The 111,932-nt window shown below is 68.7% G+C and carries 78 protein-coding genes and 1 pseudogene; 34 read left to right on the plus strand and 45 right to left on the minus strand.

Annotated elements, in window-relative coordinates:
* Nucleotides 1–621: 621 nt before the first annotated feature.
* The 3 genes from AB1L88_RS06365 to AB1L88_RS06375 are packed head-to-tail and all read right to left on the minus strand — an operon-like array spanning nucleotide 622 to nucleotide 3,463.
* Entirely contained in the window at nucleotides 622–1,803 is a 1,182-nt protein-coding gene (locus AB1L88_RS06365) for a mandelate racemase/muconate lactonizing enzyme family protein (RefSeq protein ID WP_367095798.1), read from the minus strand.
* Nucleotides 1,804–1,828: 25 nt separating this feature from the next.
* Nucleotides 1,829–2,827, minus strand: a complete 999-nt coding sequence (locus AB1L88_RS06370; RefSeq protein WP_367095799.1) for an ROK family protein — start codon at nucleotides 2,825–2,827, stop codon at nucleotides 1,829–1,831.
* A gap of 33 nt (nucleotides 2,828–2,860) precedes the next feature.
* Entirely contained in the window at nucleotides 2,861–3,463 is a 603-nt protein-coding gene (locus AB1L88_RS06375) for an SIS domain-containing protein (protein WP_367095800.1), read from the minus strand.
* Nucleotides 3,464–3,866: 403 nt separating this feature from the next.
* Here AB1L88_RS06375 and AB1L88_RS06380 point away from each other — a divergent pair, with 403 nt between their 5' ends.
* From AB1L88_RS06380 to AB1L88_RS06395, 4 genes are all read left to right on the plus strand, one after another.
* Nucleotides 3,867–7,793: an FtsK/SpoIIIE domain-containing protein gene (locus tag AB1L88_RS06380; protein ID WP_367095801.1), complete on the plus strand. Its 3,927-nt coding sequence runs from the start codon at nucleotides 3,867–3,869 to the stop codon at nucleotides 7,791–7,793.
* 7 nt (nucleotides 7,794–7,800) lie between these two features.
* Nucleotides 7,801–8,526 carry a CPBP family intramembrane glutamic endopeptidase gene (locus AB1L88_RS06385; protein ID WP_367095802.1) on the plus strand — a complete coding sequence of 242 codons (726 nt, stop codon included), beginning with the start codon at nucleotides 7,801–7,803 and terminating at the stop codon, nucleotides 8,524–8,526.
* A gap of 305 nt (nucleotides 8,527–8,831) precedes the next feature.
* The gene (locus AB1L88_RS06390; RefSeq protein WP_367095803.1) at nucleotides 8,832–9,017 is read left to right on the plus strand and encodes a phosphopantetheine-binding protein; all 186 of its coding nucleotides are present in this window, start codon (nucleotides 8,832–8,834) and stop codon (nucleotides 9,015–9,017) included.
* A gap of 152 nt (nucleotides 9,018–9,169) precedes the next feature.
* The gene (locus tag AB1L88_RS06395) at nucleotides 9,170–12,616 is read left to right on the plus strand and encodes a beta-ketoacyl-ACP synthase 3 (RefSeq protein WP_367095804.1); all 3,447 of its coding nucleotides are present in this window, start codon (nucleotides 9,170–9,172) and stop codon (nucleotides 12,614–12,616) included.
* Between the two features lie 58 nt (nucleotides 12,617–12,674).
* Here AB1L88_RS06395 and glgA read toward each other — a convergent pair whose 3' ends face one another.
* The 6 genes from glgA to ruvX all read right to left on the minus strand — a co-directional run bounded on the left by glgA (nucleotide 12,675) and on the right by ruvX (nucleotide 19,852).
* Nucleotides 12,675–13,907, minus strand: a complete 1,233-nt coding sequence (gene glgA, locus AB1L88_RS06400) for a glycogen synthase (protein ID WP_367095805.1) — start codon at nucleotides 13,905–13,907, stop codon at nucleotides 12,675–12,677.
* Between the two features lie 152 nt (nucleotides 13,908–14,059).
* Nucleotides 14,060–17,071 carry a PVC-type heme-binding CxxCH protein gene (locus AB1L88_RS06405; RefSeq protein ID WP_367095806.1) on the minus strand — a complete coding sequence of 1,004 codons (3,012 nt, stop codon included), beginning with the start codon at nucleotides 17,069–17,071 and terminating at the stop codon, nucleotides 14,060–14,062.
* Between the two features lie 322 nt (nucleotides 17,072–17,393).
* Nucleotides 17,394–17,558, minus strand: a complete 165-nt coding sequence (locus tag AB1L88_RS06410; protein WP_367095807.1) for a hypothetical protein — start codon at nucleotides 17,556–17,558, stop codon at nucleotides 17,394–17,396.
* Between the two features lie 378 nt (nucleotides 17,559–17,936).
* Entirely contained in the window at nucleotides 17,937–18,434 is a 498-nt protein-coding gene (locus tag AB1L88_RS06415; RefSeq protein ID WP_367095808.1) for a hypothetical protein, read from the minus strand.
* A 56-nt stretch (nucleotides 18,435–18,490) separates the two neighbouring features.
* Nucleotides 18,491–19,372, minus strand: coding sequence for an SDR family oxidoreductase (locus tag AB1L88_RS06420; RefSeq protein ID WP_367095809.1), 882 nt, complete (start codon nucleotides 19,370–19,372; stop codon nucleotides 18,491–18,493).
* Between the two features lie 3 nt (nucleotides 19,373–19,375).
* On the minus strand, nucleotides 19,376–19,852 hold the full coding sequence (gene ruvX / locus AB1L88_RS06425; protein ID WP_367095810.1) for a Holliday junction resolvase RuvX: 477 nt from the start codon (nucleotides 19,850–19,852) through the stop codon (nucleotides 19,376–19,378).
* Between the two features lie 189 nt (nucleotides 19,853–20,041).
* Between ruvX and AB1L88_RS06430 the strand changes: the two genes are divergently transcribed.
* Both AB1L88_RS06430 and AB1L88_RS06435 read left to right on the plus strand, forming a co-directional pair.
* Nucleotides 20,042–22,006, plus strand: coding sequence for a hypothetical protein (locus AB1L88_RS06430; protein ID WP_367095811.1), 1,965 nt, complete (start codon nucleotides 20,042–20,044; stop codon nucleotides 22,004–22,006).
* A 64-nt stretch (nucleotides 22,007–22,070) separates the two neighbouring features.
* Nucleotides 22,071–22,985 (plus strand): hypothetical protein, encoded by a 915-nt coding sequence (locus AB1L88_RS06435; protein WP_367095812.1) that lies wholly within the window; start codon nucleotides 22,071–22,073, stop codon nucleotides 22,983–22,985.
* A gap of 37 nt (nucleotides 22,986–23,022) precedes the next feature.
* Here AB1L88_RS06435 and AB1L88_RS06440 read toward each other — a convergent pair whose 3' ends face one another.
* Genes AB1L88_RS06440 through AB1L88_RS06450 form a run of 3 tightly spaced genes read right to left on the minus strand, consistent with a single transcriptional unit; the run spans nucleotide 23,023 to nucleotide 28,191 of the window.
* Nucleotides 23,023–24,690, minus strand: a complete 1,668-nt coding sequence (locus AB1L88_RS06440) for an ABC transporter permease subunit (RefSeq protein WP_367095813.1) — start codon at nucleotides 24,688–24,690, stop codon at nucleotides 23,023–23,025.
* Nucleotides 24,691–24,721: 31 nt separating this feature from the next.
* Complete coding sequence (locus tag AB1L88_RS06445; RefSeq protein WP_367095814.1) at nucleotides 24,722–25,651, minus strand: ABC transporter ATP-binding protein; 930 nt, start codon at nucleotides 25,649–25,651, stop codon at nucleotides 24,722–24,724.
* Nucleotides 25,652–25,674: 23 nt separating this feature from the next.
* Nucleotides 25,675–28,191, minus strand: a complete 2,517-nt coding sequence (locus AB1L88_RS06450; protein ID WP_367095815.1) for a hypothetical protein — start codon at nucleotides 28,189–28,191, stop codon at nucleotides 25,675–25,677.
* Between the two features lie 386 nt (nucleotides 28,192–28,577).
* Here AB1L88_RS06450 and AB1L88_RS06455 point away from each other — a divergent pair, with 386 nt between their 5' ends.
* Nucleotides 28,578–29,555: a sugar phosphate isomerase/epimerase family protein gene (locus AB1L88_RS06455; protein ID WP_367095881.1), complete on the plus strand. Its 978-nt coding sequence runs from the start codon at nucleotides 28,578–28,580 to the stop codon at nucleotides 29,553–29,555.
* Nucleotides 29,556–29,580: 25 nt separating this feature from the next.
* On the opposite strand, the gene AB1L88_RS06460 is transcribed toward AB1L88_RS06455, so the two are convergent.
* The 3 genes from AB1L88_RS06460 to AB1L88_RS06470 all read right to left on the minus strand — a co-directional run bounded on the left by AB1L88_RS06460 (nucleotide 29,581) and on the right by AB1L88_RS06470 (nucleotide 33,196).
* Nucleotides 29,581–30,660, minus strand: coding sequence for a mannose-1-phosphate guanylyltransferase (locus AB1L88_RS06460; RefSeq protein ID WP_367095816.1), 1,080 nt, complete (start codon nucleotides 30,658–30,660; stop codon nucleotides 29,581–29,583).
* A 157-nt stretch (nucleotides 30,661–30,817) separates the two neighbouring features.
* Entirely contained in the window at nucleotides 30,818–32,257 is a 1,440-nt protein-coding gene (locus AB1L88_RS06465; protein ID WP_367095817.1) for a UDPGP type 1 family protein, read from the minus strand.
* A gap of 126 nt (nucleotides 32,258–32,383) precedes the next feature.
* The gene (locus AB1L88_RS06470; protein WP_367095818.1) at nucleotides 32,384–33,196 is read right to left on the minus strand and encodes an MBL fold metallo-hydrolase; all 813 of its coding nucleotides are present in this window, start codon (nucleotides 33,194–33,196) and stop codon (nucleotides 32,384–32,386) included.
* A 244-nt stretch (nucleotides 33,197–33,440) separates the two neighbouring features.
* Here AB1L88_RS06470 and secA point away from each other — a divergent pair, with 244 nt between their 5' ends.
* The 5 genes from secA to AB1L88_RS06495 all read left to right on the plus strand — a co-directional run bounded on the left by secA (nucleotide 33,441) and on the right by AB1L88_RS06495 (nucleotide 44,991).
* Nucleotides 33,441–37,079, plus strand: a complete 3,639-nt coding sequence (secA, locus tag AB1L88_RS06475) for a preprotein translocase subunit SecA (protein ID WP_367095819.1) — start codon at nucleotides 33,441–33,443, stop codon at nucleotides 37,077–37,079.
* Nucleotides 37,080–37,361: 282 nt separating this feature from the next.
* A complete protein-coding gene (locus AB1L88_RS06480; RefSeq protein WP_367095820.1) occupies nucleotides 37,362–38,729 on the plus strand; it encodes a 3-deoxy-D-manno-octulosonic acid transferase in 1,368 nt (455 codons plus the stop codon).
* Between the two features lie 238 nt (nucleotides 38,730–38,967).
* The gene (locus AB1L88_RS06485) at nucleotides 38,968–39,390 is read left to right on the plus strand and encodes a DUF3467 domain-containing protein (RefSeq protein WP_367095821.1); all 423 of its coding nucleotides are present in this window, start codon (nucleotides 38,968–38,970) and stop codon (nucleotides 39,388–39,390) included.
* 415 nt (nucleotides 39,391–39,805) lie between these two features.
* Nucleotides 39,806–43,762 (plus strand): S8 family serine peptidase, encoded by a 3,957-nt coding sequence (locus AB1L88_RS06490; RefSeq protein ID WP_367095822.1) that lies wholly within the window; start codon nucleotides 39,806–39,808, stop codon nucleotides 43,760–43,762.
* 251 nt (nucleotides 43,763–44,013) lie between these two features.
* Nucleotides 44,014–44,991, plus strand: coding sequence for a MoxR family ATPase (locus AB1L88_RS06495; protein ID WP_367095823.1), 978 nt, complete (start codon nucleotides 44,014–44,016; stop codon nucleotides 44,989–44,991).
* Between the two features lie 30 nt (nucleotides 44,992–45,021).
* Here AB1L88_RS06495 and uvrA read toward each other — a convergent pair whose 3' ends face one another.
* Nucleotides 45,022–51,468, minus strand: coding sequence for an excinuclease ABC subunit UvrA (gene uvrA, locus AB1L88_RS06500; RefSeq protein ID WP_367095824.1), 6,447 nt, complete (start codon nucleotides 51,466–51,468; stop codon nucleotides 45,022–45,024).
* A gap of 320 nt (nucleotides 51,469–51,788) precedes the next feature.
* On the opposite strand from uvrA, the gene AB1L88_RS06505 reads away from it, so the two are divergent.
* Together AB1L88_RS06505 and AB1L88_RS06510 are read left to right on the plus strand one after the other, a co-directional pair.
* A complete protein-coding gene (locus AB1L88_RS06505) occupies nucleotides 51,789–52,823 on the plus strand; it encodes a diguanylate cyclase (RefSeq protein ID WP_367095825.1) in 1,035 nt (344 codons plus the stop codon).
* Between the two features lie 229 nt (nucleotides 52,824–53,052).
* Nucleotides 53,053–54,120: an SMP-30/gluconolactonase/LRE family protein gene (locus AB1L88_RS06510; protein ID WP_367095826.1), complete on the plus strand. Its 1,068-nt coding sequence runs from the start codon at nucleotides 53,053–53,055 to the stop codon at nucleotides 54,118–54,120.
* A 56-nt stretch (nucleotides 54,121–54,176) separates the two neighbouring features.
* Here AB1L88_RS06510 and AB1L88_RS06515 read toward each other — a convergent pair whose 3' ends face one another.
* The 5 genes from AB1L88_RS06515 to AB1L88_RS06535 form a co-directional block, all read right to left on the minus strand.
* Nucleotides 54,177–54,980 carry a GNAT family N-acetyltransferase gene (locus AB1L88_RS06515; RefSeq protein WP_367095827.1) on the minus strand — a complete coding sequence of 268 codons (804 nt, stop codon included), beginning with the start codon at nucleotides 54,978–54,980 and terminating at the stop codon, nucleotides 54,177–54,179.
* Between the two features lie 96 nt (nucleotides 54,981–55,076).
* Entirely contained in the window at nucleotides 55,077–56,348 is a 1,272-nt protein-coding gene (locus AB1L88_RS06520; protein ID WP_367095828.1) for an acetylxylan esterase, read from the minus strand.
* Between the two features lie 103 nt (nucleotides 56,349–56,451).
* On the minus strand, nucleotides 56,452–57,930 hold the full coding sequence (locus AB1L88_RS06525) for a DUF1501 domain-containing protein (RefSeq protein ID WP_367095829.1): 1,479 nt from the start codon (nucleotides 57,928–57,930) through the stop codon (nucleotides 56,452–56,454).
* Nucleotides 57,931–57,998: 68 nt separating this feature from the next.
* The gene (locus AB1L88_RS06530; RefSeq protein WP_367095830.1) at nucleotides 57,999–61,130 is read right to left on the minus strand and encodes a PSD1 and planctomycete cytochrome C domain-containing protein; all 3,132 of its coding nucleotides are present in this window, start codon (nucleotides 61,128–61,130) and stop codon (nucleotides 57,999–58,001) included.
* Between the two features lie 459 nt (nucleotides 61,131–61,589).
* Entirely contained in the window at nucleotides 61,590–62,087 is a 498-nt protein-coding gene (locus AB1L88_RS06535; RefSeq protein WP_367095831.1) for a DinB family protein, read from the minus strand.
* 359 nt (nucleotides 62,088–62,446) lie between these two features.
* Between AB1L88_RS06535 and AB1L88_RS06540 the strand changes: the two genes are divergently transcribed.
* The gene (locus tag AB1L88_RS06540; protein WP_367095832.1) at nucleotides 62,447–63,373 is read left to right on the plus strand and encodes a DUF1559 domain-containing protein; all 927 of its coding nucleotides are present in this window, start codon (nucleotides 62,447–62,449) and stop codon (nucleotides 63,371–63,373) included.
* Here AB1L88_RS06540 and AB1L88_RS06545 read toward each other — a convergent pair.
* Nucleotides 63,365–63,823 carry a hypothetical protein gene (locus AB1L88_RS06545; protein ID WP_367095833.1) on the minus strand — a complete coding sequence of 153 codons (459 nt, stop codon included), beginning with the start codon at nucleotides 63,821–63,823 and terminating at the stop codon, nucleotides 63,365–63,367. The two genes, AB1L88_RS06540 and AB1L88_RS06545, sit on opposite strands and share 9 nt — an antisense overlap.
* A gap of 206 nt (nucleotides 63,824–64,029) precedes the next feature.
* Between AB1L88_RS06545 and AB1L88_RS06550 the strand changes: the two genes are divergently transcribed.
* Nucleotides 64,030–64,968 (plus strand): deoxyribonuclease IV, encoded by a 939-nt coding sequence (locus tag AB1L88_RS06550; protein WP_367095834.1) that lies wholly within the window; start codon nucleotides 64,030–64,032, stop codon nucleotides 64,966–64,968.
* Between the two features lie 27 nt (nucleotides 64,969–64,995).
* A complete protein-coding gene (gene ppk1, locus AB1L88_RS06555; protein ID WP_367095835.1) occupies nucleotides 64,996–67,221 on the plus strand; it encodes a polyphosphate kinase 1 in 2,226 nt (741 codons plus the stop codon).
* 55 nt (nucleotides 67,222–67,276) lie between these two features.
* Here ppk1 and sixA read toward each other — a convergent pair whose 3' ends face one another.
* From sixA to AB1L88_RS06570, 3 genes are all read right to left on the minus strand, one after another.
* Nucleotides 67,277–67,801, minus strand: a complete 525-nt coding sequence (gene sixA, locus AB1L88_RS06560; protein WP_367095836.1) for a phosphohistidine phosphatase SixA — start codon at nucleotides 67,799–67,801, stop codon at nucleotides 67,277–67,279.
* Between the two features lie 16 nt (nucleotides 67,802–67,817).
* Nucleotides 67,818–68,669, minus strand: coding sequence for an arginine deiminase-related protein (locus tag AB1L88_RS06565; protein WP_367095837.1), 852 nt, complete (start codon nucleotides 68,667–68,669; stop codon nucleotides 67,818–67,820).
* A 68-nt stretch (nucleotides 68,670–68,737) separates the two neighbouring features.
* Complete coding sequence (locus tag AB1L88_RS06570; RefSeq protein WP_367095838.1) at nucleotides 68,738–69,988, minus strand: TIGR00300 family protein; 1,251 nt, start codon at nucleotides 69,986–69,988, stop codon at nucleotides 68,738–68,740.
* A 293-nt stretch (nucleotides 69,989–70,281) separates the two neighbouring features.
* On the opposite strand from AB1L88_RS06570, the gene AB1L88_RS06575 reads away from it, so the two are divergent.
* Nucleotides 70,282–70,467, plus strand: coding sequence for a hypothetical protein (locus AB1L88_RS06575; protein WP_367095839.1), 186 nt, complete (start codon nucleotides 70,282–70,284; stop codon nucleotides 70,465–70,467).
* 84 nt (nucleotides 70,468–70,551) lie between these two features.
* On the opposite strand, the gene nadA is transcribed toward AB1L88_RS06575, so the two are convergent.
* Nucleotides 70,552–71,490: a quinolinate synthase NadA gene (nadA, locus tag AB1L88_RS06580; protein WP_367095840.1), complete on the minus strand. Its 939-nt coding sequence runs from the start codon at nucleotides 71,488–71,490 to the stop codon at nucleotides 70,552–70,554.
* A 462-nt stretch (nucleotides 71,491–71,952) separates the two neighbouring features.
* Between nadA and AB1L88_RS06585 the strand changes: the two genes are divergently transcribed.
* The 7 genes from AB1L88_RS06585 (at nucleotide 71,953) to AB1L88_RS06615 (ending at nucleotide 79,470) form a co-directional block, all read left to right on the plus strand.
* On the plus strand, nucleotides 71,953–73,368 hold the full coding sequence (locus AB1L88_RS06585; RefSeq protein WP_367095841.1) for a trypsin-like peptidase domain-containing protein: 1,416 nt from the start codon (nucleotides 71,953–71,955) through the stop codon (nucleotides 73,366–73,368).
* 140 nt (nucleotides 73,369–73,508) lie between these two features.
* A complete protein-coding gene (locus AB1L88_RS06590; RefSeq protein WP_367095842.1) occupies nucleotides 73,509–74,663 on the plus strand; it encodes a glycerate kinase in 1,155 nt (384 codons plus the stop codon).
* 3 nt (nucleotides 74,664–74,666) lie between these two features.
* On the plus strand, nucleotides 74,667–75,617 hold the full coding sequence (locus AB1L88_RS06595; RefSeq protein ID WP_367095843.1) for a thiamine-phosphate kinase: 951 nt from the start codon (nucleotides 74,667–74,669) through the stop codon (nucleotides 75,615–75,617).
* A gap of 7 nt (nucleotides 75,618–75,624) precedes the next feature.
* Nucleotides 75,625–76,131 carry a tRNA (adenosine(37)-N6)-threonylcarbamoyltransferase complex ATPase subunit type 1 TsaE gene (gene tsaE / locus AB1L88_RS06600; RefSeq protein WP_367095844.1) on the plus strand — a complete coding sequence of 169 codons (507 nt, stop codon included), beginning with the start codon at nucleotides 75,625–75,627 and terminating at the stop codon, nucleotides 76,129–76,131.
* A gap of 179 nt (nucleotides 76,132–76,310) precedes the next feature.
* Nucleotides 76,311–76,772 (plus strand): PilZ domain-containing protein, encoded by a 462-nt coding sequence (locus AB1L88_RS06605; RefSeq protein ID WP_367095845.1) that lies wholly within the window; start codon nucleotides 76,311–76,313, stop codon nucleotides 76,770–76,772.
* Complete coding sequence (locus AB1L88_RS06610; RefSeq protein ID WP_367095846.1) at nucleotides 76,769–78,076, plus strand: AAA family ATPase; 1,308 nt, start codon at nucleotides 76,769–76,771, stop codon at nucleotides 78,074–78,076. Before AB1L88_RS06605 ends, AB1L88_RS06610 begins: the two co-directional genes overlap by 4 nt.
* A 95-nt stretch (nucleotides 78,077–78,171) precedes the next feature.
* A complete protein-coding gene (locus AB1L88_RS06615) occupies nucleotides 78,172–79,470 on the plus strand; it encodes an NAD(P)/FAD-dependent oxidoreductase (RefSeq protein ID WP_367095847.1) in 1,299 nt (432 codons plus the stop codon).
* A gap of 18 nt (nucleotides 79,471–79,488) precedes the next feature.
* Here the strand turns inward: AB1L88_RS06615 and hslU are convergent, their stop codons facing one another.
* Both hslU and hslV read right to left on the minus strand, forming a co-directional pair.
* Nucleotides 79,489–80,859 carry an ATP-dependent protease ATPase subunit HslU gene (gene hslU / locus AB1L88_RS06620; RefSeq protein ID WP_367095848.1) on the minus strand — a complete coding sequence of 457 codons (1,371 nt, stop codon included), beginning with the start codon at nucleotides 80,857–80,859 and terminating at the stop codon, nucleotides 79,489–79,491.
* A 61-nt stretch (nucleotides 80,860–80,920) separates the two neighbouring features.
* The gene (gene hslV, locus AB1L88_RS06625; protein ID WP_367095849.1) at nucleotides 80,921–81,460 is read right to left on the minus strand and encodes an ATP-dependent protease subunit HslV; all 540 of its coding nucleotides are present in this window, start codon (nucleotides 81,458–81,460) and stop codon (nucleotides 80,921–80,923) included.
* Nucleotides 81,461–81,694: 234 nt separating this feature from the next.
* Between hslV and treZ the strand changes: the two genes are divergently transcribed.
* The 4 genes from treZ (at nucleotide 81,695) to AB1L88_RS06645 (ending at nucleotide 86,650) form a co-directional block, all read left to right on the plus strand.
* Nucleotides 81,695–83,599: a malto-oligosyltrehalose trehalohydrolase gene (treZ, locus tag AB1L88_RS06630; RefSeq protein WP_367095850.1), complete on the plus strand. Its 1,905-nt coding sequence runs from the start codon at nucleotides 81,695–81,697 to the stop codon at nucleotides 83,597–83,599.
* 160 nt (nucleotides 83,600–83,759) lie between these two features.
* On the plus strand, nucleotides 83,760–84,881 hold the full coding sequence (locus AB1L88_RS06635) for a Gfo/Idh/MocA family oxidoreductase (protein ID WP_367095851.1): 1,122 nt from the start codon (nucleotides 83,760–83,762) through the stop codon (nucleotides 84,879–84,881).
* A gap of 99 nt (nucleotides 84,882–84,980) precedes the next feature.
* The gene (locus tag AB1L88_RS06640; protein WP_367095882.1) at nucleotides 84,981–86,387 is read left to right on the plus strand and encodes an efflux RND transporter periplasmic adaptor subunit; all 1,407 of its coding nucleotides are present in this window, start codon (nucleotides 84,981–84,983) and stop codon (nucleotides 86,385–86,387) included.
* Nucleotides 86,384–86,650, plus strand: coding sequence for a hypothetical protein (locus tag AB1L88_RS06645; RefSeq protein ID WP_367095852.1), 267 nt, complete (start codon nucleotides 86,384–86,386; stop codon nucleotides 86,648–86,650). The genes AB1L88_RS06640 and AB1L88_RS06645 overlap by 4 nt, the downstream gene beginning before the upstream one ends.
* 57 nt (nucleotides 86,651–86,707) lie before the next feature.
* Here AB1L88_RS06645 and AB1L88_RS06650 read toward each other — a convergent pair whose 3' ends face one another.
* From AB1L88_RS06650 to AB1L88_RS06725, 16 genes and pseudogenes are all read right to left on the minus strand, one after another.
* On the minus strand, nucleotides 86,708–87,616 hold the full coding sequence (locus tag AB1L88_RS06650) for an SPFH domain-containing protein (protein WP_367095853.1): 909 nt from the start codon (nucleotides 87,614–87,616) through the stop codon (nucleotides 86,708–86,710).
* A 147-nt stretch (nucleotides 87,617–87,763) separates the two neighbouring features.
* On the minus strand, nucleotides 87,764–89,074 hold the full coding sequence (locus tag AB1L88_RS06655; protein ID WP_367095854.1) for a hypothetical protein: 1,311 nt from the start codon (nucleotides 89,072–89,074) through the stop codon (nucleotides 87,764–87,766).
* A 172-nt stretch (nucleotides 89,075–89,246) separates the two neighbouring features.
* Nucleotides 89,247–90,173 (minus strand): annotated as a pseudogene (locus AB1L88_RS06660) (lactate/malate dehydrogenase family protein); the annotation flags it as partial.
* Between the two features lie 92 nt (nucleotides 90,174–90,265).
* A complete protein-coding gene (locus tag AB1L88_RS06665) occupies nucleotides 90,266–91,204 on the minus strand; it encodes a class II aldolase/adducin family protein (protein WP_367095855.1) in 939 nt (312 codons plus the stop codon).
* 44 nt (nucleotides 91,205–91,248) lie between these two features.
* Nucleotides 91,249–91,473, minus strand: coding sequence for a EutN/CcmL family microcompartment protein (locus tag AB1L88_RS06670; RefSeq protein WP_367095856.1), 225 nt, complete (start codon nucleotides 91,471–91,473; stop codon nucleotides 91,249–91,251).
* Nucleotides 91,376–92,173 carry a hypothetical protein gene (locus AB1L88_RS06675; protein WP_367095857.1) on the minus strand — a complete coding sequence of 266 codons (798 nt, stop codon included), beginning with the start codon at nucleotides 92,171–92,173 and terminating at the stop codon, nucleotides 91,376–91,378. The genes AB1L88_RS06670 and AB1L88_RS06675 overlap by 98 nt, the downstream gene beginning before the upstream one ends.
* Nucleotides 92,174–92,175: 2 nt before the next feature.
* Nucleotides 92,176–92,430 (minus strand): EutN/CcmL family microcompartment protein, encoded by a 255-nt coding sequence (locus AB1L88_RS06680; protein WP_367095858.1) that lies wholly within the window; start codon nucleotides 92,428–92,430, stop codon nucleotides 92,176–92,178.
* Between the two features lie 41 nt (nucleotides 92,431–92,471).
* Nucleotides 92,472–93,899 (minus strand): aldehyde dehydrogenase, encoded by a 1,428-nt coding sequence (locus tag AB1L88_RS06685; RefSeq protein ID WP_367095859.1) that lies wholly within the window; start codon nucleotides 93,897–93,899, stop codon nucleotides 92,472–92,474.
* Nucleotides 93,900–93,999: 100 nt separating this feature from the next.
* Nucleotides 94,000–94,290: a hypothetical protein gene (locus AB1L88_RS06690; protein ID WP_367095860.1), complete on the minus strand. Its 291-nt coding sequence runs from the start codon at nucleotides 94,288–94,290 to the stop codon at nucleotides 94,000–94,002.
* 56 nt (nucleotides 94,291–94,346) lie between these two features.
* The gene (locus AB1L88_RS06695) at nucleotides 94,347–94,673 is read right to left on the minus strand and encodes a EutN/CcmL family microcompartment protein (RefSeq protein WP_367095861.1); all 327 of its coding nucleotides are present in this window, start codon (nucleotides 94,671–94,673) and stop codon (nucleotides 94,347–94,349) included.
* A gap of 48 nt (nucleotides 94,674–94,721) precedes the next feature.
* Entirely contained in the window at nucleotides 94,722–95,915 is a 1,194-nt protein-coding gene (locus AB1L88_RS06700; protein ID WP_367095862.1) for an acetate/propionate family kinase, read from the minus strand.
* Between the two features lie 25 nt (nucleotides 95,916–95,940).
* Nucleotides 95,941–96,219, minus strand: a complete 279-nt coding sequence (locus AB1L88_RS06705) for a BMC domain-containing protein (protein WP_367095863.1) — start codon at nucleotides 96,217–96,219, stop codon at nucleotides 95,941–95,943.
* A 120-nt stretch (nucleotides 96,220–96,339) separates the two neighbouring features.
* Nucleotides 96,340–96,627, minus strand: a complete 288-nt coding sequence (locus tag AB1L88_RS06710; protein ID WP_367095864.1) for a BMC domain-containing protein — start codon at nucleotides 96,625–96,627, stop codon at nucleotides 96,340–96,342.
* Between the two features lie 3 nt (nucleotides 96,628–96,630).
* Complete coding sequence (locus tag AB1L88_RS06715; protein WP_367095865.1) at nucleotides 96,631–96,975, minus strand: BMC domain-containing protein; 345 nt, start codon at nucleotides 96,973–96,975, stop codon at nucleotides 96,631–96,633.
* A 133-nt stretch (nucleotides 96,976–97,108) separates the two neighbouring features.
* On the minus strand, nucleotides 97,109–97,786 hold the full coding sequence (locus AB1L88_RS06720; RefSeq protein ID WP_367095866.1) for a phosphate propanoyltransferase: 678 nt from the start codon (nucleotides 97,784–97,786) through the stop codon (nucleotides 97,109–97,111).
* A complete protein-coding gene (locus AB1L88_RS06725; protein ID WP_367095867.1) occupies nucleotides 97,783–98,616 on the minus strand; it encodes a DeoR/GlpR family DNA-binding transcription regulator in 834 nt (277 codons plus the stop codon). Before AB1L88_RS06725 ends, AB1L88_RS06720 begins: the two co-directional genes overlap by 4 nt.
* Nucleotides 98,617–98,853: 237 nt before the next feature.
* Here AB1L88_RS06725 and mutM point away from each other — a divergent pair, with 237 nt between their 5' ends.
* From mutM to AB1L88_RS06750, 5 genes are all read left to right on the plus strand, one after another.
* Nucleotides 98,854–99,762 carry a bifunctional DNA-formamidopyrimidine glycosylase/DNA-(apurinic or apyrimidinic site) lyase gene (mutM, locus tag AB1L88_RS06730; RefSeq protein ID WP_367095868.1) on the plus strand — a complete coding sequence of 303 codons (909 nt, stop codon included), beginning with the start codon at nucleotides 98,854–98,856 and terminating at the stop codon, nucleotides 99,760–99,762.
* A gap of 113 nt (nucleotides 99,763–99,875) precedes the next feature.
* On the plus strand, nucleotides 99,876–103,340 hold the full coding sequence (locus AB1L88_RS06735) for a hypothetical protein (protein ID WP_367095869.1): 3,465 nt from the start codon (nucleotides 99,876–99,878) through the stop codon (nucleotides 103,338–103,340).
* 617 nt (nucleotides 103,341–103,957) lie between these two features.
* A complete protein-coding gene (locus AB1L88_RS06740) occupies nucleotides 103,958–105,991 on the plus strand; it encodes an ATP-binding protein (RefSeq protein WP_367095870.1) in 2,034 nt (677 codons plus the stop codon).
* Between the two features lie 155 nt (nucleotides 105,992–106,146).
* On the plus strand, nucleotides 106,147–108,075 hold the full coding sequence (gene ftsH / locus AB1L88_RS06745) for an ATP-dependent zinc metalloprotease FtsH (protein WP_367095871.1): 1,929 nt from the start codon (nucleotides 106,147–106,149) through the stop codon (nucleotides 108,073–108,075).
* Between the two features lie 139 nt (nucleotides 108,076–108,214).
* Entirely contained in the window at nucleotides 108,215–108,418 is a 204-nt protein-coding gene (locus AB1L88_RS06750; RefSeq protein ID WP_367095872.1) for a hypothetical protein, read from the plus strand.
* A 139-nt stretch (nucleotides 108,419–108,557) separates the two neighbouring features.
* Here the strand turns inward: AB1L88_RS06750 and AB1L88_RS06755 are convergent, their stop codons facing one another.
* Nucleotides 108,558–111,818, minus strand: coding sequence for a choice-of-anchor O protein (locus AB1L88_RS06755; protein WP_367095873.1), 3,261 nt, complete (start codon nucleotides 111,816–111,818; stop codon nucleotides 108,558–108,560).
* Between the last annotated feature and the right edge of the window lie 114 nt (nucleotides 111,819–111,932).

The raw sequence follows: 111,932 nt of genomic DNA on the forward strand, positions 1-111,932 counted from the left end.
CCAATGACAATGTAGACGATAGAACACCCGAATGTCGCCGGACGGCTCGATTTTCGATCCTCGAAAGTCGGGACGGACCAATGACGCTTCGGATCGGGTCGCCGGGGGAGAGGAGAACTGATCTGTCCCGCGAGCCCCGACGCGTCTCGGCGGGCCTGATCCTGCGATCGGCTTCCGGAGTCGGAAGCGTCACCGGCACTGACATCGGCCGATAAAACTGTAGGAGCAAACCAAGGGCCGGGTCCAGAAAAAGGGCCACGATTTCATCCAACCACCCCCTCGATTTGTTCCGTGATGTTTCGCACAAAAAACATGACACGAAGGTCGTCAGTCGAGTTCACTGCCCGGGAACGTTGTCGAGAGTTTCTCCGCAATTGCTATCCTGAAATAGGGTTATGACCCGGACTCGGCGACGCTCCGGCCGGTGCCGGCGGCGGCGTCCGTCTTCCCGAAACGGACATGGATGGGGCGAGAGTTCCCCCGGGACACCAGGAAACGCCGATCGCGGCGACGCGAAGGACGTTTGGACAATGTGGCAGTCGATTGTCGAAACGGCATGCTGCCCAAAGATCGGGCAATCGTGCCGAGAAGGTTGACGGGGGACGGCCCTGGCTCCGGCGATCATTCCAGAGCCCGCCTCTTGTGCCAGTCGGGGGCGAAGATGTTGAAGTGCCCCGGCCGGAAGGGCAGGGCGCGGATCACCTCCTCGTTCAGGGTCACGCCCCAGCCGGGCCCTTCGGGCAAGGGGAACGCCCCGTCGGTCACCGACGGGCAGCCGGAGGCCGCGGCGAGGGCCGGGTTCCCGGGGCCGCCCGAGGGCAGGGGGGCGTCGGCCTCGAAGTCGTTGAAGGTCTCCATGATCCGGAGGTTGGGCAGGGTGGCCGCGACGTGCAGGTTGGCGGCCATGGCGACCGGCCCGGCCACGTTGTGGGGCGCGACGAGCATCCCGAAGCGGTCGGCCAGGCCGGCCAACGACTTCAGCTCGGCGACGCCGCCGCAGTGGGTCAGGTCGGGCTGCAGGATCGCACAGGATCGCCGTTCCAGGAAGGGCAGAAATTCGCCGGCCTGGTAGAGACGCTCCCCGGTGGCGATGGGGACGGAGACGGCGTCGGCCACGCGGCGATGTCCCGCAGCGTCGAGCGGATCGACCGGTTCCTCGGCCCAGCCGAGGTCGAGCGGTTCGAGGGCCCGGATCATCCGGATGGCGTCGGTGACGCCGAACCGGCTGTGCATGTCGAGGAACAGCTCGACGTCGGGGCCGATGGCCTCGCGGACGGCCTCGCAGAGGCGGACGACCTCGTGCAGGTCGGATCGGGAGAGGGAGCCGTGCAGCGTGCCGAACGGGTCGAACTTCAGGGCGCGGTAACCGCGGGCGACGACCCGCCGGGCGGCCTCGGCGAAGGAGGCGGGGGTCCGATCGACGCGATACCAGCCGTTCGCGTAGGCGGGGATCGTGTCGCGGACGGCGCCGCCGAGGAGCTTGTAGACGGGGACGCCGAGGGCCTTGCCTTTGAGATCCCAGCAGGCCATTTCGATGAGGGAAAGGGCGGTGGAGACGATCTCGCCGGGCCGGCCCTGATCGCCGTGGATCATCGTGCGGACGAGCCGCTCGGTGTCGAACGGGTCGATGCCGAGGACGTAGCGATCCCTGACGGCGGCGAGGTAGGCCAGCAAGGCCTCGGTCCGGTTGGTGAGGCGGGCCTCGCCGAGGCCGACGAGGCCGTCGTCGGTGGTCAGCTTGACGAACGTCAGGTTGCGCCAGGAGGTGCCGAGGACCAGGATTTCCAGGTCGGTAATCTGCATCCGCACGATTCTCCCTGTGGCCCAGTTACGCGGAACCCTGCCGGTGGGCGGCCCGGGCGTCGCGGGCCAGGGCCAGGGCGCCGTGGATCACCACCGACTCGCCGAGGGCGGACGAGACGAGGTCGAACGAGCCTCGGAACCCAGGGAACACGAGCTGTTCGAGCCGGCGGCGGATGGGGGCGAACCAGAGGTCCTCGCCGATCAGGGAGACGCCGCCGCCGAGGACGATCCGCCTCAGGCCGAGCAGGGTGACGGCATGGGCCAGCCCGGCGGCAAGCGCATGGGCGGCCTGGTCGAGCAGGGCGAGCGAGCAGGCGTCTCCCAGGCCGGCGGCCAGGGCGACGACCTCAGCGTTGAGCTGTTCGAGATCGCCATCGACGAGGTCGGCGAGGGTTTCCGAGCCCGGAGCCCCGGAGGAAATCGCCTCGCGGGCGAAGCGGGTGATCGACCAGCCGGAGGCCGATTGCTCGACGGTGCGGCCCCCCCGGCCGTCCGCGTCGGGGGGGATCACCCAGAGGTGGCCGATCTCGGCCGCGCCGAGGCCGGTGCCGCGGTGGATCCGGCCGTCGAGGATCAGGCCGCCGCCGACCCCGCTGCCGATCGTCACGTACAGCAAAGGGGTCGCCCCCCCTTTGCCGGCGCCGAAGCGGGATTCGGCCAGGCCGGCGGTATCGGCGTCGTTCTCGATCGCCACGGCCTCGGTCCGGAATTGCGACCGGCACCAGTCGCGGAGCGGGAAGCGGTCCCAGCCGGAGACGTGGTGCGAGGTGATCGTGATGCCCTCTTCCGCGTCAATCGGCCCGCCGAAGCCGATGCCGACGGCCTCGATCGCCTCTCGGGTCACGCCGTGGGCCCAGCAGGCGCGGTCGGCCTCTTCGAGGATCTGCTCGCGGAGGACGGCGGCGCCGGCGGCGGGATCGATCGGGGCCCGTCGGAGCCGGACGATCGCCCCGTCGCCGTGGCCGAGCCCGACCTGGAGTTTCGTGCCGCCGATCTCGACGCCGAGCAAGAGCGGTTTGACCATGGTGCGCCGCCTCCCCGGGCCGAGGGCATCGGATCAGGCCGGGCTTCCCGAGGCCTCGGGCCCGGACATGCGGCGGTAGAGGTCGCCGATCAGCCAGTGGAAGGCGACCAGGTGCAACGACTCGGCCGTGCCCATGTCGTCGACCGGGCAGTGGAGGCTGTGATGGGCGACCTCGCGGAGCGTGCCGCCGGAATAGCCGGTGATGCCGACGGTCGTCAGGCCGTGGGCGTTGGCCCACTCGACCCCCTTGAGGATGTTCGGGCTGTTGCCCGAGCCGGAGATCGCCAGCAGCAGGTCGCCGGGGGAGGCGTAGGTCTTCAACTGTTCGAGGAAGACGCGGTCGTACCCCTCGTCGTTGGCCCAGGCCATGATCCCGGCGGTGTTGTCGGTCAGGCTGAGGACCTTCAGGCGCTTCTGGGACTCGAAGTCGCGCAGGGTGCACTTGTTGAGGTCCTCGCAGAGGTGCGAGGCACTCGACGCCGATCCGCCGTTGCCGATGACGAAGACGAAGCGATCGGCGTGGTAGGCACGCTCGATCAGGTCGGCCACGGTCTCGAGCTCCGCGGCGTCGATCCGCTGGATCTCGCGGCAGACGCGATCGAGATAATCCCTGGCGCCGAGGTTCGCGGCGAGCATGGGGCGTTCCGTCCTTGATGAGGTCGCTCGGTGCCCGTGGTGGATGGAGTGGGCTCGGGCAGTCGACCCCGAGCATAGCCGGGAAGGTCGATCGCGCCAATTGCAGGGGCGGCGACTTTGGAGGGGGCCCGGCCGTCCCGGGGACGCAAGGGGTTGACCGGATTGCGAGGGCCGAGGTGCGTGGCGGCCGATCGGGCCGGCCGAGCCCCCCTTGTCTCGGGAGGACGGGGCGGGAATGATCGGAGTGACACGTCATCTCGCATGGAGCGTCTGATCCGAGGGGGCCTCGGCGCCCTCGCGCGAATCATTTGAGACGCGGTCGAGGCCGGACGCGGGGACGGGCCATCCCTTTTTTTTGGATTGTTCGAGGTCGAAGCCAATCGCACGCGGAGGGCACGCCCCGATGTCGGAACTGGTGACGAACGCTCAGGACCCCGTCGGCCGCCAGTCGGCCGCCCTGAAGGCGCTGGCGCAGCGGGTGGCCGAACGGGCCGAGGCCGAGACGAAGCTGGAGCAGGACCACGCCCAGCGGACCGAGGCCGCTCGCCGGGCGTTCGAGCAGGCGAGCAAGGCGAACGAGACCCAGTACCAGCAACACCGCGCCGCGCTCGACCGGCGGGCGAAGGAGATTCCCGCCGCGGCCAACGCCGCGTTCGAGACCGCCAGCACGGGGGCCGAGGCCGCCCTGAAGTCGAGCAAGGCGAAGACCGAGCAGCAGTATCGGGAGCGGATCGAGGCGATCAAGCAGGCCCAGGCCGACCAGCGCTGGGAGGTCGGCACCATCTGCGAGGCCGGCCTGAACGACGCCAAGGGGGAACTCGAACGCACCCAGAACCAACTGACCGAGGTCAATTCCCGGCTCAAGGCCATCCGGGCGGAGATCGATGAGCATCTGGGCGTCTGTCGCCTGCAATCGGCCGCCAGGGGGGTGGAGGTCGATACTGCCGCGTCTCCAACCACGGAAGAAACCCCCACGGCGGACGCCGCCAACGCCGCGCTTGACGAGGCCGAGCAACGCTTCGACGAGCTGCGGAATCTCACCCTGCCGAAGCTCTTTCGGGGCATTCGCCCGGCAGCCCTGGTGATCTTGCCGGCGATTCTGGGAGCAGGCGGCGGGTTCTTCCTGCGGGAGGGCTGGATTGGTCCGGCCGCCGGAGGCGGGATCGGGGCCGTCGTGGGGGTGATCCTGGCGATCTGGTTGTATGCGACCGCTCGGGTGCAGGCGCAGAGGGCTTTGGGGCCGCTTCAAGGGGCGATCAACCGGGCCGCCGATCAGGTGGTCCGCTCTCGGAAGGAGGCGGTCGCGGCCCATCAAGGCCGGGAGCAGAAACTCCTGAGCACCCGAGACCACGAGCAAGCGGCGGCCGACGCCCGGGCCAAGGCCGCCGCGGCGGAGGCCCGGAGCCAGGCCCAGGCGGCGATCACCTCGGCCGAGGAGGCAGCTCGGACGGCCATCGCCGACGCGACGGCGAAACGGGACGACATGTTGCGCCGGATCGACGAGGAAGTGGCACAGAGAACCCCGGAAATTCAGAAACGATTCGAGGCCGAACGGGATCGCCTCCGCGCCGGGTATGAACAGGCCACCGCCGCCGCCCGACAGCGGACCGAGGCCGAGGCCGCCGCGCTGGCCGATCGCTGGCGATCGGGCCTGGCCGGGGTGCGGGATACCCTGGAGCTGGTCGAATCGGAGATTGAACGCCGATTCCCGTCGTTCGAGGCCGCGGCCAGGGATGACGCCCCGGTCCCCGGCTCGATTCCGCCGGCCCTCCGGTTCGGTCGGCTTCGGGTCGACCTCGACATGTTTCCCCAGGGGAGGCCCGCAGACCCGGGCCTGATGGAAGGGCTGCCCGACCACTTCGAGCCCCCGGCGATCGTGCGGTCTCCCGAGGGGTGCTCGTTCCTGCTGAAGGCCGATGCCGAGGGGCGGGCCGACGCCCTGGAGACGATCCAGGCGATCATGCTGCGCATCCTGACCGGCTTCCCGCCCGGCAAGGCGCGGTTCACGATGATCGACCCGGTGGGGCTGGGCCAGACGTTCGCCGCGTTCATGCACCTGGCCGACGTGGATGAGCAGCTGGTGACGAGCCGGGTCTGGACCGAGACGCAGCACATCGAGCAGCGTTTACAGGACCTGACCGAGCACATGGAGAACGTGATCCAGAAGTACCTGCGCAACGAGTATCAGTCGATCACCGAGTATAACGCCCGGGCCGGAGAGGTGGCCGAGCCGTTCCGGTTCCTCGTCGTGGCCGATTTCCCGGTCCGGTTCAACGAGGCGGCCGCGAGGCGTCTGCTGAGCATCGCGCAGAGCGGTCCTCGATGCGGTGTTCATGTGATTGTTTTGGTGGATGTTCGCCAGGAGATGCCGCAGGGGATCGACCTGAAGGACCTGGAACGGCACTGCGCGGTCTTGCAATGGCGGGAAGGCCGGGTGCGATGGTCGGAGCCGCTCCAGGGCGGATTCCCGTTGACGCTCGATGGACCGCCCTCGCCCGACGTGTTCTCGGGGGTGGTCCGGGCCGTCGGGAAGCGGGCCGAGGGGGCCAGCCGGGTCGAGGTGCCGTTCGACTTCCTGGCCCCGGCCCCGGAGGAGTACTGGCGAGGCGATAGCGGGAAAGGGGTGGCCATTCCCCTCGGCCGGGCCGGGGCGACGAAGGTCCAGCAACTCAAGCTCGGATCGGGGACGGCGCAGCATGTGTTGATCGCGGGGAAGACAGGATCGGGCAAGTCGACGCTCCTGCATGCGATGATCACGAGCGCCGCCTTGACGTATGCCCCCGACCAGCTCGAACTGTATCTGATCGACTTCAAGAAGGGGGTCGAGTTCAAGGCCTACGCGACGCATCGCCTGCCCCACGCGCGGGTCATCGCGGTCGAGAGCGAGCGGGAGTTCGGCCTGTCGGTCCTGCAGCGGCTCGACGCCGAACTGGGATCGCGGGGGGATCTGTTCCGGGACGCGGGCACGCAGGACGTCGCCGCCTTCCGGTCGGCCCGCCCCGAGGTGCCGATGCCCCGCATCCTCCTGGTCGTGGATGAATTTCAGGAGTTCTTCGTCGAGGACGACAAGATCGCCCAGGAGGCCGCCCTGCTGCTCGACCGCCTGGTGAGGCAAGGGCGGGCGTTCGGGATTCACGTGCATCTCGGCTCGCAGACGCTCGCCGGCGCCTACACGCTGGCCAGGGCGACCATCGGCCAGATGGCGGTGCGGATCGCCCTGCAGTGCAGCGAGGCGGACGCCAGCCTGATCCTGAGCGATGACAACACCGCCGCGCGGCTGCTCTCGCGCCCGGGCGAAGCAATCTACAACGACGCGAACGGCCGACTGGAAGGGAACAACATCTTTCAGGTCGTCTGGCTGCCCGACGAGCGCCGCGAGGAGTATCTCCGCCGGATCGCGAACCTGGTGGAGGATCGCGGGGTCCGGGTCCGCAAGCCGATCGTCTTCGAGGGGAACATCGCGCCCGACGCGGCCAACAACGAGCCGCTCGCGGCCCTGCTCGAGGCGGACGCTTACCCCGATCCCTTGCCGAAGGCCTCGTTCGCCTGGCTCGGCGAGCCGGTGGCGATCAAGGCCCCGACGGCGATGCACTTCCGCAGGCTCGCCGGGGCTCACCTGCTCATCGTCGGGCAGAACGAGGAAGCCGCCCGAGGCCTGATGGCGACGGCGATGATCAGCCTCGCCGCGCACCGGCCCGATGCGCGATTCGTCCTGCTCGACGGGACGCCGGGGGACGACCCGAGGTCGGGCGACCTGCCGCGGATCGCGGAAGCGTTGCCGAATGAGGCGATCGCGAGTTCCTGGGGCCAGGTCGAGTCGAGTATCGCCGAGGTCGCCGCCGAGGTCGAGGCACGGCGGGATGAAGGCGTCACGGACGCGGCGCCGCTCTACCTGCTCATCCACGACCTGCAGCGCTTCCGCCAACTGCGAAAAGGTGAGGATGATTTCAGCTTCTCCACCCCCGATCCGGACGAGCCGGCCAAGCCCTCGGATCTGCTCGGGACGATCCTGCGGGATGGGCCGGTGCATGGGGTCCACGTGATCGTCTGGGTCGATACGCTGAACAACCTGAACCGGACGTTCGACCGGGCCACGCTGCGGGAGCTGGAACACCGGGTCCTGTTCCAGATGTCCTCGGCCGATTCCTCGACCTTGATCGATTCGCCGCTGGCCAATCGGCTCGGGATGCAACGGGCCTTGCTCGTGAGCGAGGAGGCGGGGCAGTTCGAGAAGTTCCGCCCGTACGGGCCGCCGTCGGAGCAGTGGGCCCGAGAGGCCATCGGTCGACTTGCCCGTCGCGGTCCCGAATCGGGCAAAGGATCGGTGTGACGGAACCATGAACGAGGGGATTGATCGATCGCGTCGGCGGGCCGTGACGGCCCTGGTCCTGATCGGCCCGGCCCAGAGCCTGGGCGTGGCGGCGATGCTGCTCGCCCTGCCCGGGCCGCTCGGGCTGGGGATCAACCTCTTGAGCCGGGCCTGGATGGTCGCGTTCCCGCTGTTCTGGGCCGTCCGAATCGAGCGGGTCCGCCTGCCGTTCGGGAAGCCGAGCAGGGCCGGGTTGATGCTCGGGCTGGCGACGGGGGTCGTGATCCTGCTGGTGATGCTGGGGGCGTACGCCCTGATCGCCGATCGGGTCGATCTGCCCAGCCTGCGCAGCCGGGCCAGGCAGACGGGCTTCGACGACCCGTTCCAGTTCGCGGCGATGTTCGGCTTCATCATCCTGCTGAACTCGTTGCTGGAAGAGTTCGTCTGGCGATGGTTCGTGTACCGGCAGTTGGAGACGCTGACCCCGGCCCGGTGGGGCTGGGAGGCCCGGCAAGGGATGGCGGTCGCGCTGGCGGCGCTGGCGTTCACGGTGCATCACGTCGTCGCCCTGTCGGCCTGGGTCGACGGGGGCCTGGTGGTGCTGGGGAGCCTCGGCGTCTTCCTCGGGGCGGTGGTCTGGTCGGCCCTCTTCGCATACGACCGGACGCTCTGGCCGTGTTATGTCAGTCACATTTTCGCGGATGTGGCGATTGTGATCATCGGCTACGACGTCCTCTTCCGGATGACGATGTGAGAGGCGGGGTGCCCCGGTCGATGAGAGGACGGGGGGCGGTCGATCGTAAGGGGGCGGATCATTCAAGTCGGGTTCCGCCCCGGTCCGAAACCAAGCGATGACTCCCCGGGTTGTCGCCGTCGCGATCGCCCCGAGCGCAAGAGCGTGTTCCGCGCAGCCTCGGGCCGGCCTGTCTGGCTCGGGCTGCCACGTCGATACCGACCCCAGGACGCCAGGAGTGGGAGAGAGCCGTGACCGATCCGGAGCTGTTCCGATCGGTCTCCGAGGCGATTCGTGATTGCAGCGAAGCGTCTCGGGAGACCGCGATGGAGCCCAATTCACGATTGTTCGAGGACCTGGCGCTGGACTCGCTCGACCTGGTGGCCGTCTTGATGCGACTTCAAGACGTCCACGGCATCGAGCTTGACCTCGACGCCGTCCCCGACTTCCAGCGCATTTCCGATTTGATGGCCGAGTTGGGCCGTCAGCTTCGGTCGAAGTCGGCCGCCTGATCGGGCGATTGCCGAGACCTCCCGGTCCGGGGGAGCGGCCTGAGGACACGGCTCTCCCTCTCCGGGCTTGGCGTGCAAAACGGAAGGCACGCGACGCCCCGGAGGGATCGGGCATACGGCCTGCCTCGACGGATTCGACCCAGGGACGGGACATGAATCAGCAGGATCAGAGCCGGGGGATCCCCCCCGTCGTCCATCGTCGTTTCACCCAGCGCGTCCCCGCGATCTCCGGTGACGCCTGGGTCCCCGTTTATCGGGCGATGGCGACCGCACGCCGGGTCGATCAGGCCGAGCACGACCTGACGGCTCGGGGCCTGGCGTTCTTCTCGTGCCCGTGCACCGGGCACGAGTCGATGGCCGCGCTGGCGCCGCTGCTCCGCCCCGACGACTATCTTCATCTTCACTACCGGGACAAGGCACTCGTGTTGGGACGCGGGGTGCCGGCCGCCGCGTTGCTGCACAACGTGATCGCCAGCGGGGCATCCCCCTCGCTGGGTCGGCAGATGACGCCGTTCCTGGGCGACCCGGCGCTCCACCTGCTTTGCCAGAACGTGCCGGTGGGGAACCATGCGCCGCAGGCGGTGGGGGTGGCCGCGGCGGTGGTCGACCGTCCCGGCCGGCCGATCGTCGTCTGCTCGATGGGGGATGGAACGTCGCAGCAGGGCGAGGTCCTGGAGGCGATCGCCGAGGCGGTGCGCCGGTCGCTGCCGGTCCTGTTCCTGGTCGAGGACAACGGGCTTTCCATCTCGACCCGGACCGCCGGCCGCACGTTCTACTCGCTGCCGGAGTGCCATGCCGAGCCGGAGTCCTTCTACGGCTTGCCCCTCCATCGGGTCGACGGCCGAGACCCGGTGGAGTTGCAATCGGGGCTGGCGCCGATCATCGGGCGGATGAGGGCCGATCGCCTCCCCGCCATCGCGGTGATCTCGCTCGATCGCCTGACCAGCCACACGAACGCCGACGACGACCGGGTCTACCGCAGCGCGGAGGAGAGGGAGCGGGCGCGGCGAGCGGGTGATCCGTTGGCGATCTTGCGGCGACGGCTGATCGAGTCTCAGGTCCCCCCCGCCGCGCTCGACGCGATCGAGGCCGAGGCCGAGGCCCAGGTCCTCGACGCGGTGTCAGGGGCCCTGAATGCGGCCGATCCGCCGCCGGTCTGCGACGCCAAGGCCCCGCTGCCGCCGGGGCTGGGCGATCCCGGCCTGGAATACCGGGGGGAGGAGAACGGCACCCGCCTCACGATGATCGAGGCGATGCGGGAGGTCCTGCGCCATCGCCTGGAAACCGACCCGCGAGTCACCCTGACGGGGCAGGACATCGAGGACCCGAAGGGGGACGTCTTCGGCGTCACGAGGGGCCTGAGCACGGCCTTCCCGGGCCGAGTGATCAACGCGGCCCTGGCGGAATCGACGATCGTGGGGGGGGCGATCGGCCGGGCGATGGTGGGGGAACGGCCGGTCGCGTTCCTGCAATTCGCGGACTTCCTGCCCGTCGCCTTCAATCAGATCCATTCGGAGCTGGGGAGCCTCTGGTGGCGAAGCGCGGGCACGTTTTCATGCCCCGTGATCCTGATGGTCGCCTGCGGGGGCTATCGGCCCGGCCTCGGCCCGTTCCACGCGCAGACGATGGAGGCGCTGGCCGCCCACGTGCCGGGCGTGGACGTGGTCATGCCGTCGAGCGCGGGGGATGCCGCGGGGCTGCTCAACGCGGCGTTCGAGTCGGGGCGGCCGACCATCGTGTTCTACCCGAAGATCGGGCTGAATGACCGCGATCGGACCACCTCGGCCGACGTGACGGAGCAGCGCGTCCCGATCGGTCGGGCCCGGTTCTGCCGGGAGGGCGACGCCCTGACGCTGGTGACCTGGGGGGCAACCGTCCCCCTTGCGGAAAAGGTCGCGGACACGATCGCCGACCAAACCGGCTTATCCTCCGACGTACTTGACCTCCGATCCCTCTCGCCCTGGGACCGCGACTCCGTCCGGGCGTCGGCCCGGCGGACGGGCCGGCTGATCGTCATTCACGAGGACAACCAGACCTGCGGGTTCGGGGCCGAGGTGGTCGCCGACGTGGCCGAGCACGTGGGGCAGGGCGTCCGATTCAAGAGAGTCACACGCCCAGACACCTACATTCCTTGCAACTTCTCGGCGCAGCTTGAGATCCTCCCCTCGTTCCGCCGGACGCTGGAGGCGGCGTCGGAGATGCTCGAACTGGGCCTCGACTGGGAGTCGGAGGCTTCGCAGGGCAGTACGACGACGACGACCGTTGCCGCCCGGGGGCCGAGCCCGGCCGATGAGGCCGTGACCGTGCTCTCGTGGAAGGTCAAGGAGGGGGATCGGGTCCGCAGCGGGGCGACCATCGCGGAACTGGTTGCGGACAAGGCGGTGTTCGACTTCGTCGCGCCGGGCGACGGCCGGATCCGGAGGCTCCTGGCCCGGGACGGCGAGAGCCTGAGGGTCGGCGCCCCCTTGCTGGAGCTGGAACCCGACGAGCGTCAGGTCCGGACACAGCCGCGCAGGCTCACGCGAGAGGAACACGGTCGGCCCATCCTCCGACCGCGACGTACGCCCTCCCCGCAGCAGACCAACGCAGATCGCACGGAGACGCTGATTCGCCTCGTCCGACCGTCGGTGGCGGTGGGTTCGAGGGTCGTGACGAATGAGGATGTGCTCGCGCGGTTTCCGGGCAGGTCGGCCGAGGACATCCGGAAACGGACGGGGATCCGATCGCGATACCGCCTCTCTGAGGGGGAATCGGCGTTCTCGCTCGCGGTCTCGGCCGCGCGAGAGTCGCTCGACCGGGCGGGAATCTCGGCAAGCGATCTCGACCTGTTGATTTGCTGCACGGGGACCCCCGGCGTGATGACCCCCTCGCTGGCGTGCCGGGTGCTGCATGCCCTGGGGGAAGGGTCGGAGAGCCCTCCGGAAGTGCCGGCGTATGACCTGTCCGCGGCCTGCTCGGGCTACCTCTACGGATTGGCGACCGCGTACGACTTCACGCGATCACAACCCGATGCCCGCGTGCTGCTCGTCACGGCCGAGGCGCTCTCGCCCATCGCGGACGCCGACGATTTCGACACCGCCATCCTGTTCGGAGACGCGGCGACCGCGACCCTGATCGGCGGCCCGGAGGCCGATCTTCCGCACGAGTTGACGCTCGGGAGGCTGAACCGGCCGGTGATTTCCGCCCGAGGCGAGCCGGGCGACGTGCTCCGGGTGCCGCATGCCGGGTCCGGCACGCTGAAGATGGATGGGCTCCGGGTCTACGCGGAGGCCGTCAGGCGGATGATCACGATGCTCGAAGCGTCGTGCGATCGAGAAGGGTTGAGCACGGCCGATCTCGATCTGATCGTCCCCCACCAGGCGAATGCCCGGATCATCCAGGACATTCGCATGCGATTGAAGCTCCCCGAAGACCGGGTCCTGATCGAACTCGGGACGTTCGGCAACACATCCTCGTCGAGCATCCCCCTGGCGCTCGCGGCGGCCCCCCGGCGCGTGAACGAGGCCCACACCATCGGCCTGACCGCCTTCGGCGGTGGGTTCACGTTCGGGGCGGCCGTGATTCGCCGGGGGGATGCCTCCGATCGGATCGCGGGATGAACATGAGAAGCGGCCCCGGTCCGGTCGGGGCCGCGGGCGGACGCGACGGGGACGCTCGTCAGGCCTGGACGAGATCCCAGTAGAAATCCATCGTCCAGCGAGCCACGCTCTCCCAACTGAAGAAGTGTTCCACCCGCTCCCGGCTGCGATTCCCCATCTGTTTCAGCTGTTCGGGGTCGCTGAGCAGGCGGTCGATGGCCGCGGCGAGGTCCCGGGCGAACTGTTCGGGATCCCTGGGCTCGTGCGCCTGGTGATCGTCGGCGCCCCCTCGGGGTTCGAAGGGGACGAGCAGGCCGGTCTTCTCCGGCACCACCACCTCCTTGATCCCGCCGACGGCCGAGGCGACCACGGGCGTCCCGCAGGCCATCGCTTCCAGATTGATGATCCCGAACGGCTCGTAGACGGACGGGCAGACGAACAGCGCGGCCTGGGAGTAGAGGGCGATGATGTCCTCTTTCGGCAGGACCTTGGGAATCCAGAGGATCGGGTTCTGTGCCTCGCGACGAGCACAATCGACGTGCTCGGTCATCTCGCGGCCGATCTCCTCGGTGTCGGGGGCGCCGGCGCAGAGGACGACCTGCGTGTCAGACCGGAGGTGCTTGATCGCGTCGACGAGGTGGATGATCCCTTTCTGCCGCGTGATCCGCCCCACGAACAGGACGAAGGGGCGGGAGCGGTCGATCTCGTACCGATCGAGCACCGCGTGATCATGCGTCGGGGAGTATTGCTGGAGATCGATCCCGTTGTGGATCACGCGAATCCGATCGGCGGAGACGCCGTAGAGCTCCTGGACGTCATCGCGCATGGAGTCGGAGACGGCGATGATGCCGTCGGCATTCTGGTACGCGGTCCGTTCGACCCAGGTGCTCGCGTCGTAGGCCGTGCCGAGCTGCTCGCGCTTCCAGGGGCGGTGGGGTTCGAGCGAGTGGGTCGTCAGCACGAGCTTCGCCCCGGCGAGCTGCTTGACCAGGCAGCCGGCCAGGTGGGTGTACCAGGTGTGGCAGTGGACCACGTCGACGCCTTCGAGGGTCCCCGACATGATCAGGTTCCGGAGCATCGTCTCCGAGAACTTCTTGTGCCGGGGATCGTGATAGGGCAGCTCGCAATTCGGCTCGATGCCCCGGACCGAGAAGTTCGGCTCCTCGATCGCCTGGTCGCCGAAGCTGAGGACCTGGATGGAATGATGGCCGGGCTCGACCCGGTTCAGGGCGGCGGTCAGGTACTCGACGTGGACACCGGCCCCGCCGTAGATGTGGGGAGGATACTCGTTGGTCAGGATCGCGATACGCATGGAATACCCCTCAAGCTCGGAGCGCGACGAGTCCGCCGCATCCCCAGACGATACGCGGACCACCCGCCGGATGCCACGCCCCAGGGGGGGCACGGCGCGATGGTCGCGCGGATCGGCCGGACTCGGGCGAGCGCCCTCGGGCTCGGGCTCGATCAGGGGAGCGGAATCTGGGTCGGCGACTGGAGATAGCGGAGCAGGTCGGCGACCTCCTGCTCCTCCAGCGGATCGAGCAGCCCCTCGGGCATGAGGGACAGCTCGGACGTCCGCGTCTCGTCGATCTCGTCCCGGGGGACGACGATCCGATCGGTCGGGGTCTGGATGGTGACGGTCAGGTCGGTCTGCTCGGCGATCAAGCCGTTGATGATGCGACCATCGGCCAGGGCGAAGATGGTCATGCGGTAGTCGTTGTCGAGCGTGGCGTTGGGGTCGACGAGGTTCTCCAGCAGGTACGCCAGCTCGCCGCGCTGCGATCCGGTCAACTCGGGGCCGACCTTGCTCCCCTCGTCGAAGAGGATGTGGCACTGGACACACGACTGCGAGAAGAGGAGGCGGCCCCTCGCCGGGTCGGCCTCGGCCAACCGCTCGGGGGTCATGACCGATTGCAGGGCCCGGATGCGGTCCTGGGCCTGCTCGGAGATGGGGCGGTATTCGGGCCAAATGGTGCTCACGCGGCCGGCGATCGCCGGGTCGCCGAGGGTCCGGAGCTGTCGGACGAGGAAGGCGGACACCGCGTCGCGATCGACCCGCCCGGCCTCCACCGCGTCGAGCAGCTGCGCGGCCGATCGCGGGCGGGAGGCGAGGGAGCCGATCGCCTCTCGCCTGGCATCGGCCGGGAGCCGACCGAGGCGATCGAGCAGTAAGGCGACGGCGTCGGGGTCGTCGAGGGTCGAGAGCCCCCGGACCGCGTCGCGGGCCAGGTCGCGATCCGAGAGGAATCCGCCCAGCAGCCCGAGTAAATCCTCGGATCGGCCCCGCACCAGGTTCTCGATCGCGTCGCGACGGGCGGCGAGGTCCGCCTCGGGGTCCAGGGCGATGGCCCGAAGCTCGTCGAGCGCCCGGCCATCGCCGAAGACGACGGACAGGGTCAGGACGAGGCGGCGAAGTTCGGGATCGTCGCCCCGCCCAGGCCCCTCGACGATGGCCTCCCAGCCGGGAGGAGGCTCGACGCGACGCAGGCCCCGGAGCGCGTCGCTGATTCCGGAGAGGATCGCCCTTTGCCACTCCGGATCGTCCGACCGGGCCGCCCGGTCGAGGATGGGAGCGACGAGCAGGGGCTGATCGCCCGCGGCCACCATCAATCGCCGGGCGATGAAGCGGGCGAGCGGGCCGAACGGGTGGCGAGCGGCCAGTTCCGCCGAGCGGTCGGGGTCTTCGGGGACCGCGGGCTCGATCCCGTACCAGAGCAGCAACGGGAGGACCGGGTCACCAGCGAACTCGGAGCGATCGGTGATGGACAGCGCGATCGGCCAGCGGGCCGAGTTCGGGAGCCTCGGCAGGCTGGAGGCGATGTACGTCAGGACGAGGCCCGAGCGTTCTTGATCGGCGAGCCGGGTGAGGGCGTCGATCGCCTCGTCCGAAGGGGGCCCGCGATCGACCAGGAATCGGACGGCCCAGGTCCGGACGTGCTCGCTCGGGTCATCGAGCAGGCCGATGAGCCAGGGTTCCTCCGCGGCCCCGATCGCGAACAGCGACCAGAAGGCCCGGAGGCGGAGCACCTCGTCTCCCTCGGTCTCGAAGAGGGAGATCAAGGCCTGGCGGGCCTCGCCGAGGTCGGCCCCCGATGCCGCCCGCTCCTGCAGGATGCGGCGGGCCTGCCGGGAATACCAGACGTTCGGGTGCGGGAGCAGGTCGACCAGGCCGATCGCGTCGAGCGCGGCCACGTCGGCCACGGGGGGAGGCGACGGGTTGCCGTAAGTGATTTTGTAGATTCGTCCCGAGGATCGGTGCACCCCGTCGTTCTCGTGGCATTCGCCGATGTCGGACCAGTCGGCCACGAACACGCCGCCATCCGGCCCCGAGAGCAGCTCGATGCCCCGGAACCAGGGGTCGGCCCAGGCGATCGGGTCGGGCAGGTGACGGGCGGTATACGTGGCTCCGGAACGCTCGAGGCGGTCGCGATTGACGCGACGGCCGTGGAAGTTCAGGGCGTAGACATCGCCTCGGTAATCGTCGGGCCAGTTGTCTCCCTGGTAGATCATCAGGCCGACGTGGGCGTGCCCGCCGCCGGCCTGGTCGGTCGTGGCGGAGACCCCTTCGCGGATGTCGCTCCAGGCCTCTCGGGTGTCCCAGTGGACGTGGTCGGCGGTCTGGCCGAGCAGGGCATAGAGGTGGGGGCGATCGTGCTCGCCGTACATCCGCTCGAAATAGGCGCCGGGGATCACGTGCCAGAGGTGGGGGATCACCGTATTGATCAGGAAGAGCTCGCCGTGCTCGTCCCAGTCCATCCCCCAGGGGTTCGTCGTCCCGCGGGCGACCACCTCGAAGACATGCCTCGTGGGGTGAAAGCGCCAGACGCTGCAGTTGAGCCGGACGCGATCCTCGTCACGGGCCCCGGGTCGGCCGACCAGGGAGGTTGCCTGGATGCCGTGGCGGCCGTAGAGCCACCCGTCCGGCCCCCACCGCAGCCCATTGACGAGGTTGTGTCGAATCGAGTCGGCCTCCCAGCCGTCGAGCATCACGACGGGGGGGCCGTCCGGCCGATCGTCTCCGTCGCGGTCGGGGAGGAAGAGCAGGTACGGGGCGCTCAGCACCCAGACGCCGCCGAAGCCGACCTCGACGCTCGAAATCCGGACCCCCTCGTCCCAGAAGACCGTCCGGCGATCGAACCGGCCGTTCCCGTCGCTGTCCTCCAGGATGAGGATGCGATCGCGCAGGTTGGTGTCGAAGTTGAGCTGATGCTCGGCGTAGGTGTAATTCTCCGCGACCCAGAGGCGTCCCTTCGGGTCGGTCGCCAGCGCGATCGGCTGCTGCACGTCGGGTTCCGAGGCGAACAGGGTGGCCTGGAAGCCCTCCGGCAGGCTGAGGTTCGTCAGGGCCTCGGCGGCGAGTGTCAGCCCGCCCTGGGGGTCCTGGGAATCGTAGGGTTGGGGGAAGTCTTGCCCGCTTGCAATCGTCGCAAGCCCCAGGACCGCCACGGCGATCGCGTGCTGAAAAGACTGGCACATGAATCGTGATGCCTCGGCAACACACCGAGGACGGCGATCGGCAGGCGTCGATCAACGAACCGGGCGAGGCGGCGCGGAGATCGAGCGGAAGCCAGTCGAGCACCTCGGCCGGAGAGGGTGGTTGAGACGGCTCGCCGCGTGCTTGGGGACGCGGCCTCTCTCCGGTGTAACCGAAGCGGGTGGGGTGCTTCAAGTCGCAGCCCCGTGTCTTTTCGCCCGCTCCATCTCGGGCCGTCCGGAGTGAGGTCAACTCATCTCGACCTCGCTCGGATCGGCTCGGCTCAGTTCAACTCAGCACGAGTCGACCGGACCGATCGAGCGATCAATGGCGATCCTGACAGCAGGACGAGGGCGAGTGGTACGTGCCCGCTCGCTCCCGGGCGGGATTGCCGCGGGGAGCGTCGGCGTCGAGGATCGTCGAGAGATTCGGGACGAGTTGCTTCGCCTCGGACAGCGTCAGATCGGGGGCGCAGAGGCGATCCAGCATGGAACGCAGGGCCTCGATCCGATCGGCAGATTTTCCGGGACTCCCCATAACCGTGCGACCTTGCGATCGACCTCCAAAACATGCCTTTCCAGACAAAACGGGTTCGTGACCTCGCTGCGATATCCTAGAGCATCGAAAACCAGATGCCAAATGACCTCACAAGGTTCAGAGTATGACAGATACCGCCACGAACTTCAACCCCTTCCTCTTGCGACTGCTGGATTTAGGGTGTGTCGCATCTTTTGCGAAATCCGCGCCGGACGTCGGGAAGGTGGGGCCACTCCTCGGCGTGACGATCCACGAGTCGCCAATCTGCCGGAGAATCGTGCAAACGCTGGTGCGCGGATGGGCAGCGCCTTGAAGGCCGATCCTGGCAAATTAAGACCACTCGTCGAAGGCCTTGCCCTTTCCCTTGCCCCTTGTAGGAGGGGGGGCGAAGGCCCCCCGGGAGAAGTAGGCGCGGACGTCGTCGCGGTTGAGGATGAAGATGACGAACATCGCATAGATCAGGCGGACCCAGGCGCCGCCGTCGATCCCGGCCGTGAAGGCGAGGTCGAGGAGGTCGACGATCATGGTGATCCAGGCCCAGGTCAGGTGGAGCGACCGCCCGGAGGGGAGCCCCCTCCAGGTCCTCCAGGCGGCGAGGAAGAGCAGGACGCTCAGCAGCGATTGCGCCAGGAGCATCACGAGGAAGAGGCCGACGACGAGCGACCCCAGCACCCCGACGACCGGGCCGAAGAGGAACCCGACCGCTCCCGCGACCAGGGCCAAGACCGCCAGGATGACGATCCAGACGACGTTGAGGAACGACAGCACGAAGCTGAAGAAGGAGAGCGGCCCGAGGATCCCCGGCCGGGGCGGACGAGCGTAGGACATTGTGGGTGCGACTCCGGGCTTCACGGGCGGGGGCGGCGGCGACGCATGCCGACCGGTCAGGATCGATCGGCCTGGCGCGATTCCTCGGCCAGGCTGGCGGGGATGCCGGTGCTGATGTCGGGATGCTCGGGCGTCCAGCCCAGGTCGGCCTTGATCGACCGATTGGACACGCGTTTGCTGGCATCGCCCCGGATCGGCCCGTCGCCCGAAGGCTCGGTGAAGCTCGGCGGGGGGGCGCCGAGGGCCTCGGCCAGGCGTCCGTAGAATTCGAGGCGCCGGACCGGCCGATCGTCGCTGACGAGGTACCGAGGGCCGGGCCTGGGGCTCCGCAGCGCGAGGACGGCGGCGGAGGCGGCATCGTCGATGTGCACCAGGTTCAGGAACGACTCGGGGTCGGCGGCGATCGGCGTCCCCGATTGCAAGGCCTCCCGGCGCATCAGGCGCCCGGGGCCGTAGAGGCCGGAGTACCGGAGGATCGTGACCGGGTACATCGAGACCTCGGCGAAGTCGGTCAGCAATTGCTCGGCCCGGAGGCAGGCCCGGCCCGATTCGGTCTGCGGATCGGCGGGGGTCTGCTCGTCGATCCAGGCCCCCCCGTGGTCGCCGTAGACGCCGGTCGAGCTGGCGTAGATCAATCGCTTGGCCCGCGAGGCGAGCCGGCCGATCGTGTGCCGGAGGCCGTCCACATAGAGCCGGTCGATGGGCACTCCCGCCGACCGATCGAAGCCGACGCAGTAGAACGCCCGCTCGACCGCCGGCAAATCGTCGAGCGACTCGGGGACGAGCACATCGGCGAGGATCGGCTCGATGCCTTCGCGTTCGAGGTCCTTCGCCCGGTCTCGCGATCGGGTCGTCGCGAAGACGCGATGGCCGGCCGCCATCATCCGGCGGGCGACTCGGATCCCCAGGTAGCCGCAACCGATGATCAGGGTACTCACGAATCAATCGTCCTCTTCGGGGTCGGAGGCGGGATCATCGAGCGGGGCGGGGGGGGAGTCCGAGTCGGGACAGCCGGCGTCGAGGAAGGCCTGGAGCAACAATTGCGCCGCGATCATATCACGCAGGGATCGCCTCCGGCTCGCCTTCACGCCCGAGGACCGCAATAATTCCTCGGCCTCGACGGTGGAATACCGCTCGTCGACGAACGAGACGGGGATCCCGGTCTGCTCGGAGAGCCAGTTCCCCCAGCGTCTCGCCTGCCCGGCCGAGTCGCCCTCGGCGCCGTGCCCGAGCAGGGGGAGGCCGACGACGAGCCGATCGATGTTGAATTCTGCGACCAGGGATCGAAAATAGGTCGCATCGAGTCGCTCGTTGCGTCGCTGGTACACGTCGACCGGGGAGGCCATGCGCCGATCCGGGTCGCAGACCGCGATTCCGACGCGACGAAGTCCGTAATCGAGCCCGAGGATCCGTTTCATTCCCGCGAGTCTAACGCAAGCCGGCGCGATCGAGGAAGCGGCCTTGCGAGATGTCCGGGAATGTCGGACGATCCTCCCCCCCCCACCTCCCCTGGGCGGTCGATCGGCCCCCGCCGGCCGGCCGAACCGCCGAGCCCTCGAGAGATCGCCATGGCAAGCGTCGGAGCATGGACGAATGATGCGGAACGAATGCCCAGCAGCGGCGCCTCGTCGGGGATCGTGTCGCCGGCCTGGGACGATTCGGCCGGGCCCCAGCCGCTCGGATTCGGCCCCGACGCCGAGCCGATCGTGCTCGACTGGTTCGGCAGGGGGGAGCCGGACCTGCTGGTGACCGCCCGGGGAGGCCCCGCCGGACGCCGGGCTCGCGTCTACCGGCCGGTCTCGAGCCCCGGAGAATCCCCCCCTCGGTTCGACGAAGGGGTCGAGGTGCCGGCGCTCGATGGCCTGCGGCTCCCTTGCGCGATCCCGAATGGCCAGGAAAGCCGGTTCGACCTGGTCGCGATCGGCGGCGGAGGGCTCGTCTGGCTGAAGAACTCGGGGACCGCGCACGAGCCCCGCTTCGGCGATCGGGTCGTGCTCGACCTGCCGGCCGACCTGGGACTCGGGAACGCCCGGGTCGCCCAGATGCTGCCGATCGACTGGGACGGCGACGGGCGGGTCGACCTGGTCTTCGGCGTCGACGACCTCGACGGCTACTGGCCCGATCCCAAGGTGCCGACCAACCAACAGGTCGGCCTCGACGAGACCGGGTCACACCCCGGCTTCGACCGGTCGGGCCGCTGGCAAGGCCGATCCCCGGTCGGCAGGCTGTTCTGGGCTCGGAATCTCGGCCCGGCCGAGGGCCCCCTCCGCTTCGATGCCCCCGAGCCGATCGACCCCAACGGGCCCCTGGCCGAGGTCGGCCCCCGGCCGGCCGGCCTGCTGGTGGCCTGGGGGACCTCCGCCGCCGTCGAGGTCGCGTCGGTCGATGAGGAAGGAACGCTCCGGTTCTTCCGCAACTTCGGCGGGCAGCTGCCGCCGGTCCTGATGGAACCTCGTCCCTTGATGCTCGAGGACGGGCAACCGTTCCGGTTCCCGGAGGATCGCACGGTCGTCTCGGCGGCCGACCTCGACCGCGACCGGCGGAGCGAGCTGGTGTTCGGGACCTCCGAGGGCCGCGTCTTCGCCGTGCATTCGGGGTCGAGGCGCGACTCGGGGCGGATGGTCGGCCCCGTGCTCCAGGAAGGCCGGACGCTCCGATTGCCGGGGGGGGCGGCGGTGACGGCCGGCGACCTCGACGGCGACGGCGGCCTGGACCTCGTCTCGGGCGATGCCTCCGGCCAGTTGCACTGGCTGATGGACCTCGGCGGGCCGGGGGATCACCGCTACGGCCCCCTGGAACCGGTGGAGGCGGGCGGGATCCCCTTCCGGATCGGCCCCGGGACCGAAGGCCGCCTCCTGGGGCCGATCGAACCGCCGATGGGCTCGTCCAGCCCGGTGCTCGTCGACTGGAAGGACAACGGGAGGCCCGACCTGATCGTCACCGGGCGGGGGGGCGACGTCCTCTTCCTCCGGAACAATGGCCACGCCACGCAGCCCCGGTTCGACCACGCCGAGCCGATCCGGTGCGAACGCCGCCCCCTGATCCTCCCGTCCCGGGTCCAGCCGGCCGCGATCGACTGGTGCGGCTCGGGGTTGCCCGACCTGATCGCCCCCGACTTCCAGGGCTTCCTCTCCGTCTGGAAACGCGTCGACACCCTGGACGTCGCCCCGCCGGAACCACTGGTCGACCGCTACGGCCGACTGATCCGGGTTGACGGGGCATTCGGCCTCGGCGGGCGTTGCAGCCTCTGGGCCGGCCCCTGGACGGAGTCCGATCGACCGGACCTGCTGCTCGGGCTGCCCCTCGATGCCCGATTCGTCGTGCCCGGGATGACGGGATTGTCGTATCGGTCGCTCGACGAGGCCCCGAATCTGCTCCTCCTGGAGAACCGGGGGGACGGAGTCGTGATCCCGAGGCCCCTCCACCTGGCCGACGGCCGCCCGCTGGTCGCCGGCGACGAGGGGGTCAGCCCGATCGGCGTCGACTGGTCGGGCCGAGGCTCGCTCGACCTGCTCCTCGGGTCGAGCGACGGCTCCGTGCAGGTCATTCCCCGGGAGTTGCTTCGGTGGTGATCGCGTCCCTGCCGTCCGACGACGTGCTCCCCAGGCGTTTGATTTGACACGGAGGGAACTGCCGATGCCCCGCCCCGACGACGACGACCGCGAGATCGCCGACGCCGCATTCCTGTTCCGGGATGCCCCCAAGTCCGAGCCCGAGCCCGAGACGGAGCCGGAGCCGGAGCCCTCGGCCCCGGGGGATGGCACGGGATCCGATGCCGAGGCGAGCCGACCGGATGATCCGGCACTGGATCTTGAAAGCTACGACCTGGTCGATCATCACCCTGCCGATCGACCCGAGCGGCGACCGCCCCCGATCGCTCCCGAGGACGAGCCGAGGATCGAGCGATCCGGGGCGGGGTCGAGCCGCCCGGAGGAACTGACCCCCGCCCCCGTGCTCCAACCGTGGACCCGATGGGCCGAGTGGGGGCCGACGATCGTCCGCCTCTCGCTGGCCCTCCTGGCGCTGATGGCACTGGTCTACGTGAGCTTCTCGGCCGAACACCTGATGCGGTCGTTCGCGATCTTCGGCCTCGGCGCGGGGGTCGTCATCCTGCTGAGCTATCCGATCGCGATCACGCTCGAACGGCCGGTGCGGATGACCCCGGAACACGCGGTCCGCGACTATTTCAGTGCGTTCTCCCATCACATCCCGCATCATCGCCGGATGTGGCTCCTGCTCAGCTCGGCGGGGCGATCGGCCCCCGAATTCGGCTCGTATCCCGCCTTCCAGGCTTACTGGAAGGAGCAGGCCCGATCCTTGAAACGCAAAAACGGGGCGGGAGGGTTCACCCCATTGAGCGTGCGGATCGACGAGTTCACGGCGGACAAGAGCGCCGGCCACGAGGCGGTGAAGGCCTCGTACCGGCTCTCGATCTTCCTCCGAGGCCAGGAGGACCGGAGTCCTCTCGCGTCGTCGATGGTCGACACCACCCTGTCACGCGGCCCGGATCGGATGTGGTACCTCGACGAGGGGCGATTGCCGACCCGGTAGGGCGATCGGCTTCGTTCCGCAACTCGCCCGGGGCGCCTCAGATCGTCATGCCCGCTCGCCACCAGCGCCAGCGGAAGGCCAGGTAGGTCATGACGTTCAGGAGCAGCACGATGACCGGCGTGACGGCGAGGAATGCCACCCAGATCGGCACCCGGGTGTCGCTCAGGAACGGTACGTCAACGGAAGTCGAGCCGAGGAACGAGGGGATGTAGGGCTTGCCATCGTCGGTCGACGGGATCGGGATGCTGAACGAGGCGGCGAACGGGCTGGTGATCGTCAGCGAGGACAGCCGCTGCTCCGAGAGCTGCGTGTAGCCCTGGAGGTACCAGACCAGTCCCACCGGGCCGATGAACAGGACGAGCAGCATGAGGTAGGTCATCACCATCGCCACCGACGTCCGACGGCTCAGGGCCGAGCAGAGCAGGCCGACCGAGGTGGTGGTGATGCAGGTCGCCGCGATCAGGGCGAGGAAGATGAAGAGGGTCCACCAGCGGTCTCGGAGTTCCGGGATCAGGATGTAGGCCAGCAGGATCTGCTCGGTGAGCAGGAACGTGAGGACCGTCGAGACCCGTGCCGAGGCGAGCAGCTTGGCGATGACGATGGTCCCGGGCCGGAGCAGGGTCGTCAGCAGCAGGCCGAGCGTCTTCCGCTCGCGCTCTTGCGTGATGCTCCCCGACGAGAAGACGGGGCCGACGAGCATGTTGAACACCAGGACGTAACCGACGTAGAACCCCGTCAGCTCGGGCCGGAGGAAGAGCAGGTAGGCCATCAGGGGGATCGACAGGAACATGCTCACCTGGATCACCAGGCGGAGCATCAACGTCCCCTGGCTGAAGATCTCGCTCCGCAGCTCCTTGTCGAGCACGGGATTGGTGCCGTCGGGCATCAGGTCGGTGCGCTTGGCGGGGGCGAACAGCATGTCGGGGAACATCTCCCGGTCGATCACCACCCCGACCGCGTATTTCATCTCCTCTTCCTCGTCGACGACCTCCTTCCCCTCGCTCCCCACGTCGGGCGGGTAGAGCAACCGGCGGTTGATCAGGAGGCCGACGATCACCCAGATGGCGATGCACCAGGGGGGGAGCACGGCGATCGACACCACGTCTCTCAGGACGACGTTGTCGGTCTGCGTCACCGTCACCGTGATCAAGGCCAGGGGCAGGATCACCAGGTAGCTGACCACCAGGGCCGAGCTCGTGCGCCCGAAGAAGCTGGAGCAGGCCACGCTGATCAGGCCGAACGTGCCGGCGGCCAGGATCAGGATGAGATACGCCCGGGTAATCTCCGACAGCAGGATCCCGCCGAGCAGGAAGCAGAGGATCATCAACGGCAGGCTTGAGAGGATCAGCAAGATGAGATACGTCGACGAACTGAGCAGCTTGCCGATCAGGATCGTCGAGGGTTCCAGGGGGCTGGCCAGGAGCATTTCATAAGTCTTCCGCTCCTTCTCGCCGGAGATGCTGCCGGAGGCGAACGTCGGCGCCACCAGGGCGACGAGGAAGAACTGCCCGAGGAAGAAGAGGTTGAACAGGCGCTGCGAGACCCCGGGCCCCACCTGATTGGTGGCCTCCGATCCCGCCGGCCAGGCGAAATAGACGACCACCCCGAGGAACGAGACGTACGCCAGTTGCAGCAGGAACGACCGCGACGAGCGCAGATTGACGAGGAGCTCTCGGGTCAGAACGGGATTCTCTCGGAAGATCATGATCCGATCGCCGGCCCCGGCAAGGGCCGCCTCAGTTGACGATGCCCTTGGTCACCGTCATGAAGACCTCGTCGAGCGTCATCTCGACCTCGGAGAAGGATTGCACGCCCACGCCCGACGCGACGAGGTGCTGCAGCAGGCGGGCCATCTCGGTCTCGCCCCCGTCGACCTCGGCGGTCAATGTATGGTCGTAGCTGGTAATGTCGTGAACCTTTTCGTCGGCCCTCAGGATCGCCTCGGCATGGGCGAGGTCGGGGTCGGTGACCCGGATTTCCAGGCGACGATGGGTGCGGAGCTGGCGCTGGATCTCCTGGACGCTGCCGGCCGCGAGGAGCTTGCCGCGCTCGATGATCCCGATCGAGGTGACGAAGTCGGCCAACTCGGGCAGGATGTGGCTCGACACGAGGATCGTCTTGCCCATCGACCGCAGTTCGGTCAGCAGGGCCTTCATCTCGGCCCGGGCCCGGGGGTCGAGCCCCGAGGCCGGCTCGTCGAGGATCAGGACGGGGGGGTCGTGGACCAGGGTCTTGGCCAGGCAGAGCCGCTGCTTCATCCCCTTGGAGAGGCCGTTGACGTAGTCGTCTCGCTTGTGCGTCAGGTCGAGCAGCTCGAGCACCTCGGCGATGATCTTCTTCCGGGAGGACCGGGGGATGAGGTACGCCACGGCGAAGAAGTCGAGGAATTCCCAGACCTTCATGCCGTCGTAGACGCCGAAGTCGTCGGGCATGAAGCCGATGACCTTGCGGACGGCCATCGGGTCCTCGGTCACCGAGTGGCCGGCGATGTACCCCTCGCCCGAGCTGGGGCGGAGCAGCGTGGCCAGGAACCGGATCGTCGTGCTCTTGCCCGCGCCATTGGGGCCGATGAAGCCGAAGATCTCCCCCTCGCCGATGGAGAAGCTCAGGTCGTCGACGGCCACGAACTCCGCGTAGCGTTTGGTGAAATTGCGCACCTCGATCATGACCGGTCGGACTCCGAGAGGGCTCAGTGGTGTTGCGCCGAGGCCGGACGCACGGAGGTGTAGATCGCCCCGTCGGGGGACGGCAGCGGGCCGTAGCGGAGATGGGCCACCACGAGCGTGACCCCCCGATGGCGGTCGACGCCCGGCTCGAGAACCTGGCCCGGCATCATGGCGTCGGCCCAGGCGACCAGGCGGAGTTCCCCGGCGTCCTCGGGTCGGCCCCAGTTGTACGAGCAGAGTTCGTCGAGGAATTCCTGCACATCGATCCAATCGGGCCTCCCCTCGGCCGCATCGCCCCGGGGCGAGGGCACCTCGGCGAACGAGGCATCGCCCGACGGCAGCGGGAGGGCCCCTGCCGGGGGGATCGTCCCGAGCGGGGTGTACCGGTTGGGCTCGCCCGCCCCCCCCACGTGCACGAGGACGGCATCGCGGAGTTCGAGCCCCGTCGGGTTGATCAAGTTCTCCGAGCCGTCCTCGGAGGGCTCCAGGGCGAGGCGGCCGGGGAGGTCGAGCATCTGCTCGGAGCGCACCATTGCCAGGCTCCGGGGCTCGACCCTGAAGTCGAGGAGCGAGGGGACGGGGGAGGCCTGCCAGGTGGAGGCGATCGTCTGCTCGCCCCGGATCCCGAGATTGGCGTTCAGGGGCAGCGCCAACGCGGACGGCTCGCCGGGGTAGGAGATCGAGAACGACTCGCGCCCGGTCGAGTAGAGGACCGAGAAGCGGCTGAGGTGGGCCCTCGAGGAGCCGGGCTGGAGTTCGAGGACGTGGACCTCGTCGCAGGCCCGGTCGTAGCCGGTGTCGATGGCCGCGGCCCGCTCCACCGCGATCGCGAAGCCGAACGCCAGCACCGGCACGATCACCCAGGCCAGTTCCCTCCTCCGCAAGACGTACCGGCAGAGGAGCCAGTTCAAGGGGACGAGGGCGATCAGGTAGGCCAGGATCACCCGCAGGACGAACGGGGCGCCCGGGACCTCGATGCCCGAGGCGGCCACCAGGCCTTGCCTGGCCAGGCTCGGCAGCTTCGCCGTGTCGAGCCAGGCCGCGACCGGCTCGCCCGGGAGCGCCTCCTCGAAGGGGTCGTCCAGGCCGAGGCCCCGAGGAGTGAACGGTTCGGACCGGGAGAATGCCGATCGCCGGGGCCTCGTGGCTTCCGGCTCGAGGTCGCGGCCCAGCAGGCGATACCAGCTCAGCTCCGGGCCGGAGAGCACGAACATGGCGTTGGGATCGAGCGGATTCCAGCGGTCCTCGGGCCTCCGGAACATGACGCGGCGGACCAGGGTGTCGTAGCCTTTCCAGCGCAGGAGGGAGGCCTCCTTGGGATCGAACGCGAGGCAGAGGATGCGTCCCCGACCCACCCGCCGCTCCACCCCGAAGCGGCGACCGTCGTCGTCGGTGATCCATTGCACGTCGTCGTGCAGCGGGGCCAACCCGGCCAGGAAGAAGGGCCGATCGGGGGGCAGATCGATCGGCTCGATCGGGCCGTATCGGGAATTCGGGCTGGTCCCCCGGACCGGGGACCGCAATCCCGGCAGGCTCCAGTCCCCTTGCGGGTCCTCGAGGCGCTCGATCCTCCAGACCGGAGGGGGGTATCGGCCCGCCAGCCCTTGCATCTCGGCCTCGGTCAGCGTGATCGAGTCGGCCGAGGGCTCGGCCGGGAGGTACGGGGCGAGGAAGCTCTCGGAATCCGCCAGCAGGGCGAGGGACGAGGTGGAGCCGCCGGAGACGATGAGCTGCCCTCCCCAGTGCAGCCAGTCGATCAGGGCCCGCTGCTGACCGACGTCCAGCTCGTTCGGGTCGAATCCGTCCCAGAGGACGTGGCTGATGGTCGTCCAGGTCAGCGGGTGCGTCGGCAGGTTCGGCTTGCCTGCTTCCTGAGGGATGACCAGCCGGTAGTAGCTGCTCCGCTCGACCTGCTGCTGGTCGCCGAGGTCGGTCGTCGCGGGGACGAGGGCCTGGAAGCGTTTCCAGTTGTCGAAGGCCGCCGGGTCGTTGGAGAGCACGACGCAGAGCATCTGGTGTGGCATCATCGGTAGGAGCTGGGCCTGGGTCGAATCGTCCGATCGGATCGACCCGGGGCGGACCAGTTCGATGTCGAGCGTCCGGAATTCGAGCGGGAGGAAGGCCGGCCAGCCGAGGCGCATCGGCTCGTCGTCGGGCAATCGGGCCTCCCTGCGGAAGGAGACCGAGCGGGGCATGTTCCGCATCGGGATTTGCGCGGTCCGCAACTGGCCCTCGTAGTCGGCCAGGTTGGCCTGCAATTCCTGCGAGAGGCTGGCCCAGTGGTTCGGCTTGAAGTAGGTCAGCACGTCGAACGGGGCCACCTGGGTCCGGTAGAACTCGAACGGGGGTCGGAGATCCTTCCGGGCCGGGTCGTCCTGGGCGCCGGGGTCGGTCAGCTCTCGAAAGCGGCGGACGGACTCGCTCTCGACCGGCTCGAGGTCGTCGTCGAGGCCGAGATCCTGCGCCTGGCCGACGGCGGCGGCCATCGCCACGAGCAGGGCCACCAGCCCCTTTCCGAGTTGCGGGATCGTCTGGATCACGATCAGATCCTTCCGAGGCGATGTGGTCCGGGCTCCGCGGAATTCGTCCCGATCGGCAAGATGCCCCATCACTGTACTCGGGCGAGACGCCCTCCGGAAGAGGTCGAAGAGCCCCGAATCCGAAGGAATTGAGAGAATCCGACATGCCCCGTCCGCCCCCGGGCCGGTCGGCCCCGGGCGCCGGAGAATGGAGGTGGACCCCCTATCGACGCCCCTGGGCAGACGGTATCGTCGGGCTGACCCCGGCCGAGCCGACCGGACAACGGCTCGTCGGCCGGGCCGGCCGACGCGACGCGGGCCCGATCGGCTACTCGACGATCTTGATCCACCCCAAGCCTCCGCCCCGGATCCTGACGGAGCGGCGGTCAGTGAGGAGACTCGACGCGATGATCGACATCCACCGCAGGGGATTTCTGGGGCGTGCCGGACTGGTCGCGGGGGCGTTGGGCCTCGGGAGCGCCCCCGTCTCGAAGCTCGCCGCGTCCCCGAGCGACGACGCGGCGGCGCCGCCGGCCGGCCCGGGCCGGCAACGCTACCCGATTGGCGTGTCCACCTATTCGTTCTGGCAGTTCCGGGGGGAACGGCTCGGCATCCTCGAATGCATCGACCGGGCCGCGGACATGGGATTCGACGGCGTCGAGCTGCTGCTCGTGCAGATGCGAGACACCTCGAACCCGGCCTTGCAGGAAATCAAGAGCCGGGCGCATTCCCTGGGCCTGGCGTTGATGGGCTTCTCCACGCACCAGGGGTTCGTCAGCCCCGATCCCGAGTTCCGCCGGTCGGAGGTCGAGAAGACGCTCGGCCAGATCGAGCTGGCCTACCGACTCGGCATCCCGACCATGCGGATCAACACCGGACGCTGGGGGACCAGCGGCAGCTTCGACGAGCTGATGGCGAACAAGGGGATCGAGCCGACCCTGCCGGGGCACACCGAGGACGAGGCGTTCGAGTGGGTGATCGCCGCCATCGAGTCCCTGTTGCCGAAGGCCGCCGAGTGCGGCGTCGTGCTCGGCCTGGAGAACCACTGGGGCCTCGGGCGGACGGCCGAGGGGGTGCTCCGGATCGTCGAGGCGATCGACTCCCCCTGGCTCCAGATGACCCTCGACACCGGGAATTTCCTGGAGGATTCCTACGAGCAGATGGGAGCGATGGCCGCCAGCGAGGTCCCCATCTCGCTCGTCCAGGCGAAGACCTATTACGGCGGCGGGCGTTGGTACGCGCTCGACCTCGACTACGCCCGGATCGCCTCGATCCTCCGCGACTCCGGATACCGAGGCTGGATCTCCCTCGAATTCGAAGGCAATGAGGATGCCGAGGTCGGGGTCCCCGAGAGCCTGGCCATGCTGAGAAAACACTTCTCGTGAGCCGCCCCGGCCGGATCCGGCCGGCTCACAAGGTCTCGCCGAATCCCGCCTCACCCAGGCCCTCGACGAGGGCCTTGAGGCGGTCGAGCTGATCCCTGCGCGCCACGAGCGTCGCGCCGCCCGATTGCACGATGACGAGATCCTCGACCCCCAGGGTCGCGATGAGCCGCCCCTCGTCGGCCACCACGATGCAGCCGGACGACTCGACCGCGTGGACCGGCCCCTGGATGGTGTTCCCCCGATCGTCGGGGGGGACCAGGGCGGTCAGGGCTCGCCAGTCGCCGACGTCGTTCCAGCGGTAGGGGACCTCCAGCACCCGGACGTTCTCGGCCTGCTCCATCACGGCCTTGTCGATCGGGATCTTCTCCATCCCCGGATATTCGCGTTCCAGCACCTCCTGGAACGCATCGGTCCCGAGCGACGCGGCCACACGGGCGATGGCCTCCGCCAGGCCGGGGCGATGCCGGGCCAGGGCATCAAGGACGGCCTGTGCCCGCCAGACGAAGATCCCGGCATTCCAGACGAACCGGCCTGTGCTCAGGAATTGCTCGGCCGTGGCACGATCGGGCTTCTCGCGGAACCGCTCGACCCGGTACAGGGGGATCCCCTCGGGGCGGCCGAGTTCCTCGGCCCGTTCGATGTAGCCGTAGCCGGTCTCCGGCCGATCGGGGGCGATGCCGAAGGTGACGAATGCGGTCGGGTCTTCGTCCACGACCGAGGCCGCGGCGCGGACCGTCGCCTCGAACGCCTCGGCCGGCTCGATGACGTGGTCGGCCGGCATGACGATCATGGTCGCCTCCGGATCCCGGCTCGCCACCAGCGAGGCGGCCAGGCCGACGCAGGCGGCCGTGTCGCGCGGGCACGGCTCGCCGACGACCTGATCGGCCGGCAGATCGGGGAGTTGCTCGCGGGTCGCCGCCGCCTGGTCGCTCCCGGTGACGATCCAGGTGCGATCGGGCGGGACGAGCGCCTCGATCCGCCCGAGGGTCTGCTGGATCATCGTCTCGTCGCCGTGCAGGCGGAGCAGTTGCTTGGGGCGATTGCGGCGACTCTTGGGCCAGAAGCGTGTGCCACTCCCACCGGCCATGATCACGGCATGGAGCACGATAGCGAACCTCCTGTCCGACGATCCGCCAGGCGAGCGAGGCGTCGGGCAATCCTTTTCGGTGAACGGAGACAGACGCGCAACCTATTGACCACGCCGACGCCCGGCGCCGACGCTTCGGGGCGTCACGCCGAGCGACTTCAAGGGCCTGCTCCCATCAGGGGCCGAGCACGATCGGCCGGTCGACGACCAGGCCGGGCTCGATCTTCTGCTTCAGCTCGGCGGCGTCGAGCGCGAACAGGGGGCTGATCTCGATCCCGAACGGGACCGAGCCGTCCCCGCGGCGCAGGACCTGGGCGCCGGCCTGCTCCAGCCAGTCGCCGAACAGGTCGCTCAGCCGCTGCCGGACGGTCGCAGGCGAGTCGGGCCCGGTGGCGTTCTTCAAGGGCTCGAACTCGATCGCGCGTTCGGTCTCGACGATCGACCAGCGATCGGCCAGCGGGAGGGCGTCGAAGATGAACGTCTCGAACTTGACCGCGTTCGGCCCCTCGGGCTCGACGCGTCGCCCGGAATCGCCCAGATGCGGCACCTTCTTGAGCGCCCGATGGACCGGGAGTTGCCCGCCGCCGGAGACGAGCCGTTCGAGGAAGGCCCGGTCGAAACAGTGGATCGCGATGCTGCCGGCCCAGAGCTGGAGGCCGCCGTCGGGCTCCCGACGCTCGGCCAGCTCGGTCGGCAGGTCCGAGTACTCGATGACCTGGGCATGCCCGTCGACCTGGACGACGACCCCGACCTTCTCCTCGGGGCGTTGCTTCTCGACGACCTTGAAGGAGATGTCGGCCTCGGCCATCAGGTGCAGGCCGAGGTAGGCCGGGTCGCAGATCTGGACGAGCGGGTTGTCGACCTGGAAGTAAAAGAGGGTCTGGATCCCTCGATCGCTCATGTCGTCCAGGCAACTGGCCTGATCGGGATGGTCCCTGGCCGCCAGGGCGGTGATGGTGCCGCCGTGCCCATCGGGACTGAGGGCAAGCGAATCCTTCGCGGCCAGCAAGAGCTTGCCGCTGGCGGCGTCGACCGCGGGCAACTGCCCCTGCACGAAGAACCGGACGTGATCGAGGCCGAACTGCTGATGCTGGGCGAAGAACGAGGTGGTCGCCTCGTGATTCTCGGGGCTGGTCATGATGTAGAGCGGGATCGGCTTGCCGAACCGCCTGCCGAGCGCCACCAGCTTCTCGGCATGCATCTGGAAGAGACTGGCACCCGAGACCGGGCCGATCGGGTAGGTCCCCTTGGGGGCATCGAACCCGAGTCGGGTCCCCTGGCCTCCGGCGACGAGCACCGCCGCCACCTCGCCGGCCGCCAGGGCCGCCTCGCCGCGTTCGGCCGCTCGACGGCGGATCACGCGCTCGGAATCGGTCTGGGGGACCCGTCGGACGTCGACCGGTTCGACCTGCTGCGGATCGATCGCCAGCGCCTCTTCCTTCGAGGGGCTGAGGACCAGGCGATCAATCATCTGGGCCAATCGCGGCAGGTCGAGCCGCTCCAACTGGCCGATCAGTCGATTCCGACCCTCGGGATCAAGCTCATCCCAGAATCGAAGCACGTGATCCTGACCGAACTGGGCCAGGCGGTCGACCAACGCGGGGTCGGCGGGCATCGGCAATCGGCTCCTCATCGCAACGCAAAAAGGGGAAAAAAGGGGGACAGCCATCGGCCTCGGACGACCGAACGACCGCGTCCCCGGCTAGCCAACGTCGGGCCAGGGCTTCGTTTCGATCGCCCCTCAGAAGGGGATCGCGAGGCCATCGTAGGCCAAGCGGACGCCGGGGGGCAAGCGTTCCTCGGCCGGGCCGTGGTCATACGAATGAGAGAGATGGGTCAGGAAGGCCCGGCGCGGGCGGAACCGTTCGATGGCGGACAGCGCCTCATCGAGCGAAAAGTGGGTCGGATGCGGCTCGGGGCGGAGGGCGTCGAGGATCAAGGTATCGAGCCCTTCGAGCTTCGCGAAACTCTCCTCGGGAATCTCGGAGACGTCGGTGCAATACGCGAGCCCGCCGATCCGGAAGCCGAGGACCCGGAAGCGGCCGTGGTGGAGCCGGATCGGCGTGATCTGCTCGCCGAGGGCCCAGAACGACTCGTCGGGGCCGATCCGGGAGAATTCGACCTGCGGTACGCCGCCTCTCGGGATCCGCATGGCTCGCTCGTCGAAGGCGTAGGGGAAGGCCCGTCGGATGGCCTCCTCGACCTCCTGCTCGCAGTAGATCGGGACCGGCCCGCCGATCATCTTCGGAAAGAGCCGGGCGTCATCGAGGCCGAACAGGTGATCGGCGTGGGCGTGGGTGTAAAGGATCGCATGGGCCCGGTGGATTCCCTCCCGGAGCAATTGCAAGCGAAGCTCCGGCGGAGTATCAATCAACAGGTCGCCCGCGGGAAGACGAACCAGGACGCTCGGGCGGGTCCGGGCGTTCCGAGGGTCGTCGGACCGGCAGACCGGGCAATCGCAGCCGAGGACCGGGACCCCGGTCGACGTGCCGCTGCCCAGGACGATGAGACGGCGAGAGGCCCCGGCTGCCTCCTGCGATTCGGAATCCTCCACGAGACTTCGGCGCTCCATCTCAGGGGGTGCGGGCGGTTCGATCCGATCCGCGACGGGACCAATCGGATCGCAACGATTCTAACGCCAGGCCCCTCGCGCCGCGAGTCCGGCCTCTCGGCACGTCCTATAGTGCTAGGACGAGTCGGTCAAGCCTCGCTTGACCAGAAAACCCGATTTCAATAAAATCTTTTCATTATTGAAGTTAGAGCGGCACACCCTTTTCCGCGGGAGGCGGTCAACACTCATGGAGGCGACGGTTCTTCTCAGCGATTTGTGGGACAAGACCACCAACGCCCTGAATGCCTTCAGCGAAGGGGTTTCCCACGGCCTGGTCCGGGTCTTCGGGAACTCCAACGAGCGTCAGATCCGACGCCTGCAACCGATCGTCGCCCAGATTAACGACCTGGAGCCCATCGTCGAGCGGCTTTCCGACGAGGAGTTGAAGCAGAAGTCGACCGAGTTCCGCCGTCGGCTCGCCTCGGGCGAGACGCTCGACGACCTCCTGCCCGAGGCCTTCGCCGTCTGCCGCGAAGGGGGGCGGCGGTTCCTCAAGATGCGTCACTACGACGTGCAGCTGCTCGGCGGCATGGTCCTGCACGACGGCAAGATCGCCGAGATGGTCACCGGCGAGGGGAAGACCCTGGTGGCGACCCTGGCGGCGTACCTCAATGCCCTGGAGGGCAAGGGGGTGCACGTCATCACCGTCAACGACTACCTCGCCCGCCGCGACGCCGAGTGGATGAGCCCGCTTTATAATGGCCTCGGGCTGACCGTCGGCGCGATCCAGTCGCAGATGGACCCGCGCCAGCGGCAGAAGATCTACGGCTGCGACATCACCTACGGCACGAACAACGAGTTCGGCTTCGACTACCTGCGCGACAACATGAAGCCGTCTCGGGAGTCGCAGGCCCAGGGGCCGCTCCACTACGCGATCATCGACGAGGTGGACTCGATCCTCATCGACGAGGCCCGGACCCCCTTAATCATCTCCGGGCCGGCCTTCGACGACGTGAAGAAGTACGCCGAGGCCGACCGGATCGCCCGGCAGCTCCGCGAAGGGGAGCACTTCGAGGTCAAGGAGAAGGAGCGGACCGCCCACCTCAATGAAGACGGGATTCGAGAGGCCGAGCGCCTGGCCGGGGTCGAGAGCTTCTTCACCCCCGGCAACATGGAGTGGCCGCACCTGATCGACAACTCGCTGAAGGCGCACCACCTCTACAAGCGCGACCGCGAGTACGTCGTCAGCGACAAGGGCGAGATCATCATCGTCGACGAGTTCACCGGCCGCCTCATGGTCGGACGGCAGTGGTCGGACGGCCTGCACCAGGCGGTCGAGGCCAAGGAACGGGTCAAGATCAAGGAAGAGAACCAGACGCTCGCCACGATCACGCTCCAGAACTTCTTCAAGCTCTACACGAAGCTCTCGGGCATGACCGGCACGGCGATGACCGAGGCGAACGAGTTCTGGAAGGTCTACAAGCTCGACGTCGTCGCCATCCCGACCAACCGGGGCCTGCAGCGCGTCAATGAGCCGGACGTGATCTTCCGGACCGAGAAGGAGAAGTTCCAGGCGATCATCGACGAGATCCGCGAGGTCCACCCGACCGGCCGCCCGATCCTCGTCGGCACGACCTCGATCGAGAAGTCGGAGCTGCTCGCCGAGATGCTCAAGCGTTACGGCATCCCGCACAAGGTGCTCAACGCCAAGTACCACGAGCAGGAGGCCGAGATCGTCGCCCAGGCCGGCCGCAAGGGGCGGGTGACGATCGCCACCAACATGGCCGGCCGAGGCACCGACATCATCCTCGGCGGCAACCCCGAGTTCATGGCCTGGGCCGACCTCGGCCGCCTGAAGAACGAGGACGGCCGGCCGCTCTACCCGACCCGGCTCGAGGTGCCGCCCGAGGTCTGGAAGGAGACCGTCGACCAGTACGAGCCGGAGATGAAGGCCGAGGGGCGCGAGGTCGCCGAGCTGGGCGGCCTGCACATCATCGGCACCGAGCGGCACGAGTCGCGCCGGATCGACAACCAGCTCCGCGGCCGGTCCGGCCGGCAGGGGGATCCGGGCAGCTCCCGCTTCTTCCTCTCGCTCCAGGACGACCTGATGCGGAAGTTCGCCGGGGAGTGGGTCTCCGGCGTCCTCGAACGGCTCGGCATGCAGGAAGGCGAGGCGATCGAGAGCAAGCTCGTCTCCCGTCGCATCGAGGGGGCCCAGAAGAAGGTCGAGGAGCGGAACTTCGACGCCCGCAAGAACCTCCTCGAATACGACGAGGTGATGGACACCCAGCGCAAGGGGGTCTATTCGTTCCGCCAGAAGCTGCTCGACGGGGCGCCGACGAAGGACGAGATCCTGACGATGATCGATCGTCAGATCGACGCCGCCGTGGCCGAGTTCCTCGACCCCGACTACGGCCTGGCCAGCTTCGCCGCCTGGGTCGGCCAGCGGCTCGGCGTCGAGTTCGAGGCCCGGGACTTCCGGGGCGACCCGTTCGAGGAGGCCGTCGAGCGGGCCCGCGACCGCGCCGAGGGGCAGGCCGCCGACGCCATCGACGAGGCGATCGAGGAGAATCTCCCCTCCGAGGCCGAGTCGACCGAATGGAACTGGCTCGCCCTGACGAGCTGGGCCAACGCCCGCTACAGCTTGAATCTCAAGGATCGCGACTTGCGGCGGTTCGTCCGGACGGTCGACGGCGAGACCGAGGTCGATCGCATCGCCCTGGCCGAGTTCATCCGGGAGCAGGCCGTCGAGACGATCCGCAAGACCGACCTGGAACCGGCCCGCGAGTTCGTCGGCCGCGACTGGGGCATCCGGTCCCTGGCCGGCTGGGTGCATCGCAAGTTCGGCCTCACGACCGACCCGGCCGAGTGGTCGAGCAAGTCGGCCGAGGAAGTCACCTCGGAGCTGAAGCACCAGGCGAGGGAACTGTACGCCCGCAAGGAAGCCGAGTTCCCGGTCCGGGTCGGGATGAGCCGTTTCCTGGTCGAGCCGAAGCCGGGCCAACCGGCGAAGTACGACCGCGACGGGCTGGCCGCCTGGGCGTCGGAACGCTTCGGCACGACGGTCGACGTGGAAGCGCTGAAACCCTTGCTGCGTCCCGAGATGGAAACCCTGCTCGTCCAGGTCGCCCACGAGCAATACGCCGGCGCCCACCTCTACGACGAGCTGCAATCGAAGGTCGACGCCGCCTTCGAGGACGACGGCGACACCGACCCGGCCGCCCTGTCCGAGTTGTCGAACTGGGCCCGGCAGGAGCTCGGCGTCGAGACCAGCCCCGAGGAACTGAAGGAGCTGGGGGCCCAGGGTGCCCGCTCGAAGCTCATCGGCGCCCTCGACGCCCGCCATCGGCCCGAGATGCGCGAGATGGAGAAGGTCCTCCTGCTCCAGATCCTCGATCAGAGCTGGATGGAACACCTCCGGACGATGGACCACCTGCGCAGCTCGGTCGGCCTCCGGGGCTATGCCCAGGTCGACCCGAAGGTCGAGTACAAGCGCGAAGGCAAGCGCATCTACGACGAGATGTGGCAGAGCGTCTCGGACAAGATCACCGACCTCGTCTTCCGCATGGAGCAGGTCGACCCGGACTTCCTCTCGTACCTCGGGGCCCGCTGGCAGCTCGATCGGGCCCGCTCGATCAAGGAAGACGTCGCCTCGACCGCCTCGGGGGGCGAGGCGGTCGGTGCCGTCGGCGGCGACGGCCGGACCATGCGAGCCCAGCAAGACGCCGCCATCGCCGCCAGCCAGCGGCAGGGGGAGACCACCAAGGTCGAGCCGGTCCGCAAGGTCGGCAAGAAGGTCGGCCGGAACGACCCCTGTCCGTGCGGGTCAGGTAAAAAATTCAAGGCATGCTGCATGAAAAAAGGGGGGGACGGCGCCCCCTTCTGACCGATTCTTCTCGGGCCCGGCGATCGTTCCCCGCGCGGTCGCCGGACCGTAACCCCCTGAAGGCCCGGGGATTCGGCGCGTTCTCGGTCAGGGCTGCCGGGTCGAGAACGGACAAACCGCCCCGGAACGCCACGCGACTGGCATCCTGCTTGCTTGAACGACTCGACAGATCGGCCCCCCGGTGAAACAAAGGACGTTGCCGGGTCGTGTCCGAGGGTTGGTAACGACCGCGAAGCGTTGATCGCCCGGTCCGGGCGAGGCGGGTCAGGAAAGGATGCCTCGATGCCCTATCTGCTTGATGCGGCTTACGTCGTCTTGCTCTCGATCTGTTCGCCGGTCTTGCTGCTCCGAGCCTGGCGAGCCGGGAAGTACAGGGACGGCTACGCCCAGAAGCTTTGGGGACGGGTCCCGAGACGGTTGGGCAACGCCCCTTGTCTCTGGTTCCACGCCGTGAGCGTCGGCGAGGTGCTCCTGCTCCGCCCCTTGATCGCCGACCTGCACCGCCGGCGGCCCGACTGGGAGGTGGTCATCTCCACGACCACCCCGACCGGCCTGGACGTCGCCCGCCGGACCTTCCCCGACCTGGTGACCTTCTACGCCCCCCTCGATTTCTCGTGGGCCGTGCGCCGGGCACTCGGCCGGGTCCGGCCGACGGCCCTGGTGCTGGTCGAGACGGAACTCTGGCCGAATCTGATCCGGGCCGCCTCGGACCAGGGCACCCGGGTGGCGGTGATCAACGGCCGGATCAGCCGACGGAGCCATCCCCGCTATCGTCGCTTCCGGAGCCTGCTCGGCCCGACCCTCCGCAGGCTCGACCTGGTGGGGGCCCAGTCGGAGGAATCCGCCTCGCGGTTCCGGGACATCGGCATGCCCGCCGACCGGGTCACGGTCACCGGCTCCATCAAGTACGACGGCTTGGAATCGCTCCGAGACGCGCCCAAGGTGCGCGCGATGCGCCGGTCGCTCGGGCTGGACGATGCGGCCGGGCCGGTCTTCGTGGCCGGCAGCACGATGGAAGGGGAGGAAGCCGTCGTGCTCCGCTCCTATCAGGCCGCCCGGGCCGAGCATCCCGGGCTCCGGCTGGTGATCGTCCCCCGCCATCCGGAACGAGGCGCCGACCTCGCGCGCTGGATCGAGGGCCAGGGGCACCCGGTCTGGCGTCGGAGCGTCGATCGCGAGCCGCCGGCCGGGCCGGCCCCGGGAGCCTCCCCCCCGGTCCTGCTCATCGACACCGTCGGCGAGCTGTCGAGCATCTGGGGGATGGCCGACCTGGCCTTCGTGGGCGGCAGCCTGTTCCCGGGCCGGGGAGGTCAGAACATGATGGAGCCATCGGCCTTCGGGGCATCGGTGCTGTTCGGCCCCCACACGAGTAACTTCCGCGAGGCGGTCGAGGGCTTGCTCGATCGCCGGGCGGCCCGGGTCGTCCGGGACGAGGCCGAGCTGACCGAGGCGCTTCGCTCCGACCTGGCCGATTCGCCCTCGGCCCGGGCTCGGGGCCAGTCGGCCCGGGGCTTCGTGCTCGCCCAGAGGGGGGCGACCGGGCGGACCCTGGGGTTGCTCGACCGGCTCGTCGGCCGGCCCCCTCGCGAGATGCAACGCCACGCCGAAGCCCTCCGACTCGGCCCCGAATCCGCCTCCTCGGCCGCGTGATTGGCCGGAAAAGGCATTGATCGACGGCGACGCTTCCGTCAGACTGGCGGCGCGTCGGGGGCATTCCGCTTCCGGGCAGGCGCAGGGCTGCGCGGCTCGGCACCCGGATCCCCCAATCGGATTCACCCGATGTGGGGTGATCGCCCGCCTCTGACGTCCCAAGTCCGCCAGGCGGTGATGCGACCCCCGACTGACCGTATCCCTTACGGATTCCATCCGAAGCATTAAGGAGTATGCCATGAGCAGCGGCGAAGGAGCGGGACCGGAAAAAGAAGGCCAAGCAGCGGCACAGGGCCAGCCCCAGGGCGCGACCACCGAGGTGTTCGTCGATGATACGAACACGGTGCCGTCGTATTCCAATTTCTGCCGGGTCACGGCGACTCCGGAAGAAGTCATCCTCGACTTCGGCCTCAACCCTCAGCCGTTCGCCACGGGTCGTCAGGACGTCAAGGCCAATCAGCGGCTGGTGATGAACTTCTACACGGCCAAGCGGCTCCTGACCGCGCTGGGCATGACCATCCAGCGGCACGAAGGGACCTTCGGCTCGATCGAGCTGGACGTCCGCCGCCGCGCCGGGGCCTTCCAGGCGCAGACCCGGCCCCAGGGGGGCGGGACCGGCCCTCAGGGGGTTGTCGGCTCTCCTGGGCCCTCCTCCGAGTAACGGCCTCTTTGATCCTCGCCTTGCAATCGAGGATCGTTCGACGCAAGACGCCATCGCCTCGCCGGGGTTGTCCGTACGCGGACGGTCCCGGCGTTTTTTCATGCGCGGAGTCCAGGAAAGGAGGCCCGGTACCCGGCGGTGACAGCTGGTGCTTCTCCTCCGGGATTCGACCGGAATGGAAATCCCGCTCGGTGCCTTTGATTCGGGTTGACTCATGCCGACCCCGTCGATCGTCCGATCAAAACGATGAGTCTGAATGAGCGGCCTGCGCCCGCTAATCGCGCCGGTTGCTGGAGCCGCCGGTGACGATTCGAGATTTGCTGAGATGCGGGCGCCCTCGACGCCGATACCGAGGGGCGCCGGGCGTTTCGGCCTCGGTCCAGGATGGTCGAGTCAGCCCTAAGGAGAGAACCGAATGTCCCAGCCAAACCGCTCGCGGGCGCGGGCCCAGAAGCCTCGGAGCCGTCAACGCCTTCAGATCGAGTCGATCCAGCAACTCGAGACGAAGCAGCTCCTCGCGCCCTATCTTCCGACTGCGGCGCGTATCGCGGTCTTCGACCCCTTCGACGAGCAGGCCGACAACGTCAATCGCGGCGTGATCACGGTCGAGCCGGGCGACACGTCCGCGTTCAGTGCCGCGCCGTATGTCTCGGTCTCGCAACTGACCCCGACCGCGGCGTTCGACAACAACATCGTCCGGATCGAGGCCGGCCCGGGGGGCGACTTCGGCAAGAACGTCTACGCGATCACCCGGGGGAACAACGACGCCGGCCCTCCGATCGAGACCGGAGGGCGCCCGGGCGTGATCTATCGCATCGACCCGGCCACGGGCAACGCGAACGTCTTCTTCGACCTGAACACGGTCCTGAACCAGATCTCGCCCGGCACGACGGCCGAGAACTCGGCCGGGATCGAGACCGGCCTGGTCAATTGGTACGACATCACCTTCGATACCGAGGGGACGTTCGACGGCCTGCCGTCGATGTTCGTCGCCTCGGTCGACCGCACCGATCCGCTGAAGAACGCGATCTACCGGATCGGCCCCGACGGGTCCTTCATGGGCCTCTACCTCGTCTTCGCCGAGGGGCAGGACACCGGGAACCTGGTCCGACGCCCGAGCGCCGTCCATGTGCCCCCGGCCCAGCAGCAGGACTTCCTGCGGGGCATGTTCGCCGGGTCGGGCACGAACGCCCCGGGCTTCACCGCCCTGTTCTTCGACGCCAACCAGATGCAAGGGGCCCAGGTCATCTCCGGCCCCCTGCCGCAGGGGGTGAGCGACACCCGATTGACCTTCGGGCCGCAGGTCGGGCTGACCTCGGCCAATAACGACTACATCTCTCAGGTCTACTCGGCCTTCACCGACTTCGGGACGCCCGGCATCCCCGGCTTCAGCAACCCCGACCCGGGGGTCAGCGGCATCCAGGGGACCAACGGTGACCTGCTGATCCGCAACAACACCGGCCCGGGCAACAACGTGATCGTGGCGAATGCCGGGATCCAGGGCCTGGTGCTGGGACCTTTCCCCGAAGAGTTGGTGGAGCTGGCAACCACCCAGGCCGACGCGACGAACCCCTCGGGCATCGACCGCCTCTCGGCCGTCGGGACCCCGTTCCGCCGCTTCCAGGACATCGCGTTCGACGAATTCGGCTTCTTCTCGTACGGGACGACCGTCGAGGGCGGCGGCGCGGGGGCGTTGCCGGTCATCGGCGACCCCACCTTCGCCGGCAGCATGTTCGTCGCCGACCTGGCCTCCGGCCTGGCGGTGGGCGTCGACATCCCCGGCGTCGACGGCGCGCTCGAAGGGACCCTCGTCCTGCCGGTCCAGGGCGGCGGCACGGGCGGGATCGTGGTCGACCCGGCGAATCCGTCTCAGTTGACCGTCGACGTCCCGGGCAGCAACCTCGGCGGCCGGGTCGTCCGGGTGCTGCCCGACGGCACCGTGACGCCCTTCGCCGAGGGCTTCAACACCTCGGGCGAGCGGGGTTCGGGCAGCTTCGTCGAGTCGAGCCTGAGCATCACCTTCTCGGCCGACGGCACGACGCTCTACGTGGCCGACAACGACGGCATCTGGCAGTTCAAGTCGACCCTGAGCCTGGCCCACTCCACCGCGGGCGAGCTGGTCGGCCTGGGCGACCTCCGGACGCTCGGCGTGCCGTTCCAGGGCGAGGGGACCGCGGTCGCGGTGGTCGACACGGGGATCGACGCCCAGACCCCTCAATTGCGAGGCCGGGTCGCGCCGGGCCGGAACATCTTCACCGGGGCGGCCGGGAACGACGACCTGGGCGCGGGCAACGGGCACGGCACGCTCGTCGCGGGGGTGATCTCCCAGTTCGTCCCGCAGGCCACCTTGCAGCCGGTCAACGTCTTCAGCCCGCTCGCCTCGGGCACGACGAACCAGGCCTTCTACGACGCCATCCGATACGTGGCCGACACCCCCTTCGTCAACGACCCGGTCCGCCCGGGGCGGGTCGACCGGGTGGTGGCCTCGAACTTCGGCTTCGGGACGACCACGACCTTCGACACCGAAGGGACGGCCTTCCGCCAGAACAAGCAGCTCGTCATCGCCCTGAAGAACCAGATGCAGCGCCTGCTGCACCGGGGGATCACGCCGATCGCCGCGTCCGGCCAGTTCGGCGACCCGAACACCCCGGAAATCGGCAACATCAACGGCGAGCCGATCCCGGCGATCCTCAACGAGGTCATCTCGGTCACCGGCTCGTACGCGTTCCCGTTCCGGAACGGCCCGACGACGCCCCCGACCGACCCCGCGCCCGGCCCGCTGGGGAGGCTCTTCCCGCCCGCGGCCTTGGCTCCGGACCTCACCACGCTGCCGGCCATCGCCGCCAACGACCTGACGATCTTCGCGGATCGCCTGCTCTCGGCCGCGAACCGGACGCACACGACCGACTTCGCCGCCCCGGCGATCGGCGTGCCGACCTACCGCCGGACCTTCGTCGGAGACGGCAACAGCCACCTCGTTTTCGACGAGACGGGGACCTCGCTCTCCTCGGGCATGGTCACCGGGTCGTTCTCGCTGCTGGCCTCGGCCCTCGACTACTACAGCAAGCTGTCGGCGAACACCTCGACCGTCAGCGCCTACCTGACCTCGCCGGTCGGGTCGACGGCCCTCGACTTCGGCCCCGGCATGATCCGGAACCTCGAAGCCTACGCCAACCCGCACGGGATCAACTCGATCCTGCAGTGGACCGCCGTCCCGGCCGAAGACGCCGACATCCCCGGCGACGAGGTGGTCGATCAGCTCCAGCCGTTCTCGCTCGGCACGCCGGCCTTCTATCGGGAATTCTCCCGAGTGGATGTCGGCAACGCGGTGGCGGCGATCGAGGGATCCATCGCCCTGCCGTACCTGTTCAATACCGGGGCGATCGACCTCATCGACTCCAATAACAACGGGTTCATCACGGCCCAGGAGATCGAGAACTTCGTCTCGAAGTCCAATACCATCGGCATGCCCGAGGCCGGGGCCATGGCCCGTCTGCTCGGCGGCACGGCCCGACCGCCCGGGGAAGACCCGGTGGAAGGCCCCCGGAACTTCATCAGCTCGGTCGTGCTGACCGACGAGGTCGCCCCCCTGGGCCTGACCAGCCAGTTCGAGCAGCCGGGAGAGCTGAACGTCTATCAGCGGCGGTTCAACTTCTTCGACTACTCGGCCGACGGGAAGCTCGACGGCGTCGTCTCGGTCCAGCAGTTCGAGATGCTGGCACACACGCTGCTGCCGGCCCCCGACAGCTTCGTGATCAACGATCGCCAGCGCGGTTCGGCCGGCGGTTACCTGATCGACGGGACGCCGGTCCGGAACTGGACCGACCTGCAGCGAATCCTGCCGACGTACGCCTTCGTGCCCCCGCAGATCACGCAGCGGTTCCGGAACTACACCCCCAACCGCTTCGGCATCAACCGGGGCGTGGGGGTGAACGATCCGGGGGCAGGGCCGTTCTACGCCCTCTTCCAGACCGAGCCGGGCCAGCGCCCCGAGCGATCTCCGGGCCGCAACCGGCCCGAGACTCCCCAGGCCCCGACCAACCCCGGCCCGTCCCAGGACGACGTGGCCACCCCGGTCGCCCCGCCGGCGGCCGCCCCGACCCCCGACGCCCCCCGGCCTCCCTTCACGGCTTCGGAGGTCAACATCGGGTCGTTCTACGATCGCTACCTCAACGTGGCGCAGCGGACCATCCGGACCCCCGGATCGCTCACCACGGCCGCCTCGACCACCGAGGAGGCCGAGGCGGCCGCGTCGACCGCCCCCCAGCGGGATCCGAGGGCGTACGACCTGATCCTCGGCCAGTTCGGCGAGGAATCCGGGAACCCGAGGGTCAAGTCGGCCCTGTCCCGGCTGCGGCCTGACCAGGCCTGACCCGGGGGGCTCAGCCCCCTTGATCAGCAGCACGAGCGAGCCGGCCGGCCCCTCCCACGAGGGCCGGCCGGCTCGCCCCCGTTTCGGCCACCCGATCGATTCCGGACTGGCTTCTTGACCGGACTCCGTGGCGAACCGTCTGATAGAGCCGCTTGACCGCCGCCGGACCTGGTCGCATGCACGGAAGTCCTGGCACCGAGTGCTCGAAGACCGCCTCCGATCATCCCGCCGAACCCAGGCCAGAACCCTCGATGAACCCGACTGACGAACCGTTGAACGCCGACGTGTCCGACTGGGCTGCCCGCGTCAGGCAAGAAATCGACAAGGTCTACGTCGGCCAGCAACCGCTGGTCCGAGGGGTTTTGATCGCCTTGCTCGCGCAGGGGCATGTCCTGATCGAGAGCGTGCCGGGCCTGGGCAAGACCCTGCTCGTCAGGGTCCTCGGCCGGGTGCTCGGATGCCACTTCAACCGCATCCAGTTCACTCCCGACCTGATGCCCTCAGACATCACGGGGACCTCGATCTACGAGGAACACACCGGCGCCTTCCGATTCCGACCCGGCCCCGTCTTCACGCAGCTCTTGCTGGCCGATGAGATCAACCGCTCCCCGGCCAAGACCCACGCGGCCTTGCTCGAAATCATGCAGGAAGCCCGGGTGACGGTCGATGGCCAGGCCCATGTCCTGGAACCCCCGTTCCTGGTCATGGCCACGCAGAACCCGATCGAGTCCGAGGGGACGTACAACCTGCCGGAAGCCCAGCTCGACCGCTTCCTGTTCAAGCTCGTGGCCGACTATCCGTCGCTCCGGGAGGAGGCCGACATCCTCCGCCTCCATACCGAGGGACGCAGCCCCGACTCGATCCTGGCCGATCGCGTGGCGACCGTGACCACCCCGGCCGAGGTCCTGGAGATGCAAAGGCGATGCGGCGAGATCCTCGCCGACGATCGCCTGATCGAATACATCACGGCCATCGTGCGGCGGACCCGGGAGTGGCCGGCCTTCTCGATCGGGGCCTCGCCGCGGGCCGGCGTGGCGATGCTCCGCGGTGCCCGGGCCTCCGCCGCGCTCGAAGGGCGCGATTATGTCATCCCGGATGACGTGATCGACGTCACCCTGCCCGCGCTCCGCCATCGGGTGATCCTGACCCCCGAATCGGAGATCGAGGGCAGGCGCGTCGATGACCTGCTGGGCGAGTTGCTGCGATCGGTCGAGGTCCCGAGGGAGTGACCGCCTCGACTCGACGCGCGAGTCCCCCGGTCACTCGCGCTCGGGGCCGCTCATCAGGGCCGCCACGCGAGCCTTGGCGTCTCCCCACTCGTCCGAGACGGGTTGACCGAGGAACGCCCGGGCCATCCGGTCGATGAAGGCCCCGAAGGCCGGGGTACACAGTTCCTCGGCCGAGTGGGCCATGATGACCACCTCTCGGAAGCCGGCCCCCGCGAAGCCCGCCGAGACCCGAGGCGCATCGCAGACGACCGGGGTTTCCAGGTCGTCGAACGCCTTGAGCCCCAGCTCGTCCTGGATGCGGTCGAGCGGCTGGGCATGTCGCATCGGGCTGCGGAAGCGAAGCGTGACGACCCACTCCTGGCCCGTGCTCGCCTCGAAAAAGGCCGGTGTCATCCGGGAGGCGCCGGGCACAGCGACCCGCACGAGGGTCCGCTTCGACCAGTCGGGGGCCTCGAATCCGCCGAGCCCATCCAGGCGATCGACGATGAATTCGAGGATGCGGCCGTCCCATCGAACCGGCTTGCCGGTCCGGGTGGAACGATCCCGGGTATGCCATCGCCGCCCGTCGCTCTCCCAGGGAGGGGCGATCGCCTCGACCTCGCCAAGGGTTTCGGCCGCCCGTCGGGCATCCTCCAGTTCCTTCCGGGCCTCGGCCACGGCGTCATAATGTGGCCGGGTCGCGAGCGGCCCGGCCTCGAGCACCGGCCGGAGCTCGGCGCCGGTGAGGCTGTCCGGGGTGGAGACGATCGCCTCGGGGGGTCCGACCGCGACGATGGTCCCCCCTTGCTCGCCGGCCTCGGGCCCGAGGTCGATCACCCAGTCGGCGGTCTTGATCACATCGAGGTGGTGTTCGATGACCACCACCGTGTTGCCCAGGTCCGCCAGGCGGTGGATGACGTCGAGCAGCTTCCGGACGTCGTCAGCATGCAGGCCGGTCGTCGGCTCGTCCAGGACATAGAGCGTCCGCCCGGTCTGGGGGCGGGCCAGCTCGGCCGCGAGCTTGATCCGCTGCGCCTCGCCGCCGGAGAGCGTGGGGGCCGACTGGCCGAGCGAGACGTAGCCGAGGCCGACGTCGTGCAGGGTCTGCAAGACGCGCCGGATCTTGGGGACCGCGGCGAACAGGTCGAGCGCCGCGTCGACCTTCATGGCGAGCACGTCGGCGATCGACTTTCCCCGATACGTCACCGCGAGCGTCTCGCCGGTGAATCGGGCCCCCCCGCACGACTCGCAAGGGACCCAGACATCGGGCAAAAAGTGCATCTCGATTCGGGTTTGACCGGCCCCCTCGCAGGCCTCGCAACGGCCGCCGGGCACGTTGAAACTGAATCGGCCGGGGCCGTAGCCGCGAATCTTCGACTCCGGCAGCTTCGCGAACAGCTCCCGGATCAGGTCGAACACGCCGGTATAGGTCGCGGGGGTCGAGTTGGGCGTGCCCCCGATCGGCGTCTGATCGACCCCGATCATCTTGTCGATCGCCTCGATCCCCTCGATCCGATCGTGCAGGCCCGGCACCACCTGCGACCGGTGCAGGTGCTGGGCGCACGCCTTCATCAAGATATCTTCGACCAGGGAGCTCTTCCCGGAGCCGCTCACCCCGGTCACCGCCGTCACGACACCGATCGGGAACCCGACATCGATCCCCTTCAGGTTGTGGTGCCTCGCGTTGCGGATCACCAGGGCCGCCCCCCGAGCATCCCGGCGGTTCGACGGGACCGGGATCGAGGCCCGGCCGCTCAGGTAACGCCCCGTCAACGACTTCGAGGATTTGCGGACCTTGCCCGGCGCCCCGTGCGCGGTGATCCGGCCGCCGAGGTCGCCGGAGCCGGGCCCGAAGTCGAGCAGGTGGTCCGCCGCCTCGATCACCTCGCGGTCGTGCTCGACGAGGACCAGGGTGTTGCCGAGATTCCTGAGATGTTGCAGGGCCCGCAGGAGCCGGGCGTTGTCCCTCGGGTGGAGGCCGATCGTCGGCTCATCGAGGACGTAGAGGACGCCGGTCAGGCCGCTGCCGATCTGACTGGCGAGTCGGATGCGCTGGCTCTCCCCGCCCGAGAGGGTCGGGGTGGATCGGGCAAGCGAGAGGTAATCGAGCCCGACATCGACCAGGAACTTCAGCCGATCCCGAATCTCCCGGATCAGGTCCCCGGCGATGTGACGCTCGTCCGTGGAGAGTTTCATCCCCTGGAAGAACGCGAACGCCCGGCCGAGCGGCCAGTTGCTCATCTGATCGATCGTGAACTCCTTGAACCGGACCGCGGACGCGTCGTCGCGCAACCGCCCCCCCATGCAGGTGGAGCAGGCGGTCTCGGCCACCATCCCTCGCAATTTCGCCCGGTAGAGGTAGGAGAGCCGGCCTGCCTCCTCCAGCGAAGGGAAGAGCCCCTTGTACTGGAAGCGGAACCCGACAGCCCCGTCGGCAGGTTGCACGTCGAACCACTGGGTATCGGTCCCGAAGAGGATCATCCGGCGATGGCGGGCCTCGAGGTCGTCGAAGGGAGTCTCCAGGTCGATCCCCAGGCGATCGGCCATGCCCGCGATCATCCGGGCGAACAACGGGTTCGACTCGAACGGGGGCCAGACCGAGACCGCCCCGCCTCGGAGGCTCTTGCGGCCGTCGGGGATCAGGGCCGCCGGATCGGCGCCGAGCTGGACGCCGAGCCCCTCGCACGAGGGGCACCAGCCGAGCGCGCTATTGAACGAGAAATGATGGGGTGACAATTCTTCGAAACTCCGGCCGCAGCCGTCGCAGGAACGGTGCTGGCTGAAGCGCTGGATGGGCCAGTCGGCCTCGTCGGCTTGCTCGGAAACCCTGGCGACGTGAATGACCCCTCGCCCCAGATCGAGCGCCGCCTCGACCGCGTCGGCCAGCCGGGAGCGGGTCGATCGCCGGACGAGACCGCGGTCGACCACGACCTCGATCGCATGCGACTGGCGACGATTCAGCGTCGGAGGGGAATCGAGGTTGTGCGAGACGCCGTCGACACGCACGCGCACGAAGCCGGAACCGCGGAGATCGTCCCAGAGGGTCTCGTAATCCTCCCCCTCTTTGCGATCGAGAGGGGCCATGATGTAGATTCGAGTCCCTTCGGGGTGGTGCAGGAGCTTCTCGACGATTTCGTCCGAGGTCTGTGTGCCGACCGGGATCCCGCACGACGGGCAGTACATCTGCCCGAGCCTCGCGAACAGGATGCGCAGGTAGTCGTGGATCTCGGTGACCGTCCCGACGGTCGACCGGGGGCTCTTGCTGGTCGTTTTCTGCTCAATGCTGATGGCCGGAGAGAGCCCCGTCACCCGCTCGACCTTCGGCTTCTGCAAGGGGGCGAGGAACTGGCGGGCATAACTCGACAGGCTCTCGACGTATCGCCGTTGCCCTTCGGCATAAAGCGTGTCCATCGCCAGCGAGCTCTTGCCCGAACCGCTCGGCCCGCTGCAGACGGTCATCTGGTTGCGGGGGATTCGAACGTCGATCCCCTTGAGATTGTGCTGCGACGCCCCTTCGATCGTGATCGTGCTGAGTTCGCGGGCCGCCCGGCCGTTGCCGTTTTTCTTGCGCGACGATCCATTTTTCGAAGACGCCGCACGCGCCGAATCGGGCCAGAGGACTCGGGCAAGGGCCTTGCCGGTGTGGCTCGCTCGGACCCGGGCGACCTCCTCCGGCGGTCCCTCCGCCACGATCCGGCCGCCGCCGGAACCGCCTTCGGGACCGAGGTCGAGGATCCAGTCGGCGGTCTTGATCACGTCGAGGTTGTGCTCGATCACCACCACCGTGTTCCCTTGCTCGACGAAACCGTGCAGGACGTCGAGCAGGCGGCGGATGTCCTCGAAATGCAGGCCGGTGGTCGGCTCGTCGAGGACGTAGAGCGTCTTGCCAGTCCCCTTGCGGACCAGTTCTCGGGCCAGTTTGATCCGTTGGGCTTCGCCGCCGGAAAGCGTGGGGGAGGGCTGCCCGAGTTTCAAATAGTCGAGGCCGACGTCGTGCAGGGTCCGGAGCATCGCCTCGATCTTCGGCACGTTGGCGAAGTGTTCGAGGGCCTCCTGGACGTCCATCTCGAGCACGTCGCTGATGCTCTTGCCCTTGAACCGGCAGTGAAGCGTCTCCCGGTTGAACCGCTTGCCCTCGCAGACCGGGCACGTGACCCAGACATCGGCGAGGAAATCCATCTCGAGCTTGTTCGACCCGTTCCCCTGGCAGGCTTCGCAGCGCCCGCCGGGGACGTTGAAGCTGAACCGTCCGGGCTTGTAGCCCCGGGTCTTCGAGTCGGGCAGCCTCGTGTAGAGATCCCGGATCTCGTCGAAGAGCTTGATGTAGGTGGCCGGATTCGACCGGGGCGTCCGACCGATGGGCGACTGGTCGATGTCGATGATCTTGTCGAGGCGATCCACCCCCTCGATCCGATCGTGCAGGCCCGGCTCGGTCTTCGCGCCGTTGAGGTCGCGCGCGAGCGTCTCCCGGAGGATATCGCCGATCAAGGAACTCTTCCCCGACCCCGACACCCCCGTCACGCAGACGAATCGCCCCAGCGGGACCGAGACATCAATCGTCTTGAGATTGTTGTGACGAGCGCCAACAATGCGGAGGGCGTGCTCGGCGATCCCGCGGCGATGGGTCGGGACGGCGATCGACTTCCGCCCCGAGAGGTACTGTCCGGTCAGGCTCTTCGGATTGCGGGAGATCGTCGCCAGGCTCCCCTGGGCGATCACCTCCCCCCCCTTGATCCCCGGGCCGGGCCCGAAGTCGACGATCGTGTCGGCCGCCCGCATCGTGTCTTCATCGTGCTCGACCACGACGACGGTGTTGCCGATGTCCCGAAGCCGCTGCAGGGTGGCGATCAGCCGGTCATTGTCGCGGGGATGCAAGCCGATCGAAGGCTCGTCGAGGATATAGAGCACCCCGACGAGCCCGGCCCCGACCTGGCTGGCCAGCCGGATGCGTTGCGCCTCTCCCCCGGAGAGGGTCGGGGCCGAGCGATCCAGGGTGAGGTAATCGAGGCCGACGTCGGCCAGGAACCGCAATCGCCCTCGGATCTCCTTGAGCAGCTCCTCGGCGATCGTCATCGACCGGGCGGTAAGCGGCTCGGGGTCGTTCGGCCCGTCGGCGACGCCCGCGCCGCTCAGCCGCTCGAACCAACGGGAAAGCGTACCGAGGTCCAGCGCCTCCAGCTCGGGCAGGGAACGCTCACCGACCCGGACGGCCCGGGCCCTCGGGTTCAGCCGGGCTCCCGAGCAATCCGGGCAGGTCATGCTCCTCATATACGGCTCGAGCGCCGCGCGGTGGGGCCCTCCCTTGGAGTGCTGGTACTTCTCCAGGAGTTCGTTGGCGACCCCTTTCCAGGTCCCCGGGTGCGACCACTGGCGATTGCGGGTCTTCCATCGGTACACGATCACCCGATCGCCGGTCCCGTGGAGCCAGGCGTTCTGGTGTTCGGGGCTGAGTTTTCCCCAGGGGGTCCGGAGCAGCGTCCCTTTCTTCAGGCCGCCCTCGTCCGCCTCGAGATTCGCGGCGAAGCCCTCGAAGAGGTGCCGCTTCCACTTGCCCACCTTCTTCAAGGGGCCGAGCGGGGCGATCGCCCCCTCCCAGATCGACTTCGACGGGTCGGGCACGAGCAGGTCCGCGGCGAAATCGTGGCGGATCCCGAGCCCATCGCACGAGGGGCACATCCCCTGCGGGCTGTTGAAGCTGAAGAGCTGGGGGCTCGGGGCGTCGAAGCCGATCCCGCACGGGACGCAGGCATACCGGGAGGAGAGGACCAGATCCGGCTGGTCCTCGATCGCCACGATCACCGTCTCGTCGCCGAGCTTCAGGGCCGATTCCACCGCCTCGGCCAGGCGCGATCGGGCCGACGGCCCGAGCTTGATCCGGTCGATCACGACCTCGATCTCGTGCTTGACCTGGCGGTCGAGGGCCGGCGGATCGCTCAAGGCGATGATCCGGCCGTCGACCCTGGCCCGGACGTAGCCGGCGCGGGACAGGTCGGCGAACAGGTCGCGGTGTTCCCCCTTCTGCCCCCGGATGACCGGTGCCAGCAGGGTGATCGACGCCCCGGCCGGCTGGTCGAGGATCTGGGCGGTGATCTGCTCGCGGGTCTGCGCCGAGACCGGCTGCCCGCACGACGGGCAATGCTGCCGGCCGACCCTCGCGAACAGGACGCGGAGATGGTCGTGGATCTCGGTGATGGTCCCGACCGTGCTCCTCGGGTTCCGCCCCCCGGTCTTCTGCTGGATGGCGATGGAAGGGCTCAGGCCGTCGATCCGGTCGACATCCGGCTTGGGCAACTGGCCAAGAAATTGCCGGGCATAGCTCGACAGGCTCTCGACGTAACGCCGCTGCCCCTCGGCATACAGCGTGTCGAAGGCCATCGAGCTCTTCCCCGATCCCGACACCCCCGTGAAGCAAATCAAAGCGCCGCGAGGCAACTGCAAGGAGACGTCTCGCAGATTGTGCTCTCGGGCGCCCCGGATCACGATGTCGGAGCTGGCCATCCCTGCAGGTTCCTTAGGTCTTGTCCGATCCCTGGTGCGTTCGTCCGAAATCCACGTCGAGGCAGGATCCGAGTGTAGCGGGCCCGAGAACGCCTGTCCAGGACCCTGCCCGTCGAAAAAACCCACCCAATCGGCGTGCCACGTCGCATGCAATCATCAGGAGTTGAATCGTCGCGACACGAACCTGCCGATGCGAGCGATCCGCTCTATGGTTCTTCGGGCGGAGCGATCATCGGGAGGGATCGCCGATCCGGACCGTCCCGCGGCGATCGCGCCCGATCGACTCGCCATTTCCTCAGACTCGATGGCCGGCGGTTTTGATGAAAATCCTTGTGGCAGAAGACGATCCGGTCAGCGCCACCCTGATTGTCGGTGCGCTGAGGCGGCTTGGTCACGAGATCACGGTCGTTGCCAACGGCCTGGAGGCCGAGATGCGCCTGGTGGCCGATCGGTCGATCCGGCTGGTCATCTCCGACTGGATGATGCCCGGCCTGGATGGCCTGGGCCTCTGTCAGCGGCTTCGCGACCGCGCTGGGTCGCTCTACACGTATTTCATCCTGATCACGGCCCGATCGGGCGTCGAGGCGAGGCTGGCCGGCTACCGGGCCGGGGTCGATGACTTCCTCAGCAAGCCGCTGAACATCGACGAGCTGATCGCTCGGGTCGAGATCGCCCGGCGGATCCTCGAGATGCAGGAGGAGCTGGTCCGCCGCTCCGACGAGCTCGAGGCCCTGAAGCAGGAACTGGAGCTGCGCAACGAACGCCTGGCCGACATGGCGATCACCGACGCCCTGACCGGCCTCCGGAACCGTCGCCACTTCCATCGCCTGTTCGAGTCGAGCTTCACGCTGAGCAACCAGTCCTCCCAGCCCTTGACCGTCATCCTGCTCGACGTCGATCGCTTCAAGCTCTACAACGACTCCTTCGGCCACCCCGCCGGCGACGAGGTCCTGATCGGCGTGGCGGACGTCCTCCGGGCGAATGTCCGCGACCGGGACCTGATCGCCCGATACGGCGGGGAGGAATTCGTGGTCCTCTTGCCCCGCGTCAGCGCCCCGGAGGGGATCGCCCTGGCCGAGAGGCTTCGACGCTCGATCGCCGACCGCGTCTGGCGAGGGACCCCGATCACGGCCAGCTTCGGCGTCGGGACGTCGGGGCCATCCGCCTCGACGCCGGACGTGCTGCTCGATCAGGCCGACCAGGCGCTCTATCGCTCGAAGCAGCGGGGCAGGAACTGCGTCACCCATTTCCGAGAGCTGACCCCTCGCCACGACCGGTCGGCCATCGTGCACAACGCGGCGATCCGGGCCCCGATGCCGATGCCGATGAAGCTGCCCCCCACCGGCACGCACTGATTCGGTGGCGGCGGTCGGGCCGGGCCCCGTCTCGGTTAATACGCCAGTGCGTCCGAGAGGAATCGGCGGGAGGGACACCAGCTCGCCCCGCGCCGGCCCGTTGCCCGGCGGCCCGGGCTCGACTAAGTTCGAGGGTTGCCACCGGCCTTGAGGCGAGCAGGGCCGGTGCGCTCGCTCCCGATGTCTGGTGAGCCAAGCGGATTCTGCTCGCCTCTCCCGGAGCCGATCCATGACGCGTTCTGATCGCAAGACGAGGCCCGAATCGTGGGCGCTTGGCGCCGCCGTGTTGCTGGCGTTGCCGTTCCTCAGGCCGCCGACGGCCGAGGCCCAGGAGGCGGCGTCCGCCCCGTACGACTCCTTGGGCACGATCGAGGTCACGGACGACCGCTTCCGGGACCTGATCCCCGAGGATTCGAGGCTTGAGATCCTCGCGTCGGGCTTCGAGTGGACCGAAGGGCCGGTCTGGTGGCCCGATCGGCAGACCGTCCTGTTCTCCGACATCCCGCGCAACACCGTCTTCGCCTGGACGGAGGACGGGGGGCTGGAACCGTTCCTCAAGCCGAGCGGATACACCGGCACCGACGCCTTCACGGGCCAGGAGCCCGGCTCGAACGGCCTGATCTTCGACGACGAGGGCCGCCTGCTGCTCTGCCAGCACGGCGATCGCCGCGTCGCCCGCCTGAACGACGACCAGACCTTCGAGACGCTCGCCTCCAGTTACGAGGGCAAGCGCCTGAACAGCCCGAACGACGCCGTGTTCAAGTCCGACGGCTCGCTCTACTTCACCGATCCCCCCTACGGCTTGCCGCAGAATGTCGACGATCCGGGGAAGGAACTCCCGTTCCAGGGGGTCTACCGCCTCGCTCCCGACGGGACCTTGACCCTCCTGACCGACCAGATGACCCGCCCGAACGGCATCGCCTTCTCGCCCGATGAATCCACCCTGTACGTGGCCAACTCCGACCCGGAACGGGCGATCTGGATGGCCTTCCCCGTCAAGGACGACGGCACGCTGGGCGAGGGCGAGGTGTTCGCCGACGTGACCGACCGGGTCGGCCGCGAGAAAGGGTTGCCCGACGGCATGGCCGTGGACACGGACGGCAACCTCTTCGCGACCGGCCCCGGCGGCGTCCTGATCTTCGCCCCCGACGGCACCCACCTCGGCACGCTCAAGACCGGCGAGGCGACCGCCAACTGCGCCTTCGGCGGCGACGACGGCACCGTGCTTTACGTCACGGCCGACATGCATTTCTGCCGCATCCAGACCGCGACGAAGGGCCTCGGATTCGACGATTGAGGTCGACGTGCCCCCGATCGGGCCGAGGGACCGTTGCCGAATCGAAGGTCCCTCGGTCAGCGGCCCTCGACCGCCCCGCCCTCGGGATGGTCGTCCTCCGGGCCGTCGACGAGGGGGGCCGGCGGGCCGGAAGCCGCCCGCCCGGCCATCACGGCCAGACAGGACATCACCCGCGGTTCCAGGTCGTCCAGCAGTTGCTCGAACCGTGCCCGGGCGGGGAATTCCGAAACCCGGGAAGGATCGGGACGGGCCTGGTCCTCGAATTCGAGCGAGCCTTCGTCTCGGACGATCGTCCAGCCGAGGTCCTTGAGCCACCGGACCACGACCCGATTCTCCGGCAGGACGTGCGCGGTCAGCGTCGAGATGCCCAGCATCCGGGCGCGGAGGACGAGGACCGCGAGCAAGACCGTCCCCAGGCCGTGCCGCTGCGCCGCGTCGATCACCGTCACGGCGACCTCCGCCTTCTCGGGGTCGCCCGGATCGCGGATCAGGCGACCGCTGCCGAGGCCGTCGAAGGGGGGATCGGGCAGGTCGAGCGCGCACCAGGCGACGTGATCGACCTGATCGACCTGGATCAGGCGCTGGATCTCGGCCTCGCTGAGTCGGTCGCGTTGTCGGAAGAACCGGAAGACCCGCGATTGGTCGGACAGTTGCTCGAATCCGGCTTCGAGCCGATGGCGATCTCCCGGGAGGACGGGCGTCAGGAAGACGCGCCGCCCGTCCCGGAGCCGGTGCTCGAATCCGGGGCGGTCGTGCGCGGTCGCTCCCGGCCGATGCTCGGCAGGATCGTCCGGGCCGAGGAGCCCGCCCCCCGACGACCGCCCCCAGGGCACGGCAGGAACGCGAGGGAATCTCATCATTCTCACCTGCCTTGATTCCAGGCGATGGGTCCGATCGACCGGTTCCACCGGGCCCGACTCCCGCGCGATCGCCCGGGCATTGCATCGGGCGATCGGTCACCGCGCCCCATCGCGGCCGAGGTGCGTGTCGGCGAACTCGATGAAGACCTCCCAGTCCCGATCGGTCACGTCGTGGCCGCCGGGACGGATGTGGTAGCCCACCGTGCTCGCGATCAGGTCGTTCAGGCCCGGCATCTCGTCCCGGGCCATGCCATCGGTCCCGAGCAGTTCGTACACGGGGCCCGCGTGCCTGGCCGAGAGGAACTCGCCCCGGGGATCGGCCCACAGGTCCTCCTCGGCCGAGCAGACCAGCACCGGCCGTGGGGCGATCAGGGCAATGAGCATATGCTGGTCGACCGGCAAGGCATCCTCGTCGCCATTATACTGCGTGAATCGATCGGTGAACCAGTGGGGGAACGAGGTGTTGATCCGTTCGACGGTCTCGCCGAACCGGCGTCGGCTCAGGGCCGCGCCGCCGCATCCCGAGTCGTTCGAGATGACCAGGGCGAAGCGTTCGTCCTGGGCCCCGCTCCAGAGCGAGGTCTTGCCCAGCCGCGAGTGGCCCATCACGATCACCCGGGAGCCATCGACCTGCTCATCGGTTTCCAGGTAGTCGAGCGCCCGGCTCAGTCCCCAGGCCCAGGCGCCGATCGATCCCCATTCCCCCGAGCCCGGCTCGGATTGCCCCTCGGCATAGGCGAGGGGGTGGACCCCATCGTCCCAACGATCCTTCACGTCGGCATCGATGTCGTAGTACCAGATGGTCGCCAGCCCGTAGCCGTTCGAGACGATCGTGTCGACCGGCCATCGCCCCCGCCGCTCCCCCCGGACCGACTCGTCCCCGCCCTCGGGTAATCGGATCGCGGGGTCGGGGAAGACCGTGTGATTCCCGCGGAAGTTCAGGCCCAGGAAGGTCGGGACCGGCCCGTCGGCGTCGGCCGGGGTGTAGAGGAGCAGGTCCATGCGAGGGCCGTCGTCGTCTTCGGTGAAATAAATGCGCACCTGCTTGCGCCTGGCGAGCCCGCCGATCGCGTCGTCGGCCGCGTCGAAGACCTCCCACCGCATCGCCTCGGGCCGGCCGATCGGCGTCTTGCCGTAGACGTGATCCTCGAAGAGGCGGAGCACCTCGGGGCGCCGTGACTGGCGCCAGGCGTCGGCGGTCGAGACCTTCGAGCCGTCCTCGGCGACCAGCGGGTCGGGCAAGGAATACTCGGGGACCCTGGATTCGTCGTAGTTGAACCCTTGGGGCTGGGCGATCGCCCCGGGGGCGATGACCAGCAGGCCCAGCGTCAGCGACGCGGTCCAGCGGAGCAGGGCAGGGGCGTTCATCCCGGAGGTCCCTCAATCTCAGGTAGTGGTCGATCTCGATGCAAAAAAAGGGCCCACGACCGGCCGAAGCCAGCCGAGGGCCCTTGAGCATGACCGAGGACGCTCAGGCGAGCAAGGCCGGAACCGGGCCGTGATCCTCGACGCCCGTCAGCCGCATGTCGAGGCCCTGGAACTTGTACGTCAGCCGCTTGTGGTCGATGCCCAGGCACTGCAGGATCGTGGCGTTCATCTCGTGGATGTGCACCGGGTCCTGGACGACGTTGTAGCTGAATTCGTCCGTCTCGCCGTGGACGACGCCCGGCTTGATGCCGCCGCCGGCCATCCAGACCGTGAAGCAACGCGGGTGGTGGTCTCGGCCGTAATTGTCGCGGGTCAGGCCGCCCTGGCAGTAGATCGTCCGCCCGAACTCGCCGCCCCAGATCACCAGGGTGTCGTCGAGCAGGCCGCGCTGCTTCAGATCCTGGACCAACGCCCAGCTCGGCTGGTCGATGTCCTTGCACTGCTTCGGCAGGTCGCCGGCGACGTTGCCGTGCTGGTCCCAGCCGCGATGGAAGAGCTGGACGAATCGCACGTCACGCTCGGCGAGGCGCCGGGCCATCAACGCGCAGTAGGCGAAGGTCCCGGGCTTGTGGACGTCCGGGCCGTACATGTCCAGGATGTGCTTCGGCTCGTCGGCCAGGTTCATCAGGTCGGGGACCGAGGTCTGCATCCGGAAGGCCATCTCGTACTGGGCGATCCGGGCCTGGGTCTCGGGGTCGGCGAACTCGTCGAAATGCTTCTGGTTCAACGTGGCCAGCGAGTCGAGCATCCGCCGCCGGTGCGTCGAGCTGACGCCCGGAGGGTCCGACAGGAACAGCACGGCGTCGCCATCGGTCCGAAGCCGGACCCCCTGGTGCTTGCTCGGCAGGAACCCGGAGCCCCAGAGCCGGTTGTAGAGCGCCTGGGCGTCCTGCCGGCCGGTCCAGCTCGGGGTCATGACCACGAACGACGGCAGGTTCTCGTTCATCGAGCCCAGCCCGTAGCCGAGCCAGGAACCCATGCTCGCCCGGCCGGGAAGCTGGTGACCCGTGCAGATGTAGGTGATCGCCGGGTCGTGGTTGATCGCCTCGGTGTTGATCGATTTGACGATCGCCAGGTCGTCGACCATCTTCGCCGTGTGCGGCAACAGTTCGCTGACCCAGGCCCCCGAGTTGCCGTGCTGCGCAAACTCATAACGGGACGGCGCGATCGGGAACCGCGTCTGGCCGCTGGTCATCGTCGTCAGCCGCTGCCCCTTGCGGATCGACTCGGGCAGGTCCTTGTCGAACCACTCGTTCATGGTCGGCTTGTAGTCGAACATGTCGAGTTGCGAGGGGCCGCCGGACATGAACAGGTAGATGGCCCGCTTCGCCTTCGGGGCGAAGTGAGGCAGCCCGGGGAGGCCGCCGGGGGAGACCGCCGGGCGGCCTTGATCCGCCCCGGTGGCCCGGGCGGCGCGATCGGGCAGGAGCGAGGCCAGGGCCGCCGTGCCCAGGCCCACGGCCCCCCGGCCGAAGAAATGCCGCCGCGTCATCGTCTGGATGCGCTCAAGGATCGGATCCATGCTCGCGTTCCTCTCGATTCGAGTGTCTCGGTTTCGTGCGATGAACTGCGTCAAAGGGCCGGGGGGAATCAGCCCTTCACGATCACCTCGTCCAGGTTGAGCAGGGTGTTCGCGATGATGGTCCAGGCGGCCAGCTCGGCCGGGTCGAACGCCGGGTCGGGTTGCGTCTCGCCCACGGCGATGAGGGCCCGGGCCTCCTCGACCTCGCCTCGATACGAGGCGAGCACCTCGTCGAAGGCCGCGAGCAGCTCCTGCCGCTCGTCCGATTCCGGATGCCGAGCGGTCGCCAGGCGGAACATGTGGGTCAGCCGCTCGTCGGCCGACGGGCCCGCCTCGCGCAGCGTCCGCTCGGCCAGGCCGCGGGCGGCCTCGACGTACTGCGGGTCGTTGAGCAGGAGCAACGCCTGGAGCGGCGTGTTCGTGCGTTCCCGGCGGACCGTGCACGACTCCCGGGACGGGGCGTCGAAAGTCGTCATCTGCGGCGGCGGGGCCGTCCGCTTCCAGAAGGTGTAGAGGCTGCGGCGGTGGACCTTGTCGCGGCCCGAGTCGGCCTTGAACTTGGCCGTGTTACTACTGGTGTAGCCGACCGCCTCCCAGAGGCCCGACGGCTGCGGCGGCTTGACGCCCGGCCCGCCGATCTGCTCGACGAGCAGGTCCGAGACCGACAACGCCTGGTCGCGGAGCGTCTCGGCGTCGAGCCGGAATCGAGGCCCCCGGGCGAGCAGCACGTTCTTCGGGTCGCGGGTGTTCAGCTCGGGGGTGGTCCGAGAGGTCTGGCGGTAGGTGGCCGACGTGACCATGCGCTTCATGAACGTCTTCATGTCCCAACCGTCATCCTGGAACTGGACGGCGAGCCAGTCGAGCAGTTCCTCGTGGCTGGGCGGATCCCCCTGAGAGCCGAAGTCCTCGGAGGTCTTCACCAGGCCCGTGCCGAAGACCTGCTGCCAGAGCCGGTTGACGGCCACTCGGGAGGTCAGTGGGTTCGAGCGATCGACGAGCCAGAGGGCCAGCCCCATCCGGTCGAGGGGGGCACCGTCGGGCAGCTCGGGCAGGAACTCGGGGGTCGCGCGGCCGACCTGCTCGCCGCGCTCCTCGTACTCGCCCCGGTTGAGGATGAACGCCGGCTTCGGTTCGGCCAGCTCCTTCCAGACGAGGGTGGTCGGGATCGCCTCTTCGAGCGTCTTGCGGGCCGATTCGGCCGAGGCCAGCTCGTCGAGCAGGGGGCTCAAGGTCGACCGGGCCGGGGCGTAGGCGAACCGGACGAAGTGGTCGCGGAGTTGCTGGGCCTCGTCGTCGGAACGATCGCCCGGGGCTTTCTCGACGATGGCCCGGATCGGCCCCGGCAGGCCGGACTTGTCGCCGAGGATCTTCTGATCACGCACCCAGGCCGCGAGGCTCGTGTAGGTCTTGCCCGGCTGCGGCGTCCAGGTGCGCAGGCCGGCGGCGTCCCAGCGGACCGTCCCGCCGTGCTGCGTGAAGGCCATGCCGGTGATCGTCGTCCCCGGCGCGATGCCGACCTCGGCCGCGGGCACTTCCAAACGAACCCATTCGCCGGTCGTCGGCAAGGGACCCTTGGCGAATCGCTCGGCGGTCCCGTCGGCGCCGTAGTCGATCAGGTTCTCTCCCCAGTAGGCCCGGTGCTTCCATTCGCCGGTGTTCCACTGGAGCATGATCTCCTTCGGCGGATTGAGCGGATCCAGGAAGACGTGGGCGAACAGGGTATCACCTTCCCCGACGAGCAAACCCTGCGACGCCTCGGTGAAGAAGTGCTGGCTCTGCCCCTCGGCGGATCGCACATGGGCCTTCTCGCCCAGGAAGACGGGGTGGTTCGGCTCGGCTTCGAAGGACCAGTCGGCCTCGGCCGAGGGCTTGGCCCCCGGTGGCAGGGCGTCGTCGACCCAGACGAAGTCGCCGCGACGGACGTACTCGCCGCGGTCCTCGTCGCCGGCGGGGTCGTACTCGATGGCGGAGACGGCCTCGGAGATGCGTCCCGAGATCGCCGCGATCTGCTCGTCGAGCCGAGCCCGCTCGGCCTCCTGCTCGGGGGAGGGGACCTGGATCACCGGCGGGTGCGCCTTGGCATTGCCGTCGAGGGGCTTGCCGTCGATCGAGTTGAAGAAGGCGAAGAGCGAATAATAGTCCTTGGCCGAGATCGGGTCGAACTTGTGGTCGTGGCATCGGGCACACGCGACGGTGAGCCCCATGAAGACGGTCCCGGTCGCATCGACGCGCTCGACGACGTTGCGCACGTAGATTTCTTCCTCGATCGAGCCCCCCTCGCTGGTGGTCACGTGGGCCCGATTGAACCCGGTGGCGATGAGCTGATCGCGGGTCGGGTACGGCAGGAGGTCGCCGGCCAGTTGCTCGATGACGAATTGATCGTAGGGCAGGTTGCGGTTGAAGGCGTCCACGACCCAGTCGCGGTAGGGCCACATCTCCCGGTAATTATCGAGGTGCAGGCCGTGCGTGTCGCCGTAGCGGGCCGCGTCGAGCCAGAAGCGGGCCATGTGCTCGCCGTATCGGGGCGATTGCAGGAGCCGGTCCACGAGCTGCTCGTAGCGGTCGTCTCGCTCGTCGGCGAGATAGGCGTCGACCTCGGCCGGGGTCGGGGGCAATCCCGTCAGGTCGAGGTAGACCCGACGGACCAGGGCCTCGGGAGTCGCCTCGAGGGACGGTTCGAGCCCTTCCTGATTCAACCGGTCGAGGATGAAATGGTCGATCGGGTTGCGGACCCACGGGTCATCCGCCAGCGCCGGGGGCTCGGGCTTCGTGGGCGGGACGAACGCCCAGTGCTCCTCCCACTCGGCCCCTTGCGCGATCCAGGCCCGGATCAGCCCGATCTGCTCGGCCGTCAGGGCCTCGTGCGACTCCGGCGGCATCCGGTCGAATTCGTCCTCGCTCGTGATCCGATAGAACAGCTCGCTCGCCTCGACGTCGCCGGGGACGATGGCAGAATATCCCCCCCGATCGGCGAGCGCCTCGTCCCTCAGGTCGAGCCGCAGGTCGGCCTTCCGGGTGGCCGCGTCCGGCCCATGGCAGGCGAAACAGGCATCCGAGAGGATCGGCCGGATTTGCTTCCCGAAGTCGATCCGACGTCCAGGGTTCGCGTCATCGGCGGCCGGCAAGGGCCCCGCGGCGAACAGCGCCCAGCAGGCGGCCAGGACGAGGGATCGCGTCGTCGCGCGTTTCGGCGGTCTCATCGATTCGGCTCCCGAGTCGGCTCGGTGGTGATTGGCGGCGGGGAACTCGGCCGAAGGCGTTCGGCCCGAGACCTCACATGAGGTCCGGAAAGGCAGGGAGGAATGGGGATTGCTCGCGAGGCGGAATGTATCCTGGTCGAGCCTTATCGTTGCTCCTCGAATTCCGGGCAACAAGAACGATTCCCACCGTCTCCAGAGCGAGGAAATCCGATCGCTCGGCCACCCATGCTTGACGGGTGATCGAGGGCGAATTCACCTCACAGATCTCGACGTTCGCACGGTTTCACGATGCTCATCTCCTCATTCTACGCCCGAACGACGCGCTTCGTTCGACTCTTTCGGGGCATGTTGAACAGAGAGAGTATAAAGCTCAAACCCGGGCCTGCCAGCCTGTCGTGCAGGCCCGGGTCCGCGATTCCTCGGAAACGGCGGTGTCCCAGGGCACCGACGCCGGCCGGCTCAGAAGGCCTGGGGAGACTGGACCACGAAGGTCCGGCTCATCAACTTTCGGAGCAGCGAGATCTCGCCGCTGTGGCGGGCCTCGTCGTGCAAGCCGTGGGCGATCGCGTAGCGCACCGTGCGGTTGGGATTGCCGGGCTCCTTGGCGCTCAGTTGTTCGGGCGTCAGTTCCGAAATCACGCTTCGGAGCCGTTCCTGCTGGGCCTTCAGGGCCGCGACCACCTCTTCGAGGGGCGGCCAGTGATCGGGGGAGATGTGCGCCGGGTTGCTCTCCCAGCTGAACATCTTGAACCAACCCTCGGGAACCTGGGGCTCTCGTCCAAGGGCCTTCATGGTCAGGAACTCGGTGACCACGTAGGAGTGGCCGGCGTGCCAGAGGCACGAGTTCTGGAGGCCGGGCGGGGCCCATCGGGCATGGGTGTCGTCGAGGTTCTGCAATTCCTTGAGCGTCTTGCCGCGTACGTCGTCGAGCAAGTCCAGGAGCGTTTCGTCGGCCATTCTTACGTTCTCCGCCCGCAACGACGGCGAGCGATCATCACAATGTTGGACACGAAGGAGAGAGACTCACGCCCCTGAATTATCCCGTAGAATCCGTCGTCGTCGCAACCGCTTTCCCGGAGACTCGGCCGGCCGGGCCGATCGTTCCGGTCCCGTCACGCCGATCGACACCGAGAGACGCGCCAAACGCTGGCGCCCCCCCGGGCGTTCCTTCGCCGCAACCGATTGCCCCTTGCCCCCCGAATCCACGAACGGACGAAGTCATGCACGCATATCCAGACATACCCCGAAGCGATGCCCGCGTCGATCGGCCCCCGTCCCGTGGGAGGCGTCGAAGGGGGATCGGACCGGTAGAGGTATTGGTCGTCCTCGTCGTCGTGGGCATCCTGGCGCTCCTGCTCATGATGGGCCTGACGAGGAGCCGGGAAGTCGCCCGATCCGCCACCTGCTCCCGGAACTTGCAGCAAATCGGCCTGGCGCTTCAGGTTTATGAGCAGGTGACCCGGTTCGTCCCGTACGTCCCGCCGCTTGAGGGGCCGGAGCGATCGTCGCAGGGGCCGCTGGCAACCATCCTGCAGCAACTCGGCCGGACGGAAGTGACCGGGCTCGACCTCCAGGCCGGGTCGGAACCCGGCCCCCCGCTGGCCGAACCGCTTGCGGAGCGTTACCTCCCGGAGTTCGTCTGCCCGTCCGATCCGATCGCCACCTCCCGGGTCTTCCCCGCCCCGGTCAACTACCGGGCCAATACGGGGGACCGGACGGAAGGCCGACGAGGCCCCTTCGCACCGGGCCTCGCGATCGGATTCGATGAGGTCGAGGCCGGCGACGGCGCCTCCTACACCGCGGCCTTTGCCGAGCGGCTCGTCGGCACGGCCGGGAAGTCTCGCGAGACGGCCCGAGATTACCACCTCGTCCCCGGCCCGATCCCCCAGGGAGGCTGTCCGGCCGTCCCCGAGGCCCCCCCCCAGACCGACGCGGGTCGATCCTGGCTGCAGCTCGGCTGGCGATCGACGCTCTATTCGCATGCTTCCGTCCCCCAAAGCAGCCGATCGTGCATCGACGAGCAGGGCCGGACGGCCGTGATGGGGGCATCGAGCGGGCACGTCGAAGGGGTCCGCGTGCTCCTGATGGACGGCAGCGTTCAGGTCTACTCCCGGTCGATCGACCCCGCCGTCTGGGCCTCGCTCGGGACCTATCGGACCGACATCCCCGACGAGGACGAAGAAGGCCCGGAGGCCCCGGCAGCACCCGACGAACCGGCCGGACCCGAGGCGCACTCACCCTGATCGCGTGTGACGAGCCTCGATCAAGACGTCCTGGACGATCATCACCAGCATCGCCGCGAAGGCCAGGACCGTCAGCGGGGCTCCCGGGCCGAGGCTCGCCCTCGATCCTCCCCAGAACAGGAAGACCATGGCCCCGGCGTGAGCGACCCCGTAGAGCGTGAACGCGATGGGCAACGCCGCCGGGATGCGGCCGACGCGCACGGCCCGCAGCCAGGAGCACCAGCAGACGATCCCCGAGGCGAACACGACCATCCAGTTCGGCAGCCAGAACGGGCCGACGATCAATCGGCCCGCCCACCCGGTCGTCTCGAATTCACCGATCCCGCCGCCGAGCGTCCCGGGGATCGACATGGTGTGCCCCCCCCAGTTCAGGCCCGCCGCGCCGATCACCCCGGCCGTCGCCAGGGTCACCACCACCGCCGTCAAGACTCGGGAGGAAATGCGGGGCATCAGGCATTCCGATCGTGAACGGACTCTGGATGACGCGAGGCCGGCGACGCCCATGCTAACACGCCGAGGACCGCCGGTCTGCCGGGTCGAGAGCTGACGTGGCCGATCGTCGAGGGTTGCGATACGATGCGCCCGCCCTCGCGAGGCCGCGAGGCGGCGATCACCCCGACCGACCATCCCACCGCTTTCGGAGAAGGGAACCAAGAATGCCCGCCAAGGCCCGCTCGCAATCGCAATGGGTTCCCCGGACCTTCGGCGCCCACATGAGCATCGCCGGGGGTCACGACCGCGCCGTGCGGGCCGCCGCGGCCCTGGGGATGGATTGCGTCCAGGTCTTCACCAAGAGCAACAACCAGTGGAAGGCCAAACCACTCGCCGACGAGCAGGTCGCCGCCTTCCGCCGGAGCCTCGCGGAGACCGGCGTCGGCGATCCCGTCGCGCACAATTCCTACCTGATCAACCTGGCCAGCCCCGACGACGAACTCTGGCAGAAGTCGATTGACGCCATGGTGATCGAGCTGGAACGGGCCGAGGCGCTCGGCATCCTCCACCTCGTCAGCCACCCCGGCGCCCACGTCGGCAGCGGCGAGGAGGCGGGGATCGCCCGGATCGCCTCGGGCCTCGACGAGATTCACCGGCGTACGAAGGGCTTCCAGGCCCGGATCGCCCTGGAGACGACCGCCGGGCAGGGCAGTTGCCTCGGGCATCGCTTCGAGCACCTGAGGGACATCCTCCAGCGGGCCCGCGAGGCCGATCGGCTGGAGATCTGCGTCGACACCTGCCACATCTTCGCCGCGGGCTATCGGCTGGAGACCCGGGACGAGTACAATGAGACGATCGGGGAGCTGGATCGGATCGTCGGCCTCGACCGGGTCCGGGTCTGGCACCTCAACGACAGCGTCAAGGCGTGCGGGAGCCGCGTCGATCGCCATGCCGGGATCGGTCGCGGCCAGCTCGGCCTGGGGCCGTTCGGCCACCTCGTGGCCGACCCGCGGTTCGCCGCGCTGCCGATGATCCTGGAGACGCCCAAGGGGACCGAGGGCGGCGAGGACCTCGACGCGATCAACCTCCGAGCCCTCCGCGACCTGGAGACTCGGGCCCGACTCGACGCGACCGATGCCTCCCGGGCCGCTCGGGCCTCCTGACCCTTTGGCGAGGAAGGCACGCCCGCGATGTCCGAGCCCACGCGATCCGAGACGATCCCCATCCCCTACGCGACTCCGGAAGGGGTTCCCGACGGCCTCGCGCTCGACTCCTCGCTGTTCATCAACCGCGAGCTGAGCTGGCTCGACTTCAACGAGCGCGTGCTGGAAGAGGCCCGGGATCCCTCGGTCCCCCTGCTCGAACGCCTCCGCTTCCTCGCGATCACCGCCTCGAACCTCGACGAATTCTTCGAGGTCCGCGTCGCCGGCCTGCAGGCGCAGATCTACGAACAGCTCGAGCCGCAGGATCCCCCGCCCGACGGCCTCAGCGCCTTGACGCAACTGCTCGAAATCGGCCGACGATCCCGCGATTTCGTCGCCCGGCAGTACGAGACCTGGATCGACGACCTGCTGCCCAAGCTCGCCTCGGCCGGGATCGTGGTCGTCAGCCCCGACGCCCTGACCGACGACGAGAACACCTTCCTCGACGCCTACTTCGAGACCGAGGTCTACCCCGTCCTCACCCCGTTGGCGATCGACCCCGCCCACCCGTTCCCGCACCTGCACAACAAGAGCCTCAACCTGATCCTCCGCCTCGAACGCCAGGAACGCAACCGCAAGCGGACCGACTCCCAGGCACCCCGGCAGCTCTACGCGGTGCTCCAGGTCCCGGCGGTCCTCAGCCGACTGGTCCGCCTCCCCTCCGAGGAGGTCGGCCAGCATCGGCTCGTCCTGCTCGAGGACGTGATCGGCCCCCGGCTCGACTCGCTCTTCGGCGGCTTCCGCGTGGTCGCCCACGCCGCCTTCCGCGTCACCCGCAACAGCGACCTGAGCATCCAGGAGAGCGACGTCAAATCCAGCCTGCTCTCGATCATCCAGGAGAATCTCCGCAAGCGGATGTGGGGCGACGCCGTCCGCATGGAGATCTCCGATCGGGCCGACGAGACGTTCGTCTCCCTGCTCCAGAACGCACCGACCCTGGACCTCGACGACCGAGACGTGTACCGGGTCCCCGGCCCCGTCGCACTCTCGGCGCTGGCCACGCTGTGCAAGATCGAGGGGTATCGGGAGTTCAAGGAACCCCCCTGGGAGCCCCGGCTCCCGTCGGCCCTGGCCTCGAACGGGAATATCTTCGAGGCGATCCGGGATCGGGACATCCTGGTCCACCACCCCTTCGAGTCGTTCGACGCCGTCGTCCAGTTCGTCGAGCAGGCGGCCGTCGACCCCCAGGTCCTCGCGATCAAGCAGACCCTCTACCGGACGGCCGAGGACAACCCGATCATCGACGCCCTCGCCCGGGCCGCCGGCAACGGCAAGCAGGTGACCGTCCTCGTCGAGATCCAGGCCCGGCTCGACGAGGAGAACAACATCGTCAAGGCCCGGATGCTCCAGAAGGCCGGCGTCCACGTCGTCTACGGCATGGTCGGCCTCAAGACCCACTGCAAGGCCGCGCTCGTCGTCCGCAGGGAGCCCGACGGCATCCGGCGTTATATCCACCTCGGCACCGGCAACTACAACCCGACGACCGCCCGGCTCTACACCGATCTCGGCCTCTTCACCTGCCGCCCCGATTTCGGCGACGACTCCTCGGCCCTGTTCAACCTCCTGACCGGCTACTCCCAGGGGCACGACTGGCAGAAGCTCGTCGTCGCCCCCTATCACCTGGTCGATCGCGTCCTGGAGATGATCGACCGCGAGCGCCAGCACGCCGAGGCCGGGCGACCGGCCCGGATCATCGCCAAGATGAACTCGCTCGTCGACCCCCGCACCATCGCCTCGCTCTATGCCGCTTCTCAAGCAGGGGTTCAGGTCGATCTGATCATCCGAGGGATCTGCTGCCTCCGCCCCGGGGTCCCCGGCATCTCGGAGAACATCCGGGTCGTGAGCATCATCGACAAGTTCCTCGAACACTCCCGGATCGCCTACTTCCAGAACGGCAACGACCCGGAAGTTTATCTCTCCTCGGCCGACTGGATGCCGCGCAACTTCAACCGCCGCGTCGAGCTGATGTTCCCGGTCGAGGACCCCCGACTCCACTCCCGGATCGTCCGCGAGCTGCTCGGCGTCTATCTCGTCGACAACACCAAATCCCGCCTGCTCCACGCCGACGGCACGTACGAACGGCTCCAGCCCGAGCCCGATGCCCCCGCCCTCCGCGCCCAGACCGCCCTGCAGGAAGAGGCCGTCCGTCGCGAGTTCCCCGAGGCCATGCGCGAGGCCCTCTGCCGCCTCGCCTTGCCCGACCGCTCGGCCTGACCCGCGCACGATCCCCCGCAACCGCCCTCGCCGCGACGCGTCGCGAGCATCCCCGTCAGGGCTTCAGGCGTCGCAAGACCCGGGGCGTCAGCAGCCATTCCATCGCGTATCGCCCGGCCTGGTCGACCTGGAAGCAGGCCAGCCCGCCCTTCTTCAGGTCGGTGACCCGGGGCGTCCCCGGGCCGAGCGGCAGGACCGAGATCAGCTCGGAGAACGCCGGGTCGTGGCCGACGATCATCACCGAGTCGCCCGGCAGCACGTCCAGCCACCGGCGGATCGAGGCCGACGACGCGGCCGGCCGGAGTTGTTGCACCAGTTCCAGGCGATCCTCGATGCCAAGCCCGTCCGCCACGAGCTCCGCCGTCTCCCGGGCGCGGGGCAGCGGGCTGCTCAGAATCCGATCGGGCGACACCCCGAGGGCCTTGAACCCCCGGATCTGCTCCTTCAATCGCTTCCGGCCCTTGGGGGTCAACGGCCGCTCGTCTTCCTCGTATCCGGGAGTACCATGAGCCACGGCGATTCCATGGCGCAGGACGTAGAGCTGTCGCACGGGGGGAGGCCCTTTCGGAAGTTTGCTCACACGCGGATCGGTTGTGTCAGACGGCCGCCGATCGATCCGCGGCCGATCGCCACCGGGCGGCATCCTCGCCGTCGAGCCGGAAGGTCAGGCACTTGGCGCTCCCCCCGGCCTTGATGAATTCGGTCAGCGTCAGGGGGATCGTCCGGTACCCGTGGCGTTCCAGCGCCTTCGCCAGCTTCGGCGCCCCCTCGTTCAGGAGCACCGAGCGGCCCACCACCACGGCGTTGCAACTGAACGAGAACGCCTCCTCGGCCGACACCTCGATCAGGGTCCGGATCCGATCCCTGAGGACCGATCGGCCATACTCGTCGAACGCTCCAGGAAAAAAGACGGCCGCGTCCGGGGCGATCGGGCAGAAGCAGGTGTCGAGGTGGTAATACCTCGGGTCGACCAGCTCCAGCGGCAGGACTTCCACGCCGATCCGGTCGCCGACCCATTGCATCGTCCTGGCATCGGAGCGGAATCGGTAGCCGGCGAACAGGGTCTCGCCGCAGAAGAGGGCGTCGCCGGCCCCCTCGAAGTGGTGCTCGTCGGGCGTGTGCTCGACCTCGAATCCGTGCTCGGCGAACCAGCGGTCGAAGACCGGCGTCTCGCCTTGCCGCTCGCCGTACCGGAATCGCGAGCTGAGGAACAGGTCACGGTATACCAGGCCCGCGTTCGCGGTGAAGACCAGGTCCGGCAGCCCGTCGACGGGGTCGAGCAACTCGACCGTCACCCCCAGGCCGACCAACGCGTCGTGCAAGGCTTGCCACTGGCGCGCCGACTCGCCCGGATCGCTCCCGACCCGCCGGTTCATCCAGGGGTTGATCTCGTAGGCGATCCTGAAATAGGTGGGCCGACACATCAAGATCCGCCGCATCGAGGCCATGGCGAGCACTCCCGATCGAGCAGCCGGGCGGGACGAACGAACGACCGGCCGGCCGGCCGGCCGTCACCTCACGCCCCCGTCAGTTCCAGGGCGAGCGACCGGAGGAACGGCTCCACGTCGGTCACCATGCCGATCGTCTGGAACGTCCCGCGGTCCGCCAGCTTGGTCACGGTCGCCGGATTGATGTCGACGCAGACCACCTGGACCGACGCCGGCAGGAGGTTCCCGGTGGCGATCCCGTGCAGGGCCGAGGCGATGAGCAGGGCGAAGCCGACCCCCTTGCTCGCGGCCCGCATCGCCCGCTGCGCGTCGAGGGTGTCGGTGATGACGTCGGGCAAGGGGCCGTCGTCCCGGATCGACCCCGCGAGGACCACGTCCACCCCCGCCCCGACGCACTCGAACATGATCCCCGAGGTCAATCGGCCGGCCTCGACCGCCCGGCGGATGCCGCCGAGCCGTCGGATCGTGTTGATCGCCCTCAGGTGGTTCTCGTGCCCGTGCTCGATCGCCTCCCCTTGCTCCAGGTCGACGCCGAGGCTGGTGTTGAAGAACGCCTGCTCGATGTCGTGGGTCGCCAGGGCGTTGCCGGCGAAGAGGGTCTGGATCCACCCGTCCCGGATCAATCGCGCGACGTGCCCCCCGGAGCCCGTGTGGACGATCGCCGGCCCGCCGACCAGCAGGACCTTCTTCCCGAGCCTCCTCGTCTCCCGGATCGACTCGGCCACGCTCCGCAGGCTGACGGCCTTCGGCTTCTCGCTGGAGACGCTCGAACTCATGAAGGCGAAGGGGCTCGACTCCCTCGGCCGTTCCATCGGCAGGACGCGGACGCCGTCGTAGCCGACCACGATCGGCATGCCGAGCGCGACATCCGCCATCGCCACGCATCGCGCGGCGGCCCCCCCCTCGTCGACGGTGATCCCGCAATCCATCTCCTGGTCGGCCACGTCGATCCAGCGCCCGCCGAGCCGGACCTGCGTCGGCTGGTTCGTCGTGCTGTAGAAGCCCTCGGGAAACGCCCCGGCCACATCGGCCGATTCAACCCGGGCGTCCTCGGGGTGCAACGGCCAGGCACCGTGCTCGATCAGGTCGCCGACGATCGCGTCGAGCCGATCGGTCGTCGAGGCCCGGACCGCGATGACGGCCCGGCTCGGGTCGACCCGGCGGGTGCCGATCGAGCACTCCCGGATCTCGAACGTGCCGCCCATCTGGAGGATGCGGTCGAGGATCTTGGGCAACAGGAGCGAGTCGACGATATGGCCCCGGACCTCGATCTCCTCGATCGGCCCGGCATCTCCCGGATTCGGCTCGGTGTGATCCATGACCGCAATCCTCCCCCACGTTCCCGGGACACCCCGACGCCCCCGGGACGGACCGGGAACGGGGCGGGGTCCCGGATTGCGACGCCCGGAGGCGGCATTTTCCCGGGTTTTCGAGCCGGACCGTCACCCCGGCCGGCATAACCGGAATCAAGCCCCCGAAAACCTCGGGCCCGGGGCCCGAGGACCATGGATTTCGATGGAATCGTTCAAGCAGGTCGGAAACGCTCAACGCCCCGATCACGTCGTCTCGAAGATCTCAACCCGTCCCGCAGAACCGACGAGGAGTCGCGCCGATGAAGCTTACCGAACTGTATCAAGAGGTCGCCCGCCGGGCCGACACGCCGAAGGTCCAGATCAATGCCGCCGACGTCAGTCGGGTCCTCTCCGTCATGTTCGACATCCTGGAGGATCTCAAGCCGGCCGAGGCCATCGACCTGGTCTCGAAGGGGCTGGCCTCGGCCGAGAAGCGGCGCCGATAAGCCGGCCGAGCGTCGCGGCCGAGGCTGCCCCCGGCGAACCGCTCGGCCGCGCCCTCGCATCCTCCCAATGCCCCCGAAGGTCGGTCACTTCAGGAGGCTGCGGCGGAGCACCTCGCCGGCCCGCTCGAACTCCGGCTGCCAGTGGATTTCCGGCTCGCCGTCCCTCAGGCAGTCGCGGAGCTTCTCCAATGTATTCCGCGCCATGTGCGGGCAGAGATTGCACGCGCAGGTGATGCCCGGGGCAGGCAGGTAGGTGTGCCTCGGCACGGCGTGCTGCAGCTGCCAGAGCATGTTGGCCTCGGTCGCCACGATGAACTCGGTCGGCCCGGCGAAGCCGTCGACGAAGCGGATCATGGCCTCGGTCCCGCCGATATAATCGGCATGCTCCCGAATGTTGACCGGACACTCGGGGTGGGCGATCGTCTTCGCTTCGGGCTTCCGGCGCTTGATCTTCAGCAGATCCCCGACGCTGAAGACCTCGTGCACCATGCACGCCCCCTCCCAGAGGATCATCTCCCGGCCGGTGACCTCCTCCAGGTACGACCCCAGGTGGCGGTCGGGGGCGAACAGGATCTCGACGTCTGCCGGGATCTTGCGGACGATCTCCTCGGCGTTGCCCGAGGTGACGATCCAGTCCGACAAGGCCTTCACGGCCGCCGAACTGTTGATGTACGTGACCGTCTGGAAACGCCTCCCGGCGGCCCGAAGCGCCTCTTGCCGACGCTTCAACAGCGGGGCGGGGCAGCTATCGGCCAGGCTGCAACCGGCCTGGAGGTCGGGCAGCAGGACACGCTTCTCGGGGTTCAGCATCTTGGCCGTCTCGGCCATGAAGTGGACGCCGCAGAAGACGATCGTCCCCGTGTCGACGGTGGTCGCGGCCCGGGCGAGCTTCAGGCTGTCGCCGGTGAAGTCGGCCAGCTCCTGGATCTCGCCGTCCTGGTAGTAGTGCGCCAGGATCGTCGCGTCCTTCTCGGCCTTCAGGGCCTCGATTTCGTCGTAAATGTCGATCGATGTGGCAGGCAAGGTTGGATTTCCTTGTTTTTTACGTGGCGGAGGAAGAACCCACGAACCGGCCGGTCTCAACGTCCCGGCGGACAGGTGTTCCAACTTCTACGACACCCGGGGGTGCTCGGTTCATTATGGGCGATGGGAAAAGCCCGTGCGAGGTCTTTTCCTCCTCGCCTCCCCGCCCGACTCGCCCGCACCGGGCCGCATGGCCGGGCGCCGATCGGTTCGGGAGCGTCGTCCCTCGGTCCGCGCCGGGACGGCCCCGAGCGCCGGGCGAATGTGCTGAATTCCGGGAATCAACCCCAATCCGGGGTCGGTTGTTCGGGTCGTACGGGCCTTCGGGTTGCCCGCTCGAAACCGCCGCGTCCGGGGCGAAAGCCGGTCCTCACCAGGGACGATCTCTAGCAACAATCACGACCGATCGTGTGAGCGGATCGGCGAATTCCCCCATTGAGACCCCCAGAGAGGACCACCAACGTGCTCTTGCCCTGGATGAAGCGGCGTTGGATGTTCTGGCTGTTGGTGACGACGGTCGGAGCGTTGGCTTGGGACGCGTCGGCCGCCCCCGCGGGCTCGACCTCCCGTCGCACGCCTCTGGTCGAAGCGATCGAACGGTCGCTCCCGGCGGTCGTCAACATCACCAGCGAGAAGCGAGCGGCCTCGAATAGCCGATGGCCCTTCTCTCCCGAGGAAAACCGCCGGCCGCTGGTCAGCGGCATGGGGACCGGGGTCATCCTGGACGAGCGCGGCTTCATCCTGACCAACCAGCACGTCGTGGACAAGGTCCAGGACATCCGCGTCTACCTCTCCGACGGCTCCTCGTATCCGGCCCGGGTCCTCCAGGAAGACCGGTCGATGGACCTGGCCCTCCTGAAGGTCGACGCCGGCCGGTCGCTGCCGGCGATCACCATCGGGACCTCGGCCGACCTGATGATCGGCGAGACGGTCATCACCATCGGCAACGCCTTCGGATACGAGAATACGACCTCGACCGGCATCATCAGCGCACTCGGCCGGAACGTCACCCTCGCCGACGACCAGATCTACCGCAACCTGATCCAGACCGACGCCGGGATCAACCCCGGGAACTCGGGGGGCCCGCTCATCAACATCGACGGCGAGCTGATCGGGATCAACGTCGCCACCCGGGCCGGCGCCCAGGGCATCGGCTTCGCCCTGCCGATCGACGACGTCAAGCCGGTCGCGGCCGAGATGCTCAGCACCCGGAGGATCGCCGGGTCGTGGCACGGCCTCGTCACCGCCGAGCGGATCGTCGACGGGGTCCGCCGGGTCGTCGTCTCGACGATCGAAGGCGGCAGCCCGGCCGAGGAAGCCGGCCTGAAGCCCGGCGATCGCCTCGTCCAGGTCAACAAGCTCGCCGTGACGAACCCGATCGACCTGGAACGGGCCCTGCTCGACGCGGGCCAGAACGCCCCCACGGCCCTCGTCGTCGAGCGGGGAGGCAACCGCCAGGAGCTGGCGATGAAGCTCCGGCCGCTGGCCCAGGCGAGCCGTGAGCCGGCCGCCGCGCCCAGCGCCGAGGATCAGCTCTGGCGTCTGCTCGGCCTGAAGACCCAGCACGTCTCGGAAGAATACGTCGCGATCGCCTCGACGAAGCTCCGAGGCGGCCTCTACGTCCGAGAAATCCTCCCCGGCGGCCTGGCCGACCGCGCCGCGATCCGCCCGGGAGACATCCTGGTGGGCATGCACGTCGGCGACCGCCACCTCGAGACGATCCGGCCCGACAACATCCTCTACATTCTCCGGCAGGCCGAGTCCTCGGGATCGCAGGCCGTCCCGTACTACATCGTCCGCCAAAGCATCCTCCACCAGGGGACGCTCAGCCTGAGCGAGGTCTACCAGGCCCAGGCCGAGGGATCGACCCTGCGGTAATTGCCGACCGCCGGTTTCGTCCGCTATCCGAAACGCCGAGCGGCGGGAGCCTGTCAAGCTCCCGCCGCTCGGCGTTTTGCTTGGAGCGGCGCCGCCGATCGGCTATGGTTGAACGCCTGATCGACCCCCGAGACGTTCCCATGGACATCGTCATCGCCCCCGATAAGTTCAAAGGCAGCCTGACGGCCGTCGAGGCCTCCCGGGCCATCGCCCGCGGGGCGATCCGGGCGTGCCCTTCGGCCGCCCTCGACGAGATCCCGATGGCCGACGGCGGCGAGGGGACCGTCGAGGCCCTCGTCACCGCCACCCGAGGCACCTTCCGCACCGCTCCGGTCACCGGGCCGCTCGGGCAGGCCATCGAGGCCCGGTTCGGCCTCTCGGGGGACGGCCGCACCGCCTTCATCGAGATGGCCGCCGCGTCCGGCCTCGTCCTCGTCCCCGAAGCCGAGCGCGATCCGACCCGGTCGACGACCCGAGGCACCGGCGAACTGATCCGGGCCGCGCTCGACCTCCGTGTCGATCGTGTCGTCCTGGGGATCGGCGGCAGCGCGACCAACGACGGCGGCTCGGGCATGGCCCGGGCGATCGGCTTCCGTCTTCTCGACGCCGACGGCCGGGAACTCCCCCCCGGGGGCGGCCCGCTCGGTCGCCTGGATCGGATCGACGCATCCGACCGCGACCCCCGCCTCGATCGCGTCGAGCTGGCCGTGGCCTGCGACGTGACCAATCCCCTCTGCGGCCCCGAGGGCGCCTCGGCCGTCTACGGTCCCCAGAAAGGGGCCGACGCGGCGATGGTCCGGCAGCTCGACCGCAACCTCGCCCGCCTTGCCGAGGTCATCGCCCGCGACCTCGGCCGATCGGTCGCCGACCTGCCCGGGGCCGGCGCCGCCGGCGGACTCGGCGCCGGCCTGGTCGCCTTCGCCGGGGGGACCCTGCAGCGAGGCGTCGATCTGATCGCCCAGACCGTCGGCCTCGCCGATCGCCTCAAGGGTGCCGACCTTTGCCTGACCGCCGAAGGCTCGCTCGACGCCCAGACGGCACACGGCAAGACGATTGCCGGCGTGGCCCGCTCCGCGGCCGAGTTCGGCTGTCCGGTCCTTGCCATCGCCGGCGGGATTCAGCCCGGGGCCGAGGTGCTCCTGAATCAAGGCGTCTCCGCCTACTTCAGTCTTTGCGACCGGCCGATGAGCCTCGCCGAAGCCCTCGAACAGGCCCCGTCGTTGCTCGAACGATCGGCCGAGCAGGCCGTCCGGGCATTCCTGGCCGGACGAAGCCGCCCTTTGAGAGGCTCCTGAGCCATGCCCAACGCACCGATCGGCGAATTCGAGATCATTCGGCGGATCCAGGAACGTGCCTCAAGTCATCCGGGGGTCATCCTCGGCATCGGCGACGACGCCGCGATCCTCCGCCCGCCCGCAGACGACGCCCCCATCGTCGTCACCACCGACATGCTGCTCGACGGCCGCCACTTCACGCTGTCCGAGCACGGCCCCGAGGCGGTCGGCTACAAGTGCCTGGCCGTCAATCTCTCGGACATCGCCGCGATGGCCGCCCGGCCCGTCGCGGCCTTCGTCTCGGTGGCCCTCCCGCGCCAAGACGCCCCGTCGATTGCCGAAGGTCTGATGAGCGGGATGGCCCCCCTGGCCGATCGCTTCGGCGTCTGCCTCGCCGGGGGCGACACGAACGCCTGGGACGGCCCCCTGGTGGTCTGCGTCACCGTCACCGGAGAGGCGGTCCCGCCCGGCCCGATCCGACGGTCCGGGGCCAGGCCCGGCGACGCCGTCCTCGTCACCGGCCCCCTCGGCGGCAGCCTGCTCGGCCGCCACCTGCGCCCGGAGCCGAGAATCACCGAGGCCCTCGAATTGATCAAACGCGCCCCCTTGCACGCCCTGATCGACCTCTCCGACGGCCTCGCCTCGGATCTCGTCCATATCCTCGATCGAAGCGGCGGCCTCGGCGCGACGATCGACGCCGACGCGGTCCCGATGCACCCCGACGCCCGGGCCCTCGCCCTCCGCTCCGGCCGTCCTCCCCTGGACCACGCCCTCGCCGACGGTGAGGATTTCGAGCTCTGCCTGGTCGTCGCCCCCGAGGTCGCGGAGGGCCTGCTCGCCTCCCCGCCTGCCGGGGTGTCGCTCTCCCGGGTCGGGACCATCGAATCCGAACCCGGCCTGAGGCTGCGACGCCCCGACTCCCGCATCGAGCCGATCCGGCTCAAGGGCTTCGATCACCTCGCCTCCGAGGAGTGAACCCCTCATGCCGATGCACCGCGACGCGGATGCCCTGATCGTCGAACTCTCCTCGGAAGCCGAGACCGAGCACCTCGGCCGGGCCATCGCCGAGGTCGTCTCGCCCGGGACGGTCATCGGCCTGATCGGCCCCCTCGGCGCGGGCAAGACCCGGCTCAGCCGCGCGATCGCCGAAGGGCTGGGGGTCGACCCGGGGGCCATCGCCAGCCCGACCTTCGTCCTGATCCACGAATACGAAGGCCGCTTCCCCGTCTTCCACGCCGACAGTTACCGGCTCGACGACCCGGACGAGTTCGACGCCCTGGGCCTCGTCGACGAATTCGGGGGGCCGGGGGTCTGCCTGATCGAGTGGGCCGACCGCGTCGCCGACCGGCTCCCCGAGGGCACCTGGTGGGTCGAGATCGAGCCGACCGGCGCGGCGTCCCGACGGCTACGGGTCCGCGCCCGGCCGATCATCCTCGACCAACTCGCCGACCGCCTCGGCCCCGGGAATCCACCACTCCACGACTGTTGACCCGGTCCCGATCGCGACCTAGGTTTCTGCCGAGAACCCGAGTGCCCGGCGAGATCAGCAGGGAATCGGCCCGCGCTTCGGGCGTTTCGGGCCCGAGTCGTCCCCCCTTCGCGGGGGACGACTCGGGGCGAGGGTCCGACGGGTGCGGACGCCCCTTCCATCCCCACCTGGGTCACTCCATGTCCAAGCTGCGACACTTCGCGGATTTCGTGGTCGATCATCAACAGTTCGACAATCTGGCCGACCGTCGGCAGCGGGTGCGCCACGCCTCGAACGGGAACGAGTGCTGGATCGGCTGGTGGCAGGAAGGGACCTGGCGCCTCGTGAGCGCCGCCCTCCGCGACATCAGCCAGGGCGGGGCGGGGCTTCGCGTCCGGCTCTCGCCCCCGCCGCGGTCGGCCATCTGGTTCCGCCCGAAGGACGTCGGCCAGGACGCCTGGATCGAGGGGACGATCGTCCGGGTCTCCCGCCCCGGCCTGATCCGGTTCGTCATGGGATGCCCGACCGACATCGGGCTCTACTTCCGAGAAGAGTGTCCCTGGGAAACCCTCCGAGCCGCCCTGTTCGGCCTCGGCACACCCCGCAAGGAGGAGTCGGTCGTTGCTCCTCCCTCGCCTCGATTGGGAGGAACCCCCTCATGAGTGCCGGACCCAGTACCCTCCCGTCGTTCGAGTCCCCGGCCGGCGACCGATTCCGGCCGAAGGTCGTCACCGACTTCGCCTCGGCCGGGCTGAACCCCGCGATGGTCGAGTCGCTCGTCCTGAAGTTCCTGCTGGGGGTCGGCGTGTCGTCGGGGCGTCGGATCGCCGACGAGCTGGGCCTGCCCTTCGGGCCCTTCCCCGAGTTCCTCCGCGGCCTGAAGGCCAACCAGATCGTCACCTACACCGACACCGCCGCCGCCAACGACTACTACTTCTCGCTCACCGACGCCGGCCGATCCCGGGCCCGGGGCTACATGGAAGAGTGTGCCTATGTCGGCACCGCGCCGGTCCCGTTCGCCGATTACCTCGAATCGGTCGCGGCCCAGACCATCGCCACCGAACACCCGAAGGAGGCCGACCTCCGCCGCGCCTTCTCCGACCTCCTGATCTCCGAGTCGATGTTCAAGGTCCTCGGCCCCGCGATCAACTCGGGCAAGGGGATGTTCCTCTACGGATACCCCGGCAACGGCAAGACGAGCATCGCCGAGCGGATCACCCGGTGCTTCGGCACGACCGTCTGGATCCCCCGGACGATCCTCGTCGAGGGCCAGATCCTGAAGCTCTTCGACCCGACCAATCACGAGCCGCTCGAAGCCCGGCGCGGCGGCATCCTCCGCCAGGACGACCAGGATGACCGCTGGGTCGAGATCCGCCGCCCCACCATCGTCGCCGGCGGCGAGCTGACGATGGAGGCCCTCGAAATCTACTACGACAAGGACAACAAGATCTGCGAGGCCCCCTTGCAGATGAAGGCCAACAACGGCACCTTCCTCATCGACGACTTCGGCCGCCAGCGCATGGCACCCATCGAGCTGCTCAACCGCTGGATCGTCCCCCTCGAGAAGCGCTACGACTTCCTGCGCCTGCCCAACGGCAAGCAGATCCAGGTGCCGTTCGACGAGCTGATCCTGTTCTCGACGAACCTCGAACCGAAGGATCTCGTCGACGAGGCCTTCCTCCGCCGCATCCCCTACAAGATCAACGCCGCCGACCCGACCGAGGACATGTTCCGCAAGATGATCGCCATCTTCGCCCCGAAGCTCGGCTTCGAGACGATTAACGAGGAGGCCGTCGACTACCTCATCGCCCAGCACTACACGCGGGTCAATCGCCCCTTCCGCTGCTGCCAGCCCCGCGACCTCTTGCTCCAGATCCGCAACTACTGCATCTACAACGAGCTTCCCCTGGAACTCAAGCCCGAGTACTTCGACTTCGCCGCCGGCAACTACTTCACCGTGCTTTGACCCGCCTCCGTCGGCCCGCTCCAATTCGGCCCGGCGCGGGGTGCGATTCGCTATAATGCAACGCGAATCCGACCCCCGCGACCGAGGCCCCTTCCGTGAGCGATCCCGACTTCGATGTTGCCATCCTCGGCGCCGGCGCCGCCGGCCTCTTCGCCGGCTTCCGCGCCGCCGAGCGGGGCCGCCGCGTCGTGGTGCTCGAGAAGAACCGCCGCCCCGGCGTCAAGATCCTCATGTCCGGCGGCACCCGCTGCAACATCACCAACGCCCGGGGCCTGAAAGACCGCTCGGTCATCTCCGGACCGATCGACCCCGCCTTCAACCCGAAGGAGGCCCGCGGCGCCCGGAGCATCATGGACGCCTTCGGCCCCAACGGCCGCTTCCTCGCGCCCGCCCTGAAGGCGCTCAGCGTCGAGCAGACCGTCCGCCTGTTCGAAGGCGAAGGGGTCGCCACCAAGATCGAAGGCAACGGCAAGGTCTTCCCCGTCTCCGACAAGGCGATCGACGTGCTCGACGCCCTCGTCCGACGCCTCGCCCGCAGCGGGGCGGAGCTGCGCACCCAATGCCCCGTCCAGTCGGTCGAGGCCGAGGGAGACGCCTTCCTCGTCCACCTGCCCGACGGCCCCCTCCGCACCCGCCGCGTCATCCTCGCCGTCGGCGGCCAGTCGTATCCCGGTTGCGGCACCTCGGGAGACGGCTACGGGATTTCCCAGGCATTCGGGCATACGATTCGCCCGCCGAGACCGGCCCTGGTCCCGCTCCGCATCGATGCCGACTGGGTCCGCGACCTGAAGGGGATCACCGTCCCCGACGCCCTCGCACGGGTCCTCGACCCCGGCGGCCCGAAGCTGGCCGACCGTCGCGAGGCCGTCCTCTTCGCCCACTTCGGCCTGACCGGCCCGGCCATCCTCGACGTCAGCGGCCCGGTCGCCCGGTTCGACGGGCCGGGCCCGCTGACGCTCGAACTCGACCTCCTCCCCGAGCTTCGCCTCGACGCCCTCGACGCCCAGCTCCAGGCGGGCGCCCGATCCGGCCGCCGACTCGTCGCCAACCTGCTCCCGGACGAGCTTCCCCGCCGCCTGACGACCGCCCTCATGCGGGCCTGCGCCGTGCCCGACGACCGGATCGGCCCCGAACTCTCCCGGGACGAGCGCCGCCGCCTGCTCGCCGGGCTCAAGTCCCTCCGCCTGCCGATCGCCGGGACGCTCGGCTTCGCCAAGGCCGAGGTCACCAGCGGCGGGGTTTCGCTCGACGAGGTCGATCCCGCCACCCTCGAAAGCCGACTCCGGCCGGGTTTCCACCTCATCGGCGAGGTCCTCGACCTCGACGGCCGGATCGGCGGCTACAACTTCCAGGCCGCCTGGAGCAGCGGCTGGCTCGCGGGCGAGTCGGTCTGAGGGCGTTCCATCTTCATCTCAAAGGATGTAGCGGCTCAAATCCTCGTCCTCGGTCAAGGGGGCCAGCACCGACCGCACCCGGTCCGCGTCGATCACCTCGCGCTTCCCTCTGCGATCGGGGGCATCGAAGCTGATCTCCTCGACCACCCGCTCCAGGATCGTGTGCAGCCGCCTGGCCCCGATGTTCTGCGTCGATCGGTTCACGGCGAAGGCGATCTCGGCCATCGCGTCGATGGCATCCTCGGTAAATTCGAGCTTCAGGCCCTCGGTGCCGAGCAAGGCCTGATACTGCCGGACGAGCGACGCGCGCGGCTCCCGGAGGATCCGGCCGAAGTCCTCCTGCGTCAGGTCGTTCAGCTCGACCCGGATCGGGAAGCGGCCTTGCAGCTCCGGCATCAGGTCAGACGGCTTCGCGCGGTGGAAGGCCCCGGCGGCGACGAACAGCACGAAATCGGTCCGGACGGGGCCGTACTTGGTCGTCACGGTCGTCCCCTCGACGATCGGCAAGAGGTCGCGCTGCACCCCCTGGCGAGACACGTCCGGCCCCCGGCTCGACCCTTCGTCGCCCGCGATCTTGTCGATCTCATCGAGGAAGATGATCCCCGACTCCTCGGCCAGGGCCACGGCCGCCCGGTTGATCTTCTCCGGGTCGAGCAGTGCCTCGGCCTCCTGCTCGATCAGGAGCGGCCGGGCGTCTCGCACCGCCATCCGCCGCGTATGACTCGGCTTGGGCATGAGCTTCTCGAACATCCCTTGCAGGTCCATCTCCATCTGCTCGGTATTGCCCGCCCCCAGGATGGACACCGGCGCCATCGACCGACCCGGGATGACGATCTCGACCTCGGCGTCCTCCATCTCCCCGGCGGCGAGCCTGGCCTTCATCTTCTCCCGGGTCCGTTTCCGACGCTCGGCGGCCTCGTCCACCTCGCCGGCCGGGGTCGCGGACCAGGCCCCTCGCGGGGGGGCCGGCACGTCGGGCAGGAGCAGGTCGAGCAGCTTCGCCTCGGCCCGCTCCCGGGCTTCCGCCTCGACCCGATGCCGCTCCCCGGCCTTGACCAGCAGGATGCTCGCCTCGACCAGCTCGCGGACCATGCTCTCGACGTCTCGGCCATAGTAGCCGACCTCGGTGAACTTCGTCGCCTCGATCTTCACGAACGGCGCACCGACCAGTTGTGCCAGCCGCCGGGCGATCTCCGTCTTCCCCACGCCGGTCGGGCCGATGAGCAGGATGTTCTTCGGCGTCACCTGCCGGCGGATCTCCTCGTCCAGCTGCCGACGCCTCCAGCGGTTGCGCAGGGCCAGGGCCACGGCCCGCTTCGCGTCGTGCTGGCCGACGATGTCGCGGTCCAGCTCGCTCACAATCTGGCGGGGGGTCAAGTCGTCGCTCATCGAGGGGACCTCCGATGATCCAGAGACAGGGAAGGGGTGCGTGCCGATTCCTCACACACGCTCAAGATCCCGGGAGTTCCTCGACCGTGAGGCTCTCGTTCGTGTAGATGTCGATCCCGGCGGCGATTTTGAGCGATTCCCGCACAATCTCCCCCGGCGAAAGATCGGTATGAGCCACCAACGCCCGGGCCGCGGCCAGGGCATACGCCCCCCCCGACCCGGCGCACAAGATCCCGTCGGTCGGCTGGATCACGTCCCCCGAGCCGCTCAACAGCAGGCTGTGCCGCTCGTCGGCCACGATCAAGAGGGCCTCCAGCCGCCGCAGGGCCCGGTCGGTCCGCCATTGCTTGGCCAGCTCGATCGCCGCGCGTGGCACGTTGTTGGGATAGTCCTTCAGCTTCGCCTCGAACCGTTCGAGCAGGGCGAAGCCGTCGGCCGCGCTGCCGGCGAAGCCGACGAGCACCCGGCCGTCGAGCAATCGCCGCACCTTCGCGGCGTCGGCCTTCATGATCTGGTTGCCCAGGGTCACCTGGCCGTCGCCCCCCAGGGCGACGCGATCCCCGCGTCGGACGGTCAGGATGGTGGTCGCGTGCCAGGTCATCGGGTCGGATCTCCTCCGGCGTCGGGTCGATTGACGGACGTTCGGCACGCGGGGTGCGGAACGATGCCAGGCATCGTATGCCCCCCGGTGCCCGCTCGCCAAGGGCGGTCGCCTCCTCGTCCTCGATGGGACAGCAACTCCGTCCCCGATTGCGAGACCGAGGCGAACCCCTGTAGGTTAAGGGCCAGAAACCGCCCATCATCCCCCATCGCCCATCCGAAAAAAGGGAAATCGATGTCCGACGAGCCTCGATCGAAGACTCCCGTCTCGCACTGGCGCCCCTCGATCGGGGCCTGGCCCGAAGCCGATGGGGTCCGCTTTCGCGTCTGGGCTCCGAAGGAAGAGGCGGTGACCCTGGTCATCGAGGGCGACTCCCCCCGCGAGGAACCCCTGGAGCGGTTCGCCGACGGCACCTTCGGCGCGCTCGTGCCCGGCGTCGGCGTCGGCGCCCGCTACCGCTACCGGATCAGCACCGGGACCTTCCCCGACCCCGCCTCCCGGTCCCAGCCCGAAGGGGTCCACGGCCCGTCTCAGGTCGTCGACCCCGACCATTTCCGCTGGACCGATCGCGGCTGGGGCGGCATCACCCTCGACGACCTGATCGTCTACGAGCTGCACGTCGGCACCTTCTCGCCGGAGGGGACCTTCCGCGGTGTCCTGGATCGCCTACCCTATCTGCGGGACCTCGGCGTCACCGCCGTCGAGCTGATGCCCGTGGCCGACTTCCCCGGCAACCGCAACTGGGGATACGACGGCGCCGCCCTGTACGCCCCGGCCCGCTGCTACGGGTCGCCCGATGACCTCCGGCAACTCGTCAACGAGGCCCACCGCCTCGGCCTCGCCGTCCTGCTCGACGTCGTCTACAACCACTTCGGCCCCGACGGTTGTTATCCCCCCGCCTTCAGTTCCTACGTCTTCTCCGAAACGCACAAGAACCCGTGGGGCCAGAGCCTCAACTTCGACGGCCCTCACAACACGCTCGTCCGGCAATTCTTCATCGAGAACGCGCTGCACTGGATCCACGAATACCGCTTCGACGGCCTCCGGCTCGACGCCACCCACGCGATTATCGACGACAGCGACCGGCCGTTCCTGGCCGACCTGGGCGCCCGGGTCCGCCAGTCGGTCGCCGACCGCGAGGTCGTGATCGTGGCCGAGGACCACCGCAACCTCGCCCCGATGATCCGCCCCGAAGGGCAGGGGGGGTGGGGCCTCGACGGCGTCTGGGCCGACGACTTCCACCACATCGTCCGCGTCGCCCTCTGCAACGAATGCGAAGGCTATTACCGCGACTTCACCGGCAGCATGGACGAGCTGGCCACCTGCATCAACAACGGCTGGCTCTTCACGGGCCAGCACTCGGTCAATCGCGACGAGCACCGCGGCACCGACCCGACCGGCATCCCCCCCGCCCGCATGGTCGTCTGCACCCAGAACCACGACCAGATCGGCAACCGGGCGATGGGCGACCGCCTCCACCACTCCTGCGACCCCGCCGCCTATCGCGCCTCGTCCGCCTTGCTCCTCTGCGTCCCCGAGACGCCGATGCTCTTCCAGGGGCAGGAATGGGCCGCCTCGGCCCCCTTCCAGTTCTTCACCGACCACACCGAGGACCTCGGCCGATCCGTCACCGAAGGCCGGCGCGAGGAATTCCGCCACTTCGCCGCCTTCGCCGACCCGACGGCCCGCGACCGCATCCCCGACCCACAGGCCGAATCGACCTTCACCGCCAGCAAGCTCGACTGGTCCGAGCTTGGCCGCGAGCCCCACGCCTCGACCCTCCGCCTGTTCCGATCCCTGACGAACCTCCGACGCTCGGAACCCGCCCTGCGGAACGGGCAGATGCACTCGGCCCGCGCCGTCCCCGTTTCGGAGCAAACCTTGCTCCTCCGCCGCGACGCGATCGAAGGCCCGTCGCTCCTCGTCTGCTTCCATCTGGGGAAGTCGGCCGAGGTGTCGCTCGACGGCCTCTCGGGACTGGAAGGATTGGCCCTCGATCGTTGCCAGTTGGTGCTGACCACCGACGACCGCCCCTTCCTCCCCGACGGCCGGGCCCCGACCGTCGATCTCGACGGCCCGGCCCCTTCGATCCGCTTCGAAGGCCCCGCGACCGTGATCCTCCGCGCCTGGCCGTCCTGATCCCACACCCCCGGCCCGTGAAAAAAACCGGGCCGGTCCGGCCGCGCAAGGCGTGCGAATCGAGCCGGTTCCGGCGATGATGGGGGCGTTCGCGTTCCGTATCACGTGGGAACGCCCCGCCCCGATCTCCGTCCTTGGGAATCACCCACAAAGACTTGCCATGGCGATCCGATCCAACCAGCCCCCCGTCCGCATCGCGATCATCGGTGCGGGGGCCGTCAGCGATTACCACCACGTCCCCGGCATCCGCATCGACCCCCGCGCCGAGCTGGTCGCCGCCTGCGACAGCGACCCCGCCCTGCTCGAACGCCGCAAGGCCGAGTGGGGCATCGACCGCGTCTCGACCGACTACGAGGCGATCGTCAACGACCCCGACGTCGACGCCGTCGTCATCGCCACCCCCAACTTCACCCACCGGCCCATCAGCGAGGCCGCCGCCAAGGCCGGCAAGCACATCATGTGCGAGAAGCCGCTCGGCCTGAATGCCGGCGAGGTCCGCTCCATGTACGAGGCGGCCCGCGACGCCCGGGTCGTCCACATGACCGCCTTCACCTACCGCTTCGCCCCCTCGATGATCTACCTGAGGCACCTGGTGAAGTCCGGCGCCCTCGGCGAGCCCCGCCACTTCCGCTCGCAGCGCTTCCTCGACTGGCCCGAGACCAGCTGGGGATGGCGCCAGTACACCGACACCGCCGGGGCCGGCGACCTGTTCGACATGACCATCCACCGGATCGACTTCGCCATCGACCTGCTCGGCCCGATCGCCCGCATCTGCGGGGCCGTCGCCCGCTTCGCCCCGCGTGACCGCACCGCCGACGGCTCCCCTTGCCCCCCCTCTCAGGTCGACGACTGGTCGAGCATCCTCGGCGAGTTCGAATCGGGCGCGACCGGCGTCTGGGAGGGGACGACCCTCGCCAAGGGGTACCACCGCGACGGCTTCGGCCACGAATGGGCCGAGATCAACGGCTCCGAGGGCTCGGCCGTCTACCGCCTGCACGAGCCGAACACGATCCTCATCGGCCGGACCGGCCACGACCTCGCCCCCGAGCCGGTCCCGCCGCACTACCTCAAGCCCGCCTCCAGCCCCCGAGACCCGAACGAAGGGGCCCCCGCCACCATCTTCCGCTACGACCTGATCTGGGAGTTCGTCTCCGCCATCATCGAGGGCCGAGACGCCGTCCCCTCCTTCCTCGACGGCCTGAACGCCCAGCTCGTCGCCGACGCCACACTCCGCTCCCACGCCGAGCGGACCTGGATCGACACCCCCCTCGCCACCCCCTGAACCGCCCCTCGACCCGCCCCACCCTCTTGACAACTGTCGGACACCGGCGACAATCGTCCTGGTGAGACAGTTGTCAGGGGCAGGAGAGGGGGTGTCGTGATGCGGGCGAGACCGCGACGCTGGTGGGCCGTTTGGCTCATGCTGACGATCGTCCCCGCCGCCCTGGCCTTCGCTCATCGAGCGGCCCCGAGCGAAGGGCCCGCCGACTGGACGGGCCGGGGCAGGGGGGTGGTCCGGGTCGAGTCGGTCGGGACGACCTTGATCCAGTCGGGGGTCGTCCGGGCGGCCACGCAGACGACCGTGAGCCCGAAGGTCGAGCTGCTCTCGGGCGTGGCCTATGGCTTCGGATCGCTCGGGGTCACGCTCCCGACCCGGATCATCGAGATCGTCCCCGAAGGCGCGACCGTTCGCGAAGGCGAGGTGATCTGCCGGTTCGATCCGAGCGTCTACGAGGAACAGGCCCGACTCCAGCGGATCGAGGTCGATCGCTGCCGGTCCTCCCTCGCCGAGGCCGACCGCGAGCTCGCCGTCGCCCAGGCCGAATTGATCGCCTTCCGCGAAGGGGATCGCATCCAGCAGGAACGATTCCTCGAAACCGAGCTGGCGATGGCTCGGGTCGATCTGTCTCGGGCCGAGGATTCCCTGACCTGGTCGCAGCGCATGGGAAAACTCGGCTACCTCTCGTCCGCCGACCTCGCCGAGCAGCGCCTTGCTCGCCTCCGCGCCGAGATCACGCGAGACAACGCCGAGGTCGCGCTCCAGACCTTCCTTGACACCACCGTCGAGAAGCTACTCCGCGACCTCGAAAGCCGCGTCGAGCGTGCCGAGACCCATCGGGCCTACGCCACCGAAGCCCTCCAGGCTGCCGAAGATCGCCAGGACCACCTGGACGAGCAGGTCTCCCACTGCACCCTGACCGCTCCCCACGACGGCACGGTCCTCTATGCCGACACCGCCTGGCGCGAATATTACCAGGTCCGCGACGGGGCAGAGGTCTACCCGCATCTCCCCCTGTTCATCCTCCCCGATCTCTCCCGCTTGGAGGTCGAGATCCAGGTCCACGAGCGATTCTCGTCGCAGATCGCCGAGGGCCAGCAGGCCACCGTCTCGTTCGAGGTCTTCCCCGGCCGCTCCTACCCGGCGCGTGTCACCGCGCGCGACCTGCTCCCGACCCCCGACTGGTACCACTTCGGCGCCTGGCAGCAGTTCCGGGTCCGGCTCACCCTCGACGAGGCCCCCACCGGCCTCCTGCCCGAGATGACCGCCGAGGTGGCGATCGCGACCGGCGCCGCCCGCCCGGCGATCACCGTCCCCTGCGAGGCCGTCGCCTGGGACGATCATCGTCCGTACTGCGTCGTCGAAACCCCTTCGGGACCGGCCCGACGACCCGTTCGCGTCGATCGCGGGTCGATCGACCGCCTCGTGGTGCGTGACGGCCTCAAACCAGGGGATCGCGTCTTCCTCCTCCCAAAACACCGTGATCCGATCCCGCGAGTTCACCCATGACCACCCGATCGTTGATGCAAGGGATCGCCGGATTCGCGGTCGTGCTCTGGCTCCTGGTCACCATGTTCCGCACCGTCCCCGTCAGCCGACACCTCCGCCCCGACCCCGCAATCCCCGGCGCCTTCCTCCGCGACGGATCCTACTGCGATCGCCGCCCCTTCATGGCGAAGTTCCTCCACGTCGTCGCCGGTCAACCCTGGCCGGGCCAGTACACCTGCCCGGACCATCCCGACGACCCTTACGTCATCGACCCCGACGTCTGATCCCGCTCCGTTGAGCAGAAACAGCGGCCGGGGACGATGCGATCCCATCCGATCCGATCAATGCCCATGCTGCGCGGCGTTGACGATCGGCTGCGTCCCCCGGTCGCTGCAGAGCACAACCAGGAGGTTGCTGACCATCGCCGCCTTCTTCTCGTTGTCCAGATCGACGAGTTTCTGGCTCGCCAGCATGCCGAGCGCCATCTCGACCATGCCGACCGCCCCCTCGACGATCTTGGCCCGGGCGGCGATGATCGCATCGGCCTGCTGCCGCTGGAGCATCGCCCCGGCGATCTCCGGAGCATAGGCCAGGTGGCTGATCCGGGCCTCGATCACCTCGACGCCCGCCTTGAACAAGCGGTCCTGAATCTCGGTCCGCAGGTGCTCGGCCACCTCGGCCGTATTGCCCCGGAGCGACAGCTCATCTTCGATGTGGGCGTCGTAGGCGTATCCGGTCGCCAGGTTCCGCAGGGCCGCTTCGCTCTGGACCTCGACGAAGTGCTCGTACCGATCGACGTGGAACAGCGCCTCGGCCGTGTCCACGACCTTCCAGACGACCACCGCGGCGATCTCGATCGGGTTGCCGTTGCGGTCGTTGACCTTCAGCTTGCCGCTCTCGAAGTTCCGCACCCGGGTCGAGATCGCGACCTTCGAGTAGAACGGGTTCACCCAGCGCAGGCCCGGCCGCCGCACCGTCCCCTTGTACTCGCCGAACAGTTGCAGGACCTTCGCCTCGTTCGGGCTGACCGTGAACAGGCCGGTCAGACCCACAATTGCCGCCACGATCCCGGCAATCGCCGCGACGACGATCACCCCGATCTCGCCGCTCACTCCCACGACCAGACCGAGGAGCGACGCAATCAGCAGGACCAAGAACCCCGTGAGCCAGGCAAACCCCGACACCGGGTCCACCTCGAACTCGGTCATCGGCATCTCGGGTTTGCGCGTCGGATCGTACAGCTCTTCCATTTCATCCTCTCCGGGGGCCGGTCGGCCCGTTCGACGATTCGTCAGGGAATCGGCATCCGGAGTAGGTTCGTTCCTCCCTCCCGTTCATTAAGGGCGGAGTTCAGATCGTGCTGCCAGGCAGCCACTCCCGATCATCCTCACCTCCCGTCAACGCCCCAGTCCGAGCCGTCGGCGGTGATATTCGAGCCGCTGGGCCACATCCATCCGATTGAAGTCGGGAAGCCCCCCGTCTCGCGTCGGGAACCCATTGCGGTCCACGTCGCCGTTCGATCGGTGCGTTGAAGAGGCCGGCGAACCTTCACACGTTCCGCACCCGCAGTCACAACTCCCCTTTGACTGGGCGACGACTCCCGGTGCCGGGATGTGCGTCGCCACTCCGTTCGACGCCGCCTCCTGCTTCGGCGGGACCACGACCGAGGTCGATCCCCCCCCGTAGCTCATCGAGGTCGCCATCGGCTTCAGATCGTCCTCCAGGCGGCGGTGCGGCCGGATGCCCAGGTGGTCGAGCACCGCGTGATAGGCCCGAACCGCCTCGGCGGCCCCGATCTCCCCATCGGCGATCAATCGCAAGAACTGGATGAACGCCAGTTGATTCTCCGCGTTGTTGATCTTCCGACCGTACAGCGCCACCTTCGCGCCGTACTTCTTCGCCTCGGCCAGCAGATGGAACGCATCGAACGTCGTGCCCGCCGATCCCCCCAGAATGCCCACCACCAGATGCGGGTCATACCGCACCAGTTCTTCCAGCGCCTTCGGCCCGTGGTAGACAATCTTCAGGAAGACCGGCCGCCCCGACCCGGCCACCCCGGCCAGCATCCGCGCGATCATGTCGTTCAGGAAGTGTGGCAACACGTCCGGGTCGATCGTCCCCGGAACATTCGGGTCGAAGACTTCCAGGAAGTACCGAAATCCCTTGCGCTCGGCCTCCTCCCGGAACGCATGGAAGCGTTCGAGCGTGCGGAAATCCTGCTCCGGGATGTTATTGAACGTGACGCTATAAAGGCCCAGGTCGGCCCCGCGCGATCGTTCTTCCGGCGCGCAATCGACATGCCCGCACATCGCGTGATCGAGCAGGGCCGACCGGTGCGGCTGGGCCGGATACTCGGCGTAGCGCGACCCCCTCGCCAGGTGCACGTCCGTCGTGTCGTTGGCCCGGATCGCCGGGGTCACGTGCGACCCGTCGAACAGTCGTTCTTCCAGCGTGAGTTGATAATTCGTGCTGGCCGACATCAGCATGATGTCCACCAACCCCTGCCGCGTGTTCAGCCGGATCTGCTCGCGGTATTCCTGCAAGGTCCGGAATCGGACCTCCCCCGCGTGATTCTCGGGAGATTGCCCCGGCGCGCCGATCCCGAACGCCATGTCCGCATCCTTGGCGTCGGCCAGGATGAACTCGCGACACCCGTGCGGATCGGCGTGGATCGCCGCCAGCTTGCGATCGAGCGACTTAGTAACCACTTCGTCCTCCGCCCGACTGCCCGGAGATGGTCACGCGAGGCCGCGCCGTCACGTTCCCCCCGCCGCTCCCCATCGTCACCCGGGCGGCGTTCCCATTCGACGAGGGGAGACCCCCGGCCGCCGGCTTCGCCCCGGCCCCGCTCCCCGAGGCCGCCCTGGCCGCGCCCGGATTCTTCTGCAGGACCATGTCGATCGTCTCCCGCAGGACCCGAGACGACTGTTGCAACGCCGACACTTCCTTCGGCCAGAGCTCGATCTCCAGTTGAGCCCGCACGCCCCCGCGTCCCACGACGGTCGGCACCGACGTGCACACGTCGCTCATCCCGTACTGCCCGTTCACGAGCGAAGAGACCGGGAGGATCCGCCTCGAATCCAGGGCGATCGCGTGGATCACCTCCCGGATCGAGATGCCGACCGCGAAGCCGGCCCCGCCCTTGAGCTTGATCACCTCGGCACCGCTGCCCTTGGTCCGCTTGAACAACTCATCGCCCGTGGTCGGCGTCCAACCCGGGAATTTCTCCAGGGGCAGCCCCGCCGCCTGCGCCGCCGACCAGATCGGCACCATGCTGTCGCCGTGCTCTCCCAAAATCGTCGCCGTCACCTGCGTGGCCGGCAGGCCGATCGCCTCGGCGATCAAGCCACGGAACCGCGACGAGTCGAGCATCGTCCCCAGCCCGATCACCTGCGACGACGGCAGGCCGGTGCGCTTCGTCGCGAGATAGGTCAAGACGTCGACCGGATTGGAAACCACCAGCACGACTGCATCCCGACGCAAGCCCGCAGCCATCACGTCGTCGAGGATCTTCAGGAACAGCTCGACGTTGCGGTTGATCAGATCCAAGCGGCTCTCGTCCGGCTTGCGCCGCAACCCGGCCGTGATGCAGACCAGATCCGTCTCGGGGATCGCCTCGTACCCGGTCGCCCGGATGCGCTGATCGGCGACCAGCGGGGCCCCGTGTAGGATGTCGAGCGCCTGCCCTCGGCACAGGTCGCCGTTCACGTCGATCAGGTTGATCTCGCTGACCACCCCGCCGCATTGCAGGGCGAAACCGGTGCAAGACCCCACAAGGCCGCCGCCGCCGACGATGCTGACTCTCATATCTCCACCCTTCATTTTCGCTCGTTCGCGAACCTGTCGACTCGTGACCCGTGGGAGGAATGCCCGACGCCCCAGCCCGCGCCGAGTTCAAGTCAGCACGACCCCGCGTACGACCCCGACCCGCCCGCCTGCCCGTTGCCCATCACCCGCATCACCTGCTCGGTGATCGCCTGGACCATGGCCTCGAATTCGGCCCCGTCCGCCTTCGCCGGGGGGTTCGGCATCGCGCAGGCCGCCTGCTGCACCGCCGCTTGGAATTTGTCCGGGATGAACGCATGCGGCTCCGGCTTGAACGACTCGCTGTACCCCTCGCGGAAGAGGCTGTTGCCGCAGAGGTCGCAATTCTCGAGCCCCAGCTCCAGCCGCACGTCCCGCACGCCGATCCCCGGCTTCAGGCGGATCAGCTCGGCCGCCTTCGCGTCGTTGTAGTACTTCGGCCCGCCCAGCGGCTTGGTCAGGATCAAGATGCGGCAATAGGCGTCGATGATTTCCGTCTTGAAATAGGCATCCATCAGGTCGCTGCCCGCCGTCACCGTGCCGTGATTGGCCAGCAGGATCGTATCCGTGTCCTTGATATAAGGGATCACCGTGTCGGCGAACGCCTGCCCGCCCGGCGTCTCGTAAGGGGTGATCGCCACCTCCCCCAGGAACACCTCGAACTCCGGCATCGTGCACTTCGGGATCGGCTCCTGCGCCACCGCAAACGCGGTCGCATGAGGCGGGTGGCAGTGCACCACCGCCCGCACATCAGGCCGCTGCTTCATGATCGTCAGGTGCAGCAGAATCTCACTCGATCGCTTCCGCTTCCCCGAAACCTGGTTCCCATCCAGGTCGACGATGCACAGGTCATCCGGCTTCATGAACCCCTTCGAGACCCGGGTCGGCGTGCAGAGCACCCGGTTCTCGTCGAGCCGGTAGCTGATGTTCCCGTCGTTGGCCGCGGCGAACCCCTTATTGTAGACCCGGCGGCCCACCTCGCACATTTCCTCGCGGAGCTTCCATTCTCCCATGAAATTCCCGTTGACTGCCATCTTCAAACGCTCCTCTGTGAATGGGACCGCGCTCGCAAGTGATTTCAGACGTTGATTCGATCGAGCAGGCAGGCGCAATACGCGTCGATCGGGACTCTCTCGCTCCAGAACGCGTTGGCCGCCTCTCCCCCCTCGCTGATGCCGATGATCGCCCCCCGGCCCGCCCCCAGCTCATCGAACACGACCAGCTCCTCCCCTCGCCCGGGAGAGCCCCCGGTGATCGCCTCCCGAGACATCGGGACGACCACCAAAAATCGCGGATTCCGCACGCTCGGGTGCAGCCGAGAGCAGGTCACGCGGCCGATCACCTCGCCGATTCGCATCGCCGGTCCCCCCATCAATCCAGTCGGGACATTCGGGAGCCCCCGACTTCCGGAACACCTTCACGCAGTGCAGCAGCGACGGGATCGAATGCCCCGCCGGCTCCAGCACCAGCAGGTTCACCCCCAGGTGCTCCACCGCCCGGGCCACCCCATCCGCATCCCCGGCCGCCGCCGATCGCACCCCGGGGACCTGCGACGCCAGCCAGCACGCCACCGACCCTTGCTCCGAGAAGACCACCGCGCCCCGACCGTCCTCGGCCGAAACCCAGTGGGCCGCCTCGATCAGCTCGTCCCCCAGGTCGTGCCAGCCGCCCTCCGCGGCGAGCAGCGATCGCCGCAGGGCGTCCGCCATCACCGCCCCGTCTTCCAGCACGAATCCCCATTCTCCGATCCGAGCCGCCAGCCGCTCCGAGACCCATCGGATCAAGATCCCTCGACGCTTCAACAGGTCGCGGGCGATCGGCGTGATGACCGTGTTCGGGGCGATCCGGATCTCCCGGATCTCCTCCCCCAGCCCCTCAACTTGGCGTTGGCCGAGCAACCGCCCCGCGAACACGCCGGACGATCGGCGATCGGGCCGGGGTGCCCGGCGCAAGCCCGCCAGCACGGCCCTCACGGCATCATCAACCTGTCCGATCGTCGGCACGATCATGAATCCGGCAACCCCAGCACGCTCCACCGGCCGGGTGTATTCCGGCCGAGCATCCCCTGCAACACCTTCCCGTCGCTCGTCAGGATCACCCGATCCCCCTTCCCGGCCCCGAGCCGGTCGAACGCAAGGACCGGCTCGCCGTCGTCCCGCCCGTCGGTTCCTTCGAGCTGCACCACGACCAGCCGCTCCCCTTGAAACGTCGGGTGCTTGATCGTCGATGTCGCCGAACCGAGCACGCGGCCGATCTGCACGGGTCGATCCTCCGAGCAAGTGAAGGGTGAGTGAGTCGCGGTCAGATGAACCGCATCCCGCCGATGATCGCCGTCCGCCTCTGTCGGGTGAAGGTCAATGGGGTCGTCACCCCTTCACCCGTCGGCCCGGCGATCGAGTACGAGCCGACCCCTTCGCCCCCCGTCCCGAGCCCCGCCACGCAGGCCCCGTTGACGACGAAGATCGTGCAGTCCATCACCCGGCCCATCTTGTCCATCACGGTCGTATCGCGCGAGTGCAGGATCGCCGTGTGGCCGTAACCGTGCTCCGACTGCTTCGCCAGTTCGATGGCCCGGTCCACGTTCGTCACCCGCACGAACGGAATGAACGGCATCATCTGTTCATGTTCCACGAACAGGTGATCGGCCCCGGTTTCCCCGAACAGGATCTGGGTCCCCGCCGGGATCGTCGCCCCCGCAGATCGGGCGAGCACGCCCGGGTCCTTGCCCACCAGATCCTTATTGACGTGGAACTTCCCGTCGTCCCCCTTCACGAACGCCGCCCGAGTCAACGCTTCGATCTGGTGCGGATCGAGCCGATAGCCGCCCGATCTGCCCACCGCATCCATCAGCTTGTCGAAGACGTCCGCCGTGGCGAACACTTGCTTCTCGCCGATGCAGAGCAGGTTATTATCGAAGGCGGCCCCCGCGATGATCGACTTCGCCGCGTTGTCGACGCAGGCCGTCCCATCGACCACCACCGGCGGATTCCCCGGCCCGGCCACGATGGCCCGCTTGTTGCTCGCCAACGCCGCCCGGGCCACGACCGGCCCCCCCGTCACCACCAGCAGCTTCACGCCCCGGTGCTTGAACAGGGCGTCGGCCGACTCGATCGTGGGAGGGTTGATGATCGTCAGGAGGTCGTCCAGGCCGATCGCATTCCGGATCGCCCGGTTAAACGCCTGCACCCCTTCCGCCGCGATGTTCGCCCCCGACGGGTGCGCGTTGAAGACGACCGTATTGCCGGCCGCGAGCATGTTGATGGCATTGCACGCTAAGGTCGGCAGGCTGTGTGTCACCGGGGTGATCGCGCCGATCACGCCGAACGGGGCGTACTGCGTCAGGGTCAGTCCGTTGTCGCCCGCGTTGTTCTCGGTCCGCAGGTATTCCACCCCCGGGATCGGCGGGATCGCGTCCCGAAGCTTGGCGATCTTGTGGTCGAGCCGGCCGATCGTCGTCTCGTCCAGCTCCTTGCGGCCCCACTCCTCGGCCCGCTCCACGCAGAGCCGCTTGATCTCCCTGACCGCGCGGTCCCGATCGGCCAGCGGACGCAGGCGGAAGGCCCGGAAGGCCGCCTCCGACGCCGCCACCGCGGCATCGGCCGTCGGGTACACGCCGTCGTTGCCGCTCGGGCGCTGCCCGCCGGTGCTCGCGGGCGAGCCGTTGCCGCCCATCTGCGACAAGACTTGCTGCACCACGTTGCGAATCAGGTCCTCGGTCATCGGTTGCATGGCGATCACCCCGGGAAGGGAAGGGCTCGGCCCAGTCCGGGCCGCGCCCGGCATCGGCCGGTCGATCAGATCGACCCGGCCAATGGCCTACTGAATCAGGTTATCGACGGTTCTTGATCCGAAACGGAAGGCGGATGGCGATCGCGGTCAACCACCCGTAGACGAAGCAGGTCATCCAGGCCAGGGGCAGGAGCATCAGGTTCGTGATCCCCCCCGCCGGCGCCCCCGCCTCGGCGGCGACCACACCGAGCAGCCGCATCGGCGGCCACCAGTACATCGCGAAGAGGACCCGGGCCGGTGCGTTCGGCGGCAACGAAAGCACCCGCGGCCACCATCCCGAGACGTGCCAGGCCACCGCGGAGTGGACCAGCGCAAACAGGATGGCCAGCATGATCTCCAGGCCGCATCCGACTCTCCCCCGAGATCTTGAATTCCGACGATTGAACATCAATGGTCACGGCCATCGTCCCGGCCGGAGAAGACCACCGAGCCGCCGATATCGACCGTGTCCACCAGCCCGATCACCACCGCGTCGATCGGCAGCTTCTCCGTCTCCGGCGTCAGGCGGGCGCTCGACCCCTGGCAGATCAGGACCATCTCGCCCAGGCCCGCCCCCAAGGTATCGACCACCACGAACGTCCGGCCGGTCGGGACCAGTCGGGTGTTCGACTCGGGATCGACCCGGTACGGCTCAACCGTCAGGAGCTTGTGCCCGGTCATCGACGCGACCTTCTGGGTCGCGACCACGGATCCGGTCACTCGGGCAACAAACATCGATGCGCTCCGATTTCCTGAAGGTTGGTTCCCACGACGACCACCATCTCACGCCGAACCCGCCAGCAGGTCTCTCGCCTGCCGGGCCACGATGATCTCCTCATTCGTCGGGATGACCCAGACCTCGACCTTGCTGTCCGCCGTCGAGATCTTGTGCTCCCCGCCGACCGCCTCGTTCAGCTCAGTGTTCAAGTGAATGCCGAAGAACCCGAGATCCCGGCAGACCATCGATCGAATGCGGGACGAATTCTCACCGATGCCCGCCGTGAACACGATCGCGTCCGTATCCCCCAGCTCCACGAGATAGGCGCCGAGGTAGTGCCGGATCGAGGTGACGAACATCTCCAGCGCGAGCTGCGCCTTCGCGTCCCCCGAATCGGCCGCCGCCTCCACGTCCCGCAGGTCGTTCACCCCGGAGAGGCCGAGCAAGCCCGACTGCGACGCCAGCACGTCGAGCGTCTGCTCCAGCGACATCCCGGTCGCCCGCATCACCGCCGGCAGGGCGAACGGATCGAAATCCCCCACCCTGTTGTTCTGGAAGAGGCCCGACTGCGGGCTCATGCCCATGCTCGTGGCGACCGACTTCCCGTCCTTGATCGCGCACAGGGAGGAGCTGCCCCCCAGATGGCACGAGATCACCTTCAGGCCGGGCCGCTGGATCAGCTCGGCCGACCGCTCGGCGATGTAGCGGTGGCTCGCACCGTGGAACCCCCAGCGCAGCACCCCGTGCTCGGTCGCCCACGCCTCCGGGATGGCATAGCGCCGGGTCCGGTCGGGGATCGTCGCGTGGAAGCCGGTCTCGAAGGCCGCCACCAGGGGCATGCTCGGGAACCGCTCGGCGAGCATCCGCATCGCCTTCACGTAGGGAGGGTTGTGCGCCGGGGCGACGTCGTTGAACGCTTCCATCGCGGTGAGCAGGTTCGCATCAACGCGCTGGACTCCGCTCACCCCCTTGGCATGAACCGCTTTGAATCCGATCGCCGCGACCTCGTCGGCCGAAGCGATCACGCCGAGGTCCGGGTCGGTCAATTGCTCCAGGCAGAGCCGCACCGCCTCCCCGTGGTCGGGGATCGGCTGCTCGCCGTCGGTCTTCCCCTTCGACGAGCTGTACGCGACCTTCGACTGCGGCGCACCGATCCGATCGACCGCCCCCCGGGCGAGCATCGGCTCTCCCGGCGCCCCCAGGTCATACAGGCGGTACTTGAAGCTGGTGCTGCCGAGGTTGGCGACCAGGATCTTCATCGCGCGTCCCTTTCAATCGCCCGGGTCACTTGCCGACGAAGGCGGCGACCACGGCCGGGTCGGGCCGGGGAATCACATGGGCCGCATGCAGCTCGCCGCAGCGCGCCGCGGCCTCGGCCCCGGCCTCCACCGCGGCCCGGACGCTGCTCACGTCCCCCCGGATGATGCCGCTGACCACGCCGCCATCGAGCTTGATGACCGGCGTCGCCACCTCCACGTTTGCAGCCTTGAGCATCGCGTCATACGCGTAGATCAGGCCGATCAGCCCTCTCGTCTCGATCAGGCCCAGCGCCGAGCCGTTCATGGATGGTTCTCGATCATGGAATGGGTTGAGCGGAGCGATGCAACGTGCGGGAGGGTCGACATCCCCTCCCGCGCCTTGCCCTGAACGATCAATCGGCCCGGTCGGTTTCGACGGCCCGGATCAGGCGAAGAAAGTGCCCAGCACGGCCGGGTCCGGCCTCGGGATCACGTGCGCCGAGACGAGGTCGCCGACCCGGCTGGCCGACTCGGCCCCGGCCTCGACCGCCGCCCGGACGCTCCCCACGTCCCCCCGGACGACCGTGGTGACGTACGTCCCGCCCACGCTGATCCGGCCCACGTGCGTCACGTTGGCCGCCTTCAGCATCGCGTCGGTCGCCTCGATGATGCCGACCAGCCCCCGGCACTCGATCATCCCGAGCGCCTCTCCCGATGCATTTCCGAATGCCATGACTCAGGCTCCCTCTTTCTTGGGGGCGGACGCGGTGCCGGCCTGGGCCGCCGCCTTCGCCTTGGCGAAGCTCAGCACGCCGCCGAGTTCCTCGTGCGGCCGCGGGATCACCTGAACGCTCAAGACCTCGCCGATCCGGCTCGCCGCCGCGGCCCCCGCGTCGACGGCCGCCTTCACCGCCGCCACGTCGCCGACGACGAACGCCGTCACCAGGCCGCTGCCGACCTTGTCCCAGCCGGCCAGCTCCACGTTGGCCGCCTTCAGCATCGCGTCGGTCGCCTCGACCAGCGCGACGAACCCTTTCGTCTCGATCATCCCGAGCGCTTCGTGGATGGATCCATTGGCCATGATCGGTCCCCTGCAGTTCGGCCGCCGGCCGGGGTCACGCCCCCCGAAACGTCGGCAATGGTTCGTTGTGGTGTGGTGTCGGTCGGTGTCGGTGAGTGACGGCGATCGAGGCGCCCCGGCCTCGCCCCGGGCCTCACGGCTTGATCAGTTCGACCTTGGTCGCATGGACCAGGTCGCTCGCGTTCCCCTCGTCGGTATCGATGTGGACCTCCAATTTCCAGTCCGGATGGGTCCGGACCAGGAGGCCCTCCAGCGTGGTCGGGCAGGGGCCGTGAATCCGGAGATTCATCCGGTCCTTCGCCTTCACGCCGTAGTACTCGGCGTCTCGATCTCCCATGTGAACATGCCGCTCGGCCCTGATGACCCCCTTCGTCAGCTCGACGCTCCCCTTCGGGCCGATCAGCAGGCACCCCGGGGTCCCCTCGATGTCCCCGGACATCCGCACGGGGACATCAATGCCCAGGCTGATCGCGTCGGTGAACGACAGCTCGACCTGGCTGAACTTCCGGCAGGGGCCCAGGATGCGGATATTCGGGATCATCCGCTGCCGGGGCCCGACCACCGCCACCGTCTCGTTGCTGGCGAAGTCGGTCGCCTGGTACAGGCGCTTCATCTCGCTGAGCTGGTAGCCCTGGCCGAAGAGGATGTCCACATGCTCCTGCGTCAGGTGCACGTGCCTGGCCGAGATGTTCACCACCAGATTCGGCCGATACCCGGCCTGCGCCTGGCCGTTGCCGGAGAATTGCTGCTGGAGGATCGACCGAACGACCTGTTCGATCTGTCCTCGGCTGATCGCGGCGGTCGCACTCATCGGGAGACGCTCCTCGATCCGGGGGTTCTGGCCGACGCTCGGCGGTCGGAATCGTTGTCTTCAATCGGGCCGATTGGAGCGATGGTCAGGGCCACCCCGGCATCCTCCAGCATCTCCCGGTCGTCGCCGGAAATCCGCGAGTCCGTCACCACGCGATCCACCTCATCCAGGCCGCACAGTCGGGTCAGCGACAGGCGGCCGAACTTGGAATGATCCGCGGCGATCACGATCTCCTGCCCGCATGTCATCATCTGTCGCTCGGTCTCGACCAGCAGACTGTTCGAGTTGAACACGCCCTCGCCCGTGATCCCGCCGGCCCCCAGCACCGCCCGCCGCACGCGAATGCCCTGCATCGTGGCCACGGCCAGGGGTCCCATCGCCACGCCGGTCCGGGGGTAGACGTAGCCGCCGATCAGGATCAGGTCGGTCTCCTTGCTCGACGCCAGCAGGGCCGCGATCGGCAGGCTATTGGTCACCACCTGCAAGGGCCTCCCCACCAGCGCCCGGGCCACCTCCAGGGTGGTCGTCCCGCCGTCGAGCAGGACCGTCTCGCCGTCCTCGATCAGGTCGCACACCGCCCGGCCGATCGCCTGCTTCTCCTCGGCCGCGGTCGTCACCCGGTCGTCGAGGGCGGGCATCGACCGCACCTCTCCCGAACAGACCGCCCCGCCGTGGGTCCGCTTGATCGCCCCGGCCTGGTCCAGGGCCTCCAGGTCGCGCCGAATCGTGCTCTCCGACGCCCCCGTCGCCTTGACCAGCTCCTCCAGGGAGGCAAACCCCTGTCGGCTGACCAGCTCCAGGAGGGTTCGTCGCCGCGATTCGACCAGCATGTCACCCCTTCCGGCAGGTTTCTCGCACGACTCTCTCACTAGATTCCAATGCCGAGCGAATCCCGTCAAGGACCCACCGCCGAAAATGACCGTTTCTGCGCGATTCCGGAAACATTTCTGATCGTTTGCGATCAATCGGTGAACTGTTCGTGAACGATCGGCGAAGGCGTACAATGGAGTCCCGTTGCCCCGATCGCTCCGCCCTCAACGCCCCTTGGCCGATCAGGTCCCCTTGCCATGCCCGAGCTGCCCGAGGTCGAGACCATGGTCCGCGGACTCCGCCCCGCCCTGCAGGGCCGGACCATCCGCAAACTCGCGGTCATCGACCCCCACCTCCTCGCGAACTGCGACGCCGACACCCTCCAGCGCAATGCCAAAGGCGCTCGCGTCGAGTCCGTCGACCGCCGCGGCAAGTGGGTCGTCATCGCCCTGGCCGCACCCAGGGGGATCATCGTCATCCAGCCCCGGATGACCGGAGCCTTTTACCTCGTCGACTCCGAGCTGGCCCGGCACATCCGGCTCAGCTTCGCGATGGCCCGCCCCGAGCCCTACGCCGCCGTCCATTACAACGACCCCCGTCGCCTCGGCCGGATCGCCTGGTATCCCGACCTCGACGCCGCCGCGCTCGCCTTCTCCAAGTCCCACGGCCCCGACGCCCTGGTCATCTCCGCCGACGACCTGGCCCAGCGGCTCTCCCGCACCTCCCGGCCGATCAAGCCCACGCTCCTCGATCAGAAGGTCCTGGCCGGCATCGGCAACATCTATGCGGACGAGATCCTCCACCGCTCCGGCATCCACCCCGAGCGCCCGGCCAACACCCTCGACCGCCCCTCCATCGACCTGATGCACCGCGCCATGGGCGAGGTCCTCGCCGCCGCCATCGCCGCCGAGGGCTCCAGCTTCGACCAGGGCTACCGGACCGTCCTCGGCCTCGAAGGCGGATTCCTCGCCATCAATCACGTCTACGGCCGCACCGGCGAGCCCTGCAAAGTCTGCCAGACCCCCATCGTCCGGGCCCGCATCGCCGGCCTCATCGGCCGGTCGAGCCACTTCTGCCCCACTTGCCAGCCCGGCGACGGCCCCGCCGTCGAGTCACTCCCCCCCATCCGCAAGAAGCCCAGGGAGGATCGCCCCTCGCGGTCGTAACGATTCCGAAAAACTTCGCAACCGGTCGAATGCTCAATGACGCTCTAGAGTCTGAAGGCTTGGTTCTTCGCCGATTGATTCGGACGCCGCGGCCCGATCGGAGCGCCTCCCCCATGATCCGCCTGACCTTCGGCCTCCTGCTCGTCGCGATCCCGGCCCTCCCCGCCCAGGCCGACGAGCGTCTCGAAGTCGTCGAGGGGACCGCCGTCTTCGTCGGCACCGAGAAACCGGCCGCCTTCGTCTCCCTCTCCTTCTCGCAAGGGGGGCACCCCGAAACCACCGTCACCACCGACGCCGACGGCCGCTTCCGGTGGATCCCCCTCCGCGTCCTCAACCTCCACGCCGGCGCCGAGGGCTCCAGCGGCCCCCTCTGCCGGATCCAGGTCCAGGACCCAAGGGCCTCCACCTGGGAGATCGTCCACGTCGGCCGAGGCCCCCTCAACGAGTCCTTCCGCCGCCACGCCGAGGACCAGTACCTCGAATCGGCCGAGACCCGCTGGACTCGGGAGGACGGCGAACCCCACCTCCAGGTCCTCTGCCCCCCGACCGGCACCTCCGAGATCCGGCTGTTCGAATCCGACGGCACCCCGCTCGCCCATCGTGCCGTGGAGGTCTACCCCGAAGGCCGACGCTTCGGCTTCCACGGAGAGACCAGCGCCCGCCTCTCCGCCGCCACCGATGACGGGGGCCTCCTCCGCCTCCGCTGGGTCGAGGGGATGCAGCGCCTCCGCCTCGTCGTCCCCGAGGTCGGCTTCGGCGCCACCGGCTGGTTCGAGGTCGTCGGCGGTCAGGCCGTCCAGCCCCGGGTCCCCCGGCTCGCCCGGTTCGGCGCGGTCGAAGGGCGACTCGCCCCCGAGTTGATCGGCAAGGTCGACACGGTCGGCGTCGGCGAGACCCCCTGGAATTCCTCCCGGGCCCCGTGCGACGCCGACGGCCGCTTCACCCTCCGCCGGGTCCAGCCCGGCCCGCAGACCCTCCGGGCTTTCCTCGACGGCAAGCCGGTCCGGGTCGATCAGGTCAACCTCGCGGTCGTCCCCGGCCGGAGTATCGAGGGGGTCGTCCTCGGCCCCGCCCCTGAACCGCCCCCCGGCGCCCCGCAAGGGATGGGCGGGTTTGTCAATCGCGGCAATCCAGACGAGGAAATCACCTGGGTCGAAGGCGTCGTCACCGACGCCCGTGGCCTCCCCGTCCCCGACGCCCCGGTCGCCGTCCGGGCCGAGTTCAACACCGGCATGCGGCTCGGGGGCGAACAACGCTCGACCACGACCGACGCCCGGGGCGCCTTCCGCATCGCCGGGCCTTCCCATCAGTTCATGAGCACGCTCCTCGTCGTCGTCTCCCCGCAGGGCCGGCCCCCCGCCGTGGCGTACGCCCCGGCCCCCTCGCCCGACGCCCCCGATCGCCCCCCCCTCGAAATCACCCTGGCCGACCGGGGAGGAACCCTGCTCGTCACCGTCCTGAAGGACGGCCGCCCCGTCCCGGACGCCGGGGTCCGTCTCGAACAGGCGAGCCCCTACGGGAACTTCTTCGCCCGGACCATGATCCTCGGCCCCCAGCGCGGCGCCGACGACGACGCCGACCCCTTCTCCCGGCTCTCCCCGACCGCCACCACGGGTCCCGACGGCGTCGCCCGGTTCGACCACCTCCTGCCCGGCTCGTACCAGATCCGGGCCGCCGAAGGCCAGGCACCCCGCCTGGAGTTCCACTTCTGGAGGGTCGGGAACGATCCTCCCGTGCTCGGCATGGCCGACGGCATCGAGGTCGCCGACGGCCAGACCGTCGCGCACTCGGTCGCGCTCCAGCCGCGCCCCACCGAGCGCCGCTTCCGGGTCCTCTTCCCCGACGGCTCGCCGCTCGATTCCCGGGACTTCTTCATCACCTTGCCCCAGCCCGGCTCCTCCTCCTCCTTCGCGGTCGATGACGACGGCATCGGTGCCCACGCCTTCCAGGCCGCGGGAATCCACCAGGTCCTCGTCCGGTTCCGCGACTCGAAGCTCCACCCCAACCCCGACCGCGCCGAGCCCTTCTACGAGGCCACCGCCCAGGTCGCCGTCTCCGCCGCCGAGCCAAATGGGGAGCCGATCCCGCTCCGCGCCGTCCGTCGCGGGCCCGCCACGCTCCAGATCCAATTGCGCGATGCCGACGGCCGGCCCGCCCCGGGGACGGCCCTGCTCGTCACTCCCGGCTGGGACGAATCGATCGACTTCGCCGCGACCACCGACGAGACTGGCCTGGCCCGGTTCACCGAACTGCCCAGCGGTTCCTACCGCATCCGAGCCATCCTCGACGGCCTCGACCCGCCGCCGACCCTCACCTTCTCCGACGACCCGGACGCCGAACGCTTCCGCCGTCCGTTCGCCATCCTCGGCCGCGCCGTCGAGCTGGCCTCCGACGACGACCGGACGGTCGAACTCCGGGCCGAGCCGGTCGCCTACCTCGACGGCCTCCTGCTGCCTCGCCCCGGTTTCCAGGCCCGCAACGATCGGGTCAACGTCGCCGGCGATCCCGCCCGAGGCCGAATCGAGCCGACCGCCCGGCACGACCCCGAGTCCGGCCGATTCCGGATCGGTCCGCTCCCGATCGGCACCGCGTCCCTCTACATCACCAGGGTGATCGACCAGGACCACCGCTCGCTCGGCCCCGTCGAGGTCGACCTGGCCCAGGGGGTCAACCGCCTGGAACTGCCCGCCCCCGCGGACGCCCCCGACCCCCGGGAGCGACGCTTCCCGGACCCGCCTCCGGCCGCCCGCGTCTTCCTCGAAAACGGCGAGGTCCCCGCCTTCGCCGCCCGGGCGTTGCTCTTCTCCCCGGCTTACGCGAGGCCGACCACCGAAGGGATCACCGATGCCTCGGGCCGCCTCTCCTGGAACGGGCGCTGGATCTCCCTCGGCGAGGACGAGCCCCCCGGCCGCGTCCCCGCCCCCTCGGTCGCGGTCCGCCTGCCCGGCTCCAACGGCGCGGTCGTCCTCGGGGCCGACCAGCCCGAGGCGCGTCGCATCGTCCTGCCCCCCCCGGTCGCCGCCTCGGGCCGCGTCACGATCGGCGGCCGGCCACTCGGCGACCGCCTCGGCCAGATCCGGGTGTCGGCCCAGCATCAGGGCGGCGGCGACCTCTCGCTCGCCCTCAGCCTCGAAACCACCGCCGACGCCGACGGCGCGTTCCTCCTCGCCGGCCTGACCCCCGGCCGCTACCTCGTCCAGGCATCCCGCGACCGGATCTGGACCTCCCCCGCCATCGAATTCGTCGCCGCCGAGGGGGAACCCCTCCCCGATCTCGCCCTCGACATCCCCGAGCCCGGCGCCCCGATCTCCCTCCAGGTCGTCGACGCCTCCGATCGCCCCGTCCCCGATTGCCCCTTCCAGGTCCTCCGCCCCGCGGGCCCGTACGCCGACCTCTGGCCGACCTCGCTCCGCACCGACTCCACCGGCTCGGCCCTGCTGCTCGGCCTCGAGGCCGGCGAGCACTCCCTCCGGATCGACGGCGCCTCCGCCCCCGTCACCCTCGCCGTCCCCCCCCGCGATGCCGACCATCCCGAGCCGGTCCCGATCCAAGTCGTCCTCCCCGATCCGGCCGACTGACCGATCAGGCCCCCTCGCCTGGAACCGTCTCGGACATCCCGATCGATTCTTATCCTCCCCCAGCCGCCGACCCCTCATCCCGCGAACGCTGGGAGCAGAGCAAGCCATTCTCAACCCTCACCCCCTCTGGGGGAGAGGGTGGCCGTCAGGCCGGGTGAGGGGTGCCTGGGCCGATCGCCTCACCCCGCGATCCTCCCTCCTTGGCGACCAGACCACTTCTTTCCCGCCCTCGCGGCTCTCGAGACGATCGAACCGCGTCCCTTTTCTCGCCACCGCCTTCTACCTCCCATCGACCGCTCTCGCGGGTCAGGGAGGCCCGCGGCCCGAACGAACCGCCTCGCGCAGGCGGGGACCGCTCGAATCGCACCGATCCGCCGGAACCGCCCCGCCTCGGTGAGCCCCCGCGGACCCGACACCCCCACCCGGCAGCGTCGCCGCAATCGTCCCGGATCGTCTAGGCGACGGTGCCGCGATCGGGTATCCTGGGACGCATTCCAGGGAAGGACCCGCACCGAGGATCGCTAGCGTCTCGGATCAAGCCGATCGGACCCCGTCGCGTCCGTCGCCTTCGATCGTCGCGTGTTCGTGTGCTCCGAGCGTCCCGACGGAGACCGCCGGTGTCGTATCGCACCTTCAAGCACCTGCTCGGCGAGACGAGCCTGGAGCGGAAGTGCCGGTTCATCTTCGGCGGCGGCATCCTGCTGCTGGTCACGATCAGTTTTTATATCTACGGGCGCAAGACCGAGAGCCTCGTCATCGGCCAGAGCCGCCAGGCCGCCCGGATGCAGGTCAAGCCGATCCTCGAGGAGATCCACCTCAAGGCCGCCCTCGTCCGCCCCGAGCTGGCCCCGATCGTCGACAAGGTCTCGCGCGAGCTGACCCCCAAGGACGGCTTCCAGCACTTCGACTGGCACGTCGTCAAGCCGTTCGCCGAGGAGGCCGACCGCCGCCCCCGGGACGACTTCGAGCGCCGGATCGTCGACCGCTTCCTCCAGGCCGCCGTCCGCCAGCGCGGCGACTGGGACGCCAACGGCCTGACCCGACCCTACAGCTTCCCCGACGGCACCCCGGCCGAGTACACCGAGATCGGCCAGGACCGCTCCGAATACACCTATGTCCAGGCCGTCCTGTTCCGGCCCGGCTGCATCGCCTCCTGCCACGCCCGCCCGGCGACCGACCCGGTCCCCGCGATGGTGCCGATCGACATGACGAGCCTGGGCGACGAGGACGACCCCGGCGCGACCCTGCCGCCGATCGAACCGCCCGACGCCCCCCTCGACGACGAGCCCGGCCTCTCCTCCGCGGCCCAGTATCACGACATGATCCGCCTCGACGAGTCGGGCAAGTACGCCCGCACCCAGCCCGGCGACCTCGCCGGCGTCGTCCTGGTCAAGCTGCCGATGGAGCAGACCAACAAGGCCATCAACCGCAACCGGGCCATCCTCATCGCCACCGCCCTGGTCACGGCCATCCTGGCCATGTTCGCCTCCTGGACGATCGTCCGCTACATCATCGTCCGGCCCGTGAAGCACCTGCGCGAGGTCTCCGACGCCATCGCCGCCGGCCGCCTGAACATCCGCAGCCGCATCCAGACCGGCGACGAATTCGAGGAGCTCTCCCACGCCTTCAACCGCATGCTCCACAACCTCGTCGCCATGCAGCAAGAGCTGCGCGACGTCAACGGCGACCTCGACCGCAAGGTCGACGAGCTGGCCCAGGCCAACATGGCCCTCTACGAGATGAACCGGATCAAGAGCGATTTCCTCGCCACCATGAGTCACGAACTCCGGACCCCCTTGAATAGCATCATCGGGTTCTCCGAGGTCCTCTCCGGCAACGATCAGCTCGGCGAGAAGCAGCGCCGCTACGCCTCGAACATCCAGAACAGCGGCCGGATGCTCCTGTCGATGATCAACGACATCCTCGACCTGGCCAAGATCGAGTCCGGCAAGATGGAGGTCCGCGCCGACGACTTCTCGGTCCGCGAAGTCTGCGAGACCCTCGCCGTGCAGATGCGCCCCATGGCCGAGCGCAAGAGCATCGAGCTGGAATGCCGGCTCGACGAGGCCATCCCCCTCGTCCGCCAGGACCAGGGCAAACTGCGTCAGATCGTCTACAACCTCCTGTCCAACGCCCTCAAGTTCACCCCCGAAGGGGGCCGCGTCGTCCTCTCGGCCAGGGCCGAAGGCCGCTCCATCGTCGTCGCCGTGGCCGACAACGGCATCGGGATCGCCGCCGAGGACCGCGAGGTGATCTTCGAGAAGTTCCGCCAGGCCGGCATCCCCGGCCAGTCGGCCGACGTCCTGATCCGGGAGCACCAGGGGACCGGGCTCGGCCTCTCCATCGTCCGCGAACTGGCCCGCATGCTCGGCGGCGACGTGAGCCTCGACAGCGAGCCCGGCCGCGGCAGCACCTTCACCGTGACCATCCCGCAGCAACTCCCCGGCGACCGCCGCATCGAGGTCGCCCTCTCCGACACCACCATCGACCTGTCCAAGGCCCGGCGGATCGAGCACCACCCCGCCTCCTCGACCGTCGGCGCGGCCCCCGCCCCCGCCCCCGCCCACCCCGGTCCCGACCGACGCCCCCGGCCCGAGGCGTTTCGGGCCCGCTCCGGGCTCCGGATCGACCCCGCCCAACCGGAATCGTAGCCCGCTCCCTCGACCCGACCCCTCGCGTGCCGATCAATCGGTAGATTCACTCACGTCCGTCCGCCCATACGTCCCAGGATCAGCCTCCGAAGCTCGTTCGTTTCGCCTTGCATCGTGACTTTCGCCCTGCCTCCCGATCACCGAGACGACACCCGATGAGCGCGCATCACTCCCCTTCGTCAGGCAACCCGTCCGGCCCGAGACGGCCCCTCATCCTCTGGGGCCTCGCCATCGGCGCGGTCCTGGTCCTCTTCACCGTCGCCGCGATCATGAGCCATCGCGCCTCGACGATCGAATCCTGGACCTACGGCCAGTTCCGCCGCGGCCTCGTCGACGGGCAGGTCAAGTCGGTCCAGCTCGGGGCTCGGAGCCTCGACGCCGAACTCCGCTCCGCCGACGCCGACGGCAGCCCCAGGCGCATCCGGGCCACCTGGTCCGGCGCCCAGGCCGACCCCGACCTGACCACCCTGCTCGATCAACACGCCGACGACTACGAATACCAGCGCGACATCGGCCCGATCGCCTCCGGCATCGCCACGCTCGCCGTCGTCGTCCTGCTGCTCCTCGGCCTCTTCCTCATCACCCGAGGGGGCGGCCTCGGCCCGGCCATGGCCTTCACCCGCAGCAAGCCGAAGGCCCGCGACCAGTCGTCTCGCCGCGTCACCTTCGACGACGTCGCCGGCCTCCGCGAGGCCGTCGAGGAACTCCAGGAGGTCGTCGGCTTCCTCAAGACCCCCGAGCGTTACGCCGCGCTCGGCGGCCGGATCCCCAAGGGGGTCCTCCTCGTCGGCCCCCCCGGCACCGGCAAGACCCTGCTCGCCCGGGCCGTCTCGGGAGAGGCGGGCGTCCCCTTCTTCGCCCTCTCCGGCTCCGATTTCATGGAGATGTACGTCGGCGTCGGTGCCGCGCGGGTCCGCAACCTCTTCGCCAAGGCCGAGGCCAAGGCACCCTGCCTGATCTTCATCGACGAGATCGACGCCATCGGCAAGGTCCGATCCTCGGGCGCCTCGGGTGCCCAGGACGAGCGCGACCAGACCCTCAACCAGCTCCTCGTGGCGATGGACGGCTTCGACGCCAACAGCGGCATCATCGTCATGGCCGCCACCAACCGCCCCGAGACGCTCGACCCGGCGTTGATCCGCCCCGGCCGCTTCGACCGCCACATCCGGGTCGACCCGCCCGACCTCGTCGGCCGCGAGCAGATCCTCAAGGTCCACTCCCGAGAGGTCCCGCTCTGCGAGCAGCTCGACCTCCGCCAGGTCGCGGCCATGACCTCCGGATTCGCCGGGGCCGAGCTGGCCAACCTCGTCAACGAGGCCGCCCTGCTCGCCGCCCGCAAGGGGAAGGACCGGGTCGAGCGGGCCGACTTCGAGCAGGGGTTCGAGCGCATCCTCGCCGGCCCCGAGACCCGCGGCCGGGTCATGCGACCCGACGAGCGCCGGCGGATCGCCGTCCACGAGGCCGGCCACGCCCTCGTCTCCGCCAGCCTCCCCGGCACCGACCCCGTCCACAAGGTCACCATCATCGGCCGGGGCAACGGCATGGGCGGGTTCACCATGTACCGGCCCGAGGAAGACCGCTTCCTCCACACGACCGAGTGGCTCATGCACTGCCTCGCCGGCCTGCTCGGCGGCACCGCGGCCGAGGAACTCGCCCTCAATTCCATCTCCGACGGCGCGACCAGCGACCTGCAGCGCGCCACCCAGATCGCCCGGCGCATGGTGACCGACTTCGGCATGAGCCCCAACCTCGGCCGCGTCTGCTACGGCATCGACCCCTCGTCCGGCCAGGGCGGCCCCGGCTGGAGCGAGCGGACCATCCGCGAGATCGACCTCGAGGTCCGCCGCCTCCTCGACGAGGCCCTCGCCCTCGCCCACTCCCTCCTCCGCCGCCGCGCCGGTGCGCTCGTCGCCCTCACCGAGCTGCTCCTCGACCGCGAGACGATCGACGCCGCCGAGCTGCACGCGGTCCTCGATTCCCACCCCGACCCGACGCCCCCCCCGCCAACCCCCTCGGGCCTCGCCTCCCCGCCCGATCGCCCCTCGCCCCGATCCCTGGCGTTCCGGGGCGTCGAACCGAACTGACCCGCAGCCGCTCCCCGACCAGCCCGACAAGAAATCCGGGGGAGCGTCGAACCCCTTTCTGTACGCCCCCGATCGGTCGCCCGGCCTCGTCCGGGCGCCGCGATCGCATCCCAAGCGTCTCAGGTTCGGAGGCCCCCTCATGTCGAATGTCTGGACCGCCGTCGCCTCGATCCCCTGGTTCGGCTGGATCGCCATCGTCGCAATCACTTCGGGATCGATTGCTGGCATCTTCAATTCCTGGTTTCGTCATCGCGAACGCATGGCGATGATTTACCAGGGCATCCATCCCGACTCCGCCGAGCCCAATCCCGGCGAGTCGAAATCGTCGGTCCCCGAGCTTTGACGCCGCTCGGCCCGGCCCCCGCCCCCCTCCGCCCCATCCCCGGGGACCGATCTCCCCGGGTTTTTCAAGCAACACACGCACATGCAATGATTCGGCTCGCCGGCCGGCAACGCCCGGCCGGCGAGCCCGGACCCGGTGGTCAATTCCACCGCAGTCGATCCAGTTCCTCCAGCGCCTCGTCGAGCGCCTGCAGCAGCGTCGACGGGCCCGACACCCCCGCCAGCCGGGCGGCCGTGGCCGTCCCGATCCCCAGGGCGTGCCCCGTCGCCGCCAGCCGGCTCACCAGCGGCGACACCAGCGGCACCGTCCGAGGACCGTCCGTCCCGAACAGCTCCGCCCGATCGTCACCCGTCGCGCTCTCTCGGATCGTCCAGGTCGACGATCCCTGGCGGAACGTCGCCAGGTCGATCCGACCGTCCCCGTCGTAGTCCCCCGGGGCCGCCACGTCCCCCGCCTCGCCCAACGCCTCGGCGTAGCCGAGATGCGTCGACGAGGGCACGACGAACCAGTGGGCCGACCCCGCGAGCAGGTCGCTCACCGGGCGATACGTCGCGATGTCGGCCTTCCCGTCGCCGTCGAAGTCCGCCGGCGCCGGCAGGTCCATCAGGCCCGTCGAGCTGGGCAGGATGAACCACTCGGCCGCGCCCGGCGTCAGGTCGCTGTCCGGACGGAAGGTCGCGATGTCGGCCTTCCCGTCGCCGTCGAAGTCCGCCGGCGCCGGCAGGTCCATCAGGTTCGCCGCGCCGAAGGCGAAGCGGTACGCCAGCCCCGTCGAGCTGGGCAGGATGAACCACTCGGCCGCGCCCGGCGTCAGGTCGCTGCTCGCCCGGAAGGTCGCGATGTCGGCGATGCCGTCGCCGTCGAAGTCGGCCGCGACCGGCATGTCCATCATCCCCGGCGCGCCGAAGAGGACCTCCCTCGTGCTCCCGGTCGACGACTCGACGATCGTCCAGCCGGCGGCATCGGCGACGCCGTCGCCGTTGCTGTCCACGTCCGGGCGGAAGATGGCCAGGTCGATGATGCCGTCGCCGTCGAAGTCGCCGTGGACCGGGATGTCCCCCATCGCGCCCAGCGGGGCCAGGTGCGCGGTGCCGTCCGAGGTCTGGCGGACCTCGAACCGGCCGCCCGTCGCCGCGTCGGAGGTGTAGTCGACCAGGTCGGTCAGGCCGTCGCGGTCCATGTCCCCCGGCGTCGCCGGGGTCGGCGTGACCGCGACCCGGAAGCTGCTCGACGGCCCCTCGACCCCGTCGTCGTCCGCCGCCGAGAGCGTGACCTCGAAGCTCCCCGCCGTCAGATACCGATGCGACCGCAGGCCGATCGGCCCCGCCTCATCGACCACCACGGTATCACTGGTGCCGTCGCCCCAGTCGATCACGACCGTCCATGGCCCGTCGTCCCCCGGGTCGACCAGCGTGCCCAGGTCGACCACCCCCGCGATCCGCTCCCTCGCCGACTGATCCGCCGGCGCGCTGATCGTCGGAGCAAACTCGATCCTGGCGAACCACGAATCGCTCCCCTCGATCCCGGTCGCGGGATCCAGCCCGTTCTGATTCCAGACGGCATAGAGCCTCGTGCCTGACGGCGTCGTCCGGAGTTGTGCCTCCGCCTGCGAGGCCGGCCCCTCTGCAAGAGGAGCGAACCCCCACGCGCCCGTCGCTGCGTCGTAGACGAGTTCGTAGGTGTCGCCCCGGTCCGTCGTCCGGGAATAGAAGATGTCGGCCGCGTTCTTCGAGTCGGAGTCCTCGTCCTCATCGCCTCCCGGCGTGTCGAATGCGGTGCCATAGGATACGAAGATCACGTCGGGGTTCTGGAGATCTTCGGGGTTCCCGGTCGGGGGGCCGTCGAGCTTGGTGATCGTGCCCGGCGTGCCGACGATCCGCGGCTCGATCACCGACATCGTGTGGTCGGGGAGGTTGGAGAGGTTCCGCGACTCCTCCCAGGTCACGCCGCCGTCGAACGACCTGCGGACGAAGAAGTCGTAATGGTCTTCACCGACCTGGGCTGCTGCCCAGTCGGTCGTCAAGGTGTAGCCGAGCATCATGAAGTCGCCTCGCATGATGCCGCGGTGGGCCCGCGCATTGTCATCGGGGTCGGCGTCCCAGCCATCGTCCAGGCCCGCGCTGCTGACGTTGACCTCGGACTGGAAGGAGGCGAAGGTGTAGTCGCCGAGTGCTCGCCTCATGAAGATATCCGCGGGCGAGTCGTGCCCGCCTTCGCTCTGCCGGTAGAGCGCCGCCAGGACGGTCCCCGAGTCCCCCGCCTGCGCCTTGGGCTGGAGGACGAATCGGACGCGCCGGGCGTTGAGCCCGGGATCGCTCAGCAGATCGCCCTCATCGATCGTGTCCGGGTCGGTGAAGTCCGGGAAGTGATGGTAGAAGACGGACTTCCCCGTATCTCCACCCCCCTTCGTCTCCTCGTATCCGAGGATCGTCTCGGCGCCGATGACCTTGCCGGTCGAATCCCGGAGCGGCTGGAGGAACATATTGGGGCGCGATGCACCGGTCCGACCGCCGTCATTGTTCGTGACGCGAACCGGGCTGGACATCGGCACCAGCGCCTTGGCCCGGCCATGCGGATCGGCCCCGGGGTCGACGGCCGGGTCTTTCTTCAGGAAGTCGTCCCAGCGGATGGAGCTGTACCAGATGTCGGTGCCATCGCTGACGAGCGCACCGGATAGGCCGTCGCCCGGCCCGAGCCCTTCACCGGGCCGCAACCCCTCCGGGTCTTCCTGCCAGCTCACCGCAAACCCGGCCTGGCCGGCACCCGAGATGTTCACCTGGATCGCGTCCCGCACCCCGGATGTCACCTGTTCGGCCCGGAGCCAATCGACCGTGCCGTCGAGGTTGATCATGCCCCGGGCGACCCAGACCGCGCTGAAGGGCACCTCGCCGAGATCCGGCCTGCCCTCGGCGGCGTAATCGACCGACCCCTGCTCCCCGGCGACCCCGAACGAATCCGTTCGGCCGTACGCGGGGCTGACAGAGTCCGGCGTTTCCAGCGGGGCGTACTTCGAGGTCCACGCGACGAACAGGTTGCGACCGGCAACCTGGATGACCGGCTTGACGGTGTCGCCGTAGGCCGCCTGCCCATCGGCCAGGTCGAACGACGACTCCGTCGCGCTCCTCGACAGGTTGAAATGCTTCCACGTCGCACCGTCATCGAGCGAGATGGCGACGATCGTGTCCGAGGCCCCTGTCCCCGCGACCTCATCCGTGTACGTGACGATCAGCGGTTTCACCGTCCCCGCGAGCAATTCCCCGTCTGCCGAGCGCGACTGGACGTAGCTGGGCATGACATCAATCTTGGACTTCTCGGTGAGGAACTCGGGCGTCTCTGACACGTTGAGGAGATCGGTCCGGCTAGGGCCATACTCGGCCGCGAGCGGCACGATCGAGACCACCGCGGGCACGCTCCTCGATTCGAGGCATTCCGAGGCCGGCCTGCACTTCCCCGGCCGCGAGCTGTTGCGGCCGAACCAACGGTTTGCGTTGCCTCCGCGTGGGAATCTGTCGTG

This window comes from Tautonia sp. JC769 (assembly GCF_040717455.1).
Taxonomy (GTDB): Bacteria; Planctomycetota; Planctomycetia; order Isosphaerales; family Isosphaeraceae; genus Tautonia.

Excerpts from the sequence above, each read along its gene's own strand:
- AB1L88_RS06435 (WP_367095812.1), top strand. The coding sequence starts at position 22,071 with ATGCCCCGCCCCGACGACGACGACCGCGAGATCGCCGACGCCGCATTC.
- AB1L88_RS06640 (WP_367095882.1), top strand. The coding sequence starts at position 84,981 with ATGCGGGCGAGACCGCGACGCTGGTGGGCCGTTTGGCTCATGCTGACG.
- AB1L88_RS06515 (WP_367095827.1), bottom strand. The coding sequence starts at position 54,980 with ATGATGAGATTCCCTCGCGTTCCTGCCGTGCCCTGGGGGCGGTCGTCG.
- AB1L88_RS06510 (WP_367095826.1), top strand. The coding sequence starts at position 53,053 with ATGACGCGTTCTGATCGCAAGACGAGGCCCGAATCGTGGGCGCTTGGC.
- AB1L88_RS06690 (WP_367095860.1), bottom strand. The coding sequence starts at position 94,290 with ATGCTGGCCATCCTGTTTGCGCTGGTCCACTCCGCGGTGGCCTGGCAC.
- AB1L88_RS06445 (WP_367095814.1), bottom strand. The coding sequence starts at position 25,651 with ATGATCGAGGTGCGCAATTTCACCAAACGCTACGCGGAGTTCGTGGCC.
- AB1L88_RS06370 (WP_367095799.1), bottom strand. The coding sequence starts at position 2,827 with ATGGTCAAACCGCTCTTGCTCGGCGTCGAGATCGGCGGCACGAAACTC.
- AB1L88_RS06490 (WP_367095822.1), top strand. The coding sequence starts at position 39,806 with ATGTCCCAGCCAAACCGCTCGCGGGCGCGGGCCCAGAAGCCTCGGAGC.
- mutM (WP_367095868.1), top strand. The coding sequence starts at position 98,854 with ATGCCCGAGCTGCCCGAGGTCGAGACCATGGTCCGCGGACTCCGCCCC.
- AB1L88_RS06645 (WP_367095852.1), top strand. The coding sequence starts at position 86,384 with ATGACCACCCGATCGTTGATGCAAGGGATCGCCGGATTCGCGGTCGTG.
- AB1L88_RS06665 (WP_367095855.1), bottom strand. The coding sequence starts at position 91,204 with ATGGCAGTCAACGGGAATTTCATGGGAGAATGGAAGCTCCGCGAGGAA.
- secA (WP_367095819.1), top strand. The coding sequence starts at position 33,441 with ATGGAGGCGACGGTTCTTCTCAGCGATTTGTGGGACAAGACCACCAAC.
- hslV (WP_367095849.1), bottom strand. The coding sequence starts at position 81,460 with ATGACCTGGCACGCGACCACCATCCTGACCGTCCGACGCGGGGATCGC.
- AB1L88_RS06530 (WP_367095830.1), bottom strand. The coding sequence starts at position 61,130 with ATGAGACCGCCGAAACGCGCGACGACGCGATCCCTCGTCCTGGCCGCC.
- AB1L88_RS06750 (WP_367095872.1), top strand. The coding sequence starts at position 108,215 with ATGTCGAATGTCTGGACCGCCGTCGCCTCGATCCCCTGGTTCGGCTGG.
- AB1L88_RS06430 (WP_367095811.1), top strand. The coding sequence starts at position 20,042 with ATGCCCAGCAGCGGCGCCTCGTCGGGGATCGTGTCGCCGGCCTGGGAC.
- AB1L88_RS06545 (WP_367095833.1), bottom strand. The coding sequence starts at position 63,823 with ATGCCCCGCATTTCCTCCCGAGTCTTGACGGCGGTGGTGGTGACCCTG.
- AB1L88_RS06395 (WP_367095804.1), top strand. The coding sequence starts at position 9,170 with ATGAATCAGCAGGATCAGAGCCGGGGGATCCCCCCCGTCGTCCATCGT.
- AB1L88_RS06380 (WP_367095801.1), top strand. The coding sequence starts at position 3,867 with ATGTCGGAACTGGTGACGAACGCTCAGGACCCCGTCGGCCGCCAGTCG.
- AB1L88_RS06695 (WP_367095861.1), bottom strand. The coding sequence starts at position 94,673 with ATGTTTGTTGCCCGAGTGACCGGATCCGTGGTCGCGACCCAGAAGGTC.
- AB1L88_RS06375 (WP_367095800.1), bottom strand. The coding sequence starts at position 3,463 with ATGCTCGCCGCGAACCTCGGCGCCAGGGATTATCTCGATCGCGTCTGC.
- AB1L88_RS06415 (WP_367095808.1), bottom strand. The coding sequence starts at position 18,434 with ATGTCCTACGCTCGTCCGCCCCGGCCGGGGATCCTCGGGCCGCTCTCC.
- AB1L88_RS06495 (WP_367095823.1), top strand. The coding sequence starts at position 44,014 with ATGAACCCGACTGACGAACCGTTGAACGCCGACGTGTCCGACTGGGCT.
- ruvX (WP_367095810.1), bottom strand. The coding sequence starts at position 19,852 with ATGAAACGGATCCTCGGGCTCGATTACGGACTTCGTCGCGTCGGAATC.
- AB1L88_RS06385 (WP_367095802.1), top strand. The coding sequence starts at position 7,801 with ATGAACGAGGGGATTGATCGATCGCGTCGGCGGGCCGTGACGGCCCTG.
- AB1L88_RS06365 (WP_367095798.1), bottom strand. The coding sequence starts at position 1,803 with ATGCAGATTACCGACCTGGAAATCCTGGTCCTCGGCACCTCCTGGCGC.
- AB1L88_RS06480 (WP_367095820.1), top strand. The coding sequence starts at position 37,362 with ATGCCCTATCTGCTTGATGCGGCTTACGTCGTCTTGCTCTCGATCTGT.
- AB1L88_RS06550 (WP_367095834.1), top strand. The coding sequence starts at position 64,030 with ATGCCCGCCAAGGCCCGCTCGCAATCGCAATGGGTTCCCCGGACCTTC.
- hslU (WP_367095848.1), bottom strand. The coding sequence starts at position 80,859 with ATGAGCGACGACTTGACCCCCCGCCAGATTGTGAGCGAGCTGGACCGC.
- AB1L88_RS06635 (WP_367095851.1), top strand. The coding sequence starts at position 83,760 with ATGGCGATCCGATCCAACCAGCCCCCCGTCCGCATCGCGATCATCGGT.
- tsaE (WP_367095844.1), top strand. The coding sequence starts at position 75,625 with ATGCCGATGCACCGCGACGCGGATGCCCTGATCGTCGAACTCTCCTCG.
- AB1L88_RS06535 (WP_367095831.1), bottom strand. The coding sequence starts at position 62,087 with ATGGCCGACGAAACGCTCCTGGACTTGCTCGACGACGTACGCGGCAAG.
- AB1L88_RS06685 (WP_367095859.1), bottom strand. The coding sequence starts at position 93,899 with ATGCAACCGATGACCGAGGACCTGATTCGCAACGTGGTGCAGCAAGTC.
- treZ (WP_367095850.1), top strand. The coding sequence starts at position 81,695 with ATGTCCGACGAGCCTCGATCGAAGACTCCCGTCTCGCACTGGCGCCCC.
- AB1L88_RS06705 (WP_367095863.1), bottom strand. The coding sequence starts at position 96,219 with ATGAACGGCTCGGCGCTGGGCCTGATCGAGACGAGAGGGCTGATCGGC.
- AB1L88_RS06590 (WP_367095842.1), top strand. The coding sequence starts at position 73,509 with ATGGACATCGTCATCGCCCCCGATAAGTTCAAAGGCAGCCTGACGGCC.
- AB1L88_RS06715 (WP_367095865.1), bottom strand. The coding sequence starts at position 96,975 with ATGGCCAATGGATCCATCCACGAAGCGCTCGGGATGATCGAGACGAAA.
- AB1L88_RS06720 (WP_367095866.1), bottom strand. The coding sequence starts at position 97,786 with ATGAGTGCGACCGCCGCGATCAGCCGAGGACAGATCGAACAGGTCGTT.
- AB1L88_RS06410 (WP_367095807.1), bottom strand. The coding sequence starts at position 17,558 with ATGCTGGATCGCCTCTGCGCCCCCGATCTGACGCTGTCCGAGGCGAAG.
- AB1L88_RS06565 (WP_367095837.1), bottom strand. The coding sequence starts at position 68,669 with ATGGCCTCGATGCGGCGGATCTTGATGTGTCGGCCCACCTATTTCAGG.
- AB1L88_RS06390 (WP_367095803.1), top strand. The coding sequence starts at position 8,832 with ATGGAGCCCAATTCACGATTGTTCGAGGACCTGGCGCTGGACTCGCTC.
- AB1L88_RS06605 (WP_367095845.1), top strand. The coding sequence starts at position 76,311 with ATGTCCAAGCTGCGACACTTCGCGGATTTCGTGGTCGATCATCAACAG.
- AB1L88_RS06710 (WP_367095864.1), bottom strand. The coding sequence starts at position 96,627 with ATGGCATTCGGAAATGCATCGGGAGAGGCGCTCGGGATGATCGAGTGC.
- AB1L88_RS06505 (WP_367095825.1), top strand. The coding sequence starts at position 51,789 with ATGAAAATCCTTGTGGCAGAAGACGATCCGGTCAGCGCCACCCTGATT.
- AB1L88_RS06525 (WP_367095829.1), bottom strand. The coding sequence starts at position 57,930 with ATGGATCCGATCCTTGAGCGCATCCAGACGATGACGCGGCGGCATTTC.
- glgA (WP_367095805.1), bottom strand. The coding sequence starts at position 13,907 with ATGCGTATCGCGATCCTGACCAACGAGTATCCTCCCCACATCTACGGC.
- AB1L88_RS06440 (WP_367095813.1), bottom strand. The coding sequence starts at position 24,690 with ATGATCTTCCGAGAGAATCCCGTTCTGACCCGAGAGCTCCTCGTCAAT.
- AB1L88_RS06700 (WP_367095862.1), bottom strand. The coding sequence starts at position 95,915 with ATGAAGATCCTGGTCGCCAACCTCGGCAGCACCAGCTTCAAGTACCGC.
- uvrA (WP_367095824.1), bottom strand. The coding sequence starts at position 51,468 with ATGGCCAGCTCCGACATCGTGATCCGGGGCGCCCGAGAGCACAATCTG.
- AB1L88_RS06575 (WP_367095839.1), top strand. The coding sequence starts at position 70,282 with ATGAAGCTTACCGAACTGTATCAAGAGGTCGCCCGCCGGGCCGACACG.
- AB1L88_RS06725 (WP_367095867.1), bottom strand. The coding sequence starts at position 98,616 with ATGCTGGTCGAATCGCGGCGACGAACCCTCCTGGAGCTGGTCAGCCGA.
- AB1L88_RS06485 (WP_367095821.1), top strand. The coding sequence starts at position 38,968 with ATGAGCAGCGGCGAAGGAGCGGGACCGGAAAAAGAAGGCCAAGCAGCG.
- AB1L88_RS06595 (WP_367095843.1), top strand. The coding sequence starts at position 74,667 with ATGCCCAACGCACCGATCGGCGAATTCGAGATCATTCGGCGGATCCAG.
- ftsH (WP_367095871.1), top strand. The coding sequence starts at position 106,147 with ATGAGCGCGCATCACTCCCCTTCGTCAGGCAACCCGTCCGGCCCGAGA.
- ppk1 (WP_367095835.1), top strand. The coding sequence starts at position 64,996 with ATGTCCGAGCCCACGCGATCCGAGACGATCCCCATCCCCTACGCGACT.
- AB1L88_RS06610 (WP_367095846.1), top strand. The coding sequence starts at position 76,769 with ATGAGTGCCGGACCCAGTACCCTCCCGTCGTTCGAGTCCCCGGCCGGC.
- AB1L88_RS06405 (WP_367095806.1), bottom strand. The coding sequence starts at position 17,071 with ATGTGCCAGTCTTTTCAGCACGCGATCGCCGTGGCGGTCCTGGGGCTT.
- AB1L88_RS06735 (WP_367095869.1), top strand. The coding sequence starts at position 99,876 with ATGATCCGCCTGACCTTCGGCCTCCTGCTCGTCGCGATCCCGGCCCTC.
- AB1L88_RS06650 (WP_367095853.1), bottom strand. The coding sequence starts at position 87,616 with ATGGAAGAGCTGTACGATCCGACGCGCAAACCCGAGATGCCGATGACC.
- AB1L88_RS06570 (WP_367095838.1), bottom strand. The coding sequence starts at position 69,988 with ATGGATCACACCGAGCCGAATCCGGGAGATGCCGGGCCGATCGAGGAG.
- AB1L88_RS06455 (WP_367095881.1), top strand. The coding sequence starts at position 28,578 with ATGATCGACATCCACCGCAGGGGATTTCTGGGGCGTGCCGGACTGGTC.
- AB1L88_RS06520 (WP_367095828.1), bottom strand. The coding sequence starts at position 56,348 with ATGAACGCCCCTGCCCTGCTCCGCTGGACCGCGTCGCTGACGCTGGGC.
- AB1L88_RS06465 (WP_367095817.1), bottom strand. The coding sequence starts at position 32,257 with ATGCCCGCCGACCCCGCGTTGGTCGACCGCCTGGCCCAGTTCGGTCAG.